The organism is Carboxydocella thermautotrophica (genome assembly GCA_003054495.1).
In the GTDB taxonomy this organism is placed as follows: Bacteria; Bacillota.
Map to the genome: position 1 here is coordinate 2,282,927 of CP028514.1, position 114,032 is coordinate 2,396,958.

Below are 114,032 nucleotides of genomic sequence, written 5' to 3' on the forward strand. Positions count from 1 at the left end.
AATATCGAAAGCTGCCCCCCAGTGCAGTGATTGTTTTACCGCCATTGATTATGTTGCCACTGTAACCCACCCCATCCCAGGCGGTTGTAAACCCGGAACTCTGGCGGAAACTGCTGTCATTTACAGCAAGCCAGGGGGAGCTGTTTTTAATAAAACTGCTGTTTTGCAAGACATTTTCCGCTGGCGGGATACCGGTTCCCGCCGCAACCCCCGGCGTGCCACCGGTATCAGGCAAAGTTACAGCCGTCATTTCCATATCATTGGTCGAATAATTGCCATAACCATCCACTGCTCTGATGGTAAAACTGTAGAGAGTCTGGGCCCGTAACCCTGTTACTGAATAATGATAGGCGGATGAACCTGTCTCCGGGATGACAGCAACAGGTGCCTTATCCCCATTTACATAGATGCGATATTCCGCCACCCCGCGGTCATCAGTAGCTGGCCCCCAGCTCAAATCTACCTGGCTGGAGCTAACGGTTTGGGCCTGGGGACTGGCTACCGTTGTCGGCCGGGTGACATCCGGAGTTTTTATTTCCAGATAGACCTCATCCAGCCAGACTGCCGTCTGCAAGCCATCCTTTTGCTCACCGTTTTCAAGATAAAAGTAAAATCGCAGCTGGTAATTACCGGCTTGAGTTAGATACCCGCCCAGGTCCAGCTCTTCTATCGTATGCCAGGAGTTATCATTACGGCGTAAGCGGTCCGTCCAGATCAGAGTCTGTTTACCATCGGGTAAGCGTAACAGCACCGCCAGATTGTGGGCCAGGGGCATCACATTGCCCTGATAAAATTTTTTCCAGGCAAAACTGAGGCGTCCGGTAGCCCGGGGCTGCTGAACATTAAATTCCTGGTAATAGGTGATAACTCCTTTCCCAGTCTGTGCCTCACTGCTGGCTGCAGTAACTTTTAAGGCACCACCCTGGGCCTGGATTTGCTGCCCGTTATTCTTAATAGTTCCAGAATAACCATCTGCGTCCCAGACAACAGAAAAACCCGGATCAGGTGCAGGATCCCCCACCTCGCTAGACCAGCCTGAAAGGCCGGAAGAAAAAGCACCGTTGGTTATAACTGTATCCGCATTCAATGGCCAATTCAGGAAAAATATTGCTGACATCGCAATCACAAGCAGCCCAATAAATACCTTGTTTCTCATGCTCCCACCAGCTTTTCTCATTTTTGGTGACAGTTCTGACAAACGCCCATATTGTTCAGACGCCGCAGATAACCATAGCCCGAGAAAGAATCCACCGTTCTGGCCCCATGAGCAAAATGACAGGTCAAACAAACCACCCTGGCCTCGGCCGTAACAGGGGGATTGCGACTGGGCTCCGGTGTTAGACTGCCATCATCAGTAAAGGTTGTCCGGTCATCCCCTACTTCTGCCAGATAAACAAACTGGCTAACCGGTATTTGTTCGGGAACCCCACTGCCTGCAGCCCGGTAAACCCGGTAGCCTACTGCATTGCTAATGGGTGCCCAGGCCAAATACACCCCATTATTGACCGTTTCCACCTGGACTATATTCCCCCGGGTGGATTCGCCTAAAGCGTTAAAGGCTGTTACCAGATAATTATAGGTTCCGTTTAATGCGCCTGCCGTTAGGGATGCTGTCTGAATCCGCACTCCCGCGGGAACTCCCTGGGTGGGTAAAGTGGTCAGGAGACCGGGTTCTGGAAAACTGATGCTATAGCCGCCAGTTAAAGGCACATTTACCCGGTGACGCCAGCGGTCTATGCCACCAAAACTGTCACTGCTCATATATTCTTTAAAATCAACGTGACAGGCAGTACAAAAATCCACTATCCCTGACTGATAGCTGATAACCTCCCGACCGGAGGCTGTAGGGAGCGCCCTTCCCGGGCCTGCAATCTGCGCGATCACCCTGATTCCCGTCACCCCATTGACTCTGGTTTGCAAGTTGCGGTGATTATCGGTACCGTGGGGATTATGGCAGGAGGTGCATTTGAGCAGAAAAAGATTGCTGTTATTGCCCGGAATAAAGTTGGTTTGTCCAACCAGATGGGTAGTAGTGTAGCCATATGCGGGATCAAAGCCCCCGGCAGGACTGGCTACCTCAATTACCCCGTTAAAAAAGGTGCCTTTTCTGACATTGTAGTTACTCTGCGTACCATCATGGCAGAGCAAACAGGTATCCTCTACCGTGCTGGCCCGTAGGAGTCGCAGACCCGGACTGCGGTGCAGACTGTGACACCTGCCGCACATTTCCGTGGCTGTGCTATATTTCCCATGAGGAGAAATATAGGCCCAGGCCGGAGTGGTAAAGAGCAAGCAGGCCATTATCAGAATTCCAAGCCTCATCCCCTTCTTATCCCCCCTGCTGAATAAATTGCACGACGCGATTATTTCCTTTATCTATAACCAGTAACCGGTTCCTGGCCCAGGCAATGCCATCAGGCATTAATAATCCGCCTAATTCTTCCGGTACCTCCAACCGCGCTGATAGTTGCAGCTTTTCATCTAAAACAATAACCGTGTTTTGCATCGCCTCTGCTACATAAACCCGTCCCTGTTCATCAACGGTTATACCCCGCGGATTGCTGAACCAGCGTTGTTCTCCGCCGTCCACTATCCGCACCAGTCCGGTAGCAGGATTATATATCAATAAGCGTCCATTTCCCGAATCAGCAATTAGTACCTGACCATTACCCTTAACTGCTAAACCCATGGGAAAGCTCAAAACCCCGGTCATCTGGTCCCCACCAAAAGCCCATGCCAGCCTTCCTTGAGCATCAAAACATTCAATTTCCTGTTTAGCTTTATTTACCACATATAAATTACCCTGATTATCCAGACAGAGGGCAGTAGGAACAAAGGGTTGAGGAGTTTTTAACCTGGCTATACCCTGTGAATTTCCTGCTTGGTCAAAAACCTGAATACGGGCATTTCCCAGTTCCGCTACCCAAATTCGTCCTTGTCGCACTGCAATCCCAACAGGATAATCCAGCTGTCCTGATGCTGAACCATACTGGCCAAAACTCCTCAACTCCCTGCCTTTCTGATCAAAAACCACAACACGATGATGAGCTGAATCAGTAACGTATACTCGCCCATTTTCATCAACGGCAATGCCGCTGGGATAGTGCAATCCCCCCGAGCTGACAGAAAAAAAACCGCTCAATAAAAAACCGGACACATTGTTTCTCCCTACCCGGGGTTGGGCAGAGAAGAAATAGACTAAAAGTAAGCTCCCTAACCCTAATACCAGTAGTCCAATCATTAGATAAACCTGGTTATTCTTTTCTATTTCCCCTCTCAAGGAGCCTTCACCTGGCTTTCGCAAATTAGTACTTCTTTACTAAACATTGTATTATTTTTAGCAAGTAATTAAAATAAATTTTCTGAAAAATAGCTCCATTTTAGCACAATTGTACTATACCCCTACTATTGGTTCCCAGCTCTGGCAATAAAAAAGCTTACCGCCCCCCCTGAAGGGGTTGGTCGGTAAGCCTGGATAACTTTCAGCGCTGGAGCTACAAAATAACCTGAAAGCGTTCTGGTTCAATCCCAAAATCCCGATAATATGTCTGCCAGTCCTCGCACACATTCCCTTCCAGCAACATCAGTAACTGATCTTGCGTGAGCGGGAATCCCGGCACATTTTGCAGAAGGGGGACCAGAAATTTCATTAAACCCACCGGGAGATGAATTTTGTGCAACTTCTTTCCCAGGGCCTCTGCCACCATCTCTAAAATCTTCAGATAAGAAAGGCGCTCCGGTCCTCCTACCTCATAAACTTTATTCAAAGTATGGGTTGTCTCCAGACCGCGGGCAAATCCCTCGGCCACACTGGCAATGGAGACAGGTTGGAGTTGAAAAGAGCCATCCCCGATGACCGGAACCAGGGGAGCCTTACGCACAAGGTCAGCCAGCTGGGCCACAAAATTGGGCCCTGGTCCCCCCTGGCCGAAAATAACAGAGGGCCGGAAGATAGTATAGGCCAGCCCGGATTGCCTGACTATCTCTTCCGCTGCCCATTTGGACTGATGATAGCTGGAAACTGCTCCTGGCCTGGACCCCAGGGCGCTCATATGTAAAAATCGTTTGACCCCGGCTTCTCTGGCCTCTGCTACCACATTGCGGGTACCTTCAACATGAATTCTCTGCATAGTAATATTCCTGCCGGGAATTTCCCGAATGATGCCTACCAGGTGAATTACAGCCTCACAACCAGCCATGCCACCAGGCAGAGAGGCTCTATCAGTTATATCGCCAGCTATTAAAGATAGTTGCGGATGATTTATCCCGGTTTTTCTGGACCTTTGCAGGACTATAACCTCATGCCCTCGCTCCAGCAATTTTTTTACCACAGCAGTCCCGACATAGCCACTGGCACCCGTTACAAAAACTTTCATTTTTTCTCCCTCCACCCAGAAACTCAATAAAAGCCTTCGCCGAAAAGAAAAAATTTCCTGCTGAAGGCCGAAAATTTAAACAAATAAGGGCTTACCGCCTCCAGGAAAATAATGAGTACGGTAAGCCCGAAATTTATCGCCAGGAAATAAGTTCCCTTATTAAATAGCTCCATTTCCACGCTCGCCGGTACGGATGCGCAAAGCATCTTCCACCGGTAATATGAAAATCTTGCCATCGCCAATCCTGCCCTCCCGGGCCGTATCTGCGATTAACTTCACCAGTTCATCCACTTTCTCCGCCGGTACTACCAGTTCTATCTTCACCTTGGGCAACAGATTGATATTGTACTCTGCCCCCCGGTAGACCTGGGTATAGCCTTTTTGCAGACCACAACCAAAAACCTGGGAAACTGTCAGACCCTGAATCCCGAAGCGGTTGAGGGCCTCTTTTACTTCTTCCAGCTTGCTTGGTCGAATAATCGCTTCTATTTTTTTCATTTCTCTCTCCTCCTCACTTCATACCCAGTTGAGAAGACAGGGGGCCGCCCAGAGTAAAATCGGGATAGGCCTCTTCGCCATGCTGGGTCAGATCCAGTCCCGTTACTTCCTCCTCGGCTTCTACCCGTAATGGCAGGAACAGGTTAATTGCTTTCAAAATCAGATACGTCCCGATACCGGCAAATAGGTAGGTCGCCGCCACACTGATAATTTCCGCCTGTAACAAATCAGTCTTGCCGCTGATCAGTCCGCCATCCATGGCAAAAATACCGGTGGCTATAGCCCCCCAGGTGCCACCCAGGCCATGACAACCAAAAGCATCCAGGGCATCGTCATAGCCCAGCTTTTTCTTCAAAATGGCTACCCCGAAGTAACAGACAGCTCCACCGATGGCACCAATAGCCAGGGCTGACAGTACCGAAACAAAACCAGCTGCTGGAGTAATGGCTACGAGACCCGCCACAGCGCCGCTTGCTACTCCTAAGGCCGTGGGTTTACCGTGATGCAGCCATTCCAGAAACATCCAGGCCAGGGCCGCTGCAGCGGCGGCAGTGTTGGTAGTAACCAGGGCCAGAGCCGCGGTAGCATTAGCTCCCAGGGCACTGCCGGCATTAAAACCAAACCAGCCAAACCAGAGCAGCCCGGCTCCCAGTACCGTCATCGGCACCTGGTGCGGTGCCATGGGTTCATGGCCATAACCGCGGCGTTTGCCTAAGACCAGAGCCGCTACCAGACCGGAAACCCCGGAGCTGATATGCACCACCAGGCCACCGGCAAAATCCAGGGCTCCCAGTTTGGCCAACCAGCCACCGCCCCAGACCCAGTGCGCCAGAGGGTCATAAATCAGAGTTGCCCATAACAGGATAAAGAGCAGATAAGCGCCAAAACGCATCCGTTCAGCGATGGCTCCGGAAATCAAGGCCGGAGTAATGATGGCAAACATTAACTGGAATGCCATAAAAACAAAAGCAGGTATACTGGGAGCTACCGGTAGGGTTTTATCAGCCAGTCCCTGCAAACCCAGGTGTTCCAGGCCTCCGATAATCCCCTGCCAGTCAGGACCGAAACTGAGAGTATAGCCGAAAACAACCCATTGTACAGAGATAAGTCCGAGAGCCGCCAGGCTCATCATAATAGTATTGAGCACGTGTTTTTTGCGGGCCATGCCACCGTAGAAGAGAGCCAGTCCTGGAGTCATCAGCATCACCAGGGCTGTAGCCACTAACATGAAAGCTGTATCCCCGCTGTTAATATTCATTGTTCCTCACCCTTTCTGCTATTTGAAAGTGAGGACTTCATTGCCCTTCTACCTCAAAGGCCAGAATAATGGCCTCGGCAATGGCCTTCATTGGCTTGCCTTTATCCATGCTCTGTTTTTGAATGCGCCGGAATGCTTCCTCTTCACTGAGGCCGAAATGTTTCATCAATAACCCTTTGGCCCGATCCACCACCTTTCTGGTTTCCAGTTGCCGTTGCAGTTTATCCAGTTCCCGGTCCAATTCCACTTGCCGCTGATAATTGGCTACCGCCAGAGCCAGAGCAGGCAGCACCTGATTCTCCCCTGCCGGCTTAAGTATAAGGCCAAAAACCCATAAGCCTTTCAATTTTTCAAGGGTCTGCGCTTGAATATATTCTCCCGTCAGCACCATTGCTGCCAGCCGACCCCCATCCAGTTTTTCCACCAGCTCCAGCCCGCCGGCCGGGGGCAAATTGAGATCAACAACAACCAGGTCAGGCAAGGTCTGGCGGATTAATTGCAGGGCTGTCTGGCTGTCCCCTGCTTCCCCCAGCACCTGGTAACCAGCCCGGGACAGGATGCGCACCAGCTCTTTTCTGTTTTTTTCACTGGCATCAGCCAGCACTACCCGCACTCCATACATAAGCCTCCTCCTTTCCGGGAGAAATAAAAAGGCACCTCCTGGGGATATTCTCCCCCTGGAAGCGCCATTGCTTGCCTGCGGTACGCCCTTGCACCGCCTGTATTCCCTGTTATGTTTTCATTATAGCAGAGGATTTCACTCCCGGCAACCCCTGGTCCTCATGTATACTGGATTAAACTTTTTACCAGCTGCCAGGCCTGGTCCCGGTTCTGGATCTTTCCTAGAGCCTGAGCCTCCAGCAGTTCCCTTAGCATGCGGCCGATTTCCGCCCCCTTGATGTGCGGGAAAGCGGCTGCCAGTTCATCCCCTCTCAGCATTGGTTCCGGTTGCCAGCGTTCTTTTTCCTTGAGCCAGGTGTCCCATAAGCCCAAAATAAAGGCCTGGAAAGTCTCCCACTCTTCCTTGTCCGGTTTGTACTTGACTTTTGCCGCCAGGTCCGCTACTGCCAGCACCAGCAGGTCAGGTAAATCCTCTCCCACGTCCCGGTAAAAGCGATACAAAGCCCGGCGGCTGGGCTTGCCTTTTACCGGCCGGGTATTGAAGAGATGCAAAGGGCGCATATGTAAAGCTACCAGCTTTTGGAGCAACTGGGCCTCTCGCCGTCCCCAGGTCAGGCGGCGGACCAGAGGACCGATGAGAGTTGCTCCTTCCCGCTCATGGCCGTAAAAGACAATCCGTCCGCTTTCCCTGGTCATGGCGGTTTTGGGTTTGCCCATGTCATGGAACAGAGCCCCCAGTTTCCAGACCTGGTAACGTTGCCTGGGGTGGCGGGTTAATCTTTCGACCGCTCTCTTTTTTACCACCTCGGCCAGTTCTGCCCCTAACCATTGCTCTGGCTCGGCCAATATCTCTTCCATGATTTCCAGTACCGCCAGGCAATGACGTCCCACTGTCACGGTATGATGGAAATTCTGTTCAGCGGTCATCATTTCCTCCAGCTCCGGCCAAACCTGGTAAAAGAGCCCCCTCGTCTCCAGGTCGGCGGTAATCACGGCCGCCGTCCCCGGCAGGGCAAAGAGCTGACTGATTTCTTCCCCTATTCTTTCCCGGGCCGCCAGGGCCAGCAGGGTTTGTTCCCGGCTCAGCATTTCCTCCAGTTCCGGGGCAAAGGTCAACCCGAAACGGGCGGCAAGGCGCAGGGCCCGCAGAAGCCTCACAGGGTCATCCTGAAAAATGCGAGGATGACAGGGAGCCAGCATCCGTTCCCGCCAGTGCCCCAGCCCTCCCAGGGGATCAATAATCTGGTCCGTCCCTGCCGGATGGCCTGCCTCTGTCAGCGGTAAGGCCATAGCATTAATGGTAAAATCCCGGCGCCGCAGGTCCTGAATCAGACTGTTGCCCTGTCGGGCAGCCAGGTCGATGACCAGTTCGCCGGCAACCACCCGACCGACATCATTCTCTTCATCCAGAGGTACAAAACTGGCTGCCAGCTCATCTGCCAGGCGCCGGGCCAGATTCAGCCCCTGACCGCGGGGGACGACAAAGTCCAAATCCTTGGCTTCAACCCCGGCCAGTAAGTCCCGCACATAGCCCCCTACCAGATACAGCTCCTGCCCCTCGGCCCGGCAACGGCGAGCAAAGGCCCAGACTTGCTCCAGCATTTCAGTCCCTCCTATCGCTTGATGGTTATGGAGGTTATTTCTTTCCTGTCATTGATTTTCAATACCGCATAATCCCCAATTGCAATATCATTAAAGACTGACTTCTTGCCATCGATTTTAATCTCAGCCCCCGGGGCCAGAGTCAGTTTCCCTTCCACTTTTTCGCTGTTATCATCCAGGGCCTGGTCCAAAGTCAGGGTCTTTTGGCGATAATCAATGGTGACAATCTGCCCCTCCACCTGTTTTTCTACTCCATTAGATTCCGGCTGCTTTTCCGGAGTCGCTGTTGTTTCATCCTGGACCACTGGCGGATTTTTCTGCGCATTTGGGGCAGGCTGTTCTGTGCCCGTTGAATCTGTAGTTATATTCTGCTCAGCTGCTTGCCAGGGCCATTGCCCGGTAAGATAAAACCGCGTCGCAGCACCACCGGTCAATCCAGCCAGAGCCATGACCACCAGCCAGATAATAAAGGTTTTTCTTTTCACAGTTGTGATAGCCTCCCTATCATAATCTGTCGCAACTGCTCCATTTTCTCCGGATCCAACTGCCGCCCCAGCGCCGGGGTCTCCCAGAACCGGCGGGGCACGGTGATCTGTTCCAGTTTAAATCCTAACTGACGCTTCAGTACCATTTTTTCTCTATATATCTCCCGGCCCAGTTGTCTGAGCTGCTCTTCAGTCCACTCATGACCCAGTGCCTTAAGTCCCTCGGCTACTGTGGCCAGGTCATAAACCTTACGAGCGAAGAGGCAAATAACCAGGGAGTTAAGGGTGTTGCGGATTTCCTCCTCCTGAATGATAGCATCTACCAGTTCTTCCGGAGTCCGGTCCTTTCGCTCCTGGTCAATGGCATAGCCGCCATTGTCCAGGTGGGAGTGACGGGCGCCAAACGCCTGGCCCAGGATATTAGCATAGCCGGTATGATAACCTGCCACTTCGTTTTTGCCCAGCACACAGGCAAACTCAGTCCCGCCATAACGTTCCGCTGCCAGCCAGGTGCCCTGGGCCAGGGTGCGATAGAATTCATTGGGCTGTTTAATCAGGTAATCCATGGCCTGTAAATAGGGCTCCGGCTGACCAAATGCCAGATGGGTAAGCAACTCCTCTTCTCCGATTAACCCTTTTTCCTGGGCCTCAGTTGCCCAGGCCAGTGCCACCCCGGTGGAAATGGAATCCAGGCCATAGAGCTCGGTCCGCTCAATCAAGGCATAAACATGGCGGTGGTCAGTTAATCCCAGCATAGTACCCAGGGCATAGACCAGTTCGTGGTCATAAGAAACCGCTACTGACTCATATTCATAGCCTTCAGCAAACTGTCGGCGATGAATACCGATATGAATGCAGCCTACCGGACAGCCGGCACAGGCGATTTTGCGGATCAGAGTCTCCTGGGCAAAAGTTTCCCCGCTCAGATTAAGGGCTTCCGGATAGGAAGAAGCCTGCAGGTTGCGAACCGGCAAGCCCCCCATTTCATTCAGGGGCTCCACATTGCCCGTCGTCCCCAGACCGTGGTATTTTTCCATAATATCGGTTTCCACTACTTTTCTGAAAATCTTGCTATAGACCCGTTGATACTCCTGGGGCCTGGCAATGGGATAATTGTGATCACCATGAACTACAATGGCTTTTAAATTCTTGCTGCCAAAAACCGCTCCGAGTCCCAGTCGGCCAAAATGGCGATAGGTATCCACATTTACTCCCGCGTAAGCTACCAGTTTCTCCCCGGCCTGACCGATACGCAAAGTGGAACGGTGGCCTTTGCCAGGGGATAACTGTCTGAGCAGTCGTCCGGTTTCTTCTGTGGATAAGCCCCAGAGGGCCCGGGCATCATTAAAATCTACCTGATGAGGTGTAATGGTCAAATAAGCAGGGCTTTCTGCCTTCCCTTTAATGACAATAGCATCATAGCCGGCAAAACGCATGGCCATGGCAATGCGCAGCCCGGCATAGCTTTCCCCCAGTTCGCCGGTAAGCGGAGACTTGAACATGGCCACTGCTTTGGTTACTACCGGATAGACTGTGGACATGGGTCCAATAGCCAGTATAATCGGCTGGTCAGGATGAAATGGATCCAGCTCCGGTTTTAGATGCTCTTTCAACAACTGCGTGGCCACTCCTACCCCACCCAGCCAGTTCAGTAAATCCTGGCGCCGTTCAATGGCAATCTTGCGACGGCTTAAATCTATGGTTAAAACCCGCATACCACCTTGATTAAACATCAGCCCCGCACCTCCATAGTCAATACTCCGTGGGGACAGAAACGGGTGCAGGTCCCGCATTGGATGCAGATAATGGGTTTTTCTCGCTGTTCATCGAAGTGGATGGTTTTGACTACACAGGCTTCAACACAGGCCCGGCATCCCGTGCATTTATCGGGGTTAAATTTAACCCCTCCGCCCTTACGGGGCAGCAAGGCTTCCACCCGGCAGGCAGCGGCACAGGGCGCATCCAGACAGCCCCGGCAGATATCAGCTACCAGTTTGGACTGTAGGCCTCCCTGAGTGCGAATCTGGATAGCACTTTGCCGGGGGCTAAAACTTTTATGAACCGTTCTGGCACAGGCCAGCATGCAGGAATAGCAGGCAATACAGCGGTTCATACCAGGTGCCTGCAGGATCTTTTCCGCCATGCTCTCTCACTCCTCTAAAACTAAAATGCTCTTTTATTATACACCAACTGGAAATGTAATAAAATAGCCTTAACCTGGACACAATTTTTGCAACCTGTATTCTTCCCCTATTTTGTTTATCTCATGTTCTTCCGTGGTATCGGTATGCTGTCCGGTTCAATTGTTTCACGGTCATAATGAAGAGGGAACATTAAAAGGAGGCAGTCGCCTCCTTTTGCTCTTGTTACAAATTATAGACCTCTTCTCCCCGCAAGGTATTAATGCCAGCTTCTGTCAGCACCTGGATGGCTCGTTCCGGTTCTTCCACCCGAAATACCACAACCGCTTTATCAGTCGCCTTTTCCACAAAGGCATAAACATATTCAATATTTAGCCCGGCATCCTGCAAGGCAGTGAGGGCAGCATTCAAACCCCCGGGAGTATCATCAATTTCCACTGCCAGCACTTCCGTAATACTGACCGCAAAACCAGCGGCTTTCAGCACCTGATAAGCCGTCTCCGGGTCATTGACTATCAAACGCAGAATGCCAAAATCGCTGGTATCGGCCAGGGAAAGGGCGCGAATATTGATTTGATGCTGGGCCAGAATTTCCGTTACCCGCACCAGGCGCCCGGCCTTGTTTTCCAGAAACAGGGATATTTGCTTGATTTTCATCATCCCACCTCCTACAATTCCCGTTTGTCCACGACCCGCTTGGCTTTTCCTTCACTGCGGGGAATGGTCCGGGGTTCCACCAGCTTGATTCTGGCGGAAATGCCCAGGACACTCTGGATTTCCTGCCTTAATTTGTATTCCAGTTCTTCCAGCCGGCGCACCTCATCGGAGAACATGCGCTCAGACACTTCCACCCAGATCTCCAGCTGGTCCAGATTATCCTTGCGGTCTACCACCAGCAGATAATGGGGCTCGGTTTCCCCGATTTCCAGCAGCACGCTTTCCACCTGGGAGGGGAAGACATTGACCCCGCGGATGATCAGCATATCATCACTGCGGCCCATCACTCTCTCCATGCGGACAAAAGTCCGGCCACAGCTGCAGGTTTCCCGGTGTAAGACGGAAATATCCCGGGTACGATAACGGATAACCGGGAAGGCTTCCTTATTCAGAGTAGTGAAAACCAGTTCCCCTTTTTCCCCATCAGGCAGGACTTCTCCGGTTTCCGGGTCGATGATTTCAGGCAGGAAGTAATCTTCATTGATATGCAAGCCATTCTGGGCTTCACATTCACAGGATACCCCCGGCCCGATGATTTCACTCAAACCGTAAATATCCAGGGCCTTGATGCCCCAGGCTGCTTCCAGCTCCTTGCGCATGTTATTGGACCAGGGTTCGGCACCGAAAATACCGATGCGTACCGGCAATTCCCGCGGGTCCACCCCCAGTTCCCTTGCCTCCTCTGCCAGGTAGAGAGCATAGGAAGGAGTACAGGCCAGGACATTGGTGCCAAAATCCTGCATCAGCATGATCTGGCGTTTGCTATTGCCCCCGGATATAGGAACAACCGTACAACCCAGTCTTTCTGCCCCATAATGAAAACCCAGACCACCGGTAAAGAGGCCATAGCCATAGGCGATCTGAATAGTATCTTCCGGCCTGACCCCGGTCCAGGAAAGACAGCGGGCCATCAACTCTGCCCAGTTGGCAATATCCTGCCGGGTATAGCCTACTACTGTCGGCTTACCCGTAGTACCTGAGGATGCATGCACTCGTACTAATTCCTCTTTGGGAACAGTAAATAAGCCAAAGGGATAATTATCCCGCAAATCCTGTTTGGTAGTAAAAGGCAAGAAACGCAAATCTTCAAGACTCCTGATATCTGCCGGAGTAATACCCCTGGCTTCAAAGGCCTGGCGATAAAATGGAACTTTTTCATAAACCCGTTTTACCGTTTCCTGCAAAGCTGCCAGCTGCTTTTGCCTTAACTCTTCCCGCGGCAGCCGTTCTGTTTTGAGATCCACTACTGCCATCCTGCCAACTTCCCCCTTACCTGTTAGTAAAAATTTTGGAATATATTCGCCAAAAACATGGAAATTCCTGCTGCCCTGTAATAAGTTTTCAACAAACGTTTTTTCGTTTATCCACAATATCCACAGGCTTATCCACAGATAAAATCCTTGATTTTTCTATGGTCACAAATATTTTTCCACAACATGCACAGCGAATTTACCCACATATCCACAAAAAAAGAGAGGCCTTAATCCTCTCTTTTCCACAACCAGTATTCTACCGGTGCATCCGCTAACACACAGGGCACTTCTAGCGGATTAGGCCCGATTATCAGTTCCAGGCCGTTATAATACTGTACTGGGGCTGCCTGGTTTTGCAGTGCTGCATAGGCACATAATTGCATGTAAGTGGTACGATCAACCAGCAATTTACTCGGTTTCACCCCCGCTTTTTCTAGATCCTTTATCTGCATCTCGATGATAGTCAATAACTGACACAACCTCTCTCTGGGAAGAGAAACGGATAACCATTGCGGGTCAACCTTGCTCATTTCTCTTCTCCTACTTCCTGCGAGGTATTTACTACAGGTTTATGCGGAGGTAATGGCTTTTGTGCCTCTTGTACCAATAGTATCAAACCAGCGGTAAATTAGCCTCAGCATTCAAATACAAGTCATCCCGGTAACCCGCCTGCCAGAGATACCAGCCGGCAGCCCCGATCATAGCCGCATTATCAGTACATAGATCCAGCGGTGGATAATAAAGCTTTAAACCGGCCTGTTGTGTGCGCTCCTCCAGCCGCTGGCGCAAGCGGCTGTTAGCGGCTACACCACCGGCCAGCAGTATCCTTTCTACTCCTGTTCTCCCGGCCGCTTGCAGCGTCTTTTCCACCAGTACATCGATAACCGCTTCCTGAAAGGCCGCCGCCAGGTCAGCCTTGTTCACTTCTTCGCCCCGCTGGCGGGCCCGGTTGAGATAATTGAGGACCGCTGACTTCAAACCGCTAAAGGAAAAGTCCAGACTCCCTTCTTCCAGAAAAGCCCTGGGTAGAGAAATGGCTTCCGGATTCCCTTCCCGGGCCAGCCGGTCAACCAGGGGCCCGCCGGGGTAGCCCAGCCCCAGGGCCCGGGCTACCTTGTCAAAAGCCTCACCGGCAGCATCGTCCCGGGTGCGACCCAGACGTTCGAAACGACCATGTTCCGGCAGATAAATCAGATCAGTATGCCCTCCACTCACTACCAGACAGAGGGCGGGTAATTCCAGCCCGGGATGAGCCAGGAAATTGGCATAGATATGTCCGGCCAGGTGGTTAACCCCGATTAAAGGTATATTCAGCGCCCAGGCTATAGCTTTGGCTGCAGATACCCCGACCAGCAGGGAACCCACCAGACCCGGCCCTCTGGTTACTGCCACTGCCCCCAGGTGTTCCCAGTTGAGCTGGGCCTGTTGCAGGGCCTGTTCCAGCAGCGGATTCAGGGTTAATAAATGCTGACGGGAGGCAATTTCCGGCACCACGCCGCCGAATTTTTGATGGACAGGAACCTGGGAGGCCACCACTGAAGCCAGCAAGCGGGGAGCAGGGCCCAGAATGGCTACTGCTGTTTCATCACAGGAAGATTCGATTGCCAGAAGATACAAACCTCATTCTCCTTTCCCTTCAGCTTGGTCCAGATAAAGCCACATCAACAGAGCATCTTCCCCATTATCCTGATAGTACCCTCGCCGTCGCCCGGCCACCGTAAAGCCAAGACTGCGATAAAGCCTCTGTCCCGCAGTGTTTGAAGGACGCACCTCCAGGGTAACAGCCACCAGGCCCCGGCGCTCCGCCTCGATTAACAGGGCTTCCATCAGTTTTTTACCCAATCCCCGTCCCCGCCAGTCGGGATGAATGGCAATATTGGTAATATGTCCTTCATCGACAATACACCACATGCCAACAAACCCTACCACTCCCGGTGGACCTTCCACTACCAGATAAAGAGCGCGCTCATTATTCTCCAGCTCATTGAAAAATGCCTGTTCTGACCAGGGAATACTGAAGGAAAGCCGTTCAATTTCAGCTACCCGCTTAACATCTTCCCGGGTCATTGGCCGTACTTGCCACATTTTCTCTGTCTCTCCCTCCCTGCCGTCTGGCCCAGGTTTCTTCCGCCTCCGATTGTCTCAGGTACATAGGCTCGACCCGGGACCATTCCAGCCCTTCCCCGGCCTGAAGCCGCTGCCAGGCCAGCTCAGCCAGCCAGGCGGCCCGGGGCCAGCGCTGCGGTTCCGGGGTTAGTACTACTCTTTCTCCCAGTTTCGCCTGTAATTCGCGACCAAAGACGGCGACACCATCCCCTACCAGGTAGATCGTCCCCTCAGTAGCATCCAGTTGCTCCACCAATTCCTCCAGAGTCAAAGCCTGGTAAGGAGTCTGCCGTACCGGCTCCCCGCCTGTCAAGCGGTAAAGAGCAGTATAAGTCTGATTTTTGCGGGCATCCAGCAAGGGACAAACCCAGCCCTGTCCACCCCAATAATTAGCGGCCAGTACATCCAGAGTGGAAACGGGAAGTACCGGAATAGCCAGCACCTGGGCCAGGGTGCGTACTGTTGCCAGGCCGATACGAAGGCCAGTAAAAGAACCTGGTCCATGGGTAACAGCCAGTGCCGTGAGCTGCCGGGGCGTTAGTTCTGCTTCCCGTAACAATTGATCGATGGCTGGCAGCAAGGTCTGGGAATGGGTCAGGCGCAAATTCACGAACTTCTCCAGCAATAACCTCTCCTCATTGCGCAAAGCCACACCTGCTACCCTGGTAGCTGTATCAATTGCCAGTAAAACCATGTTCTTCTCCTTTCTGTCGCCAGCAGGCCAGTACCCTGGCAGGCAAGGCCCCAAAGGCGGTTACTGTTATGTAGCGCTGGTTTTCCTCTGTTCCGTATTGAATCTCCACCTGCAGAAAGTGGGTAGGCCAGTATTCCTCCAGGCGTTCCGGCCATTCTATCAGACTTACACCATCTCCATACCAGTATTCCTCTATCCCCAGCATCAGTCCTTCTTCTGGTTCAGTCAAACGGTATAAGTCCATGTGATAGAAAGGCAAACGTCCCCTGTATTCATTGATAATAGTAAAGGTAGGGCTGTTAACAGGTTCAGTTATTCCCAGCCCCCGGGCCACTCCCTGGGCAAAGTGGGTTTTGCCTGCCCCCAGATCCCCCTGCAAAAATACAATCAGTCCGGCTTCTGCAGCCTGCCCCAGCCATTCCCCCAGAAGGGCGGTTGTTTCCGGACTGTTAGATACAATCTGCCACATTTATTCCTTGCCTCCTGTAAAATGATCATATCCTCCGGCGGGCCAGGGTTCAGGCCCTTTTTCAGTAAGCAGCCTCATTCCCTGTTCCGGCGGCGTAATGCGGCCAATGCGGGCCGGCTGACAGCCAAGGGCAGTCAGCCCCGTTTCTATTTGGTGCCAGTCCGCTTCAGCACAGGTAAAGAGCAATTGAAAATCCTCTCCACCCCTGAAAGCCCATTCCAGAGCATCTTTACCCAGGGTGCGGGCGATGCTGCGGGCCCCGGCGTGGATAGGAATGGCCGTTGCCTCCACCTGACAACCCACTCCGGAAGCTGTACATATTTCCAGTACTTCCCGGGCCAACCCATCGGAAATATCATTGGCTGCTGTAGCCAGCTGCCTTTCCGCCAGCCAGCGCCCGGCCGCCAGCTGGGCCCGAGGACGCCGGTGCAAAGTCACCGCCTCGCCAACTTGAGTGGCACAATCGCCCTCTCCCCCCGCCTGTAACCAGGCTAGACCGGCCGCAGAAGCTCCCAGGGGTCCGGTAACCGCCAGTAATTGCCCCGGCCGAGCTCGATCCCGTCCCAGCGGCTGAGGCCCCCGTTGCCAGCCCGTCAGAGCCAGGTTCAGGATTAATCCTTGCCGGCTTTTGACCGTATCCCCTCCCGCCAGCACCACACCATATATTTCGGCCGCAGCCTGCATCCCGGCATAGAGCTCTTCCAGCTCAGCCACTGACCAGGAGCTATCTGCTCCCAGGGAAATCACTGCCGTCCACGGTTCGCCCCCCATAGCGGCAATATCACTGACATTAACGGCCACCGCTTTCCAGCCGATATCATAGGCTGAACTAAACCGGCGGCTGAAATGCACTTCCTCCAGCATCATATCAGTGGTAAACAGCATGGGTCCCTGCTCTCCCGGCGGCAAAGGTAACCAGGCAGCATCATCTCCCACCAGTCCAGGGGACCAGTTCCTGGTCAGGTACTCGATTAAACCAAACTCACCCAGTTCAGCAATTTTCATTGGTTTCACTCCAGTTTCTATCGAATGTACTAAATTTCATTATATAATATTTTCCTGCCATAATCATCTCTCTATTCGCCAATACTATAAGTGTTGGAAAGGAGCTGAACAATGGGAAAACCATTAAAACTGCTTATTTTTTTCTACTTCTTCCTGACAGCGGTCTGCCCTGCCCGGGCCGAACCGCCCCTGGCCGGTCAGGTGATCATGATAGACCCCGGTCATGGCGGAATCGATCCCGGGGCCATTATTGATAATATCTACGAAAAGGATATCAATCTGGCTGTTGCCTTACAGCTGGCAGAGTTATTGCAGCAGGATGGGGCTGAGGTAGTTCTAACCAGGAGCGATGACAGGGATTACTACCCTTCCAATCGCTGCTCTCTGCAAGATAAACGCCAGGACCTGACCACCCGAGTTGAAATGGCAATCGCTGCCGGTGCCACCCTGTTTATCAGTTTGCACGTGAACAAAGATCGCCATCCGGGCTGCTGGGGCAGTGAAACCTATTATTATCCCGGTTCCGCCGAGGGACAACGCCTGGCTGAAGCCATTCAGGCCCAGTTGAAAAAAGTTCAACCGGAAAACCGCCGTCCTGCCAAACCAGGCGACTATTTTCTGTTACGAGCTACTCCCATGCCAGCGGTGATCGTGGAAATGGGTTTTATCTCTAACTCCCGGGAACGAGCCTTATTGCTGTCCCCCGACTGGCAAAAAAACCTGGCCATGGCAATCAGGCAGGGAATTATCGATTTCTTCTGGCAACATTGATAGTATATTTTTCCTGTAAAAAGGAACACTATAAAAAATAACTGACCACGGACGAGGAGGAAGATAAATGGGTACCACCATTTTAGGCGTATTTGATTCTCCAGAACATGCCCGTCAGGCCATTACCGAGCTGCGCGACCGTTTGCAAAACCAGAATGTGGCTATTATCATGCGAGAAAGTCAGCCAGAAGCAGTCCAGGAAGACTGGAACCTGCCCCAGACCTGGAACGACCTGGCCCGGGATACCATGCAACTGGCCCAATCCAGTGGCCAGCTGGCCGGCCGGGTAGTAGGGGCCACTCTCTCAACTATGTTTGCCTTTCCGGCTATGATTACATCTGCTTTAACCCCTGTGACTTCCGGCCGTGCTTATAGCTGGCGCTCCGAACGGGATAGCCGGGTGATGGTAACAGTACAGGGTACTGACTCGGTAGGCGAGGCGCTGGATATTCTAAAACGCTACGGGGCCAGGGAAATCAATACTTATAGTAATTAAAACCAGAAAAAAGGAGTCTGCCATCAGACTCCTTTTATTATTAAGTCTTTAATTACATAACACAAAGCAGCCAGATCCTCAATATGCATCTGTGCTCCGGCAGACCGGTCAAAGAGAATCTGACAGGCTGGCGCAATCTCTTCATCACCTTCCCAGAACAGAACCCGCACCGGTACCCGCGGGGCAAACCAGCCCTCCAGGGTCAAATCGGCCCGGCCAGGGATAACGGCAAAGCCGGTACAATTCCCGGCCTCACGCCAAATTGTCCAGTTCACCTGTAAAAAGGCAGCCAGCTTATCCAGCACATCGCGTTTCAAAGCAGGGAAAAAAACATTCCCTTGAGGAAGATCCCGGTAGGACGCCCATTCTCCGCTTAAGGGCAAGGGCCGGGCAGAAGAAAGATAGTTAAGCAGAATCAATGACCACCACAGGGGGGGAGTCCCGGTGTCATCTGCAAAAACCATTTCCCCGCCCGGATAGGATACACGAAAACCGACCCCGAAACTGACCAGCTCAAAATAACCCTGATCCGTATTATACCGGTAACCGCTATTGGCCGCAATCGTATCTGGAGCTAACGCCTTTAATTTGGCCCGACTCCGGGCAAAAGCCGGACTATAGGCTCCTTCTCTGGACTTCATCCCCCTTACCCCCTACCTTTCGTTTAACCTATTTCCGCTACCCGCTCCAGTGCTGTAATCCTGTCGCTGCTAAAGATAATTACAGCAAAAATCAAAAGCGCCCCACTCCAGTAAGGCAGGTGCCGATGGATTCCATAAAGGGCACCGCCACTTAAAGGACCCAGTATCCGGCCCAGACTGGCAAAGGACTGCAATAAACCCATAGCTGCTCCCTGACTGCCCCGATTAGCTTTACTGGCCAGACTGGATGTGGTCGGACCCTGCAAAGATCCACCCACCATATTAACTGCCGTTCCCAAATACATCAGATATTTGCTGGCTGAAGCGATAATCAGCAATAAACCAGCACCCGATAGCCAGGTGCCAGCTTTAATCAGCCGGGCATCCCCCAGGCGCCGGGACAATCGCCCCAGCAGGCCTCCCTGGATTACTACCCCTATTAACCCGAGAAAGGTAAACATGGTCCCCATCTGTTTCGGCCCAAAACCGATTTTTTCCGCTGCCAGCAAAGCAAAGGTGGCTTCAAACATGGCCATGGTGAAATTCATAACAAATGCCAGTAGAAAGAGAACGAATAAGGGATGGCGTACCACCGCCCAGGACAGGCGGGTTTTGTCTTTTTCCACCTGCTTGGCTCCCGCTGGTAAGGATTCCGGCAAAAAAGTCCAGGCAAAGGGTATAAGCAATGTAGCCAATCCCCCTGCCACAAAAAAGGGCATACTGTAACTGTAATGGCCCAGCCAGCCTCCCAGGGCTGGTCCGAAAACCATCCCCAGCCCCATGGCTGCTCCTACAATTCCCATGCTTTTCGAACGTTCACTGCCTTCCGTTACATCCGCCAGATAGGCCATGGCTGTAGGCAATGTGGCGGAAGAAATCATTCCTGAAAGGGCCCGCACTGCGATCATCAACCAGAGGCTGTTGAGCAAACCGAAAAGAATAAAGGTCAGGGCATAACCACTTAAACCTATTAACAGAACAGGGCGCCGGCCAATCCGGTCGGATAAACGCCCCCAGAAGGGGGCAAAAAAGAATTGCATCACCGAATAGACAGACATAAACAGCCCAATGGCCGTAGAGCCACCACCAAGTTTTTTGATATAAAAAGGCATAATGGGAATAATTATCCCAAACCCTACCATCACCAGAAAAAGGATAGTGAACAAGATGGCTATTGAGTATACTGCCTTTTTTTGCATTACATATCTACTGCCTTTCTATACAATTTAAGTAACTCGTCCCTCGATAAATATCTTTAATGGCCTGGCCTCCAGCTCCAGCGGGAAGCGGTCCCAGATCACCATATCCGCATCCTTGCCTGCTTCCAGCGTCCCTACTCGATCGGCAATTCCCACTATCTCCGCCGCCCGACTGGTAATAGCCGCCAGAGCCTGCATGGGTTCCAGCCCCTCGCGGGCCACCAGAGCCGCTGAAAGATTGAGGTAATTGGCAGGAATTACCGGAGCATCAGTCATTAGCGCCACTGGTACTCCAGCATTATGAAGGATTTTGGCGGTTTCCGGCGTCTTATCCTTCAGTTCTACCTTGGCCCGGCTGGTAATAACTGGTCCTACAATAGCTGCTACCTGTTGCCGGGCCAACCAATCCGCAATTTTATGTCCTTCCGTGCAATGCTCAATTACAATCTTAACCCCGAACTCCCGGGCAATCCGAATGGCCGTTGCAATATCATCAGCCCGGTGAGCATGGGCCCGTAAAGGCATTTCTCCCTTGAGCACCCGGGCCAGGGCCTCCAGTTTTAAGTCCCGTTCCTTATCCTCCTTAGCCAGGTAGTTGGCTGCCTTTACCAGATTTTCCCGCAAGATTGCTGCTGTTCCCATCCGGGTAGACGGGGTGCGCTTTTGGGCCCCATAAACCTTTTTCGGGTTTTCCCCAAAAGCCACTTTTAGGCCAACCGGGCGAATAAGCATCTCATCCACCACCTGACCCCAGGTCTTTAAGGCTACCATTTCCCCGCCGATAACATTCCCGCTGCCCGGCCCTACCACTACAGTGGTTACACCGCCAGCCAGACAATCCTTGAATCCTACATCCTCGGGATTGATGGCATCAAGAGCGCGCAAATGAGGGGTCGCCGGGTCGGTCATTTCATTGACATCATCCCCCTCCACCTGGTAAATCTCCTCATAGATGCCAACATGACAATGAGCATCAATAAACCCGGGGAAAACATAGGCCCCAGCAGCATCGATAATCTCAGCTGATGGAGGAATGGCCACAGCTTCAGCTGCCCCTACTGCTGCTATTTTATCTCCCTCGATGAGAACTACTCCTGGTTTATATACCGGTCCGGCCATGGTAAAGACCTGACCGTTGACTATCGCTTTTATAGACATTAGTAAATCACTCCTGCCAAACGCACAATTTCCAGGCCCCTGGCTTCCAGTGCCGCACAGAGGCGGTTAATCCCGATGGAGTCACTGGCCATATGGCCGGCAACAATAACATTGCCGATATTTTGCTCCCTTACTGCTTTCAGGACATCCTCCGGACAATGCATGACTATCAGGGTGCCTACTCCTGCTTCAAAATAGGCCTTGAAAACATCGGGTCCTCCGGAAGTGCCTCCGGCCATTGCTACCCAGACCTTGCCGGCATAGGTTTGTTCTGAACCCACTCGAATCTGGGGCCGGGTAGCAGCCTTCTGGTATTCCGGCAATTCCAGCAAAGCGTCCACTACATCCTTGCAAGTAGCTTTAGGGTTACCGTTCAACTGCTCATCCAGATGCTTCTGTACCACCCGCTCTGTTACCAGATCGGCCGGCCAGTGAATATTGAGAAAGGGCATATTCAAAGCCTTTGCTGCTGAAGTTACCCGGTCATAATTGGTAACATGAGTACCGCGCTCTACTTCCTCTTTGCGTTTTTGCAAGGCCTTTTGTGCTTTATTGATAGGCACTCCTGCTGCTACCATGCGGTCGATCTGGCTATTCATCACCTGATGGAGCTCCAGCTTGGGGCTACCCGCCACGGGGTGGTGGCTTAATACTCCATCACACTTGAGCTCCCGGGCCAGCAGCAGCTCCGCCGTCTCCATATCAATCCCGACGGCCAGTTTGGTGATTTTTTCTCCAGGTACAATCACGCCCGAATCAGGCGGGACTTCCGTTAATCCAGCTAGTTCCAGTGCAACCTGCATAATCTCCTGGGTAGACAAAGCCATAGTTTTTTCCTCCTTACTGTTCCACATCTCGCAAACTGAGACCGATACGGCCTCTTTCCCGGTCAATGCTGATCACTTTAACTTTTAGAATATCTCCCACTTTGACCACTTCCAGCGGGTGTTTGATATAGCGGCTGGTGAGCCGGGAAATATGAATCAGGCCATCCTGCTTCACACCGATATCTACAAAAACGCCAAAATCAACGATATTTCGTACAGTTCCGGTGAGAATCATACCTTCTTGCAGATTGTCCAGGCTGGTCACATCCTGGCGGAAAATGGGTTTAGGTAAATCCTCCCGCGGGTCGCGCCCGGGTTTTTGCAAGGCCTCAAAAATATCCCGCACTGTCGGCACCCCCGCTCCCAGTTCCGCTGCTACCTGCTGCGGATCCAGCTGAGCCAGAGCCTGGCTTAACGCCTTTAACCTTTCGGGTTGCCTCAAATCAGCAGGTTGAAAGCCGATTCGGGCCAGAATTTGCTCCGCCAGCCCGTAGGACTCCGGATGGACAGGAGTATTTTCCAGAGGGTTGTCCCCATCAGGAAGCCGTAAAAAACCGGCACATTGCACGAAAGTCGCTTGACCCAAACGGGGCACCTTCAACAGCTCGGCCCGGGTACGAAATTTGCCGTGCTGTTCCCGGTAGGCTACAATGTTTTTGGCTACATTGGTCTTGATGCCGGCTACATATTGCAGTAAAGCAAAAGAGGCTGTATTCAAATCTACCCCTACACTGTTTACAGCCGATTCCACTACCTGGCCCAGTACTTCCTCCAGCCGTTTGGGATTGACATCATGCTGGTATTGCCCGACGCCAATGGATTTGGGCTCGATTTTCACCAGCTCGGCCAGGGGATCCTGCAACCGGCGGGCAATAGAAACGGCGCTTCTCTGGGTCAGGTCAAAATCCGGGAACTCCTCCGCCGCCAGTTTGGAAGCAGAATAGACAGAAGCCCCGGCCTCTGAAACAATGCAGTATTGTACTGGCAGGGAATATTCCCGAATGGCTGCTGCTACCACCTGTTCAGTTTCCCGGGAAGCAGTGCCATTGCCAATGGCAATCAGGTCTACCCCGTGGTCCTGTACCAGCCTGGCCAGTTCAGCCCGGGCTTCGGCCTCCTGGCTCTGGGGCGGATGGGGATAGATCACTCCTATGGCCACTACTTTTCCCGTTTCATCCACCACCGCCAGTTTGCAGCCAGTGCGATAACCCGGGTCAATCCCCAGCACTTTTACATTGCGGACTGGTGGTTGTAAAAGGAGTTGTTTCAGGTTAGCACCAAAGACCTTGATCGCCTGTTCCTCCGCTTTTTCCGTCAGTTCCTGGCGCAGCTCCCGTTCAATAGATGGTGCCAGCAGGCGTTTATAGCTATCATTTAACATCTCGGTCAGCACTTCGGCAAAGGGTGAAGCTGAATCTTTGATAATTTGGCCCCTTAACCAGGCCAGAATAGGTCCTTCTTCCACCGCAATGCCCACCTTCAGCACTTCCTCCTTTTCTCCCCGGTTGATGGCCAGCACCCGGTGGGGCGGAATGGATTTCAGGGGTTCCTGATAATCAGCATACATATCAAAGGGGGTGATCCCTTCTTTTACTTTTTTGGCCTTAATATAGCCGTGGCGCCGGGTATATTCCCTTAAATACTGCCGGTATTCCGCCTGGTCGGAAACTTCTTCCGCCAGGATATCCAGGGCTCCGGCCAGGGCTGCTTCAGCGCTCTCCACTCCCAGGTCCGGGTTGACAAAAGCCTGAGCTGCTACTATTGGCGACCCCGCTGCCGGATCCTGGGCCCAGAGAATACGGGCCAGAGGCTCCAGCCCTTTCTCCCTGGCTACCGTCGCCCGCGTCCGCCGTTTGGGCCGGTAGGGGCGGTAAAGGTCCTCCACCTCCGACAGGCGGGTCGCCTGGCGAATGGCCGCTTCCAGCTCAGGAGTCAGTTGTTCCAGTTCCGCAATGTGGCGGATAACATCCTCTTTGCGTTTTTCCAGATTGCGCAGGTAATTAACCCGTTCCGCAATCATGCGGATCTGGTTTTCATCCAGTTCTCCTGTGGCTTCCTTGCGATAACGGGCAATAAAGGGCACTGTATTTTCCTCATCCAGTAATTTGATGGTATTCTCCACCTGCCAGGGTTTTAGCCCTAATTCAGCAGCAATTAGATTGGCAAACACCAACCAGCCCTGGTTCAAAAAACTTGACTATTTTTATTTTCAGTCAAGTCGGCCCCCAGACCAGGCTTTCGCCTCCTTTCCGAATACTTGATTTGCCCCCGCGGGGCAGGGCGACAGGGGACCTCGGCCCGGGAGTTCCACCCGGACGGGAGTACTGCACCGGTTTTTGCTGACCTCCCAGTGGGAGTATAACTCCGCCTCCCGCGTCCTGTTAGGACGCCTACCGGTTTCTCCGACACCGGCTAAACGGGGTCACCGTACGGACAGGGCCAATAACTTCAGGTCAGGCCAGACGGAATTATACGCCTCCTGCTCACTCTGGGCAAGCCCGTTATGCACAGGAAGCCTCTCCTCCAGCCGCCTCAAGCAGGCCCTGACCCCACGGGTCATCCCTTTTCCTTCCCCAGGTCTATCAGGATTAACCTTCCGGGTCAGGTTTTGCTTGATTTGCGATATCAGTTGCCTGAGTTCTTCAGTCACCCGTTCCCTGAACCCCATTGCCCGGCGTCCTGTAACCAGTGCCGCCGCGCAATGCACCGGAACGGCGTAACGTTTCATATACTTCCAGTAACCTATGGTTGAAGTATGCCGGGGTGATACTAACTTGAAAGGCACCCCTTCTTTTGTCGCTCTCCGATACATTGCTCCTACCATTTTCGCAAATGGAAAATTGGAAGCCATGCGGTTAAACTTTTTATTAGTGTCCAGCCTGTCTTTGCCAAAGTTCAGGTTTTCTAAAACAATGGGTTTGCCTAAAAAGAAAGCTATATCTACCACTACTTTGGCTAAAACGCCTATCAGGTAGCTACGCCGGAAGCTGGAAGCATGGGCTAAGTCTGGTATTCTGATATAAAGAAAGCCGTTCGGGTAAGGGATAACCTGAAACTCTCCTTCGTACTTGCCCAGGTTGCCGGGATAAGGAATATTAAAACCCTCCGGCCACGGTTCCGGCTGGCCGGAAGCGCTAACGTTACACAGGGCTACCCCATCAGGGTTTGTGTCTATAGCCAGACAACCTTTAGCAAAGTCCGGTTCCTGCACCCTGACCACTTCAAATGTCAAATGTACCAAATAGCGTCCTTCCAGGGTGCGGATCAGTTCTACCGCATAGGGTAACTTCATGGTCAGCCATATCTGCACCAGTTCCCGGTGTTTTTCCGGCAGCCACAACTTGCCCTCAACCCTGGGGGCCTGGCTCATCCTGGGGCGACCAAGTTTATCTATGCCTGTCTGTTCAGAAAGGTGGGAGAGGGAAACCGCCAGGCGGAAGTCCTGTCCGTCATAAAATATCTTAATGTTGGGGTTGCCTCCCTTGCTCTCGTCTCCCCGGGAGTTGAGGCGGTTCCTGCGGGCGTGCCGCCATTTTTCACGGGCGGCCCGGCCCTGGCAGACCTTTTCCCACAGCCTTCTGCCCCCAAAGACTACCTCTGGTATTGTACCCTTCTCCTGGTAATCCTTCAGTTCAGCCAGCCTTTTTGCCAGTGAAACCACCCGCTTGTTCCGCCCCTTGACTGCCAGGCGGAGCTTTTCAATAACTTCTGAAGCAGCCCCCTTTTCCTCTGCCTTCGCCAGTTTCCTCATAGCCAGGCTGAGCTTCTTCCTGGCCCGGCCCAGTTTCTTTTCTGTTTCTTCATTTTCTAACTTCAGCAGTTCTGTTTGGGAGTCCAGCAGTGCCTGTGCTTTAAGTCTGGCGTCATCGACAAAGCGGGAGTTCAGCCCGAAAAGTTCTTGTCCTGACTTCTTGATTTCATGGCGGGAAGCACCTTCCAGGAGCCGGTTAAAGGCCCACCGCATACAGGCACAGAAGAGACGCATCTCCGTAGTCAGCGGGTCTTCTTCGCCCCGGCTCCATTTCGAAGACCGGTGAGCCGGGTAAATCTCCGGAAAAAACTCCCCGCACACAGTTATGCTAAATTTGTTCTTCTCGTGTTTCTCTGGCATTCCTGATCAGCTCCCCGAAACCCTGCCGGACTTTGCTGCTTCTCCAATGGATAATAGTTCCATACCTTTAATGTAGCAAAACAGTTAAATACAATCAATTATAGTCTAGTTTTCTGAAGCTGCTGCTTACCTCCTTTTTTCTTTCTGCCTCAGGTTAATTATAACAGAAAAGGCCGGCAGGGAAAAACCGGCCAGCAGCGAATATTAACACTAATGGGAGCAGATGGAGGGAGAAAAAATGAGCAAAATCGCCGAAAACATCATCCTTAACTCCATTCACAATCAAGTGCTGGGTATAGACCGGGAAGGCCGGGTGATTGTCTATAATAAATCCTGTGAACGGGTTTTTGGCTGGCCGATGGAAGAAGCCCTTGGCCGCCACATTTCCGAGGTAGTACCTAAAAGCGGTTTAATTAAGTGCATGGAAACCGGCAAACCCCATATCGGCCGTAAATTTTACTCTAATGGCGCTTTGTTTGTGGCCAATCGCACCCCCATTATTGACCAGAATGGGGAAATTGTCGGCGCCATCGGGGTGGCCCAGGAAATCACGGAATTACAGACCATCGCCGATGAACTGGAAAGCGTCAAGGAATTGAAAGGCATCCTGGAGACAATCCTGGAAGCCGGATACGAGGGGTTTATTGTTATCAATGAAAAAGGCCAGGTCATCATGATCAATAACGCCTTTGCTGAACTGGTCGGTATCAACCCTAATGAAGCCATTGGGTTGCACATTTCCCAGGTGGTAGAGAATACTAAGATGGATACCGTCCTGGAAACTGGCACCCCTCAGATAGGGGAAGTAATCAAGCTAAAAGGTCGGGAAATGGTGGTCACCCGCCACCCTATTATCCGCGATGGCAAAATTATCGGTGCGGTGGGTAAGGTAATTTTTAAAGATGTCAATCAATTAATTGCCCTGGCCGATAAAGTTCAATCTCTGCGGCGGGAGCTGGATTTTTACAAGGAGGAATTAAAGCGTTACCGAAGCATTCGTTACAGCCTGGATGACATCTGTGCCCAGAGTCCAAAAATGCACCAACTTAAAGAAACTATCCGCCGAGTAGCTCGCGGTCCTTCCACTGTCCTTATCCGTGGGGAAAGCGGGACAGGCAAGGAATTGATCGCCCATGCCATCCACCAGGAATCCCCTCGCCGCTCTGGACCTTTTATCAAAGTTAACTGTGCTGCTGTACCGGAAACCTTACTGGAATCAGAACTGTTTGGCTATGTAGATGGAGCCTTTACTGGCGCCCGCAAAGGCGGTCAGGCTGGTAAATTCGAATTAGCCAACGGGGGTACTATTTTCCTGGATGAAATCGGGGATATGCCTTTTGCCATGCAGGCCAAGCTGTTACGGGTATTACAGGAAAAGGAAATTGAGCGCCTGGGTGACAGCCGCCCCCGTAAAGTGGATATCCGCATCATTGCCGCCACTAACCGTAACCTGGAAGAGCTGATCGAACAGGGACAATTTCGTCAGGACCTCTACTATCGCCTGAATGTGGTTACCCTGAACGTACCGCCTTTACGGGAACGGAAAGAGGATATTCGCCTGCTGGTAGAACGATTTATTGAGAAATATAATAAACAGTTCGGCTTAAAAGTTACCCGCCTCTCTCCCCAGGTCTGGGATTTGTTCTTGACCTATCACTGGCCTGGAAATGTCAGGGAACTGGAAAATGTAATGGAACGAGCCTTCAATGTGGTAGAAGGACAGCAAATCGAGCTCAACCACCTGCCCCCCTATCTGCACCAGGGATCAGAAAAATCCGGCCTGGTAGATGGCACCCCATTACCGGAGTTACTGGCAAAAATCGAGGAAAAAGCCATCCGGGAAGCTCTGGAAATGTCAGGCGGCAATCGGGCCCAGGCTGCCAAACTGCTGGGAATCACCAGGGCCTGGCTCTATAACCGCCTGAAATACTATGGCATAGAATAAGGGGGTCCGGCAGGACACCCCCTTACTTTTTCGCCGCTTCCACCAGCGCGGTAAACAACTTTAATTGCAGGGGGTCTTTGGCCCACATGGCTTCCGGATGCCACTGGACCCCCAGCACAAACTTGTGGTTTTCACTTTCTACCCCTTCGATAACCCCATCAGCGGCCTGGGCAGTCACTTTCAAGCCATAGCCCACCTTATTCACCGCCTGATGGTGCATGCTGTTAACCCGCACTTCCCGGCTTTGTAAAATCCGACTCAATAAACTACCATTCTTGATACTAACTTTATGACTGGCATACCAGCGCGGTGCTTCCTGGCGGTGTTTCAACACCCTGTCCAGCTGGCTATTGATATCCTGATACAGGGTCCCGCCCATGGCTACATTTAATACTTGCATACCCCTGCAGATAGCCAGAATGGCCAGATCTGCCTTCAAGGCCTGTTTGGTCAGTTCCAGTTCAAACAAATCCCGCTCTGGAGTAATCTCCCCCAGCCCCGGTACGGGTTCCTCATCAAAGAAAGCCGGATCCAGGTCACCTCCGCCACTTAAAATCAGGCCGTCCAGCATGTGTAAAATCTGTCCCGCGCATTCAGTACAGGCTGCCGGCAAAATTACCGGCATGCCGCCAGCCGCTTCCACCGCCCGAGCATAATCCACGTTCAGGGAATGGACTGTGCCATTATTAATCAAGTTACAGGTAATGCCAATAATCGGGCGCATCGCGGCCCCCTCCTTAAAATTCCAGTTTCTCATTCACTTCCAGACCGCCTTTGTTGATTACCAGTTCCAGTTTAATACTGCGGGCATTATCAGTAAAAACAGTACGGCCTAAGGGCAATATGAGCTGCCCTTCCTCCAGCTTCGGGGTCAGGGTCATAGTCTCACCCCGATCATTGGTGGCCGTTGCCGCAACTACCTCCAGCTCTGCTCCTTCTGTTTTCGCCGCCAGAATCACCGTGCCAGTGGCATAGTCAATGGTTTTCAGTTGCCAGACCTGGCCATCGATGGTCTGGGGCTGAGCCTGCTGGTCACTCAATTCGATATTGCCATTATCATCCTTGCTGTTAGTCATCCAGCCCAGCCATTCCACCTGCCAGGAAAATTTCTGCTGTTCAGTAGGTACTTCCATTCGCTTTAACATTAGAGCCGTGGGCAAGGTCTTCCCATCAGCAGCTACTGCCCAGAGAAACTGGTACTGACCTGGCCCGGTCTTATTCAGCTGGCTCACCTGGGAATGGCCGGTTACCTCTTCTTGCCCTTTCAAGAAGACAAACTCCATACCCTTTAATTCAGTATATTCCGGCTTTAATGTGATTGTTCCCTTGACTACATGCCCGAATTTTTCACCATAGATGGGATTGTCAGTGCTATTAAGGGAAACTTCAGAGATAGTAATATTTCCCACAGGGGTCGTGATAGTTTTCTCTAATTTCAGTACTTTGCTATCCATTTTTTCCTTATCTTCTTTTACTACCGGCTGTGTCTGAACCACCTGGGCCGGTTTGGTCCAAACGGGAGTCTTCACACCCTCCACTTTAGGAACTGGACTGGTACTATAAAAAATTGCGTGTCCGGCCAGACTTAATAAGGCCAGCAAAACTAACCCCGGAACCAGCCCTCCCTCTGCTTTTTGTTTTAATTGCAGTTCCTCCCCTTGACACTGGGCCATAGGCTCCATCCCCCCTAAAACCTTTACTATTTACTAAATATTCGCTCTTCTTCAATTAATTCCTGCCGTAACAATCAAAAAAGCCTTTGCCGGACTGGCAAAGGCCTTTCTGTTTTTAGTTTTTAGTAACGAGCCAGATAGTTGTCCAGTTCCCACTGGGTAACCTTGGTGCGGTAGTCATCCCATTCAGCAGTTTTGGCTTCCACATACTTGCTGAAAATGTGTTCACCCAGAGCTTCCCGGACCAGCTCGCTCTTTTTCATTTCTTCCAGCGCTTCTTGCAAGGAGCCGGGCAGGCTGGCAATACCTTCAGCAATTCTTTCTTCCTCGGTCATATCGTAGATATTGCGATTAGTAGGAGCCGGAGGCTCAATCTTGTTGAGAATACCATCCAGACCAGCAGCCAGAATCACAGTCAGAGCCAGGTAGGGGTTGCAGGCCGGGTCTGGGTTTCTCAGCTCAATCCGGGTGGACATGCCCCGTTTGGCCGGAATCCGAATGAGCGGACTGCGGTTTTTGGGAGACCAGGCTACATAGACAGGGGCCTCATAGCCCGGCACCAGCCGCTTGTAGGAGTTGACCAGCGGGTTGGTGATGGCCGCAATGGAACGGGCATGCTTAACAATACCACCGATAAAGTACATAGCATCCTTGCTCAGCTGGTACTCCCCATTGGGATCGAAGAAAGCATTCTGCCCGTTTTTGAACAGGGAGACATTGGTATGCATACCGGAACCGTTAATGCCAAAAACAGGTTTCGGCATAAAGGTGGCATGCAGATTGTGCATTTGAGCGATTGTGCGCACTACAGTCTTGAAAGTTACAATATTGTCTGCAGTCCGCAAAGCATCAGCGTATTTGAAGTCAATTTCATGCTGGCCTTCAGCCACTTCGTGGTGAGAAGCTTCGATTTCAAAGCCCATTTTTTCCAGGGTCAGAACCATATCCCGGCGGGCATTTTCACCCATGTCAACAGGAGCCAGGTCAAAATAACCGCCTTCATCATGAGTAATAGTAGTAGGTTTGCCCTTTTCATCCTTATGGAAAAGGAAAAATTCACATTCGGGACCCACATTCATGGTATAACCCAGTTCAGCGGCTTTAGCCAGCATCCGCTTCAGGGTACCGCGAGGACAACCGTCAAAGGGCTTGCCTTCAGGAGTATATACATCGCAGATCAAGCGGGCCACTGCACCATCCTGAGGCCGCCAGGGCAGAACCAGGAAAGTATCATAGTCAGGCTTTAAATACATGTCGGATTCTTCAATCCGCACAAACCCTTCGATGGAAGAGCCATCAAACATCATTTCCCCATCCAGGGCCTTTTCCAGCTGTTCAACAGTGATAGCCACATTTTTGACAGTGCCCAGAATGTCCACAAATTGCAGGCGGACAAACTTCACATTGTTTTCCTGGGCCAAACGCAGTACATCTTCTTTGGTTAATGCCATTTTTCCACACACCTTCCTTTACTATAATAAATATACAAAAAATACAAAACGCCTTCAGGACACACCAACATAATATTGCCGGTGAACCCAAAGGCGCCATTGCCCTAACCAAGATACCCCTTTGTATCTTGCCCAGTATTTAATTACATTATCAGTATAACATGCAGGGTAAATGTTGACAAGAGGTTTAAAAATGTATACAGGATTATTCAGCAAAAGCCAGAATTATAGCTCTGGCTACTTCTGCCTTGGTTTGACGTTTGTCCATAGCCAGTTTTTGAATATAGCGATAAGCCTGTTCCTCTGTCATCTGACGGTACTTAATCAGCATGGCCTTAGCCTGATCCAGCAATTTACGGGTTTCCAGGTCGTCTTTTAAAGACTGAATCTCCCGGATCAGCTCCTGACTCTGACGAAAGCGGGCCAGAGCCAGGTCCACTGCCGGCAGCAAATTCAGTTCATTTACCGGCTTCAATAAATAGGAGACAGCCCAGCTGGTCTGTACTATTGTTCGCAGCTCCTCTGCTTGAGAATAATTGGCCAGTACCAGTACAGGGGCCAGCCGTTCCTGGTCCAGAATGCGCACCAGTTCCAAATAAGGCAAGCCAGGCAAATTGGTAGCCAGTACCACCAGATCTGGCTGAGTAGCCCGGGCCAGGGTCAAAGCCGTGGCACTGTCACTGGCCTCCCCAATAACAATAAAGCCAGCCCGGCTTAAAATTTCCTTGATTTTATTTCTGGTTCTGCCATCTTTTTCAGCTACCACTGTGCGCAACTGCACCGTTCTTTCCTCCTCTCCACTCCTTTATTTTAGCAGAAAAGCCTGCCCCTGAACAGGGCAGGCTTTCTCTCCTGCTATATTTCTTCCAACCCCAGGCTGATAGCAATAGCCCGGTTAACTTTTTCCATGATCTCCTCATCCAGAGTACTAACTTTCTCCCTCAGCCGGCTTTTATCGATGGTGCGAATCTGTTCCAGCAATATCACAGAATCCTTTTCCAGACCGCTGATTTTAGCTTTAATCTCCACATGGGTGGGGAGTTTGGCTTTACTGATCTGGGAAGTAATGGCCGCCACTATGGTGGTGGGACTATGCTGGTTGCCAATATCATTTTGCAGGACCAGAACTGGTCGAGTTCCGCCCTGTTCTGAGCCCACCACCGGGCTAAGCTCTGCGTAAAAGATATCACCGCGGCGAATCCGCATACTTATTCCCCCTCTGCCGCTTGCCACAGGGGAAGGGTTCCATCGACCTCCAGGCCCATATACTCGTTAGCCAGAGACAGGTTAATCGGGGCCATTTCCATATAGCCGCGGATCATTTGCTCCCTGATCTGCCGTTTTTTTCGTTCTGCTATATAGTGCTGGACAGCTTCACGAAATAACTGGCTGCGGTTCAGTTTTTCCGCTGAAGCCAGACCATCCACCTCAGCCAGCAATTGATCGGGCAGGCTGATCATCACCCTTCTGGATTCAGCCAAGCTCCACACCCCCTGTTAGGTTCATACCGTATATCAAGAGACCATGCTTTATTATATACGTCTACCATAGTATTGTCAATATTGGCAGACCCTATACAGTGACGTCCTCCCCTCAATAAATTGAGGGGCATCCTTAAGCGGATGCACGCAGGTTTTTATCCCCGCGCTTTGGTTCGTGGACTCCGTGCCATCCCAAACGGAACGACAGGACCACGAGCCGCGCCACACGGCCACTACTCCCCTTTATGGGAGATACCTTGTACTTCTTCTCGAAAATGTTCAAGGCCCCGTTCACGTCCGCCTGCGCCCTCCAGCCGCAGGAACACTCGTATAACCCCCGGCTTTTCCGGTTGGAGGACAAGACGCGCCCGCAGACGTGGCAAGTGACTGACGTACCTCTCTCATTCACGTCGTCCCGGACCACAATCCCCGCCAAAGCACCCTTGTACTTGAGCATGTTGATGAGCTTCCGGTACGGCCAGGCGTGCAGACGTTGGTTCAGCTGGTCCCCATAGTCGGTGCTTTCACGGATACCGTTGATGTCACCTATGGCTATCTCCTTCACGCCCCGCCGCACACACTCTGCAATGAAGTGGGACGTGGCTACGTGCAGTAACTGTTCTACCTGCTTCTTCTCCCGGTGCGCTACCTGTCCCCATCTCCGGGAATTCCGTTGAAGGCTGGCCCGTACCTTCTGCCAGTACCGCCTTATGGCCTTGACTAGCCTGCCGGAGTAAAGCGTTACCGTGCCATCGCCAAAGGCGCAGGCCATAAGGACCGTCTCCCCGAGGTCCACCGCTACTCTCTCCGTCCCGCTATTTTCACGGGCCTTAACCTCCACCACCAGACGGGCCTCTATCTGCCCGGAAATCTTGTCGTAGGTGATGGAAAGCTCCCGCACCCGGTCGTACTCAATACCAGGACGGTGAGATATGCGGAAAGAAACCTGTTTTACACCATCTTCCCGGCTGGTGCCCAGACTCAGAGTGACTCTGTTTTTATCTACCCTGAACCCGCTTTGGACATATTTGAGCGGAGAAAGATAATTTTTATGGCGGAAGCCGGGAGCCTTGTGTTGTGTGAGACCCTTTTTCTTGAGAGCAAAGAAAGACCTATATGCTTCCCGTACCTCATCACGGGTGAGCTGGACTGACATCGAGTAATACCCTTTGACCCTGGGTAGCTCCTTTAAGATGCGGTTGAGGTTCTTTCGAGAAATATTTACTTTCCCGTTTTCTTTGTACTCTTCCCGCAGGTGCCACAGGAGGCCGTTGTAGACCTTGGTGGCACAGAACATGGCGTCTTTTAGAACAGCTTCGGTCTGAGAATCTGCGTGGACCTGCGCCTTGAGAGTGATTAAAGGCATCCAATTACCTCCTGGTTTTCGTCTTTATACCATTATGATAACATAACATGAAATTTCTGTAAATATCAGAGTGAGGGGGTCCGTGTATCCCCTCAATGAATTGAGGGGGATTACTGCCCCCTCGCGCTCCCCCATTACTCTAAATATGGATGGCCAGGTCATGGGCTACCTCTGCTGCCTCCAGCATAGCTTCCGCCAGGGTGGGGTGAGCATGAACTGTGCGGGTAATCCCCGCAAGTCCCAAACGGTTGACCAGGGCCAGAGTTCCCTCAGCGATCAGGTCACTGGCGTGGGGCCCTATAATATGCCAGCCCAGAATTTCCCCGCTTTCCGCCTCAGTAACGATTTTGACAAATCCCTCAGTTTCCCCCATGGCCTGGGCTTTACCAATAGCCATAAAGGGAAATTTGGCAGTTTTAACTTTATATCCTCTGGCTTCTGCTTCCAGGGCAGTCAAACCCACCGTGGCAATTTCCGGTCGGGTAAAAATACAGGCTGGAACCTCTTCCACTTTGAGGGGCGGCAGTTCCTTGCCCAGGATATGGGCTACTGCTACCAGGCCCTGATAACTGGCTACATGGGCCAGCTGCAGTTTGCCGGTAATATCCCCGATAGCATATATACCCGGCACGCTGGTACGTCCATATTCGTCTACCAGCACCTCTCCTCTTTCTCCCAAAGCTACTCCTAAATTCTCCAGGCCAATACCTCTGGTATTGAGCTGACGACCAATCGAAATCAAAACCAGGTCAGCCGCTACTTTTTCCCCGTTGGACAAAGTAAGAGTAATTTCCTCCCCCTTTTCCACCTGTTCCACTTTAACCCCGGCTTTGACACTGATGCCAGCTTTACGGAAGATAACTCCCAGTTGACGGCTGATTTCCGGATCCACTGTGGGCAGAATGGATTTCATAGCTTCGATTACCGTAACTTCACTGCCCATTTCCCGGAAAATCGAGGCAAATTCACAGCCGATAACACCGCCACCGATAATCGCCAGGCGCCTGGGAATCTCCATCAGATTCAAAGCCTCATTGCTGGTGATTACCCGCTGGCCATCATAACCCAGGGCTGTAATTAAAGCTGGTTCCGAACCTGTAGCCAGTATGATGTTTTGTCCAGTCAGTACCAGCTCTTCTCCTTCTGGTGTATTTACCGTGACCTGGTTAGTTCCCGTTAAACGTCCAGTTCCTTTTACCAGGGTAATTTTATTCTTTTTGAACAGGAAGTGAATTCCCTTGACCAGCCGTGCTACCACCTGATTTTTACGATTTAAAATCTTTTCCCATTGGATCTGAACCGGCCCGGTCTCGAGTCCCCAATCAGCTGCTTCCTTTAACTGGGCCATCCGCCCTGCCGCCGCAGTAAACACTTTGGTGGGAATACAGCCCCGGTTCAGACAAGTACCACCCAGTTCTTCTTTTTCCACCACTGCTACCCTGGCTCCCCACTGAGCCGCCCGGATAGCAGCTACATACCCCCCAGGACCACCGCCTAAAATGACAATGTCGTAATTCATAGCTGTTACCTCCCTTGTCGTGTCTTCCTGTAGTGGACTACTTCTACTATTGTACCTGAAAATACTGACAAATGCTATCCTCATATTGTTTATTGCTATGGCCCAAGAGCTACCACATACACAAAATCAATAGGTAAAAATTAGACAAATTAACCAGCCCACTTGTTCTGACAACAACATAAATTAATACAGGTATAAAGGAAAAACAAGGAGGAATAAGGAAAATGACTAATGAAGGACATAATTACCTCACCTTATCAACCGGGGTAGTTAGAAAAGATGCCTCCACTATTCAGGTCCGCATCAATTCCGTGAACCTGGACCCAGATGATCAGCGCCTAATAACTATTCAGGTTTTTGACTGGACCACAGGCAGTCCCACCCAAATCGGCACAGATATTAATGTTACTCTTAACCCTAATAATTCAAACAGCTCGACTGTAGCTTTGTTAGTCACCGTTACCGATTATGAAATCAGAGTTAAAGTTCCCAATGATGAAGATGTCATTGTCAATACCTTTGGCGAAACTGCCTTAGGGGCTATGATTGGTGCTAACACTGTTTTGTTTAAAGATCTGGTTAAACTAAGCCTGGTATAATGTAAAAAGGAGGGCACTTTAGCGCCCTCCTTGTTGATTTTCCTTTATCCCACATATAATTGCCCGTAAGGCCGGGTAGAAACCGGGCGAAGTTTAAAGAACTGCTCTGCCATAATTGTATCCAGTTCCAGGCTGAAGTCCTGACAGTACTCAGCTAGAATTGCCCGCAATAATTGTAGGTCTTCAGTATCAGCTGGAAAAATGCTGCACTCTCTGCCCAGTTGAGCAGGATCCACTTCTCCCCGCAGATAGATGACTCCACCGTGCATGCCTGTACCAACCAGTTCCCCTACCAGAGGCTGATTAGGCTGCCGGTCCAGTCCCAGTACCACCAGTATACCCCCGGCCATGTATTCACCCAGGAAGTCGCCGGCACTACCGCCGATCACCATTACCGGCCGTTGCTGCTGGTATTCCTTCATGTGGATACCTACCCGGTAGCCCACACTGCCGCGGATGAAAAGTTTGCCTCCCCGCATGGCATAGCCGAGAACATCCCCGGCCTGACCATGGATGACAATTTTACCCGCATTCATGGTGTTGCCGATGGCATCCTGGCCATTGCCGTGGACGATGATGGTAGGACCATCCAGAAACGCCCCCAGATCAGACCCCGGGGTTCCCTGGACGGTGATGGTTATATCAGCACTGATACCGGTCCCAAGATAGCGCTGACCATTGATATTTTCCAGCAAAAATTCCCGTTCTCCTGCCGCTACCTGGGCTTTTAGCCACTGGTTCAAGTCTTTATAGTGCATTCCTTTCCCATTCAGTTTCTGCATTCCCTGTCCCCCCTTAGCGGCCGGCATGTTTTAAGCCCAGAATCTCCATTTCTTCCGCAGACAAGCCCACAGCCCGCAGCCGTTCCCGACTGCCCCGCAGGCTTTCTACGGCATTGACGCCCATCGCCCCTAGAATTTCCTTGATTTCCAGGGACCAGCCCCGGATCAGATTGGTCAGCTGTTCCGCTCCCCACTCCGGATCCAGCCGTCTGGTCAGGTTGGGGTCCTGGGTAGCAATACCCCAGGCACAACGACCGGAATAGCATTTCTGGCACATGGTACAGCCCAGAGCAATCAAGGCAGCAGTACCGATCATGACGGCATCAGCCCCTAATGCCAGGGCCTTGACCACATCGGCACTGTGGCGAATACCCCCCCCGGCGATAATGCTGACCCGGTTGCGGATTCCTTCCTGGCGCAAACGATCATCAACAGCAGCCAGAGCCAGTTCAATAGGGATGCCGACATGATCCCGAATCATGGCTGGCGTGGCCCCGGTACCGCCCCGAAAGCCATCGATAGTGATAACATCGGCTCCAGCCCGGGCTATGCCGCTGGCGATAGCAGCTACATTGTGCACAGCGGCGATTTTTACCGCTACCGGTTTGCTGTAATTGGTAGCCTCTTTGATGGCAGTAATCAGCTGGGCCAGGTCCTCAATGGAGTAGATATCATGGTGAGGGGCCGGTGAAATAGCATCTGAACCCACTGGAATCATACGGGTGCGGGAGACTTCCCCATCCACTTTCTCCCCGGGTAAATGGCCGCCAATACCGGGCTTGGCCCCCTGCCCGACCTTGATTTCCACCATGGCAGCCTGGTTGAGATATTCCGGGGTAACGCCAAAACGCCCGGAAGCCACCTGCACAATAGTATTCTGCCCATACTGATACAACTCAGGATGCAATCCGCCCTCCCCGGTATTATAAAGGATCCCGGCTGCCGCTGCCGCTTTGGCCAGGGCCCGGTGGGCATTAAGGCTAATGGCACCAAAGGACATAGCGGCAAATACCAGAGGTGTTTCCAGCTTGATCTGCGGCGGCAGCGGCTCTGCCAACCGGTAACCACCAGGCCCTTCCACCACCTTGATGCCATCGGGGCGAGAACCCAGATAAGTGCGCAATTCCATGGGTTCCCGCAAGGGGTCCAGGGAAGGATTGGTTACCTGACAGGCATCTAAGGCAATGTGATCAAAATAGTTTTTCCAGGGCTTGTCATTGCCTGTGGCAGTCAGCAGCTTGGCGCCCGTAGCCGCCTGTTTTTTCACATTATTGATTACCCGGGGTTGCCAGTGGGCATTCTCCTTGAAAACCGCCGGGTTTTGTGTAATATAAATACAATCCTCCGGACAGACGAACATACAACGGCGACAGGCCACGCAGTCCCGGTGTTTGGCTACCACCCGGTCCTGCCAGGACAGGGCCCCGAAGGAACATTCCCTGACACAGCGCTGACAGCGGCGGCAGCGGTCATGTTCGATAACTACCCGAAATTCTGCTGCAATGCTTTTCATCAGACCTCTACCCCCTCTTCCAGTTCTACCAGTACCGGTTCGCCACCTCTGGGGGCCCAGACCCGATCGGGAGCCGGGCAAATTTCCCGAATAGCACTTTCCTCACTGGCCAGGAAGAACAGATCATCCTTTTCTGCCGCTACCATGGGCCGGAGTTTAATGCGGTCAGACAGTCCCAGCATGCCCCGGCTGTGGCCCAGAATAATGCTGAAGGGGCCGTTAAGAAGAGCCGAACCATAGACCTGACGGATAGCTGTAATCAGCTCTTTTTCATCCGCTGGCAAGCGGTCAATTTTATGCCAGAATTCAGGTGCCACCGCTTTGGCCGCAATGGCAAATGGCAGTTTCTGTCTTCTCACCATCAGGTCGAAGATATATGTTACTACTTCTGTATCGGTTTGTAAATTGCATTTATAGCCAAACATCTCCAGATAACGTTTATTAATGCCATAGCTGGTGATTTCCCCATTATGAACTACCGACCAGTCCAGCAGGCAAAAGGGATGGGCCCCACCCCACCAGCCGGGAGTATTGGTGGGGAAACGGCCATGGGCAGTCCAGAGATAGGCTTCATATTCTTCCAGCCGGTAGAAGCGGCCGATATCTTCCGGGTAGCCGACCCCCTTGAATGCTCCCATGTTTTTGCCGGAAGAAGCCACAAAGGCACCGTCGATCTGGTTATTGATATACATAACCACATCTACTACAAAATCCCTCTCATCTTTCAGGAAGCCGTTAACATTCAGCGCCTCTGGCCGCACCCGCAGAAAATAACGCCACAAAATCGGGCTTTCCCCGATTTGGGGCAAAGGCCGGGTGGGAAGAGGTTCCGAACCATCAATGAAAAAATATTCCCGAATATACATTTCGGTATTGATTTTCGCTGTTTCTGAGTGATACATCATATGGAAAGCATAATGGTCCTTATATTGCGGATAAATGCCGTAGGCTGCAAAGCCGCCGCCCAGTCCGTTGGAGCGATCATGCATCAGGGCAATGGATTGGATTATTGCCTCTCCGTTCATGCGCCGGCCTTTCCGGCTCATGATCCCACTGATAGCACAGCCTGATGGAATGCGTGGTCTAATTCCCAGCATGCTTCTCACCTACCTATTGTACAAATTATAAAAATGATAGGTTTTATTATAACATTGAAGGAAAGTTTATGTCTATGAACGCAATGTATGAATACAGTATATATTTCTAACAGGCTGCCAGACATTTTTTGGCTTTTTCTATAACATAGTTTTCTAGATGGTCGACTGTCTGCCAGTCAATTTCCAAATGTTCCTTATTAATTTCAACCAGTACCCGTAGAAATTGGCCCAGACTTGTATTCCCAGCCCTTTCTCCTAAACCGCCAGCCGTTGTGTTAATCCATAATGCGCCGGCTTTGTATGCGGCTAAAGCGTTGGCTGTTGCCAGACCAAAATCATTGTGGCCGTGAAACTCAATGGGTATAGAAACTTTTCCTCTTAAAAAATGGATCATTTCAAAAGTTCGAAAAGGGTCTAAGATGCCTACAGTATCGGCCACTCTTAACCTGGTAGCCCCAAGTTTTTCTGCTTCCTGGGCTAATTGGGTTAAAAAAAACAGGTCGGCGCGTGAAGCATCTTCAGCACCGACACTAAACTGGCATCCCTGTTGTCTGGCAAAAGACAATACTTCCCGCAACTGACCTAATACCCAGTGGCGATCTTTTTGTAATTTATAACGAATCTGAATATCCGAGGCAGGGACAGAAATGTGTATCAATTTAAAACCACATTGTATAGATTGCAAGATATCACATTTTCTGGCCCGGTTCCAGGTAATGAGTTTGGCCTTTAAATTTATTTCTGCTAATTTTTTCAATGAGCGCTGTTCAATTTCCCCCATTGCCGGAATCCCTGCCTCAATAAAATCTACACCTATCGCATCCAGCCATCTGGCTATCAATATTTTATCTTCAATCCCAAAAACTACACCTGCTGCCTGTTCCCCATCTCTCAAGGTAGTATCAATAATCTTCAGTGTCATGCTAACCGCCCCCAGATTTGTTGGCCTTTTTCCAGCAGAAGCATTTTATCAGCCAGATATTCCCCTTCCTGCAGGTCGTGAGTAACTACAATCATAGGAATCTGCCAGCGTTTTTGCATTTGTTTCAATTCCCGTTGTATAGTTTTTCTTAAATCCCAATCCAGTGCTGACATTGGTTCATCCATTAACAATAAATCAGGAGCCGAGACTAAAGCCCGTGCCAGTGCCACTCTTTGCTTTTCTCCCCCTGATATGCTGCCCGGGTAACTAGTTAACAAAGGTCTGATTCTTAAGAAATCAATTATTTCATCGAAATCCACCGTGGTTTTTCCTTTCCGCCTCATACCGTACAGGATATTTTCTTTCACCGATAGATGAGGAAAAAGGGCAAACTCTTGAAAAACAAACCCGATCCCCCGTTTTCTCACCGGTAACTGCAACCCTTGTTTATGAGAATAAAAAATCTTTTCTCCAAACTTAATTAAACCTTTCTCCGGGGTGACAATACCAGCGATACAGTGCAAAATCGTACTCTTACCTGCACCAGAAGGACCATAAATGACCAAAACCTCATTAGTGATTTGAAAGTTAACGTTCAAATCGTACATAGGCATTTTTTTGTAAAAATTGGCCTGCAACATCCTTATCCTCCATCCTGTATTGTTTTTTAATCAATGGAATCCATGAATTTAAACTATAAATTAAACAGAAACAAATTAATACTAAAATGCTAACCAGCATACCAGCTTTCTGCCAGTTCCCTTCCTCCACTGCATAATATACTGCTGTAGCAAGGGTTTGGGTTTGTCCAGGAATATTGCCAGCAATCATTAATGTGGCCCCAAACTCCCCCAGTGCTCTGGCTAAACCCATAATCAGTCCCGAAACAATCCCTGGCCAGGCAAGGGGTAAAGTAATAGTCCAAAAAACTCGCCATTCCCCTGCCCCCAAACTCCTGGCTGCCATTTCCAGCTGTTCATCAATAGCGTCAAAACTATAGCGCATACTCTGATAAATAATGGGAAAAGCAACTATCGTCGCTGCCAGGAATGCACCTAACCAGGTAAATACTATCTGGATATTCAACACTTCATTTAGCCAATGTCCCAGCAACAACAGCCCAAAACCTACTACGGAAGGAGGTAAAACCAGCGGTAAAATAAAGATGCTTTCCCAGATTTGTTTTAAATAAATTTTTCTTTTACTCATTATCCAGGCCAATGGTATTGTCAGCAACAAATTTATTCCTACTGCCAGAAGGGCAATTTTTAAAGATAATAACAACGGACTCCAATCAATAGTATTCATCTTAGTCCATCCCTTTCTTAAAACCATATTTCGTAAAAATTGCTTGACTTTCCCCTTGTAACAGAAATCGAGCAAATTCTCGCGTCTCTCGTAGATTTGTTGCTTCATTTAATATAGCCATTTGGTAAACGATTGGACTGTGTAGTTTCTTGTCGGCAATAGCAGTAACCTTTAGGTTGTTAAATTTATACACATCCGTTCGATATACTAAACCTGCGTCAGCATTACCTGTTGCCACAAACAAAGCAACCTGGCTGGCGTCTTTTGCAAAAACTATTTTTTCATCAACCTTTTCCCACAGCCCTAGAGCTTCTAGTACCTCCAAACCATATTTCCCCACAGGCGCTGAAGAAGGTAAAGCTATACTGATCAGTTTTACCTCTGATTGTTTCAAATCATTAAAATCTTTAATCATGTTATTATCTTTAGTTGTAACTAAAACCAGTTCATTCCTTAAAAAATTAAAAATTTCAGCAACCTTTTTTTGGCTATACAAATCCTGAACAGGTTCTATCCCGGCTGAAAGAAAAAGGTCTATTTGCGCTCCATGCAATATTTGCTCTTTTAAGGTCTCTGAACCGCCATAGACAATTTTTATCTTAATGTTTTTGTTTTTTTGTTCATATTTTGTTGCCACTTCATCCAGGGGTTCTCTTAAACTGCTGGCAGCCGCTACCACTATAACTGGCGATTCAACAGCATCAGGTTTGACTAACCTGCTCCAACCGCCTATTGTGATAAGTAGGAAAAGGAAAATAATAATCCAGCTTCTCATAACTACCCATCCTTTTCGCATTGGCCAAGATAATGATCAAAAGTTTCAGCAACTATAGGTCCCAGCGCCCAGATCCCCTTAATTCCCTTTTGTTTCAATTTGGTTAAAGCTCCTAATCCAATGCGAACTGCCAGAACCAGCTGGCAGTCGGAAATTAGCTCAATAGTTTGATCCATCAGAGATTCATCCCCTGTTGATACGGGACAGGGTGGCCGATTGGCTCGTATATCCACTAATTTATACCCCTCATCCACAACCTCAAAAATATAAAACTTTCCCGCTCTGCCAAAGTGTTGATTGATAACTTTTCCATCACTGCTGGCCACAGCAAATTTTTTGATCATAATTGGACTCCTCCTCTCCCAGTAAACCGATAGCATCAGCCCGACACTGGCGACAATGATCCATTTGTGGTATAAATACCCTGTTTTGCTGGCGGATTCTTAATAATTCTTCCGGAGAAGGAGGGGTTAAATGAGCAAAATCCGCCTGAGGTATTAATGGCATAATATTCATCACATATACCCCTAAGTCTCGCATTACCCGGGCTATTTCGCTCACGTGATGATCATTTATACCCGGGATTAAAACTGTGTTAACTTTAACAACTATCCCATGTTTTACTGCTGCTTCAATTCCCATCAGCTGGTTGGATAATAACTTGCTGGCACCAGATAGGCCCCGCAAAATTTGCCCTTTATATAAAACCCAGTCATAGATTTGATTCCCTATGGTAGGATCCACAGCATTAACAGTTACTGTTAAACTATCGATTCTCAAAGCTTTTATTTCTTCAATATAATCGGGTAGCAGTAAACCATTGGTACTTAAACACTTGAGCAGCCCCGGGGCATGTTCATTAACCAGGCGAAAAGTTTCAAAGGTTTCTTTATTTGCCAAAGGATCTCCAGGGCCAGCTATGCCTACAACGCTAATGCGTTCGTCTTTCTCCAGAATTTCTTTAAGCCTGTATATGGCCTGCCAGGGTTTTAACAAAGTACTGGCCACCCCGGGCCGATTTTCATTGGCACAATCATATTTCCGCGAACAATAACGGCATTTAATATTGCAACGGGGAGCAACCGGCAAATGCACGCGCCCTTTTTTTCCGGCTACTTCTTTATTTAAGCAAGGATGTTCAGTTATTTTTTGTTCACACCACATCTTTACTCCCACCTTTATAAAAAATCAGGAGCCTCAAAACCGAGGCTCCTTTGCCTTCCAGTATCACCGTTTTACTATTTAAGTGCTTCCTTTCCTTTTTCTGAAGTCCTAATCCGTACTACTTCCTTGATAGGACAGACAAAGATTTTGCCATCCCCGTAATAACCAGTTTGATTGACTCTGATAATGGTATCTACAACCTGCTGGACATCTTCGTCAGCAACTATAATGTGCAATAATCGTTTGGGAATAAAGGAGTAGGTCGCCTCCTCGGAATACCTTTCACTAATTATTTCTCCCATTGGCGGATCAATTTCACTTAAAATACCTTTTTGTTTACCTCGACCACTGACACTGTATAAATGAAAAGCATTAAACCCCAAACCATCCAGAGCTGCCTTGGTTTCCTGAATTTTAGAGCGGCGGAGAATAGCCATCACTTCTTTCATAATTTCTCCCTCCCCGCTATAAGCCTTTGCTGCCGGTTCTGATAGTATAAACTTCCTCTACGGGCGAAACAAAAATTTTACCATCACCGATATTGCCGGTTCGAGCCGTATTTTCAATAATCTTAACTGCTTTATCTGCTTCTTCATCCTGAACAACCAGCATTAATTGAACTTTAGGAAGCTCGTCATAAACAATTGGTCCCACTTGAATTCCTTTTTGCCTGCCCCGCCCAAAAACATACATTTTGGTCAAGGAAATAAAACCGGCATTTGCCAGTGCTTCCACTGTTTGTTTTTCTCTTTCCGGCCGGATAATCGCCCTGATCATTAACATTTTGTTTCCCTCCTTAACTTTTTTTGTTCAAGTTCCAGATAAGCGTTGGCCCACAAATCCAGTAACCGCATTGCTCCTTCATAACCTACAATCAACTGACGCTGACTGCCAAATCGGTCATCCACCGGGAAACCAGTCCGAACCAGGGGTATTCCCTCTGTCCGTTCGATATATTCCCCATCCGAGCCTCCAATCAATAAATCAGCTTTACTTTGTCTAACTGCCTGTCTGATTTCGGTAAAATCAGCCCGGTTTAAAATTACAGGTCGCCTGGTTAAATTTCGGGTAAGTTGTTCTAAGCGCTGGACAGTTTCAGGATTATCACCGCCAATACTTAAAACAGCCGGCTGCATTCCCAGTTCCAGGGCAAAGCCAGTTAGGGCCTCAACCAGATCAGCATCTCCATAAATAGCCGGGCGTTTGCCGAAGAGAACTTTGTGGGCATCCACCATGGCATCCAGCAGGCGATTTCTTTCTTTTTCGATTTCCGCCGGCAAGGATTGCAGGCCTTTCAATCTCAGCAGTTGACCCACAAGACGATCGGTTCCTTTGAGCCCGACAGGCAAGGGTATTCGTTCCAAAGGAACAGCAAATTCCTTTAATAAATAATCTCCCACAGTTTCCAGTTTTGAAGAGCTTAATCCCATTTGCATAGTATAACGGGCCTGGGCCAATCTTCGGATTTGAGTTAAAGGGGTACCTCCCTCTGGAATAAGAGGATAAGAGATAGTAGCTCCCCCATCCAGAGTCTCAGAGTAATCAGGAAAGAAAACAGCTTCTACTTCAATGGTTGCCAGCAAGCGCTTGAGATAGCGGATATCGGCCGGTGAAATTATGCCCGGGATCAAGTTAAGATCATAACAGTTTTTTTGTTGCGGGGGCTTAACTAAATGTTTGGCTATCTGGTAGATCGCTGTATAATAACCTTCCAGATGAGTACCAGCATAACTGGGGGTAGAAACAGGTACTACCTCCACGCTGGCTGTCTTTCCTTCCTTTTTCAGCTTCTCAACCATTAGTTCTACATCATCACCGATAGTTTCCGCCAGACAGGTAGTAGGAATGCCAATCATCTGTACCGATTGATATTGACGCAGAATATTGGCAAAAGCTCTCTCCAAATTGCTTCCTCCGCCATAAATGGCGTCTTTTTCTGTTAACGCCGTGGAAGCTATATCTACCGGTTCATTAAAATGTCCGCCTAAAAAGCGTCTCATATAAGTAGCACAGCCCTGGGAGCCATGCAGGAGGATAACAGTAGCTTCCACCCCTTTTAACGCCAGTACCGCTCCCAAAGGCATACACAGTTTGCAAGGATTGACTACAGCTTTGTACTCATGCTCAGCCATAGACATCACTCCTTGTCATCCGGGCAGCAGTTACCAGCTGGGACCAGACCGGGCTGAGCACAGTTGCTGCAACTTCACGGGCAAAATTGAGCATACCCTCATAGCCGGCAAAACTTTTCTTCCGTTCATGGTTAAAATCCACAAACCCCTTACCCGCCTTATAGGCCAGAGGTCGTTCTTTAACACCTCCAACAAGAACATCAGGCTGAAATTCAGCTAAAAAAGCGGATAACTCCAGGGCTCCAGCATCATCAATTATTACTCCTGTGTCTCCAAGCTCACGCTGAATTTGCTTGTATTCCTCAGCTTTCCCCGTCTGAGAACCAGCGATAACAACTTCCATTCCCAGATCCCGGAACATTTTAATTAAAGAGATGGTTTTAAATGCTCCTCCCATATAAACTGCTGCTTTTTTGCCTTTAAGCATCTGCTTGTATTGTTGTAATTCCCAGGTGATTAAATCTCTTTGTTTTATACAAAAACGACGGGCACGATATACGATTTCCTCATCCTGGCTGGCGAAAAACTGAGCAATATCCATCAACGCTTGTTCTGTATCCTGCAACCCGGCAAAACTTACTTGAAGATAAGGAATACCGTATTTTTCTTTCATTTTCCTAGCAAGGTAGGTCATTGATCCGGCACACTGAACAACATTTAATTTCGCCGTATGAGCGCGGGCAATCTCATCTACCCGGCCATCTCCAGTCAGTGTGCTAACCACCTCTATTCCCAGAGCCTCAAGATAGTTTTTGATCACCCAGAGTTCTCCGGCGAGATTAAACTCTCCTAAAATGTTGATACTTAAGGGTGAAACAGGGGGAGGAGCAGGGTGGGTGCCGATCAGTTTCAATAAGGCGTCACAGGCTGCCCGGTACCCTGCTGATTTGTTGCCCATAAATCCTTCTGACTGCACCGGAATAACACGAATTCCTGTTTCAGCTTGAATTTGCTTGCAGACGGCCTGCAAATCATCGCCAATGATTCCGGCAATACAAGTAGCATAAACAAATACTGCCTGTGGCCGGTAATCGCGAATTATTCCGCGCAAAGCCCCCGCCAATTTGGCTTCCCCGCCGAAAATCACATCTTTTTCCTGCATATCGGTGGAAAAACTGTTACGATACAAATCCGGTCCGGAGGTTAGACTGCCACGAATATCCCAGGTGTAAGCAGCACAGCCTATTGGCCCGTGAACCAGATGAGCCGCATCAGTTATTGGGTTTAATACCACTCTGGCGCCACAATAGACACACCCTCTCTGACTTAAAGCCCCTGCCAGGGAATTTACATCACAAACAACATCTGCTTCCTTATCCTTACGCTGGTAGCAGATTTGTTTTTCCCGGTCAGGCAGCAGGATATTTTTACAGTTTAATGCCATAATCTTTCCCTCCTTTCCGGAATAGAAACCTTACTGAACCAGCTCCAATCTGTGTTTTTCAATAAACATATCTTTCCAATCAAGCAGGGTATTGCCAATACGCTCGGCCAGCCAGGCCATTCCCCGGTAACCAACTAGAGGAAAATGCTGCAAATTAGCCCGATCCAGGACAGGAAAACCAACGCGAACCAGAGGTATTTTTTCTTCCCGGGCGATAAATTTTCCGTAGGTATTGCCCAGCAGTAAATCTACCTTTTCTTCCTTAATCCAGCCATGCAAAGTAAATAAATCCGCTCCATTTGCAACCCTGGCTTCAGGAGTCAGGGCCTCAACCTGCCGTTGCCAGCTGTCACTCCTGGTTCCGGTTACTACATAGGCTGGAATCAGGCCCAGGGTTTTGGCCATACCCACCAGCGCCAGGGTAAGGTCGGGATCTCCATAGATAGCCACCCGTTTACCATACCAGTGAGCATGGGCATCCAGTAACATATCCATCAACCGCCCTCTTTCCTCTTCCAATTCAGGCGGAATTGGTTTTCCTGTATATTTGGCCAGGGTCATCAAGAATAGGTCTGTATTTTCAACCCCAATCGGCACAGGTAGCACTTCTAAGGGCACTTTAAATTTTTCTTCCAGATACTCTCCAGCTAAGAGATTGGCTTCTTCTCCCAGGGCAATGGTAACCTGAGCATTGGCCATATCTTTAATGTCTTCGGTCCGGGTGCCACCGTCCTGATAAAGCTTTAATTCTCCAGTCATGGGCGCATCCAGCACACCGGACACATCCGGCAAGACAATAGCATCAATATCCATCAAGCTCAAGATGCGCTTTATTTCCCGCACATCCCCCGGGTTCACAAAGCCTGGAAGCAAATTGATTCTGGAGTTTTTTTCGCCTGGTGTGGCCAGGGCTTCTACCGCTGCTTTGATCATATTGGCAAAACCAGTGATATGACTGCCTACATAACTGGGCGTACTGGCACTGAAGATAATCAAATCTTCCGGTACTTCCCCTGTTTTCTTCAGCTCGGCAATAATTCCAGGAACATCATCCCCAATGGTTTCCGCTGAACAGGTAGTGTGCACAGCCACTACCTGCGGTCGATATATCTTAACCAGGTTTTTAATACCCTGCTTTAAGTTGGCACTTCCCCCAAAGACCACCTGGCCTTCAGAAAAGGAGCTGGTTGTACAGAGGGCCGGTTCCCGAAAATGCCTGGATAAATGCATGCGCAGATAAGAGGCACAACCCTGGGATCCGTGGCTGTGAGGCATACAGCCATGAATCCCCAGAGCCGCATAAACGGCTCCAATGGGTTGACAGGTTTTAACGGGATTAACGACTAATGCTTCCCGCTCAACAGCGTAATTGACTGCCTTCATCTTTTTTCCCCTCCTGTTTACATACTTGCCCAGGGTGGAGTAATTTGTTTCCACAGGGGATTGTTAATAGCCATATCCATATCCCGGGCAAATTGGATTGCTCCTTGAAAGCCAGTATAGGGCCCGCTATAGTCGTAAGAATGGAGCTGGCGGGAAGGTATGCCCATTTTCTGGGTCACATACCGGTCCTTAATCCCGGACAAAAACAGATCAGGTTTAATTTCTTTAATTAGAAACTCAGTTTCATAGTGGTTAAGATCATCTATTACAAAGGCCCCTTCTTTCATGTGCACCATCATGCCTTCGTAATTCATCAGGTGGTCAGGTAGTTCATGTTTTTTGCGCTCAATAAACTGTTCATCAAAAGGGGGTTTATGGCCTGGTTGCAGCTTAAAGGTATAATCATCAATGGTTTTATGATAGGGATGGGGTTTGATTTCAGGAATGATTTTTCTACCCTCATAATCATCCCGGTGGGCAAACTGGTAGCCCGCCATAATAACTTCCATCCCTAAATCAGCGCAAAGCTCCTGATAATGATGAGAACGGGAACCACCGGTAAAAATCATAACCTTTTTGCCTTTTAGCCGTTGCCGGTAGTATTCCAGTTGCGGCTGAATGGCCGCCAGTTCCTCGGCTATCACTTTTTCCGTATTAGCGGTTAATTGTGGATCATCAAAAAACCTGGCCATTTCCCTTAAAGATCTAATGGTTGCTTCAATACCGATGTAGTTAACTTTCAACCAGGGCACTCCATATTTTTGCTCCATCATCTGGTTGGAATAATTGATGGAACGGTGACACATCAGGATAGATAGTTTAGCCTGATGAGCTCTGGCCAGGTCCTCGTATTTGGCATCACCGGTAAACACGCTGACTACCCGGTAGCCGATTCGCTCCAGCAAGGGCTTAATGACCCAGACATCACCCCCGATGTTATATTCACCGAAGATATTAATATCAAAAGGAGTTGGATTTTCCAGTTCCTGAGTCCCTACAACCCTGGTAATCACTCCGTTATTGGCAATATGGTGGCCTGCTGACTGGCTTACGCCTTTGTACCCTTCACAGCTGAAAGCCAGCACTTTAACCCCCAGTTCCTCTTCGGCCTTTTTTGCTACGGAATGAATATCATCTCCGATTAAGCCCACAGGGCAAGTAGCATAAATCCCGATGTATTTAGGTTTAAAGATTTCATAAGCTTCCTTTATCGCCTGATAGAGCTTCTTTTCTCCACCGAAAACAATGTCCTTTTCCTGCATATCAGTGGAGAGGCAATAGTGATTGAAATAATCATAACCTTCTTCGGGAGTGGCAAAATTTCTTCTCGTGTTCCAGGTATAGAAACCGCAACCAATCGGGCCATGGGTTATATGCAAAACGTTTTTGATCGGTCCCATCACCACTCCTTTACAGCCGGCATAAGTACAGCCCCGGTTGGTCATAATGCCAGGAATAGTGGAAACATCCGCCAGAATGTGCTGGTCAGGAGCAGCCGGGTCAATTACCACCATATGTTGTTTTCTTTCCTTGGCAATTTTAGACGGATAATGTTCTAACATCTTTTCAAGGATCTGCTTGTGCCTTGCTTTTTCTATAGCCATAGTTCCACCCCTTCTCAGTTTGTTAATCCAGTAACCCGTATTCAATCAGCAATTTCTCCAGCTCATCCTGATGTAGAGGAGTAGGAATAACAAACATGTCATTTTCATCGATATTTTTTGCCAGACTGCGATACACATCAGCCTGAGGGGCTGTTGGGTCATAATCAATCACAGTCTTTTTATTGATCTCAGCCCGTTGCACTATATTGTCCCTGGGTATAAACTGAATCAGCTGTGTTCCCAGTTTTTTGCAAAAAGCTCTGATCATTTCCTCTTCGTTTTCAACTTTTCTACTGTTGCAGATAATACCACCGAGACGCACCCCGCCCTGGTGAGCATATTTACGGATACCCTTGCAAATGTTGTTGGCCGCATACATTGCCATCATTTCCCCACTGGTAACAATATAGATTTCCTTGGCCTTGCCTTCCCGAATCGGCATGGCGAAACCTCCGCAAACCACATCCCCCAGAACATCGTAGAAAACGTAGTCCAGCTCCTGTTCATAGGCATCCAGGTTCTCCAGCATATTAATGGCAGTAATAATACCCCGACCGGCACATCCCACCCCGGGTTCTGGTCCACCGGATTCCACGCACTTAATACCACCAAAACCCAGTTTCATAATATCTTCCAGCTCTACCATGCCCTCGCCTTCTTCCCGCAACACATCCAGTACCGTTCTCTGGGCCAGCCCATGTAGAATCAAACGGGTGGAATCAGCTTTGGGGTCACAGCCCACAATCATTACCTTTTTTCCTGCTTCCGCCAGAGCTGCCGTCAAATTCTGGGTGGTTGTAGACTTGCCTATCCCGCCTTTTCCATAAATAGCTATTTGTCGCATTAATATCGCCTCCTGAATTGTTAAAGTATAATTCTTCGCTCCTCTCCAACAAAAAACGGAGTCATTCGCAATTGCTTCGCGAATGACTCCGTTGCCACAGTAGGCACTTCCCTGCACCCTATTTTCATTTGTTAATGCAAAAAAGGCTTTTCAGAATCCCACCTTCTGAAAAGCCCCATCGCCTTGGAGTACTTCGTCGTACTGAATTTTACAATGCTATAATACAACAGGTTGTTATTGTTGACAACAGTTTAAACAAATTTATACTGTATACTTTTCCTTCAATTTCTTGGCCAGTTCCTTTAACAACCGAAAGGCCCTGGTCACGGTGGCATCCCCATCAGCATTGATCAAACAACAGCGAGCCGGAGCCAGCCAGGCCTGTTTTACTAGCAGCTCCCGGTCTACACCGTGCTGGGCCAGATAATCCCAGTATTCCTCCAGTTTGCCGAGCAAATAAGGCAGGGCATATTGCTCCTGTTCAGCAGTCAGGGTAGGAATAATTCCCCAGGCAATAATTCCGCCCCGTTCCAGAAAGGCCTTGATTTCCCCGGTATAGCGGGAGAAAATGCGGCCACAGCCCAGGGCATCCAGGGATAAAATATCCAGCTCAATCTCCCGCAGCAGAAAGGCCCAGTCCGGGTTGCCACAGAGATGCACTCCTTTCGGCCCCTCCAGCATGGTGAGAAAACGGGCGTAATCCTCCCTCGCCCTCTCACTGGTATAGCCGGAAAAGGAACCGAAGATTATCTCCAACCCCGGCTCATCCAGCCAGACAAAAGCATTGGGATTTTTGGCCGTCAGTTCCCGGTACTGGACATTCACTTTGCGGGCCACGAAATCGAATAAGAGCTCCCGCACTTCTGGATGATAGATGATGGGCTTACGCTCCTCATCAGTGATTTTCAAGCCCATGCTGACCGGGCCAATAGCCTGGCCCCGAATAGCCTGGTAAGACTTTAAATCCCGGGCCAGAAAACGGCGGTAAACCACAGAATATTTTTCTGTCAAAGTAAAGTTATTTTCATCTTCTGTCAACAAAAGATAATTCTCCAGTTCATTATAAAAAGCTGGCAGACTGAAATTTACCCTCTGGTTCTGCTCGTCAATGCTGATGCCGGGAAAATGCTCGGTAATCTGTACATACATATCCTCATAGTAACTCACTTTAGGCAATTGCGGCCAGAACGGAATATCCAGGGACAAAGCCAGATCCAGAGCTTGTTCAATGTCGGTGTGGGGCATAATGCCCATTGCCGTTGTCGCTAAATCTCCCTTCAACACAAAAACCACCCCCACCATCATTATAGCAGATAGCAGGGAGTGGTCCTGTGTTTTACATCACATTACTGTTCCTTTTTGACAAAGGTGTCTTTGCCCTCGCACTGGGGACACTTTTTCGGCTTACAGCGCCCTTCCTTTTCATAACCGCACTGGGTGCACTGGAATACGGCCATCTTCGCTCACCTCCTTCTTAGAGAAAAGGGTTGCTGACCTTTTCTTCCCCAATGGTAGTCTGAGGCCCATGCCCGCAATATACCTCTGTCTCATCGGGCAGGGTCAGTAAACGGTTGCGGATGGACTGCAGCAGCTGGGTATAACTGCCGCCGGGAAAATCGGTGCGGCCGATACTGCCGGCAAAAAGGGTATCGCCGACGATCACAAAACCAGCCCCTTGTAAACAAATGCCTCCCGGGGTATGGCCCGGCGTATGCAGAACTTTCAACTCAATTTCCCCCAGGCGAAGGATATCCCCCTCTGCCAGGGTCCGGTCGGCTGGTTTGAGGGCCAGATTAAACCCCATCAGCAAGGATAGATTCCCGCGGCTGCTGGTCAGCATTTCCGCATCCAGGCTGTGGATTAGCACCTCGGCTCCTGTAGCTTCCCTTAACTGGTCATTGCCAGCCACATGGTCGTAATGCCCATGGGTATTAACGATATATTTCAGCTTCAACCCCTGTTTGTTCAGTTCCTGCAGAATCCGGGGGACATCCCCACCTGGATCCACAACCAGCGCTTCCCGGCTTTCCTTATCGCCGAGCAGATAAAAGTTGGCTCCCAACATACCCACGGGAAACCAGGTAAAAATCATTTCCTTTTCACCCTCCTTCTTTATTAATCATAACAAAAAACAAGGCCGCTTTCAAAATTCAGCGGCCTTGTCCATTATTACACAGTTTGTGGTTCAGCATTAGGGGTATTTGGGGCTTCATTTACAGTTTGTACCCTGTTTACAGTAGTTCCGCAGGCAGGACAGTGCTGCCAGTCAGCATTCAAGCCCTTTCCGCATTTTACACAATAAGCCCGGGCCTGATTGTTTTTAAAGAATACACTCTTGTTATCTCCCTCGGTGAGATACTTTTTCAAAAAGACTACCAGTCCCACTACTAATCCAACAATCAATAAAATGGCAAATAGGTATATGGCAAAATTGAAAATCCCTGTCAGCAATCCGGTAAAATCCCCGTTTTGCAAACCAAAACCTGATGCGTTGGTCTGCATGTGATTGGCCATGCCAGTCATAACACTTGGGTCATAAGGCATATGTCCCACACTGCCGGAAATGTTGAACTGCCCGTATACCGGCATGTGCCCCATGGGCATTTGTCCCGTCGCCATTTGATCCATTGGCATTGGCCCCATTGGCATTTGAGCCATCGGCATTGGCCCCATTGCCATTTGGTCCATTGGCATTTGTCCTTGGGACATAGAACCCATCATATCCATATCCATTCCCATGTTGTTCATAGAGCCACCAGAACCGCCCATTCCGCCCATCATCATCATCGTCCATTCCTCCTTTTACTTACTTCTATTTGACTTACATCATAGGCATGTTGGACATACCACTATTCATATTGGCTTTCATTTGCTCGTGTAATTGATGTAGCGTCTGCCGCATTTGCTGCATCTGCATTCTCATCATTTGCATGTTGTAGTACATAGCAGGTAACATATTATTGTAATATTCTGCTTGCCCCTGGTTCATCTGGAAGTGCTGTGGCATATTCCCCATATAATTGTGATTGGGATAACCTTCAAATGCCTGACCCTGGTACTGAACAACCGCAGCTCCCTGTTGCCCGTGTACCATTGCCGAACCGCCATGGGCGCTACTGTCACCACCTGATATGGCCTGGATTAGATTTAAGCCCAGAATACTGAAAACCAGACCTGCCAGGGAGACTACCGCCAATCTAAGCCACCTGTTATCCATATTCTCCAACACCTCCTTTCTCTAGTGCATTGGCATCTGGTAATAGTTATGCATTGGTCGACCATACGGCATATAATTCATATGCCCGCCTTGATTAATGAAACCCCAAGGGCCAAAAAACAGATCAAGGATAAGGTTTAAGATGATTATCGCAATGAAGGAAAACAAGGCTAATTTAAACCACTTGTTCATTGTTCTTCCCCCCCTCTTTGTTGTTTTCTATTGCCTGGCCGCAGCTGGGACAATATTCCCATTCGGCCAATAATTCCTTACCACACTGGAAACAGTCTTTTTTCAAACTTTCTTTACACCGGGGGCAAAAACGAAATTCTTCCGTTAAGCGTTCTCCGCATTTGGGGCATACCAATTGATTCCCCTTCATTTTGTCCACAAGCAGACTGAAATCGACAGTATTAAACTCGGCCAAATACTGTTTACCCCATTCGTACAATCCTGCCAGGACCCCTACCAGAACCAGTATCCATAAAATTTTGATTGTTAAATTGATCAAACCAAATAATAATCCTCCTATAGCTACACCTGTAGCCGCTGTTCCTGGTAAATATTCCCTATACGTTCCTGGAGTTGAAGATATCTGGGAAAAAATCAACCATAATAAAAGTACCCCACCCAACACAATTACTACATTTTTCCAGTTGGTGTTGTTTTCTTGTGGCTTACCCATCCCTGTCACCTGCCTTTCTGTAGAAAAGTCAGCAGTTCTTTACATTTGTCCTGTAGTCAAATGATGAATGAAATATCCAATTGCGCCTATGATCGCCAGGGAAACGACTACAATTGCAGCAATCATTCCCTTGTTGTTCATACCATTACCTCCTTTCTTCTCTTGCTCTAGTTTAATCCTAAAACAACGTTATGGAGTTTTTATGGAGAATGGGAAAAATCTGCGAAAAAAATTTTTTCCATCTGATTAAGCTGATTCTCCATAACTTCCAACTGCCAATCCATATTCGCAATAATAGCGCCATAATTAACCGGTTGCATTACGGGCGAAAAATTACTACTGTTGCCATGATTATGATTCTCCTGTCCTGCTCCAAGAGTTTGTAATACTCCTAACGAAAATACGCTCAAAAACAAAAACGCAGCTGAAATATAGGCAAGCCGTAACCATTGTGGCTGTTGCCCTTTAGAACGACCTGTTCTTTTTCCAGTTTCTGGTTCAGCCCAGACCAGCGTCCGGTCAATTGCCTTCAATGCCAGCAACCCCAGACCAATTACCATTACCACTATCATTAAATAAACATATAGATTTCCCACCTGAGCCAGGTTATACATATCCTTCACCCCGCTAAAACCAAAGTACTAACAACAAGACCACTCCACCGGCTAAAATAGGTACAAGCAAAAATATTGCCACAGTAGTCAAAAAAGCCATCCCTTCCAGCAATGATGTTAATAGATGGTGTCCGGATAAATTCCCCATACCGTGGTCTTCTGCTCCCTGCCTTAGTAAAATAGCTGGCGTGATTTGCCCGGCATGATGGACTTTCATCATCCCTCCCATACTCAGTCCCATACCGGTCATCTGTTCCGACAGGTTTTGCCGGTTAGCAAACAAACCGGCCAAAGTTAGAAAGCCAAATAAAATCACCAGAATCCAAAAACTCGATTTTTTATCCATTCTTTCGCACCCTCCTCATCTTGAGGATGGCCCCAATAAAGGCTCCGGCAAAAATCGCCGGGAATACCAGAGCTCCGGTTTTGGTCAACAAGGCACTGACAAAACCATGATTTTCTAAAGCCCAGCCCATGAGAGAGTTATGCATGGCACTCATCATGCCATGCATCCACCTCATCGTTTGTTCCTCCGTCGGTCCTGGACTAAAAAGGGATATAATCACTCCGGTCATGACAAAAAAATAAAAAGTAGCACTAAACCAAGCTAATAATTTATACCAGCTTTTTTTTAACATTTTATCCTTCCCCCAGTTCCAGCGGTAAACCGTGGGCCTTATCGTATATGTGCCAAATTATTACCGGCACTGAAATAAGGGTTAAAAGATCATGGATTACTACTGCAAAAGCAAGAGTAACATGAGAAAAACCTTCACAAACCCAAATCAAAATTCCGCTGAAGGCAAAAAGTAATGTTGATACCAGTACGAAAATACCCATCCCTGATTTTTTTACCACCAGCCAGGCAGTACTTCCCTGATAATGACCTGATAACTTGGTTACCTCAATGAAAACGGCGACTAGAGTCAGCAGTATAAATACTGCGGCCAGAGTCCGGTGTAAATAATCGGCCCAGGCCAGTTGATAATCCATCAACCAGCCAGTTTTAGCCCCCATCAACACCAGGCCGCTAATCAGCAATAAACCGAAGACAACTGCATACAACCAGTGCAGGAGAAAATCAAGCTTAATTTCTTTCACTTGCCGCCTCACTCCCACAATAGGGACAACAATTCCAGTGGTTCCCCAATTTCTGCCCACAATTTAGACACACCCTCCTGCTGTCCACCTGCCTAACTAATTGTTGCCACAGCGGTCCAGCCTGTTCTTTCAGCAAACTGTAAAACCCGTAAATAAACATTCCTACCAGAACAAGCATTAATAACTGGATAACAACGTTAATTATCCCTGTATATTTGACCATCATCTGATTGGGACCGAAGAGCAGGGAAAAGAGTAAATCAAAAAAGATTAATCCTAGTACCAGTACCAGCAAGACCCTTATGAGCTCATTATTTTTCAGTTCACTTAGCATCAGACATCACTCTTTCCTGCCTGCGCCTGGGGCTTAAGCAGGCTGTTAATAAACCCGACCAGGGAAGCAAAAATACCGAACAGAGATAAGAACAAGATTCCATAAATTACGTATACTACTGAATTGACGTTGAGTAAGTTAGCTAAACCACCCAATCCTCCTGTATGGCTGGCGTTCTGATGTCCGCTGGCCATCTGATTGTTAGATTGGGTATTGGGTTGGGTATTGGGCTGGATATTGGGCTGGGTACCGGGATATTGATATGGCACATAGTTCTGATAAGGTTGGACCGGATAAGGATATACTGGATAGTAATAGGATTGAGGCTGTTGCGGTTGAACCAGGTAGTAATTTACTCCGGCTTGCCGGGTTTGGTTTATATCCTGAGCCATTGCTTTTTGCGCTATATCCAGCAAAGTTAACCCCTGGGCCATCTTGTAAATACCGGTATGGATTTTCTCCATATCAACCCCATCACTTTTTTTCGTCTGTCCCCCATTCTTCTCCCCGGGCAAATCTCCCGCCTGTGGCTGGCTATCATACATTTGCCCACCTAAAATCAACTCTGCTCCCTGTTTAATAATTGAATTTGCTTCCTCCATTTTTTTCAAAGTATCTTCCGGAGCGGCGATTTCCTTAACAATAATCTTGGGGGTTTGTTCGCTGGCATCTTTTGGCTTTTCTTTCGGTATCTGTTCTTGCATCTGGTCCTGGTTCTGTTGCTGCGCTGCATTATGCCCATTGGAATTACCGTGATTGAACCCTACTAAAGCTCCTCCCACTGCGACAATTACTACCAAAACAACAATTAACGACCCCAAAATCCACTTTAATACCCTCATTCTTTTTTCCTCCTTTGTTTTTATTTATTGGGTATGGTTACAATAACTTCTGTCCCCTTCCCCACCTCACTGGTAACCTGTATTTTCCCTTGATGAGCCTCTACAATAGCCTTGACAATAGCCAAACCGATACCGGCACCTCCGGTAGAACGAGCGCGGGAAGCATCTGCTCGATATAAACGGTCAAAAATATAGGGTAGATCCTTTTTAGCAATACCTATACCGTTGTCATTTACAACGATGTGGCTCAAGCCGCCCCGTTGAAACACATTAATAAAAACCTCACCACCTTCCGGAGTATATTTCAAACTATTGGTTAATAAGTTAACAACAACTTGCCCAATTTTTTCCCGGTCAGCAATGATTTCACACGGCTGCCCGCTGAAAGTCAGGGCAATCTTTTTTTTATAGAAATCCCGTTGAAAATTAGTTATAATGTTATTTACCAAACTTGACAAATCAAACTTAACTTTATTGAGTTCTATCTGTCCGGTATCGTATTTATTAAGTTTTTCCAGATCATTTACCAGACTGGTCATTCTTAAAATTTCCTCATGACAGCTGATTAACCGTTCTCTGGTTGGCTCCCAAATCCCCTCTATTAAAGCCTCTAGATGACTTTGCAAGGTTGCTAAAGGTGTTCGCAGCTCATGGGCTATATCTGCAGTTAATCGCTTATTGCTTTCCTCCTGTTCTCGCAAATCCTCTTCCAGTTGTTTTATTGCATAGGCCAATTCTTTTATTTCACTGATTTTAGTATCGATCAATTTATCGCGAAAACTTTGCCGTCTTGACGCTATCTCTTTAGCCGCTTCTACTATTGCCCCTAATTGACGGCCCATTGTTTCAGAAATTCGGGTACTGAACAATAAAACCATCAAAAAAGAAATTCCAGCTATTACTAGCAACGATTTATTCAATGAATTTAAGAAAAGGATGTCATGTTCATTTAAAAAATAAGTATCATAATAACTAATTGTTAATTTCCCAATGGACAAATTATCCGGGCTTTTAAGCGGATATTCTTTAGTAATCAACGAAGGCTTGACAGTTTTAAAATATACCCCTGCCCGTGCCTGGATCTGTTCCAGCGTCTGCCGGTATGTTTGTGGATCAATCTGTTGCGGTGACCACAGGGTCTGACCCTGGCTATCTGTTAGAGTTATTAAATAACCTTTCGCCAACATTTCCTGACCTGATTTGCTGATTTGCTCCCGATTCCATTTACCATCCCTGTAAAATTCGGTAAATTCTTTTACAATTTTAAGATGTTCCTCACTCTGCAGTTCATGGATATAATTTAAAAAATGCTCGTTGATCAGCATGTGCGTGGCAAGGGTAACCAGAAAAATTGTCACTACCGCCAATGCACCATGGGTTAACAGCATCAACCAGCGCAAACGCAGAATTATCAGCCTCCTCCTCCGAATTTATAACCAAAGCCATGCACTGTTAAAATAAACTGAGGGTGTTTGCTGTCCTTTTCAATTTTCTGTCGAAGATTTTTGATATGAGTATCAATAGCACGTTCATTACCGGTGTAATCATAACCGAAAACCCTGATTACCAATTCATCCCGGCTAAAAACCCGTTGCGGGTTTTTACACATGGTTATCAAAATCTTGTATTCACTGGGAGTTAAATTTATATGTTTCCCCTCCACTTTAACTTCATGGGTAATTGTATCAATTTCTAAATAGCCATTGGCAAAAGTCAATTTATCTGACTTTATCTGCTCAGAGTCATCTGTCCTTCTTAATATTGCTCTCACCCGGGCCATTAATTCCTGGGGGCTGAAAGGTTTGACAATATAATCGTCTGCCCCTAATTCCAAGCCATTGATTCTGGATTCTACCTGACTTTTAGCAGTTAGCATAATAATGGGAACCCCGGATTTCTTTCTTATCTCCATACAAACTTTTTCACCACTGATATCAGGCAACATTAAATCCAAAATAATCAAGTCGGGATTAAATAATTGAAACCTCTTCAACGCCTGGCTCCCATCAAAGGCACAATCTACCTTATAACCTCCTTTTTGCAGGTAAGAGGTAATAACCTCAACAATTTTTTTCTCGTCATCTACTACCAGGATTTTCTTGGGAAACGCCAAATTTATCACCTCCTGTCGTAGTTTCAATTATTTTAGTGTAGCTAATTTCTTTCTACGATAATATTCAACAACAAATTTGTGTAGATTTTATGTAAAAACCGTGAAAAATTTGCGAACTAAGTCACTTTCTCTACACAGAATCTCCACATTCGACATGTAAAATGATGTCAAAAGGAGGTAATGCTATGCACAGGATAAACAGGCGCGATTTTTTAAGATATTCCGGCTTTGCAGGATTTTCTTTGCTCACAGGAGGAATCGGAGCTATCCTTGAAGGCTGTACCATTCACTCAACCAAAACACCGAAAAGTTTTGTCACCCCTTTGATTGTTCCTGACACCGCTGGACCTCTAGCTCTTTTTAAACCCGATTCTGAAACTTTTAAAATAGAAGCAGGTACAGCGAAATTAAAAATCGTCAATGAGAAAGAATCTTTATTAAATGTATATAAAATAAAACACCAGGAAAAAACTCTAATTAACCCAACAATATTGGTGCAAAAAGGCCAGGAACTCAGGGTCACCCTGGAGAACGGTCTATCCGAAGATACTATAATTCACTGGCATGGTTTAATGGTGGAAGATAAAATGGATGGTCATCCTGCTTATGCTATTAAACCTGGTGAAAGGTATGAGTATAAATTTAAAGTGAAAAATCGTGGTGGTACATACTGGTATCACCCTCATCCAGAAAACCTTACTGCAAAACAGGCATATAAAGGATTAGCGGGAATTCTACTGGTTGAAGATGAAGAGGAACTGCAGCTGCGTCAATCTCTGGAATTGGAACTGGGAAAAAACGACATACCTCTGGTAATCCAGGATAAGCGTTTTGACCAAGCAGGTAACATACTATATAACCCTGATGATATGGAAAAAATAATGGGTTTTCATGGAAACAAGGTTCTGGTAAACTTAACTTTAAATCCGCTCCTCAAAGTAGCCAAAAAATTTTATCGTTTCAGGATATTAAATGGTTCTAATGCCAGAATCTATTGTTTATCGTTGCATAGTGAACAGCGAAGGGATTTTATCCCTATCTACTTAATAGGAACTGATGGTGGTCTTCTTGATAAACCATACAAAATTAATAAATTTTTTATCTCTCCAGGGGAAAGAGCTGACATACTGGTTGATTTCACCTCATTCAATACCGGTGAGGAATTGTTTTTTAAAAGCCTGGCCTTCGACCCTATGGACAATGAAGATGCAGAAAACATGGATAATATGGGTATGCAACATGATTCATTAAAAGCAGGAGAAGAAATTAATATACTCAAAATTGTCATCAACCGGGAAACAGAAAAAACGTTTAAAATTCCCCAAAACTTATCTAGCCTAAAACCAATTAATATTAAGGATTCATTGACCAGAAAATTCAGGTTATCATTTATAGGTAAACAGTGGCAAATTAATGGTCAAACTTTTAATATATCGCAGTTTCCTGTAATTGTTAAGAAACACAGCAAAGAAATATGGGAAATTGCTAATGATAAAAAAAGCATGCCTCATCCGATGCATTTGCATGGTTTTATGTTTCAAGTTCTGCAGCGTTTGAATAGCCCGAAACAAGTACAGGACCTTGCTATTGACCAAAGTGGTCGAACCGCTATGGACCTGGGTTGGAAAGATACGGTTTTAATTTGGCCAGGGGAAACAGTAAGGATAGCCATCGACTTCACCCATGATTTCACCGGAGATCAGGTTTACCTGTTTCATTGCCATAATCTCGAACATGAAGATCTCGGCATGATGCTCAATCTAAAAGTTAAAGAATAAAAAACAAAAGCCCTCAACCCCTTCTTTCGGTACAGGTTGAGGGCGTAATTATCTTTAATTACCTCAAAGACAGTAGACTAAATTCTTCTTTTTCTACACTATCGGAATTCTTAACAAAACGTTTACTCAGTATTCTGGCATTCTTCCAGGCACCTAAAGCATTAAGCATAATGGGGTTTTCGGCAAATAGCAAAGGCACGGGCTCCAATAATTCCTTGATAATATCTTTATATAACAGCGAACCACCACCATATAAAATTAGTCCGGAAATATCCGGCAACTGGATGCCTGCAGCTGTCGCCTTGGAAATAAACTCTTCTATCAATTGTCTACCTTCCTGTTCTATGTACTGCCGACATATCTGATTGAATTCAGGTATTTCTTTGCCATAACATAGTAAATTTCCGTCACCAATAATAACACTATCTACTTTATGCCTTGGTATACTCACTTTATATTCAGTTTTTATGTAGTCTAAAATTCGGTTTGCGGGATCAATGGTCCCACGGTCAATCCCAAAAAAAGTACGCGGTTCCAGATTGTCCAGCACAGTTACGTCAGAGGTTAATGAGCCGATATCTAGCCCCAAAATCATCTTTTCCCCAAAACGGCTTGCCACTTGCTGTATAATTTCTCCTTCTTCATCATACATCAGTGCATTTAAAGCACAGAGACCTTCGGGCTGAATATCCACTTCCAATATATCAAATTCCACTTCCACTCCATTAAATATCGGATTTAAGAATTTAACTTTATGAGTTCCAAGCAAGGAATTACGCAAAATATTAATATTATCCTGTTGATTAGCAAAATATTCCTCGGTTGGTAGCATTGTGCCGAGAATTATTTCTTCTTTTATCTGCTTACAGTTGGGTTTCAGCAGCGAAACTGCAATCGCAGTCAAGAGGACAATTCTAGTTTGCAAATCTTTGGCCTTGCCCTTATGCCGGTCAGCAACAGTCCTCTCTTTTATGATACCTCTGTTAAAATTATAGGCCATTTTTCCGACGAAATATCTGCCCAGATTTTGCCCGGAGCTCAAGATTTCTACTTCCAGGAGGTTTAACGGGTTACGAGTATCATCATTTACAACTCTTCTGGCATGCCAGGGAGCCGATATATTTAATATACAAAATTCCCTTTTTGTAGGCCCGATAATTTTAAATGCATCATTACCCAAATCTGCACCCACGGTTAAATAATCCTTCATCGCTTCCACCCCTCAAGTTTAGTTTAGCTAAGGTAATTATACCTAATCCAAGTAAACCTATCAATATATTCTGGTTTATTTCCCATTATTCGACATTTATTCTGATAAATCGATTGGTTTCGCTTTTGACATTTACTTGCTTTGTATTTTATGATAACATTAGAATATTTTTTTCAGAGGTGAATCGTTTTGGCTGGTTCAATTGATACATGTGAAAAATGCGGGAAGCCTGTCAGAGAAGAATGGAACTACTGCCCTTTTTGTAAACATCAGCCAGTACTTACCCGCTGCCCGCATTGTCTAAAAAAAGTAAAACTGCGCTGGCAGTATTGTCCTTTTTGTCGCGCCAATATCAAGGGAAACCGCACGACTGCCACAATAAACGCAGAAGCTAATGCCTGGCTCCGAGCAATATTGGAATCCACTGTAGCCACGAAATAATGCCGGCAAAAAATTTGCCGGCATTTCCTATCTGCTTTTTTAAAATATGCGTTTACTGTCCAGCAACATGGTCACCGGGCCGTCATTGGCCAGCTCTACCAGCATTTCGGCCTGGAATTGGCCAGTCGCCACTTTTATCCCATGTTCTTCCAGCAAGGCCCTTACCCGCTCATAAAGGGCCAGAGCCTGTTCCGGTGGCGCCGCTTCAGTAAAACTGGGCCGCCGTCCTTTGCGGCAGTCGCCATAAAGGGTGAACTGGGACACCAGCAATACCTCTCCACCGCTATCCTTTACCGACAGGTTGAGTTTACCCTCCTGGTCGGGAAAAATGCGGAGATGGGCAATTTTCTCTGCCAGATAGCGGGCATCTTCCTCCCCATCGTCCTGCCCTACTCCTAATAACACCACCAAACCAGGTCCGATTTCCCCTATAACTTGACCGGCTACTGTTACCCGACCGTAACGGGCCCGTTGCACTACTGCCCTCATCCCTCTTCCTCCTATGCCCCTGGTGCGGTCCGCCGAATCTCATAAACATCCCGCACCTTGCGAATGCGATTGATGATATAATTTAGCTGTTCCAGCCCCTTGACCTCCAGGACCAGCTCAATGGCTGCCTGGTTATTGCGCAGGCTGCGGGCTGAAACGGAATTGGCCGAAATCTTTAGATCAGACAGTACAGCCATCACATCAGACAACAGTCCGGCCCGATCCATGGCTGCTATTTCCAGTTTGACCTGGTAATTATCAGTATATCCCTGTTCCCAGGTAACTTCAATAATTCGTTCTTTTTCCGTCTCCTGAAAATTAACCACATTATGACAGTCAGCCCGATGAACCGATACCCCTTTACCCCGGGTCACATAGCCTACGATAGGGTCGCCGGGTACAGGGCTACAGCAGCGGGCCAGGCGCACCAGCAGGTTGTCCATTCCCCATACCATGATGCCCTGGTTGGCCCGGCCTCCCCCTTTCCAGGGCTTCACCACATCCTGGGCCTCCTGCAGTTCACTGGCCGCGGTTTTGGGGCGCTGGGCTTTTTCCCGCTCCTCCTTGAGTTCCTTGATTTTGTTCAAAACCTGGACAGCCGTAAAAGTGCCATCCCCAACCGCAGCCAGCAAATCCTCTGGCGAGCTGACGGTAAACTTGCGGCAAATCTCCTGTAATCTCTCCTGTTTAATATCCTCCAGTTCCAGCCCCGCTTTGCGGGCCTCTTTTTCCAGCAGCTCCCGGCCGCGCAGAATATTCTCTTCCCTTTTCTCCCGCTTAAACCATTGTTTGATCCGGTTTTTGGCCTGGGGAGTCTGCACCAGCTGCAACCAGTCCCGGCTGGGAGCTGCCTGCCTGCTGGTAATAATTTCCACAATATCCCCGTTTTTTAACTTATAATCCAGGGGAACAATCTTGCCATTGACCTTGGCCCCTACACAGCGATGCCCCACATCGGTATGAATGCGATAAGCAAAATCAATGGGTACCGAACCGGCGGGCAGTTCTATTACATCCCCTTTGGGAGTAAAAACAAAAACCGATTCATCAAAAAGGTCAATTTTAAGGTTTTCAATAAACTCCTTGGCATCCCCCAGCTCCCGTTGCCACTCCAGAATCTGCCGCAGCCAGGTCAGTTTCTCATCCAGTTCTCCCGGTTCCTTGATACCCTCCTTATAACGCCAGTGGGCCGCAATCCCGTATTCGGCAGTACGGTGCATTTCCCAGGTGCGAATTTGCACTTCCAGGGGTTCGCCATTGGGCCCAATCACTGTGGTATGCAAGGACTGGTACATATTCTGCTTGGGCATGGCAATATAGTCTTTGAAACGGCCCGGCACCGGCGTCCAGAGGGTATGGACAATCCCCAGGGTGCCATAACAGTCCTTGACATTATCCACAATTACCCGCACAGCAATCAGGTCATAGATTTCCGACAGATCCTTCTGTTGTTGCCACATTTTCTTGTAGATCGAATAAAAATGCTTGGGCCGCCCGGAAATTTCAGCCCCAATCCCCACTGCCGCCAGTCGTTCCGACAATTCCTTTATTACCTGATTGATCAGGGCTTCCCGTTCAGTCCGCTTTTTGGCTATCCGCTCCACCAGTTCGTAGTACATCTCCGGTTCCAGGTAGCGAAGAGAAAGGTCCTCCAGTTCCCATTTGATGCGGAAAATCCCCAGGCGGTTGGCCAGGGGAGCATAAATATCCAGGGTTTCGGCAGCGATTTCCTTTTGCTTGCGGGGTGATTGAAACTTGAGAGTGCGCATATTGTGAAGGCGGTCAGCCAGCTTAATCAGAATTACCCGAATGTCTCTGGCCATAGCCAGCAACATTTTGCGCCAGTTTTCCGCCTGTTGCTCTTCCTTGGAGCGGTACTCAATCCGGCTCAGCTTGGTCACTCCATCTACCAGCAAAGCCACTTCATCCCCGAATTCCTGCCGGATCTCCTCCAGGGTCACCTCGGTGTCTTCTACCACATCATGCAATAAAGCAGCCGCAATGGTTACCAGATCCAATTCAAGCTGGGCCAGGATATAGGCTACTGCCAGGGGATGGGAAATGTAGGGTTCCCCTGACTGTCGTACCTGGCCAGCATGGGCTGCCGCCGCTTTTTGATAAGCCTTTTCCACCAGACTCAAATCGGCCTGGGGGTTAAAATTGCGGATTTTCCGCACCAGGTCCTGCCAGCATTTGGTTTTATCCGCCATCTCCCATCCCCTCCTTTCCTGGCAGTTACTCTGCATTTAGTACTGGACCAGGGAAAAAACCTCTTTATCCCCCAGTTGTTTGCGCCCTTCCAGATAAGTAAGTTCAATCAGGAAGGCCAGCCCTACTACCTGCCCTCCCAGTTTTTCCACCAGTTCCACCGCTGCCCGGGTAGTACCACCGGTGGCCAGCAGGTCATCAACCAGTAAAATTCTTTGACCTGGCTGAATGGCATCCAGATGGATTTCCAGGGCATCTTTACCATATTCCAGCCCGTATTCCATTTTCGCAGTTTCAGCCGGCAATTTGCCGGGTTTACGTAAAGGAACGAATCCACAGCCCAGTTCATAGGCTACCGGGGTGCCGATAACAAAGCCGCGGGCCTCCGGGCCTACTACCAGATCGATTTTTTCATCCCGGAAACGGTTGGCGATTTCCTGAACCGCAGCCCTTAGGGCCTGTCCATCTCTGAGCAGAGTAGTAATGTCCTTAAAACGAATACCCGGTTTAGGGAAATCAGGAATGATGCGAATTTTATCTTTAAAATTCACTTTAGTGCCTCCTTCAGCCAGTTTTCAAAATCATTATAATGCCAGGACCTCAGTTTTTGCAACCAGCAATCCAGCTCCTGTCGCCGCTGTTGACACTCAAGATACAAAGGCGATGCAGTCAGATCTTTTTTGCGGGCAGGCAGGGGTTTTTTGCGCAGCTGCCAGTACAGGCCCTCGCGCCGTAACTCCACCAGGTCCAGTTCGGCAAAAATCCGCCAGGCCATTTGCCAGCCAGGTGCAGGAGCCAGATCAGAATAAAATTCCGGCGTCTCCCGGTAGTAATTGGCCAGTCGTTCCCGGTCAGGCCAGTGTTCCTCTGCCAGTCTGCTCAGTTCCTCCAGCTCCCTGGTGCCATAAAGGAGCCAGAGCGGCCGCCCCGGGACCAGACTGGCCAACCAGAGAGCCAATTCCGGCGTAGCAGGCGGATCATAAAAGAGTACACCAGCCCAATCCTTTCCCTGTAATCGCTGGTCCGGCCGGGACACAAAACCGATATCTTCCAGGGAGCGATTCCGAAGCAACTGCTGCAAAAACTCCCCTTTCGCCGGGTCAGTAACATACACCAGCCAGGGCCCCCTCCCCTCCGGCAAGTTAGCCAAAAAGGCTGGCCGATCGGCACACTGACGCTGGTCATTCACCTGCCAGTTCCCCTGTCCTCCTAATGAAGGAAGCACCGGCTGCCAGAAGGGAGAGCTTTGATAGGGGTTGTCTCCCCGCCAGCTATTTTTCAGATCCTTAACCTGGGCCTGGACCAGCCGCTGCCCATTCCATTCATTTATATCAGGCACAAAAGCAATGTCCAGGCAGCCACTGCCAGCGGCAATTTCCCTTACCATATGGCCCAGTTGCCAGGCTACTGCCTGTTGTCGCTTTGCGCCTGGCCCTTCTAACCACAAACGCAGATGACTGCCTTCTCGCCCGATGGCCCGGACCTCCAGTACTCGCCCTTTGCGCAAAGCCAGGACCGGGATAGGGTTACCATAGCCATAGGGTTCTAACTGAGCCAGTTCCTGTACCAGCTCCTCCGTCACCTGTCCCCAGGCCACTTCCCCTTCAACAAGCAAGTCAGGCACCAGGTCCATTTCCGTTAGCCAGGTATTGGCCAGTTCATTCAGCTGTTCCCGCAAGCGGGGGATCTGATTCCGGTTCAGGCTTAGACCAGCAGCCATCGGGTGTCCGCCAAATTTTGTCAGCAAATCCCGGCACTGGCTCAAAGCTGAAAACAGGTTAAATCCGGGAATGCTGCGCCCCGAGCCTTTGGCTTCATCTCCCTCTAATCCCAGTAACAGTGTGGGGCGATAATATCTTTCCACCAGCCGGGAGGCAGCTATTCCCAGTACTCCATGATGCCAGTCCGTTTGAGCCAGCACCAGTACCCTGTCCCTGGCCAGGCAACCCTCCTCTTCTACCAGGCGGCAGGCAGCCTGGACAATCTGGTTTTCAATCTGCTGCCGTTCCCGGTTGGTCCGGTCCAGCAGACTGGCCATTTCCAGCGCTTCACTTACCTTTTCTGTTATCAATAAACGCACCGCCATCTCCGCCGAACTAAGGCGCCCGGCTGCATTGAGCCGCGGCCCAATCTGAAAGGCCAGCTGTTGAGCTGTAAGTCCCACTGGCTCAATCCCTGCCACCTGGCAGAGAGCCACCAACCCCGGCCGGGGCGAGTGACGCATGCGTTCCAGACCGGCTTTTACCAGCAACCGATTCTCTCCGTGCAAAGGAACCAGATCAGCTACAGTACCGATAGCGGCCAAATCCAGCAAGGCCAGAGCCTTTTCCCCCAGCAAGGCCTGTGCTAGTTTGAAAGCAATCCCCGCACCGCATAAATCCGGCCAGGGATAATGATTATCCGGTCGTTTGGGATTGACCACCGCTTCTGCTGGCGGTAGCTCCCCCTGTAATTCATGGTGATCGGTAACGATCACTTTCATTCCCAGTTCCCTGGCCCGTACTACCTCCTGGAAAGAGGCTATCCCGCAGTCCACTGTGATCAGCAGCCTGGTGCCCTTTTGCGCCAGCTGTTCCACCGCTGCCAGATTCAACCCATATCCTTCCGTAAACCGGTTGGGCAAATAGTAGTCTACCCTCTCCCCGGCCAGAGGCTTTAAGGCCAGATAGAGCAAAGCGGTTGCTGTTACACCGTCGGCATCATAGTCACCGTAAATGGTGATTTTCTCCTGTCTCTGTAAAGCCTGTTGCAAAATCTCCAGGGCCTTTTCCAGATCAGGTAATTCCAGCGGATTGCCCAGATCGGCAATACTCCCACGCAAGAACAGGTGAGCTGAGGTTAGATCAGTTATGCCCCGGTTCAGCAGGATTCCGGCCAGCAAAGGGGAGATCCCCAGCTGCTGAGCCAGAATTCGGGCCCGGTCAGGATCGGGCCGGGCAAGACGCCAGCGTTTATGCACACTCTCCCCACCTTTATCTCAATCTTGTCTCCCTTCCAGCTCACAGTCATCACAATCAAAACAGCGGGTAGAGCCGTGGGTACAGGGCTCCACATGGATAACGGCATGGGTATTGGGCAATACCTCCTGAATCCGCTGTTCCAGATGGTCGGTAATTTCATGCACCCGGCTAATAGACCAGCTCTGAGGCACTACCAGATGCAAATCCACAAACCGCTCTGAGCCAGCTTTGCGGCTGCGCAGCTGGTGGTACTCCAGGTAATAGTCCCGGTGTTTTTCCAGAATCTCAATGATTTTGTGCTCCTCCTCTTCCGGTAAGCGCGTATCAATAATATCCACAAAGGCTTCTTTAGTCAGATCCCAGGCCGCTTTCAAAATCAGCAGGGCGACGATAATCGCGACCACAGCATCCAGCCAGGCCCAACCCGTTACAGCCATCAGCCCCAGACCGAGCAACACCCCGGCGGAAGTATAAACATCAGTACGCAGATGCCAGGCATCCGCTGCCAGGGCAACGGAATCGGTCTCCCGCGCCACCTTGAATAAATGGGCTGATATCAGCCAGTTTACTCCTGCCGAAAAGGCCATAACCAGCGCTCCCAGCCCCAGCTTTTCCACCTCACCCCCCCGGAACAGCCGGAGTACAGCTTCATAGATTATATACAGAGCAGCGGCAAAAATCAGGACCGCTTCAATAGTCCCGGAGACATTTTCCAGCTTGCCATGTCCATAGGGATGCTGTTCATCCGGGGGTTTATTGGCTTTTTTAATGGAAAAGTAGGCAATCCCAGCTGCCGCCAGGTCCAAACCACTGTGAATGGCTTCTGAAATAACGGCTACCGATCCCATCCAAAGTCCAACTGCCAGTTTTGCCAGCACCAGCAAACTATTGGACAAAACCGAAAGTCGGGCAGCCTGTAATTTGGCTAATCCGGCTCCACCGGCCATAATATCCCCTCCGATATTGCAAAATAAAAGCCGCGGGTGCCCGCTGTACCAGGCCCGCAGCCATATAGGCTCACTATTATTTTACATGCTTTCAACCCTCTTATGCAAGCTATGCTTTTTTAGCATAGCGGCGCAGATCAAACCAGAGGGGGCTGGCCGTACAGATGGAGGAGTATGTCCCACTTAAAACCCCAATCAACATGGCCAGAACGAAATTGTATATGGTTTCCCCGCCAAAGACCAGCAAAGCCACCAGCACGAATACCACAGTCAGAACGGTATTGATGGTCCGGCCAAAGGTCTGATAAATACTGGAATTGATTACATCCTCTACTTCCTGATCCTTGCGGCGTTTCAAAAGATTTTCCCGAATTCGGTCAAAAATGACAATAGTATCATTTATACTGTAACCGATGATAGTCAAAATCGCTGCTACAAAGGCACTATCCACTTCCAGCTGTAACAGGGAAAATACCCCAATTACCACCAGCACATCATGAAGCAGGGCAGCAATGGCACTGAGTCCAGACCAGAATTCAAAGCGCCAGCTGATATAAATGATCATCAATACAATCGCAATCCCCAGGGCCAGCAGGGCATTGCGCAGCAATTCCTTACCGATCACCGGCCCTACCTTGTCTTCCCGGCGCAGGTTAAAGTCACCGGTCTTTTCCCTGATAGCCTTTAGCACCTCATCTCTATCCTTTTCCGCTAAAGCTACTGTCCGAATCAGAATCCGATTCCCTTCGGCAGCCTGAATCCCGGCATTGCCCAGGCCTTTTTCCTTCAGAGCTGCCCTAACCTGTTCAATGGCCGGCACTTGCTTGTATTCCAGTTCCAGCAAAGTCCCGCCGGTAAAATCTATCCCCAGATTCAATCCCTGCCAGACCAGGGATACCAGACCTGGAACGATAATCAGCAATGAAATGATATACCAGACCAGGCGAGTTTTGACAAAATGCACGCGCACACTACTGCACCTCCTAAGCCCCGAATAGTTTGCTGTTCTTAACTCCGGCATCGGCAATCAGCCGCAACATCCAGCGGGTGAAAGAAATAGCGGTAAACATACTGGCCACAATCCCCAGGGCCAGGGTGACCGCAAACCCGCGAATGGAAGCTGTGCCCAGGAAATAGAGGACAGCAGCAGCAATCAAAGTAGTAACATTGGCATCCAGAACGGTGGTAAAGGCCCGATTAAATCCGGCCTCAATGGCCGTCCGGACGGTTTTGCCCGCCCGCAGTTCCTCCTTAATGCGTTCATAAATGATAATATTGGTATCCACCGCCATACCCAGCGAAAGGAGGAAACCGGCAATACCCGGCAGAGTCAGGGTAGCATTGAGAGCTGCCAGCAATCCTAATACCAGGAAGGCATAGACCACCAGGGCAAAATCCGCCACCAGCCCCGGTAGACGATAGAACAGAATCATAAAGACCAGAATAGCCACCAGGCCAATTTCCCCGGCCAGTATGGATTTATTGAGAGAATCCGCCCCCAGAGTGGGCCCTACTACCCGTTTTTCGACAAATTCCAGATCCAGTGGCAGCGCTCCGGCCCGCAGGAGTTTGGCAATATTCTCAGCTTCTTCCACAGTACGATTACCGGTAATGCGGGCCTGCCCATTGGTAATGGGCTCCTTTACGACCGGATTGGTCAGCAACTGCTCGTCCAGATAGATGGCAATGGGCTTGCCCACATTTTTGGTAGTAATCTCAGCAAATTTCCTGGCTCCCTCAGAAGTAAAGGTTAAGCTGATTTCGGGCTGGTTAGTATAGGGGTCAATCCCTGTTTGCGCAGTTTTCAGGTCTTCTCCTGTCAAAACTGTTTTCCCGTCAGCAGTTTTAAAGCGTAAAACAGCAGTTTTACCGATCAGGCGAATGGCTTCTTCCGGATCCTTTAAACCGGCCAATTCTACGATAATCCGGTCCCGACCTTCTGGCTGGATTACCGGTTCCCTGACCCCGGTTTCATTGACCCGCCGGTGTAAAACCTCAATCGTCCGGGCAATAGCATCCTGAGTCACAGCAGTTTCCTTGGTAGCCTTAGCCTGTAGCACCACATGGACGCCACCCTGCAAATCCAAACCCAGGTTGATGTACTTAGTAATCAGTCCAAAGCTGCCGGCCATGACCGCACTTAACAGCAGGACTGTTACTACCAGTGTAATCAGGCTTTTCTTGCGCATGCTAGCTCATAATCCTCCTCATTCTAAGTTTCCCTGTCCATTATAGTCCTTGATGGCACAAAGTGTCAATTCTCTACAGCAATTTCACCCCATTGATAATCAACTCAAACTGGCATTTGAGAAAATCGGCGGCACGGCGACATAAAACCATGCGGGTGAGGAAAATCTCGAAATATTCCAGAACTGGACAGATTTCAGTATCAATGGTCAATTCCAGACTGATCGTCTTGTTTTCTGCATTTACTCGTAAAAAGGAGTGTTCTACCGCATAGTTTACCCGGTCATGGATATCAAAAGTGGCAAAATCCTGATTGCGTACCCGGCTGCGGTGCACATCGGATTTGTCCGCCAGGATAACAGCCGCTGCCACCGGATTAACCGGTATTCCTCGTTGTTCATCATGGTTCCCGATAGCGGCAATCACCAGAGCGATTTCCTCCGGTTCCATACCCAGTTCCCGCAAAATGGGCAGAGCCAGAGTAGCTGCCAGTTCAGCATGGTAATGGCGATTGACTACATTGCCAATATCATGAATATAGCCGGCGATAGCTGCCAGCTCACAAAGGCGCTCCTCATATCCCAAACGTTCCAGTATATTTCTGGCAATAGCCGAAACCAGATGGACATGCCGGTAGCCATGTTCAGTAAAACCCAGCACACCCAGGTGCTCATTGCCTTTACGAATAAAAGCATCGACAAGTGGATGTTTTTTTACATCTTCCAGCTTAACTGTCACGCTGTTGCCCCTCCTCCAAAAAGCTCAATGCTACTGCCAGAACCTGTTCCTCTGTCATAGCATCGGTATTTATGTACAGGTCACAGTTTTCCCGGGCATGTCTCAGCCGGTGCTTTTGCTCTTTCAGCCTTTCTTCACCCCAGGCTACCTGGCGTCGCTGTTTTATGACAGCCAGAGATGCATCAAGATAGATCAGCACATCCGGCTTGGTCAGTTGCCACATAGTGGGGCTAATAGAATGTTCCTGCGCTACGGTATGGGCATGATAGCCCCGGGCTTTCAGACCCTGTACCAGTGTGGACTTGCCTGCCCCACAGGGCCCGGCCACCACGATCAGCCGCTCTTTTCCCATACCTATCGCCTCCTTACTGGCACTATCGGACGGGGAAGGACAAATCCAGGGTGCGCCATTCTTTTTCAGGAACTTCCCCTACAGTCAATACCACTACTGACATATCATCGGCCGGCCGGCCCTGATCCAGTTCTTCCATCTGGGTAAGCAAATGTTCGGCAATTAAAGAAGCATCAACAGGCTCATAACCCCGTAAAAAATGAAGAAAATCCTCACCATCCCAGCCCTGGCCGGTACGCTTGCCTGCCTCCCACACCCCATCAGTGAAGGCCAGTACAATCAACCCGGCTACCAGCGGCAGCTCGGTTATTTCCGGTTTCATGGTCCGCTGTACTCCAATGGGAGCGACATCCCTGCCCAGAATCCGCCCTCCATCGGGGCCGCTGATCACTACCGGACAATGGCTGTTACGGGAAACCAGCAAAGAACGGGTTTGCAAATCTGCTGAAATTAAGGTCAGTTCCGCTGAAACCCGACCATGTTTAACCGCATATAAAAAGTCATGAACCGCCCGGGCCACCGCGCCATCTCGTACTCCTTCGGACAGGAGGGTAACGGCTTTGGTCACCACCAGATTGCTGGTACCTTTGGCTGCCCAGCCACTCCCCTGCCCATCAGCCATGATCACCGATAGCCCACCTTTGGCCCGTTCGACAACTTCCACACTATCCCCGCTTTCCCGGGACGCATATTTGGGCCGCTTGCGCACCGCTATGCGAACTTCCAGCACTAGCCTTCCCCTCCATTGTGAGTGATTGTCCCTTATGTTATTCGTGATTATAATAGAAAATCCTGTCTGCAATAAGCCCGAAAATACCAGAAAAAAAAGGGGGATATTATTTTTATCCCCCGAACTCCGCTGTTTTTTGCATTTTTTCCGTTTTTCCCTTTTGATTCAGCCCTAATGTAAAGGCGAGAATAGTATCAATTTTGGCCATATCCTCCTCACTGAGGCTGCCAATAAAATTAGCTGGTGTAAAATGTCGTCGACTGAGGGTGCGTATCTGCAAGCAAAGAGCAACACATTCTTTGTTGAGCCCATTTTGACCACCAGGGGTGATAGGAGCGGAAAAAAGTATATTTTTCAGGCGACTGTTAGCACTTAAAGGAATAACAGTGATGGTGGGACTGAACTTATTGGCGATTTCCCCTTGAATCACCACCACCCTATGACAACCCCGGGGTAATGTCTGTTCAACCCCTAGCGGTAACTGAAACACATCACCGCGTCTAGGTTGGAAAACTTCTTCCAGCCTTACCAATACTACCATTCCTCCTTTCCAGCCACAGATCCCAGGCTCTGCTAGCCTCCCGGTCCAGAGCTTCCCACAAGCCCAGTTTCTTCAACCACAGCCCAGTACCTGAACACCAGCTCTGCCAGATCAGCCAGGATTTTGAATGCCGAATATAATACCGCTTGGAAGGGGGGTGTTTTAAAACCAGTCTACGCCCGCGTTCTGCTGTCCAGTATTGGCCGCCAGGACCGGTAACCGGCTGAAACCAGGTCAACAGACGTCGAAACCCGCCTTTAAACCAGTTCATCACTTCGTCATATTTAGTCACTTCTCTCATCCCCCTTGAATTTTGTCGTTTAATGAAAATATCTACCGATTTCGTAATATTTCTTTGAAAATCTCTTGTTTTTATTATTAGACGCTTGACTGAATTTTCCTGCTAATTTTTTAAAATTTTTTGTTAGACCAAAAACAAAAACCCGGCTCCGAGTGAAACCGGGTTTCTCCATTTTATTCCTTTTCTTCCCCTTCTTTATAGGCAATGGCGCTTTTGAGAATTTCAATCTCCACTTTATCCGCCACTTTCAGCATGACGGTTTTTTCCTTGACCCGCATAATGGTACCACAAATACCACCAATGGTTACCACTTTATCCTTTGGTTGCAAACTTTCCAGCAGCTGTTTCTTCTGTTTGGCCTGTTTTTGCTGGGGACGGATTAAAAGAAAATAGAAAAGCACAAAAAACAGCACCAGGGAACCAATATTCATCAATTGAGCCTGATTCAATGACTTTACCTCCCTTTTTTCATGTTGTCCAATATAATTCGCTACACTTGCGGTTATTCCTCCTGGTCGCCTTCATATTTAGCCATAAACTGGCGTTTAAATTCCACAAACCTGTCTTCCAGAATGGCCTGCCGGATTCCCTCCATCAGCCGCAGGAGGAAATAGAGGTTATGAATGGTGGCCAGCCGCAAGGCCAGAACCTCTTCTGCCTTAAAGAGGTGGCGCAAATAGGCCCGGCTGTAATTGCGGCAAGTATAGCAATCACATTCAGGGTCCAGGGGTGAAAAATCCCGGGCATAGGCGGCATTGCGAATCACCACTTTGCCTCGACTGGTCAGGCAAGTACCATTTCTGGCAATTCGGGTGGGCAATACGCAATCAAACATGTCTACTCCCAGGGCCACCCCTTCCAGTAAGCAATCGGGTGAGCCTACTCCCATCAGATAGCGGGGCTTGTCCTTGGGCAACAGGGGTACTGTATAGTCCAGCACCTCATACATCAAGGGTTTAGGCTCTCCTACCGATAATCCGCCAATGGCATAGCCGGGAAAATCAATTTCCACAATCTCCGCCGCACTTTGTTCCCGCAAATCCCGATAGGTAACCCCCTGAACTATCCCAAACAGGGCCTGATCTTCTTTATGATGAGCGGCTTTACAGCGTTTGGCCCAGCGGGTAGTGCGCTCCATCGCTGCCCTGGCATATTCATAACTGCTGGGATAAGGAGCGCATTCATCAAAGGCCATGGCAATGGTGGAACCCAGGGCCATTTCAATTTCCATCACCTTTTCCGGGCTCAGAAAATGGCTACTGCCATCCAGATGGCTTTTAAAAGTCACCCCCTCTTCTGTTATATTACGCAAAGGTCCTAAACTGAAAACCTGAAAACCCCCGCTGTCGGTCAGAATCGGGCGGTCCCAGTGCATAAACCGGTGTAATCCCCCGGCTTCTTTAATTAACTCGTGGCCGGGGCGCAGATAGAGATGGTAGGTGTTGGCTAGAATGATCTGGGCCCCAATTTCCTTGAGCTCCTCGGGCGTCATGGTTTTGACAGTTGCCTGAGTGCCTACCGGCATGAAAACCGGGGTATCAATTACCCCATGGGGGGTGTGCAGGCGTCCGACCCGGGCTTTGGTCTCCTTGCATTCCTTGATCAGTTCATAACGTACCGGCATATGTTAATCCTCCTCAAATGATCAGCATGGCATCCCCAAAACTGAAAAAGCGATACCTTTCCCTTACAGCCTCCTCATAAGCTGCCAGAATCCGTTCCCTTCCTACCAGGGCAGCTACCAGCATTAATAAGGTGGATTTGGGCAAATGGAAATTGGTAATCAGGCCATCGATCATCTTAAACTGATAACCGGGATAGATAAAAATATCAGTCCAGCCTTCCCCGGCCTGGACCTGTCCCGGAGCCACTGCCGCTGTTTCCAGCACCCGGGTGGAGGTAGTGCCTACCGCAATTACCCGCCTCCCTTCGGCTTTGGCCCGGTTTAAAACCTGAGCCGCTTCTGCAGAAAGGCGGTAGTATTCAGCATGCATCTGATGTTCCTCAATCTTCTCCACCTTTACCGGACGGAAAGTACCCAGGCCTACATGGAGCAGGACTTTGACAATTTCTATTCCCCGCTCCTGCAATTCCGCCAGCAGGCGCGGCGTAAAATGCAAGCCGGCAGTAGGAGCCGCTGCTGAACCCTCTTCCCGGGCGTATACTGTTTGATAGCGCTCCCGGTCTGGCAGCTTTTCCCGAATATAGGGAGGTAAAGGCATTTCCCCCAGCCGGTCCAGCAGTTCCTCCCAGACGCCCCGATAGACAAACCGCAGAATTCTGCCCCCTGCCGGAGTAACATCCTCCACTTCGGCTTCCAGCAAACCGTCACCAAATTGCAGCCAGGTGCCCGGTCGTGCCCTTTTGCCGGGTTTCAGCAATACTTCCCAGCGATCCTTGTCAATTCTGTGCAGTAAAACTACCTCAATTCGAGCACCAGTACCCTTTTTTTCGCCAAACAGGCGAGCCGGAATTACGCGAGTTTCATTGACGACCAGGACATCCCCGGCCCGCAAGTATTCCGGCAGTTGATAAAAGTAACGATGTTCCAGGCGCTTCTCCTGGCGAAAAAGCACCAGAAGACGCGAATGGTCCCGCGGTTCCACTGGCTGCTGGGCAATCAATTCTTCCGGTAGAAAAAAATCAAAATCACTGACACGCATTTAAACCCCTCATCCCTTTAATATACACATGGTAGATTATACCCATTAAGTCGAAAAATATCAATGAAAAAAGAAGGCAGAATAACTGCCTTCTTACTGAGACTGGTTATAATCGCCCACCAGCTGGGCACCCGTATAGTAAAATTGCAGAATCTGTTTATAGGTCTGACCGTTTTCCGCCCGGCCCTTGGCCCCGTACTGGGACATCCCCAGTCCATGACCCCAGCCTTCTGAGGTAAAGGTAACGGATTGCAGCTCCTGGGTTACAGGGTCCTTGACCAGAGTCATGGATTTGGCCCGGGCTTTTAAACCAAAGGTGGTCCTAACCCTGTCGGCGTTTTTGAGGATCACTTCCAGCGGGTTGCCATTTTTGTCCTTACCAGTTATGCGCAAAATTTGTATACGCTGGCCTACAGTGGTCAGTTTGTCCACTATTAAGTCAGTAACATCCCCAAAATTATAGCCTTTAAGATTAAGTTGAGTGATTAAACCCGCCTTATCATAGGTCACAGTATTTTTCGGGTCACTCCGATAATGCCAGTCATTATAATCAAAGGGGTCGACTTTACCCCGCAGGTAAGCTACTGTCGAAGACCATACCTCCTCGCTGTTTTCAGTAGCACCACCATTGCTGGAATGGAAAACAGCGTCAATAGGCTGGCCATTATAGACCAGTACCTCACCCCGGGTCTGATCCACCGCACTGCTGCTACTGCCCCTTTCTTTGTCATACCCGCCATAAACCTGGCTGGCATCAGTAGGCAGAACGTTATATTCCGCCAGCGGATTAGCTTTGATCTGCCGCAGGGCATAGGTGCGGGCCGCTACCGCCTGAGCTTTCAGGGCTTCCATATGCCAGGAAGTGGGCATTTCCGATGGTACCACCCCGTAGAGATATTCCTCCATCGGTAAAACATTGATGATATTAAAAGCGGTTTCTGAGCGGGGGATTAAGCGGAAATTGCCGCGATATCTTTTGCCATTAAAACCGATTAAAGGCGGATTGTTCAACTGAGTCGACTGGCGCTGAAACTCCAGGGGCCCCACGAAGGTACCTGCAGGCGTACCATCTACTGTCAGGGCCAGGCCTTTGGCCGCCCTCGGCTTAGCCTGAGCATCCACCATGAAGTAGTCCTTTGGCAAGGCCTGCACAGTGCCTCCAGCTCCTACCCCATAAAGTCCAGTGCTATCAGCAGGCAGAGTAGTAACCGCTCCCTCACCATTTAACACATAGATGTCCCCGCCATTATCCGGGCTGACATCTACCTGTACGCCATCACTATTATTCACTGTAGCCACTACCGCCCCGGTTTTGTTATCCACCACTTGATAAGGGCCGTAGATTTTGTCAGAATAGCTGCTGGCATCAATTTTCAAGGCCACCTTGATAATCGGCTGAGCCGCTGCCAGAATCGGGGCCGGTGCAGTCAGATAGCCCAGCATCAATACGATGAGGATGAGGGTCCCGATTTTTTTCTTCATTGTTCTCTCCTCCCCCGTTCTCTTAAAAAGAAAATTCGACAGAAAAAGGGAAAGTTCCTGCTGGTAAAAAAGAAAAATACCTGTCCCAAGCGCATAATAGACCTGAGACAGGTATTTTTTCAGTTATTATCAGTCTTCTGCTGCTGTGTTTGCGTCTCTCCTGAAGTGGAAGGAGTAGCGGTTCCCCCTTCTCCCCCTAGAGAAAGGTCAATTTCAGTAATGAAAACAATCCCCTGATCCTCCGGCTGGGCGACTGCCGGCTTGGTCGGATTAGCAGGTGCAGGTTGGCTGGTCTGCGGCTTACCGGAATTAGTTGTGGCCGGTTTTACCGTTACCGCAGGTTTTTGCTCTTTGGTAGATTGCCCCTGCTGTTTAGTGCTGTTCCTGGAAACAGATTTAGTCTCTGTCTGCACCCTGGCTTCGGATTTTACCGTTTGCTGCTTCTCGCCTTTAGCCACAGCAGTCGTAGCAGGTTTTACCGTTTCCTGTTCCTGCCGGTTTTTCTTTTCCTCAATATTCTGGACCAGCTTACCTAAGGACAATCCCTGGCCGGCAGCAATCTGTACTGCCTGGGGCACTGTAACCACCGTCTTCAGAGCCACCTGCAGTTGCTGGCGCTCCAGAAACTGTTTGGTCTGCTGCCTTAAAAGAGCTGCAATCTGGGCTGCCTTAGCCTCGCCCTGACGGGAAGCCACCGCCAGGATAATCTGGGGCGAACCGTTTTTACCCAGATAGCCCGCCGCTTCTGCTGCCCTGGTCAGGCGATTGACCGCTTCTGCTGCCGCCAGACCATGAATGGGCGTACTGGCCAGCAGCTCTTTAGCCTCCTGGTTCAATCCTTGTTCTTCCACTACCCGGTTCTGGTCATCCAGCCCCAGCTGAAAGCTGGGATTGATGTCCAGAGAAAGGTAAGTAACTACAGGGCCCAGGTTCGGTTGATTCCACTGCTGCCAGAAGGGCAGAAGAGCCAGTACCAGAAAGACAGCTGCCACCGCCCCCAGCCAGTGTCGCCAGGAGGTGAAAACTGCCACTTTTTCTGGCCCTAATTCAATTTCCTCACCAATCTCCACCGGTTTATGCAGGCGAATAGTGCGGAATTCGCCACCGGGGCCCAGGACAATGGCCTGCTTGCCCTCGATTTCCAGCACCACGCCTTTGTTCTTTTTCATCGCAGGTCACCACTTTCCTCACTGCACATATTCTTTCAGATAGGAAAAATCATAAATCAAAATGAGGGCGATGGCTATTATGTACTTGCGTTGCCGTTCCAGAGTCTTGCGGCTGACCTCTACCAGCTCTGTCAACTCTTTCAAGGGCAATTCGCCCCGATTGAGCAGGTGCTGACGCAGTTCCGGCCGCTCTGCCACCAGCCGAGCAGCAGCCAGGGCATTGGCTCTGGCATCGGCGTGTTTGGGACAAATTTCCGGCAGCTCCCGGAAACTGATCTGAAAGCGGGCCAGCAACTTGCTATAGGCTACAATCTCCTCCCGGCGTTCCAGGCGTTCCTGTTCCAGCTGATGCTGTAGCATCGCCTGGTGCATGGTCATGCGTTCAGCTACTACCAGGCCATCTTCCTCTTCCTGGCCCAGACCCGACAGAGGGATTACCTTATTCCCGCGCTGTTCTTTGCGGTAATAGTCAATTAACCGCCGTTTAATTACTGTTTCAGCAAAGGCAAGAAAGCTACCGCTCTTCTGGGGGTCATAACTGTTAATGGCCTCATCAAAGGCCATTAAGCCGATACTGATTTCCTCATCCTGGCCCTGTTGTACAAACCGTCCGCTTCTTTGCGAAAGCACTCGCAAAATGAAGGGTTTAAACTGGCGGATGAGTTCCTCCCGTGCCCCGTGCTCTCCTCGTTGCGCCTGGGCTAACAGCTCCAGATGCCGGGGAGATTCCTGGACCTCCATATGGGGTTCGGTTCGACCCATGCCTTTCACCCCTCATCAAATAGATTCGCTCTATCCCCTCTTTTTACGGGGGTACTAACGCCGAAAAAGCAAATTTAACAAAAGAGTAAGAATTATGCTGATCACAATGCTGGTAGCAAGAGGAAAGTAAAAGGTAAAATTCCCTTTCTGAATATAGATATCCCCTGGCAAACGGCCAGCAGGCAGAATTTTCTCCATTAACCAGATTAACAGGCCCGCTCCCACCAGAAACAGACCTGTTCCCATCAGCCATTTACCCATACCTATACCTCCACTCCCAAATGGCGATAGGCCAGCTGGGTGGCCACGCGACCCCTGGGGGTGCGCTGGATGAAACCCAGCTGTAACAGGAAAGGTTCATAAACATCTTCGATAGTAGTGGCCTCTTCCCCTGTAGAAGCGGCCAGGGTGTCCAGCCCTACCGGGCCGCCCCCAAATTTGAGAATAATGGTTTCCAGCAAGCGGCGATCTGTCTGGTCCAGGCCCAGCTCATCCACTGCCAGCAAATCCAGGGCCTGGGCCGCTACCTCCCCGGTAATCCTCCCCTGAGCTCTAACCTGGGCATAGTCCCGTACCCGTTTCAACAATCGGTTGGCAATGCGGGGGGTGCCCCGGCAACGGCCAGCAATCTCCCGCGCTCCCTCAATGGTAATGGGGATTTGCAAAATCCCGGCCGCCCGCACCACAATGGCGGTCAGTTCGTCTTGTTCATAGTAATCCAGGCGGCAGATTACCCCGAACCGATCCCGCAACGGGGCACTTAAAGCCCCGGCTCGAGTGGTCGCTCCTACCAGGGTAAAGGGCGGCAAATCCAGGCGCAGGGAACGGGCACTGGGACCCTTGCCGATAACAATATCCAGAGCAAAATCCTCCATGGCGGCATAAAGCACTTCCTCCACACTGCGGCTGAGACGATGAATCTCATCGATAAACAGAATATCCCGGGCCTGCAAATTGGTGAGCAAAGCCGCCAGATCTCCAGGACGCTCAATGGCAGGCCCGGAAGTAATGCGCAAATTCACTCCCATTTCATTGGCAATCACCGTAGCCAGGGTGGTTTTACCCAGGCCGGGAGGGCCATAAAGCAACACATGGTCCAGAGCTTCCCTTCGGGCTCTGGCTGCTTCGATGAAAATTTGCAAGTGTTCCTTGACCCTGGTTTGGCCGATATATTCCTTCAGGCGGCGGGGCCTTAGACTTAAATCCCATTCAGCCTCTTCCCCCATTTGAGGTGAGAGCAGTCTTTCTTCCATTCCTCAGGCCTGGTTCAAAAAACTTGACTGTTTTTATTTTTAGTCAAGTCGGCCCCCAGACCAGGCTTTCGCCTCCTTCCGAATACTTGATTTGGCCCCGCAGGGCAGGGCGACAGGGGACCTCGGCCCGGGAGTTCCACCCGGACGGGAGTACTGCACCGGTTTATGCTGACCTCCCGGTGAGAGTATAACTCCGCCTCCCGCGTCCTGTTAGGACGCCTACCGGTTTCTCCGACACCGGCTAACGGGGTCACCGTACGGACAGGGCCAATAACTTCAGGTCAGGCCAGACGGAGTTATACGCCTCCTGTTCACACGGAGCAAGCCCGTTATGCACAGAAAGCCTCTCCTCCAGCCGCCTCAAGCAGGCCCTGACCCCACGGGTCATCCCTTTTCCTTCCCCAGGTCTATCAGGATTAACCTTCCGGGTCAGGTTTTGCTTGATTTGCGATACCAGTTGCCTGAGTTCTATAGTCACCCGTTCTTTTCCCAGGCCCGAAGCCTGTTCGGGTGTACACCTAATCTCTTTGCTGCTTCTCCAGTGGATAATAGTTCCATACTTTTAATGTTGTAAAACAGTTAAATACAATCAATTATAGTATAGTTTTGAAGCTGCTGCATACCTCCTATCCGGTTGCCAGATAAGCCAGTGCTTTTTTCAGAATCTCCTCAATGGGCAGATCCCCGGGCTCTTCAGTCAACACTGCCGCCACCGCCTGCCGGGCTTCCTGCGGCTGATAGCCCAGGGCCTCTAAGGCCAGAATCGCATCAGCAGTCGCTTCCATTTCCCCTTCTCTTCCTGTCGGCAGTTCCATATTAGCAGGCAGGGCCAGGTCTTCTCCCATCAGCTTTTTCAAGCGATCTTTCAACTCCAGCACCATTCTTTTGGCTGTTTTAGGACCAATCCCCGGTACAGAAGTTAGGGCCTTGACATTTTCCTCCATTACTGCGAGACAGAGGCCATCCTGGCCTAAAACCCCCAGACAGGCCAGAGCCCCTTTCGGTCCTATCCCTGCCACAGTTTGCAGTAACTCAAACAAATCCCGTTCCCCGGCTTTGGTAAAACCATAGAGGGACCAGCCTTCTTCCCGGACTTGCAGGGAGGTATGCAATAATGCTTCTTCCCCGATTTCCGGCAGAGCCCCCGCTGTCCGGGCATGAATATATACTTTATATCCTACGCCGTTTACATCCAAAAGGCAACTGTCCAGCTGGTTGGCTACCAGCTTCCCCCGTAGAAAAGCAATCATGACATCCTCCCCAGAAGCGAATAATTGGAATGAGCATGACAGATAGCCAGGGCCAGAGCATCGGCCACATCATCGGGTTTGGGCACCCCGGGCAAATTTAAAATAGCCTTCACCATGGCCTGGACCTGCTGTTTTTCCGCCCGCCCGTATCCTACCACTGCTTGCTTTACCTGCAGGGGAGTATATTCAAAAACCGGCAGCTCCGCCTGGGCACAGGCCAGCAGCACCGCCCCCCGGGCTTGCCCTACCGCCAGAGCAGTAGTGGTATTGCGGTTAAAAAACAATTCCTCTACAGCAACCTGGTCCGGTTGGAACTCCCGGATCAGAGCAGTGATTTCCTGGTGAATGACCAGCAATCTCCGGGGCAAATCCAGCTCCGGGGTGGTGCGAATACAGCTATAAGCCAGAGGGCGAAAACGGTTACCCAGGTACTCCACCACCCCGTAACCAGTGATGGCTGTCCCCGGGTCTACTCCCAAAATAATCATGCCGCTGCTTCCTCTCCAAACATAGTACAAATATAATATATTCGTCAGCGAATATTCGTTCTCCTGCTGCTTCTCAAAAAATTCCCAGAATCTCGCGTCCAGCCCCTAGTGCCTGCCAGTTCAACTGGTATGCCAGAGAAATTTCCGTATGAGCGGCAAAGCCGCAGAGGGCACAGGAAGGACCGCTAGTCCGATTGAGCAGGTAACAGCCCTGGCGATAGGTGCCGTCCGGGTCCACGTTGGCAATCATCCAGCTTTCACACTGCCAGCGGTTATCCTTAAGAGCCTCCAGGGCTGCCAGACTATCGGCTACCGGATAACCGGCCTGTTTTAAATTCTGCAATTCTGTCAGCACCCAGCGCCGCTCCTCCCAGCTGCAAAGCATATCTTCGCTTTCGGGATAAGGATAAAAAAACTGGATGGTAATCCCCTGCACTTTTCCGGCCAGCAGTTTGACCAGCTCCGGTATTTCCCGCACATTGTAGCGGTGAATAGTGATGTTGGCCAACACCCGGCTGCAGGCTGCCCTGATATGATCCATAATCCGGTTAAAACTCTTCCCTCGCCAGCAGTCATGGGTATCCGGCAGGCCATCGATACTGACCCAGTAGATGTCGGCCGGATAAATTAAAGGCTGTAAACCATTGGTAGTTACACCAACAGTGTAAAAATATTTTTTTGCCAGTTCAATTACATCCGCCAGGGTCTTTTTTCCATCCCGCCAGAGGGTTGGCTCCCCACCTTCCAGAATCAATAGCCTGATCCCTTCCTGCCGTAAAAAAGGAAAAAGATTCTGCAGCTGCCGCCAGCTCAGTTCTGGTCCCGGTCTGCGCCAGTAAGGACACTGGCGGCAGCGCAAAGAACAGCGGTGGGTTAGTTTAACCCCGGCTAAAATGGGTTGCTTGCGCTGTGAAAATTTGCTGACCAGATAATACCTGGCCAGATAGAATAAACGCCCGAATTGCACTGTTTTACCCCTTTGCTCCCCTGTTATATTTCGATAATTTCCATCTCCATGGTTAACAGATTGATGGTCAGTAACCGTTGACTCAAAGATTCACCGGTCCTCAACAGGATTTTGGCCACTTCGGCCACTTCCAGGCTGGCTACCACCGCCGGTGTAAAAGCAGGGTTGCCCAGCTTTTTTTCTACTCCCTTGCTTTCAGCTCTTCGCCGGTAAATGCGTTCTACGGTTTCCTCCCCGGGAAACTGGGTAGTTACCTGGCCAAACCAGCCGCCAATTGCCCCGTGAACCAGGGGTAACTGCAACTCCCGGCAGACTGCCGCCAGTTCCAGGCGAGTATCAATATTGTCCAGGGCATCTACTACTACCTGGGCCCCTGCCAGCAGTTCCCTGCCATTGGCCTGGGAAAAGGCTTTTTGCTGCGGCACAACCGTTACAGCCGGGTTAATGCGGGCCAATCTTTCCGCCGCTACCATGACTTTGGGTCGCCCCAGGTCAGCCGGGGTAGACAGCAACTGGCGATTGAGATTGTGTTCCTCAAACCCATCGGGATCAATAGCATAGATCCGTCCCACCCCCAGGCGGGCCAGCTCTTCCAGAATATAGCCCCCTAAGCCTCCGCATCCAATTACAGCTACCGTGCTGCGTAACAAGGTCAGCTGGTCGGCCAGGGAAATGGTCTGCCGGTTACGTTGATAGCGGGCCGGCAGAAAACCAGCTTCCAGCGCCGCTTCTTCCACCTGGGCCAGGGTTAATTGAAAACGCTCGGCAGCCTCTACCTGGGCTGACCAGGGCAGTAAATCTCCCTGACAGTGCTGAGCCAGAAATGCTCTCAGGTCCATATTAGCCACCTCCTACCGGTGGGAACAGAGACAGCGTATCCCCATCTGTCAGCTGATGCTCCAGTTCTACATCCCGGCCATTGACCAGGATCAGGGCCAGCTCCTCCTCCGGAATGCCCAGTTCCTCCACAATTCGCCCTACCGTGGTTCCCTCCGGATACTCCCGGGTCTCCACCTTAAAGCGTCCGGTGCGTAAAGTCGCAAACAATTTTACCGTTACCTTCATCTGCCATCACCCTTTTCTTTTTATTATACCATAGAGAAAAGAGGACTTCCCAGTCCGGGAAGCCCTCTTTCTCTCTTTATAACCCCAGTTCCTGTCTCCTGGCCGCTGTTGGCACTCCGTTTTCATCCCAGCCCCGCACCTGGTAATAGACAGGCAGCAATTCTGCCAGCCGGTGCACACTGCCCTTGGACGGCCCGTCCGGAATGGGCTCTTCCAGTAAACGCCGGGGCAGGGTATCGTCCTGAGCGGTATAGCCCTCCTGCAGGTTGAACAGGCGCTCATTGTTCCAGATCCGTTCCCCGCAGGCCAGCAGTTGTTCTGCTGTCAGGTTTTCCCCGGTGGCGGCATTATACAGGTCGGCATAATCCTGCGCCCCCAGGGCAAAGGAGGTGAACAGGCACAGCCCCAGGCTGTCGATTACTGCCGTCAGGTCCTGGAATACCTTCACCCATTCCGCTTTCCCCTCCAGGGAGAACCGGTCCAACTTCTCCGGCAAGCCCAGAATCTCAGGGGAAATCATGTAACCCCGCACATGGCAGCCACCCCGGTTGGAGGTAGCATACTGCAAACCATGGCCCTGCACACCCCGCGGGTCATAGGCCGGCAGTTCCTGCTTCTTGACCGCCATCGCCAGCTCCGGATGGCCATAGGCCTCACACAACCGGGCGGAACCCAAAGCCAGCTTGGCCCCCAGGCCTTCCCCGGCTCCCATCTTGCGGGTCCATTCCACGATGGCTTCCCCACTGCCCCACTTCAGCTCCGGTCCATCCACTTCCTCGGGCTTGATGATGCCCCGCTGGTAAAGCTCCATGGCCGCCGCAATGGTAGCTCCAGCTGAGATGGTATCCAAACCGTACTCATTGCAGAGATTGTTGGCCTTGATTATCGCTTTCAGGTCGGAGACGCCACAGTCAGAGCCATAGGCCCAGATGGTTTCATACTCCGGACCGCCCCCTTCTTCCCCGTCTACTTCACAGTAGCGGCCACAGGCAATAGGACAGCGATAACAGGGATCTTTCTTTTTCAGGTATTTCTCCGCCAGAGTTTCCCCGGAGATTTCATCGGCAGCCGGGAAATAGGCTTCCTGAAAGTTGTTGGTGGGCAATATGCCGCTTTCATTGATGATATTGACCAGCACCGCTGTGCCATAAGCCGGCAGGCCCTGGCCGGTGACGCCGTTCTCCCGGATTTTCTTCAACAGCCCGCTGACCACTTCCTTGAAGCGGTCGGGCTGGGCTACTTCTACCTTACCGCTGCCTCGCACCACGATGGCCTTCAGGTTCTTAGAACCCATGACGGCACCTACCCCGGAACGGCCTGCGGCCCGGTAGCGGTCATTCATGACGGCAGCGATGGGAGATAGCCGTTCCCCGGCCGGACCGATGGTCAATACCCTGGCCTTGTCGTCTCCTGCCTCAGCCAGAAGTCCGTCAGTGGTTTCACTGACCAGTTTGCCCCAGTACTTGTCGGCAGGGCGGATTTCCACCTGGTCATCCTTGATGTAGATATATACGGGTTTGGCTGCTTTCCCTTCTACAATCACCATGTCATAGCCAGCGAATTTCAGTTCTGCGCCCCAGAAACCTCCGGAGTTGGAAGAGGCAATGGTATTGTTGAGGGGGGATTTGGTAACTACCATGTAACGTCCGGAAGTCGGAGCGGAAGTACCGGTAAGCGGACCGGTAATGAAAAAGATTTTGTTAGCTTCACTCAAAGGATCGATACCAGCCGGAATTTCCTCGGCCAGCATGCGGCCCCCCAGGCCCCGGCCGCCGAGAAAGGCTCTGGCTTTCTCCACCGGCAGGGCTTCGGTGGTGATAGAACCGGTAGTTAAATTGATGCGCAGAATTTTACCCGAATAAGCATTGAACACTGTGCAAACACCTCTTTCTTCATATCTTGTTACAAAGCATTTTTATAAATTTGAATTACATCCTCCAGGGTAGCCTTCCGTGGGTTGGTTAAACTACAGGCATCTTTCATAGCATTTTGAGCCATGACAGGAATATCTTCTTCTTTTACTCCCAGTTCAGTCAGCCCCCGCGGAATCCCAATATCCTGGGACAATTGCACAATTGCCTCCAGCGCCTTGTCAGCCGCAGCGCGCACAGAAAGGCCGGCAATGTTTTCTCCCATTGCTTCAGCAATATCAGCAAACCGCTGCGGATTGGCGATCAGGTTGAACCGTTCTACATGAGGCAAGAGGATAGCATTGCAAACCCCGTGGGGCAGGTTATAAAAACCACCCAGCTGGTGAGCCATCGCATGAACATAACCGAGGCTGGCGTTATTAAACGCCATACCAGCCAAAAACTCAGCATAAGCCATTTTATCCCGGGCCTCAAAGTCATCACCATTTGCTACTGCCCGCCGCAAATACTGGCTAATCAATTTGATGGCCATCAGGGCAGCTGAATCGGTTACCGGAGTAGCCGCCGTGGATACATAGGCTTCCACCGCATGAGTCAAGGCATCCATACCAGTAGCTGCGGTCAATGCCGGTGGCTTTTTCATCATCAGCAACGGGTCGTTAATGGCAACATTCGGAGTACAACGCCAGTCAACGATAGCCATTTTTACATGACGGTCCGTATCAGTGATGATACAAAAACGGGTCATTTCACTGGCAGTACCAGCTGTTGTGTTGACTGCAATCAAGGGAATCATCGGTTTGGTGGATTTATCCACACCTTCATAGTCACGGATGTTCCCGCCATTAGCAGCTACAATACCAATCCCTTTGGCACAGTCATGACTTGAACCCCCACCCAGGGAAACAATCAGGTCACAGCCTTCTTTTTTGAAGAGGTCAACCCCATCATGAACATTTTTATCAGTCGGATTCGGTTCTGCCCCCGGATAAATTACTACTTTAATGCCTTCCTTTTCAATAATGTCACTGATCTCTTTGGCCATGCCTATCTGGTTCAAATAAGCATCAGTAACCAGTAAGACTTTTTTACCCCCCAGAAGCTTTGCCTGTTCACCCACTTTCTGAGCAGCCCCGGCCCCCATTAAATTAACCGTAGGCATAAAATAACCATAAACCTGATGAACAACTGACATCTTTCATTCCTCCTTCCTACTATAATCTTTTACTGGTTGTGTTGGCATTAATCATCTTTTGCAAAATTCATGCCAATTTTCAGAAAAATCCATCAACCTGAATTAACGGCTTTGCTGAACCGAAAAAAAAACGAACTGTTCCACAATAAAACAGTTCGTGCCGGTACACTTTGTTCATTTAAGCAAATTGTATTCCTTCAGTTTTCGATACAGGGTAGTTCTGCCCATTCCCAGCAGCCTGGCAGCCGGAGCAATTTTCCCTTTGGTTTTTTGTAATGCCTCGATAATAGCCAGCCTGGTTTTTTCTTCCAATAACGCTCCTTCCTCGACTTTTGTGCTACAAAATAGATTTTGCCGCAGTTCGGGAGGCAAATCCGCTACCGTGATTTGAGGTCCACCGGCTAAAGCAACCATGCCAGTTATAATATTTTCCAATTCCCGCACATTTCCGGGCCAATGGTAAGCAAGTAAATAAGGATATATTTCCCGGTCCACTTCCAGCAAAGGTTTACCCATATTCTGGCAAGCTTTAGAAACAAAATAGGGTACCAGGTCATAGATGTCCTCTATTCGCTCCCGTAGTGGCGGCAGGTTAATGGTAACCACTTTTAAACGATAATACAGATCCAGACGAAACAAGCCAGTTTTAACCAGTTTTTCTAAATCTTTATGGGTTGCCGCAATTACCCTCACATTAATTTTCCTGACCTTGTGATCACCGATGCGACAAACTTCCCTTTCCTGCAGCAATCTTAACAGAGCCACCTGTACATTGGCAGGCATATCCCCAATTTCATCAAGAAAAATCGTTCCGCCATCAGCCAGTTCAAATTTGCCCGGTTGTCCACCTTTTTTGGCACCGGTAAAAGCGCCTTCAGCATAGCCGAAAAGCTCACTTTCAATCAAATTAGGAGGCAAGGCTGCACAATTTAAGGCTACAAACGGTCCTTCCCGGCGGTCACTCAGCTGATGAATATATCGGGCTATCACTTCTTTACCTGTACCACTTTCCCCCTGAAGCAATACAGAAACATTGACCGCAGCCGCTCTAGCCGCTATATCCAGCACCTGTTTCGATTTGGCACAGTTCCCAACCCAGCAGCTGGACTCTATGGGATCGACATTTGCCCTGGTCAGGTTTAAAACCCCAACGCTACCGAGCAAACGACCTTCAGGGGAAGTAACTCGTATCAGACGGGAATCAATTTCCTTGCCAGCATTGTCTTCAAACTGCAGGTCTAATCTCTTGTGGCTGAACAGGATACTTTTGGTATTATCAAAAACATCTCCTACCGTGTTACCAATTATTTCCTCTCGTCTTTTACCCAGGAGCTGCGCACCCTGCTGGTTAATTTCCTTGATTACCCCTTTGTTGTCTATTACAATAAATCCTTGCCGCAGCATAGCTCCAGCCAGCTGCAATCCTCGCTGACTTATAGCAGCTTCTTTTTGCAATTCAGCAAGAAGCAGGTTTTGTTCGATCATTTTAGCGCCAATCAAGGCTATTTCCAGAAAACGACTATTTCTCTGTCCACTTTCTCCGGATATATCCAGAACCCCTACGATTTTCCCCTGGGGATTACGTACAGGAGCAGCCCAGCAGGATAAAAAATGGTTCTCCTGAACATAATGCTCCCAGCCTAATACTTTTACTGCCGTACCTTCGGAAATTGACGTACCAATGGCATTTGTACCCCTTACGTCTTCTCGCCAGTTGGCTCCCGGTGATAACTGTACTTGTTGTGCTCTGGTCAGAAAAGGCGGATCTCCGACTACTTTTAAAATATAGCCTTCGAAATCACACAAAATGACCATATAATTCTGACCCTGCAGCAAACGATAAATATACGGAAGTACCTGTTCTGCAGCTTGAACTAAACTCTCCTGAGCTTGACAACGCTCACGCAAAAGCGGCGCCGGGAGTATATCAGTATCCTTTACCAGTCGGTAGTTTACTCTTCTTTCTCTGCTCCTCTGCCAGGAACGCAGGATGATCGGTTCTACTCCACTCACTGTATTCTCACCAGCTATAAAGCGCCGCCATTGCTCACTCATCCTCTTTTCACCCACCTTTGCGAATTATTGTCAAAGGAGGACTTCCCGGTCCAGGAAGCCCTCCTTTTCTTCTTATAACCCCAGTTCCTGTCTCCTGGCCGCTGTTGGCACTCCGTTTTCATCCCAGCCCCGCACCTGGTAATAGACAGGCAGCAATTCTGCCAGCCGGTGCACACTGCCCTTGGATGGCCCGTCCGGAATGGGCTCTTCCAGTAAGCGCCGGGGCAGGGTGTCATCCTGGGCGGTATAGCCCTCCTGCAGGTTGAACAGGCGCTCATTGTTCCAGATCCGTTCCCCGCAGGCCAGCAGTTGTTCTGCTGTCAGGTTTTCCCCGGTGGCGGCATTATACAGGTCGGCATAATCCTGCGCCCCCAGGGCAAAGGAGGTGAACAGGCACAGCCCCAGGCTGTCGATTACTGCCGTCAGGTCCTGGAATACCTTCACCCATTCCGCTTTCCCCTCCAGGGAGAACCGGTCCAGTTTCTCCGGCAAGCCCAGAATTTCCGGGGAAATCATGTAACCCCGCACATGGCAGCCACCCCGGTTGGAGGTAGCATACTGCAAACCATGGCCCTGCACACCCCGCGGGTCATAGGCCGGCAGTTCCTGCTTCTTGACCGCCATCGCCAGCTCCGGATGGCCATAGGCCTCACACAACCGGGCGGAACCCAGCGCCAGTTTGGCCCCCAGGCCTTCCCCGGCTCCCATCTTGCGGGTCCATTCCACGATGGCTTCCCCACTGCCCCATTTCAGCTCCGGTCCATCCACTTCCTCGGGCTTGATGATGCCCCGCTGGTAGAGCTCCATGGCCGCCGCAATGGTAGCTCCAGCTGAGATGGTATCCAAACCGTACTCATTGCAGAGATTGTTGGCCTTGATTATCGCTTTCAGGTCGGAGACGCCACAGTCAGAGCCATAGGCCCAGATGGTTTCATACTCCGGACCGCCCCCTTCTTCCCCATCCACTTCACAGTAGCGGCCACAGGCGATGGGACAGCGGTAACAGGGATCTTTCTTTTTCAGGTATTTCTCCGCCAGGGTTTCCCCGGAGATTTCATCGGCAGCCGGGAAATAGGCTTCCTGAAAATTGTTGGTGGGAAATATGCCGCTTTCATTGATGATATTGACCAGCACCGCTGTGCCATAAGCCGGCAGGCCCTGACCGGTGACGCCGTTCTCCCGGATTTTCTTCAACAGCCCGCTGACCACTTCCTTGAAGCGGTCGGGCTGGGCTACTTCTACCTTACCGCTGCCTCGCACCACGATGGCCTTCAGGTTCTTAGAACCCATGACGGCACCTACCCCGGAACGGCCTGCGGCCCGGTAGCGGTCATTCATGACGGCAGCGATGGGAGATAGCCGTTCCCCGGCCGGACCGATGGTCAATACCCTGGCCTTGTCGTCTCCTGCCTCAGCCAGAAGTCCGTCAGTGGTTTCACTGACCAGTTTGCCCCAGTACTTGTCGGCAGGGCGGATTTCCACCTGGTCATCCTTGATGTAGATATATACGGGTTTGGCTGCTTTCCCTTCTACAATCACCATGTCATAGCCAGCGAATTTCAGTTCTGCGCCCCAGAAACCTCCGGAGTTGGAAGAGGCAATGGTATTGTTGAGGGGGGATTTGGTAACTACCATGTAACGTCCGGAAGTCGGAGCGGAAGTACCGGTAAGCGGACCGGTAATGAAAAAGATTTTGTTAGCTTCACTCAGGGGATCGATTCCGGCTGGGATTTCTTCGGCCAGCATGCGGCCCCCCAGGCCCCGGCCGCCGAGAAAGGCTCTGGCTTTCTCCACCGGCAGGACTTCGGTGGTGATAGAGCCGGTAGTTAAATTGATGCGCAGGATTTTGCCTGCATAAGCGTTAGACACAAATACCCCTCCTCTACTCGAAATGTAGGTAAATATTTCGCCGCAGAGGCAGGTTTTTCCTGCCGGGTAAGTTTTCTTTTCTGCAATTTTCTTTTTCTTCAGTATAATCGTGAGACTTTTGGGCCCGTATGTAGCTATACATAAGGTGAAACAACTACAAGCAACAAGAAGAGCTGCCCCGCAAGGGACAGCTCCATTATTTTGACTATCTCATCACCCCAGGGCAGCAAGCCTTTCCCTTAGCGCCTCTGCTTTTTCCCGGTACTCAGCCGCTCTGGCTTTTTCCTTTTCCACCACCGCTGCCGGGGCCCTGGCGACAAAGCTTTCATTGTTCAGCTTGGCTTCCACACGGGCCAGGTCTTCTTCCACTTTGGCCAGCTCTCTGGCTAGCCGCTCTTTCTCCTTCTCGATATCAATCAGCCCGGCCAGAGGCAGGTAGATTTCCACCCCTTTAGCCACAGCAGCCGCCGCTTGAGCCGGTTTCTCCGGCAGGGTCAGCACCAGCTCCAGTTCACCGATACCGGCCAGCTGTTTGAGGTAACTGGCTCCCGCCTGCAATACCGCCAGATTTTCCTCCCGGTTGGCCGCCAGAATGGCAGCAATCTGACGGGAAGGGGGTACATTCATCTCCGCCCGGATATTGCGCACCGCCCGAATGGCTTCCATCAGCAGCTCCATGGCTGCTTCAGCTTCAGAATCATTGTATTCCGGTTTGACCTGCGGCCAGGGAGCCAGCATGATGGTTTCGCCCTGGTGGGGCAGAGCCTGCCAGATTTCCTCGGTGATAAAGGGCATAAAGGGATGCAGCAGTTCCATAGTCCGGCTCAATACATACCAGAGGGTCCACTGGGCCGTAGCCCGGGAGCCAGGGGTTTCTTTCCCGTAAAGCCGGGGCTTGATCAATTCAATATACCAGTCACAGAATTCACTCCAGATGAAATCATAGAGAACCCGGGCCGCTTCCCCCAGTTCATAGCGATCCAGTTGCCGGGTTACTTCCTCAATGGTATGATTGAGGCGGCTGAGAATCCAGCGATCAGCCAGGGCCAATTCCGGCTGCACTTCCTCCGGCTTGAAGTCCCCCAGGTTGAGCAGAGCAAAGCGGGCAGCATTCCAGATCTTGTTGGCAAAATTCCGGGTTCCTTCCAGGCGTTCCTGCTGGAAGCGCAGGTCATTACCGGGGGTATTGCCGGTAATCAGCATAAAGCGCAGGGTATCGGCTCCGTACTGGTCAATGATATCTATTGGATCAACCCCATTACCCAGGGATTTGGACATCTTCCGCCCCTGAGCATCCAGCACCAGCCCATGGATGAGAACTTCCTTGAAGGGCCGCTCCTGCATGAACTCGAGACCCATGAAAATCATGCGGGCCACCCAGAAGAAAATGATATCCCGGCCGGTGACCAGCACTGAAGTAGGATAAAAATGGGCCAGTTCCTCCGTCTGTTCCGGCCAGCCCATGGTGGAAAAGGGCCAGAGGGCGGAACTGAACCAGGTATCCAGCACATCGGGGTCCTGTTCCAGGTTAGTGCTGCCACAGTGCGGACAGCTGGTGGGGTTTTCCTTGGCACAGATTTCTGCCCCACAATCCTGACAGTACCAGACGGGAATGCGGTGTCCCCACCAGAGCTGGCGGGAAATGCACCAGTCCCTGATGTTTTCCAGCCAGTTGATGTAGATTTTGGTGAAACGCTCCGGCACAAACCGCAGTTTCCCTTCCTGCACCACCTTGATGGCCGGTTCGGCCAGGGGCTTCATCTTGACAAACCACTGGGGTGAAACCATGGGTTCGATCACAGTATCACAGCGGTAGCAATGCCCAACGGCATGAGTATGTTCTTCCACTTTTACCAGGTAGCCCTGGGCTTCCAGATCTTTGACTATCTGGGCCCGGCAGGCATAGCGTTCCATCCCCTGGTAAGGCCCGGCCTCTTCGTTCATCAAACCTTCTCTGGTCATGACAGTAATCTGGGGCAAATGGTGGCGCTGACCAATTTCAAAGTCATTCAGGTCATGGGCTGGCGTGATTTTCACCGCCCCGGTCCCAAATTCTTTTTCCACATATTCGTCAGCAATCACCGGAATTTCCCGACCCAGAATAGGCAGAATCAAGGTTTTGCCGATCAGGTGACGATAGCGCTCATCTTCCGGATGTACGGCTACGGCTACGTCCCCCAGCATGGTTTCGGGGCGGGTGGTGGCTACAATGATGCGTTCCTGGCTATCCTTGACCGGATAGGCAATGTGATAGAGCTTGCCGGCTGTTTCCTCGTGCTCCACCTCGATATCGGAAATGGTGGTCATGCACTTGGGACACCAGTTGATGATATAACTGCCCCGGTAAATGAGGCCTTTGTTATAGAGCTCCACAAACACATCCCTGACCGCTTTAGAGCAGCCTTCATCCATAGTAAAGCGTTCCCGCTGCCAGTCACAGGAAGCCCCCAGGCGGCGCAACTGTTTGGTAATGCGGTCACCATAAGTATTTTTCCAGTCCCAAACCCGTTCCAGAAATTTCTCCCGGCCCAGGTCATACTTGGACAAACCTTCTTTGGCCAGCTGTTCCTCCACTTTGGCCTGGGTAGCAATTCCGGCATGGTCAGTGCCCGGCATCCAGAGGGTATTGTAACCCTGCATCCGCTTCCAGCGGATGAGAATATCCTGCATGGTGTTATCCAGGGCATGGCCCATGTGCAGAGCCCCGGTCACATTGGGCGGGGGCATCACGATACTGAAAGGCTCTTTGTTTTTGTCAACCTCAGCATGAAAATAGCCCTTTTCCTCCCAGCGGGAATACCATTTGCTTTCCACTTCCTGGGGGTTATAGGTTGTAGGTAATTGGCCGCTTCTGGTTGCAGTGGTCATAATTGCTCTCCCCTCTATACGAATATGTTCTAAAAACAAAAGGCTCTTTCACCCCTAAGGGCGAAAGAGCCAGGCTTCCGCGGTACCACCTTAGTTTTTCCCTGCCGGAACAGCAGAGAAACCCTCTACAGCTGTAACGGGCAGACCCGCTGCTGTCTACTTTTCTTCAACAGCAGAGCTCTGGGGCGACCTTCAGCGCATTCCCCCGGAAACCTTTCAGCCTGCGGGTTTCCTCTCTGTCGAGGTAGGCTCGCCTACTCCTCCCCATCATTGCCTTTCCCTGATTATGTACAATATTTTATGAAAAAGGAAATCTTTTGTCAACCTGCTCCAAAGCGGGTATAATGAAAATAAGGAATTGATTGTATTTAACTGTTTTACTACATTAAAGGTATGGAACTATTATCCATTGGAGAAGCAGCAAAGTCCGGCAGGGTTTCGGGGAGCTGATCAGGAATGCCAGAGAAACACGAGAAGAACAAATTTAGCATAACTGTGTGCGGGGAGTTTTTTCCGGAGATTTACCCGACTCACCGGTCTTCGAAGTGGAGCCGGGGCGAAGAAGACCCGCTGACTACGGAGATGCGTCTCTTCTGTGCCTGTATGCGGTGGGCCTTTAACCGGCTCCTGGAAGGTGCTTCCCGCCATGAAATCAAGAAGTCAGGACAAGAACTTTTCGGGCTGAACTCCCGCTTTGTCGATGACTCCAGACTTAAAGCACAGGCCCTGCTGGACTCCCAAACAGAACTGCTGAAGTTAAAAAATGAAGAAACAGAAAAGAAACTGGGCCGGGCCAGGAAGAAACTCAGCCTGGCCATGAGGAAGCTGGCGAAGGCAGAGAAAAAAGGGGCTGCACCAGAAGATATTGAAAAGCTCCGCCTGGCAGTCAAGGGGCGGAACAAGCGGGTGGTTTCACTGGCAAAAAGGCTGGCTGAACTGAAGGATTACCGGGAGAAGGGTACAATACCAAAGGTAGTCTTTGGGGGCAGAAGGCTGTGGGAAAAGGTCTGCCAGGGCCGGGCCGCCCGTGAGGAATGGCGGCATGCCCGCAGGAACCGCCTCTACTCCCGGGGAGACGAGAGCAAGGGAGGCAACCCCAACATTAAGATATTTTATGACGGACAGGACTTCCGCCTGGCGGTTTCCCTCTCCCACCTTTCTGAACAGACAGGCATAGATAAACTTGGACGCCCCAGGATGAGCCAGGCCCCCAGGGTTGAGGGTAAGTTGTGGCTGCCGGAAAAACACCGGGAACTGGTGCAGATATGGCTGGCCATGAAGTTACCCTATGCGGTAGAACTGATCCGCACCCTGGAAGGACGCTATTTGGTACATTTGACATTTGAAGTGGTCAGGGTGATGGAACCGGACTTTGCTAAAGGTTGTCTGGCTATAGATACAAACCCTGATGGGGTAGCCCTGTGTAACGTTAGTGCTTCCGGCCAGCCGGAGCCGTGGCCGGAGGGTTTTAATATTCCTTATCCCGGCAACCTGGGCAAGTATGAAGGAGAGTTTCAGGTTATCCCTTACCCGAACGGCTTTCTTTATATCAGAATACCAGACTTAGCCCATGCTTCCAGCTTCCGGCGTAGCTACCTGATAGGCGTTTTAGCTAAAGTAGTGGTAGATATAGCTTTCTTTTCAGGCAAACCCATTGTTTTAGAAAACCTGAACTTTGGCAAAGACAGGCTGGACACTAATAAAAAGTTTAACCGCATGGCTTCCAATTTTCCATTTGCGAAAATGGTAGGAGCAATGTATCGGAGAGCGACAAAAGAAGGGGTGCCTTTCAAGTTAGTATCACCCCGGCATACTTCAACCATAGGTTACTGGAAGTATATGAAACGTTACGCCGTTCCGGTGCATTGCGCGGCGGCACTGGTTACAGGACGCCGGGCAATGGGGTTCAGGGAACGGGTGACTGAAGAACTCAGGCAACTGGTATCGCAAATCAAGCAAAACCTGACCCGGAAGGATAATCCTGATAGACCTGGGGAAGGAAAAGGGATGACCCGTGGGGTCAGGGCCTGCTTGAGGCGGCTGGAGGAGAGGCTTCCTGTGCATAACGGGCTTGCCCAGAGTGAGCAGGAGGCGTATAACTCCGTCTGGTCTGACCTGAAGTTATTGGCCCTGTCCGTACGGTGACCCCGTTTAGCCGGTGTCGGAGAAACCGGTAGGCGTCCTAACAGGACACGGGAGGCGGAGTTATACTCCCACCGGGAGATCAGCATAAACCGGTGCAGTACTCCCGTCCGGGTGGAACTCCCGGGCCGAGGTCCCCTGTCGCCCTTGCCCCGCGGGGGCAAATCAAGTATTCGGAAAGGAGGCGAAAGCCTGGTCTGGGGGCCGACTTGATTGAAAATAAAAATAATCAAGTTTTTTGAACCAGGTATGGGAATGGATCAGCAACAGGAAAAGCTATATACTGTTCAAGATTATCTGGACCTGGATGAAGGGGCACGGGTGGAGCTGATCGGGGGCCGTTTTTATGCCATGGTTCCGGCTCCTTCGCGGCAGCATCAGAAGATTATTGGTAAACTCTTTTTAAATCTTGGTAATTATTTAACTAAAAAGGGCGGTCCCTGTGAGGTTTATCTTTCTCCCTTTGATGTTTATAACCCGTTACCTGCTGAATGAGGACTACCAATATGGTGAGCCAGAAGTTTATACTGGCGGCACCATTACTTTCAGCCTTTTCCCCGATTTAGCCATTAACCTGGAGGAATTATTCGATGAATAGCTCTGAACTGTTTCTAACCTCCTTCCTGATCGGCTTTTCCGGAGCGATTATGCCCGGTCCCCTCTTGACCATGGTAATCAAAGAAAGCCTGAGCCGGGGCTGGCGTACCGCCCTGGCCCTGCCGGTCAGCCATGCTTTACTGGAGCTGGCCCTGTTAATAGGGTTATTGCTGGGGGTAGGCCAGCTGCTGGAACAAACACTGGTCAAAGGCATAATCGCCGTTATCGGCGGCCTGGTGCTGGCCTGGATGGGCTATGATATGCTGAAAAGCCAGCTTAATCCAGAACTGGCCGCCACGGTGGAAAGCAGCGCCCGAGTCAGACTCAGTCCCTGGCTGGCCGGCTCCTTAACTTCCGCCAGCAGCCCTTATTTCTGGCTCTGGTGGGCCACCATCGGCATGAGCTATATAGCCCTCAGCCGGCCTCTAGGCCCCTGGGGGATAGGCGCTTTTTATACCGGCCATATTGCTGCCGACCTGGTCTGGTATGGTGGGGTAATTCTGGCTCTCACCCATGGCCGGCGTTTACTGAGCCCGCGGCTTTATACCTGGATTATCCGCATCTGCGGTCTTTTCCTGATTTATATCAGCCTGACCTTTATCTATCAGGGCTGGGGCTGGTTACGCTAATTACTTTAAGCCGGCAAAATTGTTTTGCCGCAAAGCTTCATAAACTACTACCGCCACCGCATTGGAAAGATTGAGACTGCGGGCATCTTCCCGCATGGGCAGGCGAATGCGGTGATGGGGACGGGCTGCCAGCAATTCTGCCGGCAGCCCTTTGGTTTCCTTGCCAAAGAGGAGAAAATCCCCCGGCCGATAGCTGACTTCCGTATGCCAGACACTGCCCTTGGTGGTAGCCAGCCAGAGGGTTTTACCCCCGTGCACAGCCAGGAAATGCTCCAGGTTATCATAATGATGAACATCCAGCAGGTGCCAGTAATCCAGGCCCGCCCTTTTCAAGGAACGGTCATCCACGGAAAACCCCAGGGGATGAACCAGGTGCAGGCTAGCGCCGGTAGCAGCACAGGTACGGGCAATATTGCCGGTATTCTGGGGTATTTCCGGCTCGACCAGAACGATATTAAACATCCTTTTCCTCTCCTTGCATCTCCTTGAGCAAAGTCGGTTTGCGCAAATCAGCACAACCACACTCTCTGGCGGCAGGGGCTGCCGCCAGAGCTTCCAGTAATATGGCGCCTATACGCTGACTCTGGCCGTAGAACAGCTCCTTTAGCTCTTCATGCTCCCAATCCTTGATAATTCCTTCCGCATAATTGACCACCAGATCCACCCGGGCATAACAGGCGCCAATCTCCCGGGCCAGATACACCTCCGGACAGATGCTCTGTCCAATCACATCAGCCCCGGCCAGCTTTAAGAGCTGCACTTCCGCCGGGCTTTCAAAATGACGGCCATCAGTACAGGCATAGATAGAGCGATCAAACACCCGTCCGGCTGCGTATTTTTCCGCCGCCTGAACCAGTAGTCGACGCAATTCCGGACAGAGGGCCTGCCGCATTACCAGCAAATAACGGCCATCCAGTTCCACATCCTTGCGCATGGACTGGTCGATATAATCATTGGGTATTACTACATCCGCTGGCCGCAAGAGGTGATTGACTGACCCCACCCCTCCTTCGGCCAGCACTGTATGTACTCCAGCCTCCCGCAAGACCCAGAACACCTGGCGCGAAGCATCAGCCCGGCTCACTCCCCGCCGCCAGCCATGCATACGGCAGGTCAGCACTTTTTTCTCCCCCAGCTGGAAATAGGTAAAAGGCGGTGAACTGCCCCAGGGGGTAGCAAAAACCAGGTCTTCCGCAATAATCTCCAGGCCCGGCCAGGGCAAGTCCCGGGGAAAGGAGATGGAATTGGTACTGGAACCGCCAATTATAGCCCATTGTGCTACAGGTATATTAGCCAATCTGATTGCCTCCTTTGCTGGTAATTACCACTCAACTTATTATTTTAACCGTTCACCCCCAAAAAACAACCGTTTACCCCAAATTTTTTTCCGTTTACCCCCTTGTCAAACGTCGGTGAATGGTAGTAAAATAAAGGTGAACGGTAGATATTCCACCTTGAATGGTTGGGATAGATAGTGAGACCTACGCAGGGAGGGGTCGACATGGTTCAACAAACTGCCGCTGTGAAAAATCCTACCGGCTTGCACGCGCGGCCAGCCGCATTACTGATCCAGGCTGCCAGCCGTTTTAAAGCCGATATCCGACTGGCCAAAGGCGAAAAAGAGGTAGATGCCCGCAGCCTGATGGGCATCCTTACTTTAACCGCCCGGCCCGGTGATATTCTTACAGTGAAAGCTAGTGGTGAAGACGCAGCACAGGCCGTAGCAACCATCACAACTCTGGTCCAGTCTCCTTTAGATGAAATGTAAGCAGCAACAACCCAGCATTTATTTAACCAGACACCATTTACCCTAGCTTAAGGAGGCCTTGTCAAAAGACAAGGCCTCCTTTATTTCTAATCTCAAACCTCGAACTTCGTACCTCTATTTCCGCACCCACCAGTCCAGTCCCCGGTAGGGCTTTTGCACTTCCTTTAGCTGAACCCGGTTTTGCAGGAACTTCTGTTTCATTTCCACCAGCCAGTGATTGAAATGTTCCTTCAGCCCCTCAGGACTAAAACGGCTCTGCTGGCGGGACTCTCCCAGCTCCAGCCCTGCCTGACCTACAGTGCCGGTGCTCCCGCACAGCGGGCAAAGAAAAGCATCTGCCTGCTGCAGGCGAACATAGCCACTGCCGCAATCAGGACAGGCAAAAGGCGCCCGGGTAACTTCTCCTCCTGTTTGCAAAGCCCGGGCCAGCCGGTCCAGTTCCGCTACTACCTGCGGATTGGCCAATCCTTCTCCCGGCAAAGCGGCATGGACCAGCAAGCTTCCTACATGCTGGAAACGGAAAAGTTTGGGCAACATATCCACCACTTCCTGGGCATAGCCCATCCAGCCGGGAGCGCCATAGGTAGTAATAGTGACACAAGCCTTACCTGCATATTGTTCACTGTTGGCCCCCACTCCCAGCAAGCGGTCAGCAAATACCTTCAAGGAAGCATGGGGACCGAGGAAATAGACCGGAACTGCCAGCACGATGGCATCAGCCTGGCGGATTTCCTCCAGCACGAAATTAAGGTCATCAGGTAAGGGGCAGCTCTGCCCCGGTTCCAGGCATTTGTAACAGGCCCGGCAATATTCCAGTTTCAGCTCAGCCAGATTCAGCATCCGCTTTTCCACCTGAACCGGCAAACGGGATAAAATGTGTTTAACCATCAGTTCACTGTTGCCAAATCGCCGGGCAGTAGCTATAATTCCCAGCACTCTTTTCATGTTATTTCCCCCTTCTTCCCCTCTACCCAAACCGATGAATCTATCTCTCATTTTACTTCCGCTCCCGCTTGACCAGGTCGCATTCAACCATACCCTGGATACATTCATCACAGATGAATTCGCCGCATTCCTGACAGAGGCGAATATCCTCCGGATGCAAATCCAGACAGTCATAGCAGTAAGAGGTATCACAGTGTCGGCACAACAGGCCTTCTACCCCCTCCCGCTGACAGCGGTCACATACCGCAATCTTCATGTTTTCCCCCCTTAAACCTTCAGGCTGGTTACATTGCTATTATAGCACAGAACATGGTAAACTGGAAAGCGGAGGTGAAAAACCATGGCAACCCAACCGCGTATTCTTCTCTGTTCAGTTTCTATCGGCGCCGGCCATGACCTGGCCGCTCTGGCCATGGAGCAGGCTCTGGCCGAGCGCTTCCCCGGAGCAGTTTTTAAAACCATTGACACCTTCCGTTACATAAATCCTTTCTTGAATCAGGTAGTAAAAGGCAGCTATCTGGAAACCATCAAATTCACCCCTAAAGTCTGGGGCTATCTCTACCGTCAGGCTGAGGAAGGGGACAACTTCATCGACTTCAATTATATTTTGAATAAGCTTTTATCCCCCAAGCTGGCTAAGCTGGTGGAAGATTTTCGTCCTGACCTTATCATCGCTACCCATGCCTTCCCCTGTGGCATATTTTCGGTTTTAAAAGAAGAAGAAAAACTGGATATCCCTCTGATCGGGATTATTACCGATTATACTATCCACCCTTTCTGGCTCCACCCCCGGGTGGATCATTATGTCATCCCTAGCCCCCAACTGCTCAAGGTCATGCAAAAAAACGGCTTTACCGGCGAGCGGGTCTGGCCGCTGGGCATTCCGTTACGGCAGCAGTTTGCCCGACAGCGGAACAAACTCCAGCTGCGTCAACAACTGGGTCTTAGTCCTGACTTGCCTCTTATGCTTCTGTCCGGGGGCGGTTTTGGTCTGGGCGCACTGGAAGAAATTGCACAGATACTGCTGGCTTCAGGTTTGCAGGTGCAGATTGTTGCTATTACAGGCAAAAACGAAAAATTACGACGGAAACTGGAAGCCATGACTCCCGCCAGTATCCCTCTGCATGTTTATGGCTATGTGGAAAATATGCCCGATTTTCTGCAGGCTGCTGACCTGCTCATCTCCAAACCCGGTGGTTTGACTACAGCAGAGGCCCTGGCCTGCCGCCTGCCCCTGCTTATTGTCAATCCCATCCCTGGCCAGGAAGAACGCAATACCGTCTTTCTCCTCAATCACGGTGTAGCGCTGCTGGCTGCTGAAACCGAAGAAATTCCGGTGGTATTGGAACAATTCCTGGCCAATCCCCTGCGCCAGCGGCATATGGTGGAAATGGCCACCTACCTGGGTCGCCCCCGTGCAGCTGAGGAAATTGTGGAAAAGATCATCGCAAAAGGCTTTGTGAAAAAATAATCGCTTTTTTGTCTTGACTTGTCTGAAAATAAGATATTATACTAGAAGACAGAGTTTGTATCAAAAAAACAACATAAAATACATTGCACCGCCTGGCTGTTCCCACAGACGGTCGGTGCTTTCTCTTTTTTTAAACTTTAATTGGAAAGGAGTGTAAATTGTGTCAAGTGACTGGCTAGTTTCCATTTTTTTCTTTGCAATTGGGCTCTGGTTGGCTGGTGGCCTACTATCTTTAATCACTCAGCGCAAACCAACCCTCTCCCACAGACTGGGTGCCATTTCGGCTTTGCTGTCTTCTTCAACTTTACTGGTGCTGGCACTTATCACCATCAGTTCTGGTCTGGAAGTACAGCTTAGTCGAGCCGGTTTGTTTCTCCTGGCTTCTTTCAGCTGGTACCTGGATCCTGTGGGAGGCTTTTTTCTGCTACTCATCGGCCTGGGTGGTACCCTGGCTTCCTGGTATGGCCTGGGCTACTGCCAGGAATACCTGGAACATAAACCCATTGGTACCCTCTGGTTCTGTTTTAATCTTTTCCTGGCCAGCCTGGCTTTAGTAGTTACCGCCGGCAATGGTCTACTCTTCCTGTTAAGCTGGGAATTGATGTCCCTTTTCTCCTATTTTCTGGTGGTGTTTGAATATGACCGCCAGAATGTGCGGAAAGCCGGTTTTGTCTACCTGGTTATGACTCATATTGGCACAGCCTTTATTACCGCTGCCTTTTTGCTTTTCTATAAAACCAGCGACAGCTGGGAATTTGCCCACTGGTCACAAGCACAGCTCAGTCCCAGTCTTATGACTCTGGTTTTCCTCTTTGGCTTAGTTGGCTTTGGGACTAAAGCCGGTCTAGTCCCCCTGCACATCTGGTTACCCCGGGCCCATCCGGTAGCCCCCAGCCATATGTCGGCCCTGATGTCAGGGGTGATGGTCAAACTGGCTGTTTATGGGTTTTACCGCCTGGCCTGGGAATGGCTGCCCGCCCAGCCTCCCCTTTTCCTGAGCCTGCTGGTACTGAGTCTCGGGGCTGTCTCAGCCCTGCTGGCTATGCTCTTCGCTCTGGGCTGCCGGGATCTCAAACAGTTACTGGCCTTTTCCACTATTGAAAATGTCGGTATCATTTTCCTGGCGCTGGGCACAGCCTTAACTGCCCGCAGTTCAGGTCAGACCCAGCTGGCTGAGCTGGCCTTAGGAGCGGCCTTATTGCATGCCCTTAACCATGCTGTAATGAAGTCCCTGGCCTTTTTCGGAGCTGGTGCCGTGCTTTATCGTACCCATACCAAAAATCTCGATGAACTGGGGGGGCTGGCCAAACTGATGCCCTGGACCGGAGTTACCTTTTTCCTGGCCGTTGCGGCATTAAGCGCTCTGCCCCCTCTCAACGGTTTTTATGGTGAATGGCAAATTTATCGGGCCTTGTTGCAGCTGAACTCTACCCTGCAGCCACAAGGAGCGATTGCCGTCTTCGCTACCCTGGCAGCAGTGGCCCTGGCCTTTACCGGTGCTCTAGCTCTGGCTGCCCTGAGCAAAGCCTATGCCGGTGCTTTTCTAGCCACTCCCCGCAGTGAAAAAGCGGCCCATGCCAGCGAAGTCCCGGCCGCCATGCGCTTGCCTATGGCTCTGGCTGCCCTGCTCTTGCTGGTCCTGGGCCTGAGCGGGCCGCAGGTCTACCACTGGTTACTGGGACAGGTACTGGCAGTCAACAGCCCCGTTCCTGCTGGCAGTTTGCTGCTGGTAAGCGGACAGTTACTCCTGCTGGGCCTCTTGTTGTTCCTGGGCCTTAGGGCCCTCAACAATTTGCCGGTGCGGCAGGCTCCTACCTGGGGCTGTGGTATCGAGCTAACCCCGCGCATGGAATATAGCGCCAGTGGCATCACCATGCCTTTGGCCTTCCTCTTCCGCCGCTGGACTTTCGCGGCCCGGGTGGAAGACCATCTCTATCGCCCCCTCTGGGATAAGGTGATGGTGGTAGTCGATCAACTGCGCAGCGTACAAACCGGTCGATTGCAGACTTATCTGGCCTATATGCTGATTACTCTGGTCATTCTCTTGATCTGGGTAAATTAGGGAGGAGAGAAAGTTGTTCCAAGCATTGCAAGGTATATGCCAATCTCTGGCCCTGTTCTTTCTGGCTCCCCTCTTACTGGGCAGTATCAAAAAGCAAAAAGCCTTCTGGCAAAACCGCCAGGGCCCTGGTTTACTACAGCCCTACCGGGATTTTCACAAGTTCTTGCGCAAAGAACCAGTGGTTGCACAACCAACTTCCTGGATTTCCCGGATTGCACCTTATGGGGTTTTATTGCTCACCATCGCCGCTTTCTGGTTTATTCCCCTGGGCAAATGGCCGGCAGCAACTGCCGGCTGGGCTGACTGGCTGGTATTACTCTATCTTCTGGCCGCATTGCGGTTATTGCTGGTACTGGCCGGGCTGGATAGTGCCAGCGCCTTTGGGGGTGAAGGTTCCAGCCGGGAGCTGTTTATTTCCACTCTGGTGGAACCGGCCCTCTTTCTGATCCTGCTCACCGTCAGTCTCTCTGCCGGCAGCCAGGATCTGGGGCAAATCAGCAATTTCATGCGTCAGCAAGGGCTGGCCGCTTTCAGCCCCGCCTATTTCCTGGGCTTACTCAGCCTGTTAATCGTTACCATTGCCGAAACCGGACGAATCCCGGTGGACAACCCTGATACCCACCTGGAGCTAACCATGGTCCATGAAGGTATGCTGCTGGAATTTGGCGGTAAATATCTGGGCATGCTGCACTGGGCCGCAGCAGCCAAGGAAGTTTTGATCCTCTCCCTGGTGATCGCCCTCTATCTCCCCTGGACCCCTGCCTGGGCGGGACCAGCCGGCTGGCTAGCCGACCTGTTTTTCTTTTTATTAAAATTGTTCGCCCTGAGCTCCTTGCTGGCTGTCATCGAAACTGCCCTGGCCAAGTTACGCATCTTCCGGGTCCCCGATTTGCTGGGTGCTGCCTTTCTGCTGGCACTGCTGGCCAATCTCAGCCATTATGTGATAGGGGGTTAAGGTAATGGATTTTTCCCAGAGTTTAACCATGTTATTGCTAACCGCCTCCTTGCTGTTGATTATTACCCGTCATTTGGCCCGGGCAGTACATCTCTTGACTCTGCAATCCCTGGCCTTAGCTGCCCTGGCCGCCTTCTGGGGTTACAGTTTTGCCAACCACGAACTCTACTGGGCTGCTGTGCTAACGTTAGTGGTCAAGGGGCTCGTTACCCCCTGGGTATTATTGCGGTTATTAAAAGCGATCAAAGTGAAAAAGGAAATGGAAATGACCCTGCCCATGCGGTTAAATCTCATTCTGGCCCTGCTTTTAATCCTGGTTGCTTACCGGGTGGCGATACCGCTTAAAGCCCTTGCCACCTTACCTGTACCTCATAGTTTGCCTGTAGCTATTGCCATGATTATGTTAGGGTTGTTGCTGATGATCACCCGCAAAAAAGCTTTAACCCAGATTATCGGGTTGATTACTATGGAAAATGGTCTATATCTTTCGGCCATTACCGCCACCGGTGGCATGCCCCTGGTAGTGGAGCTGGGGATTTTCTTTGACCTGCTGGTCGGTGTAATCCTGCTGGGCATCTTTGCCTACCGAATTAATCAGACTTTTGATACCCTCAATACCGATACACTACAAAGCTTGAAGGGATGATTCGGCATGCTCCCACTCGGACTGATCCTCATACCTCTCTTAAGCGGACTGATTTCCTGGCTTCTGCCCCAGCCCCGCTGGAGTGCCTGGGCTAATGTGGCCGGAGCTACCCTGACTCTGGGCTGGGGCTGGTATCTGGCCTTACCGCTGTTTTTGTCCGGACAAACCTATACCGGTGCTAAAGACTTCTTCTACCTGGATAGCCTCAGCGCCCTCCTGCTGTTACTGGTGGTGACTATCGGTTTTGTAACCGCTCTCTATTCAGTTGGCTATTTACAGGCCGATCTGACCCATAAGCAAATTAACCAGCAGCAGTATCGCCGTTATTTTCTCTGGTTTCATTTATTTATCATGACCATGAACCTGACGCTGATAGTTAATAACCTGGGCATTATGTGGGTGGCAATTGAGGCCACTACCCTGGCCTCAGCAGTACTGGTAGGTCTGTATAACCAGAAAACCAGCCTGGAAGCAGCCTGGAAGTATCTTATCCTCTGCACAGTCGGTATAACCTTTGCTCTTTTCGGTTTAATTCTGGTCTTTTATGCCGCCGGGCATACCGCAGGCAATGAACAATCAGCTCTCAACTATACCGTTTTGCTTCAGGTAGTAAAAGAGTTTGATCCGCAATTACTCAAACTGGCCTTTATCTTTATTCTGGTCGGCTATGGTACCAAAATGGGGCTAGCCCCCATGCACAACTGGCTCCCTGATGCCCACAGCCAGGCTCCTTCCCCGGTCAGTGCCGTGCTGTCAGGGGTACTGCTCAACTGTGCTTTCTATGGGATTTTGCGCTTCTTTATCCTGGTCAACACCAGGGTAGATGGTCAATTCGCCCCCGGTTTACTGGTAATCTTCGGGCTGATCAGTCTGGGAATTTCCGTTCCCTTTATTTTGATGCAATATGACTTAAAACGCCTGTTAGCCTATTCCAGTGTAGAACATATGGGAATAATCACTCTCGCCGTAGGTCTGGGCGGCAAATGGGGACTGTTAGGCGGACTCTTGCATCTCATCAATCATTCATTTACTAAATCTTTCCTGTTTATGTTGAGTGGCAATGTGGTGCATAAATACCATACCAGGACCCTGGCCCGCATCAAAGGACTATTGCAAACCATGCCAGTCAGTGGCCCCTTGCTGGTTATCGGCCTCTTTGCCATCGCAGGAGCGCCTCCTTTCAGTATTTTTATCAGTGAACTGACCATCCTGACCGAAGCCTTCCAGCAAGGTCGCTGGTGGGTAGCCGGGTTACTCTTTTTCTTCCTGGCCCTGGTCTTTGCCGGTATGCTCTACCATGGCGGCAAAATGCTGCTTAGCAATAAAAGCAGCCGCCAGCGCCAGGGTGAAGGCAGCCACTGGCAGCTCTGGCCCCTCTTGCTGCCTTTGACTGCCATCCTGGTTCTGGGCATCTATCAACCTCCCCGGTTAGTGCATGCTCTGCAACAAGTGGCGGCAATTATCAGTCCCGGAGGTGCATATTAATGGTGGAATACCAGGAAGTCAGTTTAGAGAATTTGCGCTCGGAAGCACACCGATTATATCGCCAGCAGGGTGGGCGCCTGGTTACCATGATCGGGACCGATGAGCGGGAAAAGGATGGTTATTTTCGCCTCTATTATGTTTTCTCCCTGCCGGCCGAGCAGCGCCATCTGGCTCTGGTAGCCAGGGCCAACCCTGAACAACCCGAGTTCCCGGCCTTAACCCCTGTCCTGCCAGCAGCCCACTGGTATGAGCGGGAAGTCCAGGACCTGCTGGGTCTTACCCCACTGGAACATCCTGATCCGCGGCCCCTGGTTCTGCATGAGATGTGGCCGGAAGGGGTTTACCCCCTGCGTAAGGACTATAATGGCTGGCGTCCCTCCCATCACCATCCCGGCCGCCAGCACCCATTCCCCCGGATTGATGAGCCCGGGGTATTTGAAGTCCCGGTTGGGCCAATTCATGCCGGGATTATTGAACCTGGTCATTTCCGCTTCAGTGTGAATGGCGAATATATCCACCATCTGGAACCGCGCCTGTTCTATACTCATCGCGGTCTGGAGAAGCTGGCAGAAGGGAAAACTGTAGAATGGGGTCTGGCCTTAGCTGAAAGGATCTGTGCCGTTTGTGCATTCAGCCATTCGGTAGCTTACAGCCAGGCTGTTGAAAAGATGAGCGGAACCGACGTGCCCCTGCGGGCTCAGTTTATCCGTACCATTCTGGTGGAGCTGGAGCGGTTGTATAACCATATCGGTGACCTGAGTAACCTTTGCGCCGGTACCGGCCTGGCCTTTGGTGTCAGCCAGCTGGCCCGTCTGAAAGAGCGCCTGCTGCAATTGAATGAAGCCCTGACCGGCAACCGCTATTTACGGGATTTTAATGCTCTCGGTGGAGTTAAACAGGACTGGGATCAAGCTACCATTAACCTGATCGCCCAAACAGTTACTGAGGTTTTTGAAGAATACGAAAAAATAATCGCCATCATCGATAACCATGATTTCCACCTGGAACGACTGGCTAATACCGGTATTTTATCCACTGTTGTTGCCCAGAATCTGGGGGCAGTAGGGGTAGCTGCCCGGGCCGCCGGTGTAGACCGGGATGTACGCCGGGACCATCCCCATCTTGCTTATAGCTCCCTGCCCCTGGAGGTTCCGGTACTGAGTAAAGGGGATGTGGAAGCCCGTTACCGTATCCGCCAGGCGGAAATTGAGGTATCAGTCTCCCTGATTCAATCTGCCCTGGACCAGTTACCTGCCGGGCCTGTTCGCACCGCCCTGGCTCCCCTGCCTGCCTGGGGCCAGGGGCTGGGTTATGCCGAAAGCGCCCGCGGCGATGACTATCACTGGCTGATGCTGGACGACAGGGGCCTGATCTATCGTTACCGCATCCGCAGTGCCAGTTACTGTAACTGGCCGGCAGTGGCCCAGGCGGTCCCCGGCAACATGATTCCCGATTTTCCCCTGATCAATAAAAGCTTTGAACTCTGTTACTCCTGTTGTGACCGTTAGGAGGGTAGGAGCATGTTCAATATCTTTCGCAAAAGCCTGGCTACCGGCCGGGTCACAACCCCTTATCCCGCTCAACCAGACACTCCGGCAGCCGCCTTTCGCGGTGCGCCTCAGCTGGCACCTGAATTCTGTCAGCAATGCGGTGCTTGCATCCGGGCCTGCCCTAGTGGGGCGCTGACCACAGAATACCTGGACCTGGGCCTCTGTCATTTTTGCGGTCGCTGTGCCGAAGCCTGCCCCCACGGGGCAATAACCATGAGCAAGGACTTTGAGCTGGCAGTACGGCAACGTTCTCTGCTCCTGCGCCAGATACCGGCTACTGTCAGTGTGGAGGAAATAGGGGCAGAGCTGCAGCGAACCATCAACCGTCTTTTTGGTCATTCTATGCATATCCGCCATGTGGACAGCGGTTCCTGCAATGGCTGTGACTGGGAAATGGTGGCCCTGACCGGTCCGGTCTATGACCTGCAGCGCTTTGGCCTGGATTTTGTCGCCTCCCCCCGCCATGCTGATTGCCTGATGGTCACCGGCTGCCCTTCTCTCCATCTGGTCCAGGCCCTGGAAAAAACCTATGAGGCCGCACCCAATCCCAGGCTGGTGGTAGCTGTTGGCACCTGTGCTATCTCTGGCGGCATGTTTGCTGACAGCTATGCTGTGCTGGGTGGAGCCGATAAAGTGGTCCCGGTGGATTTATATATCCCCGGCTGTCCCCCCCGGCCCCAGGCCTTGCTCTATGGTTTGTTGAAGCTTTTGAACCGACTTGGATAGGAACAAATTCGCCCTTCGGGTGACTTAAAAGAGTAAGCCGCAAAGCTTACTCTTTTTCCCCTTTATAAACCATGCCTCCAGGACAATAAGGACATTCCAAAATTGGCATTCCTGGTGAGCCCAGGTTATCCAATTTGTCCATAGCTTTCATCTCGTCTACGATAAATGCTGGCACTTCCTCTTTATACCCACATTTCTGACAATGATAATTGTAATAGGTTTCCTTCTTCTGTCCTTCGAAGGGAAACTCCCAGTCCAGCAGTAGATCTTCTATCTCGGCCATTTCGTTTTTTCTTTTCTTTTTCTTCAATGTAAATCACCCCATCCTTCTCAAATGACCATATGGTTCCATATTTGTAATGCCATATCCTCCATAACTCCATCTCCTGCCCACAACATGGACATTTTAATGGATTTTTCGGTTTACCCAGTTCCACAATCCAATGATTTTCGGTTACCAGAACATGAACATGCGGATTAAATTTCAAGTCCCTTCCAAAGGTATGTATTACTGCTATTGCCCCGACTTCGTACCCTCTTTTCCTGCCTTTCTCCCGCTACCAATACTGAATTACTTCTGCTGCTTTATCACTCAGGTCTTTTAGCCAATCTCGGTTACGGTAAAACATCACCCTTAATTCTTCTGGAACGGTAAATACCATATGTCTGTGCCCTATTTCTAATATCCGTTCTGTTTGTTTTTCTACCCACTTTTCTATATAAACTTTTCCACATCGATTACAAAATCTACTCTTACATGTAAATGCTACTTTCTTTTTCTTGCTCCCGGTACAATTAGTACATATGTATTCTGCATAACCGTACTTTATTTTCTTTCTCATGCGCTCTCATATTTCTACCTTAACACCCTAAGTTATCCACATCAAGCCTTAAAGCATAATTTCCTAAACATTCAAAAAGCCATTGACGCAAGTCAATGGCTTTTTTGGTAGCGTTCCCTGGCCAGCAATGCTGCTCCTAATGCTCCAATCAAGTGCGGTTCCAGCGGCACATCAACCGGTTTACCCAGGAATTCCGCCAGCATTTTCTGCATACCTCTCAGTCTGGCAACTCCGCCAGTAAAAGTAACTCTGTTAAAAGGCTCCATTGCTGCAACCAGACCGGTTATCCTGCTGGTTATGGCTCGAAATACTCCCCAAATAATCCTCTCTCTGGCAATGCCTGCTGTCATCAGGCCGATAATCTCTGATTCGGCAAAAACAGCACACATACTATTAATTGCCACTGGCTCCACCGTTTTTATGTCATGAATTTGTTCTATTTCCATTCCCAAATTAGCAACAATCATTTGCAAAAAGCGACCCGTCCCGGCAGCACATTTATCATTCATAACAAAGTTCAAAACTTTGCCATGGGGGTTAATTTTAATTGCCTTACTATCCTGACCACCAATATCTATCACCAGGTCATTCTGAGGATATAAAAAACTGGCACCTTTCCCATGACAGGTAATTTCAGTTATTGCTTCATGGATAAACGGGAGCACAGTACGACCATATCCTGTGCCAATAATATATTTCAGGTCATTTCTGTCAATTCTGGCTTGTTCAACTGCTTTTTCCAATACTGTTTCACCAAAAACCTGTGGTTGCCAGCTAGTTGGAAGCATTGCCCGGGCTAAAATTTCCCCTGTCTGGTTTATATTTATAGCCTTTACCATAGTTGAGCCGACATCTACACCAGCAAAATACATTTATTGCCCCACCATTTCCAAAAATGCCTGAATACGGTTTTGCAGAATTGGTAAATCTTCTTCACTATAATCGCTCTCAATTTTGAGTACCGGTATTTCCGCTGCCTGTAAGGCCCGTTCAATTTTATAATATTCAATACTATAAGGATGACAGAATTGCAGGTTATAATAAATCACACCATCAATTTTATACTCCTCAACCAAACGCAAAATATCATTTATCCTTTCATTATTGGGCGTAAAGCAGGCACAATTTATTTTCATTGCTCGCATTGCAATCTGTTTTAATTGTTCAGATATAGTTTGCCCTTCCTCAGTCAGTTGTTCAAAATACCTGGTACCAGTGCAGGTTTCCTCACATACCACTACTCCACCACAGCTTTCTATAATATCATGTATTTTCCAGTTAGGAATCGGCATCGGACTCCCGGTAATCAATATCCTCGGAGTGCCTTGAGGCACTACTCCCATTCCTTCTTTTACTCTTTCTTCCAGTTCATCACATAACTCCGATACTTTAGCACTAAAACGCTCCGGATCATCAAAGAAAGCGAGCTGGGTAATCAATAAGGCATCTTTACCGGAGATCGGTACAGGGTCAGCTTTGCGCAAATCGTATAGCCGTCGTAATACTTTTCTTCTATTATTAACTTTAGCAACTGCCTGACTTAAACTTTCAAAATCTACCGCTTTTCCGGTTTCAGTCTCCAACTTTTGCATCAATCGGTTTACTTCGGCCTCCCAAAGATCGTAATCCTCTTTTTCTTTTCGTTGGGGCAATTCCATAACATAAGTAGGTATAAAGTCGTTTAAGATTTCCCACGCTTTTTTCTTACCATCACAAGTAGTTTCCCCGATGACAAAATCAGCTACCTGAAAATAGGGGCATATACTGTCCAGTTTGAAACCGATGCTGGCTTTAATCAATGGGCATATGCTTCTCGGTAATACTTTTTCACCAGTAGCTACCGGAAACTGTGCTCCTGCACATAAACCTATGCTGACAGCATCAACAGCTAAAATCAATTCTTCAGGTACAAATACACAAAATGAGGCTACTACTTTTCCACCTTTTAGTTTATGATCCACCAATTCTTTTACCCTCAAACCATGTACTTCACTGATAACAAAATCAAAATATTGCATGGCTTGCGGCCTATTGAACTGATTAATAAAAGTCTTTTCATAAAGTTCCGGCAAAGCTGCCAGAAATTGATCATGTTTCTC

120 protein-coding genes, 1 pseudogene and 1 other annotated feature (2 of these 122 running past the window's edge) are annotated in these 114,032 nt (G+C 50.0%); of the genes and pseudogenes, 17 read left to right on the forward strand and 104 right to left on the reverse strand.

Annotated features, from left to right (window positions below; all coding sequences use genetic code 11):
* The 19 genes from CTH_RS11570 to thiL all read right to left on the reverse strand — a co-directional run.
* Positions 1–1,156, reverse strand: the 5' end (the start) of a protein-coding gene (locus tag CTH_RS11570) for a cytochrome c3 family protein (RefSeq protein WP_159073886.1). It extends 3,083 nt beyond the left edge of the window; the window shows 1,156 of its 4,239 coding nt (coding positions 1–1,156); its start codon is at positions 1,154–1,156; its stop codon lies off the left edge, out of view.
* A gap of 17 nt (positions 1,157–1,173) precedes the next feature.
* Positions 1,174–2,322 (reverse strand): cytochrome c3 family protein, encoded by a 1,149-nt coding sequence (locus tag CTH_RS11575; protein ID WP_078666322.1) that lies wholly within the window; start codon positions 2,320–2,322, stop codon positions 1,174–1,176.
* 7 nt (positions 2,323–2,329) lie between these two features.
* On the reverse strand, positions 2,330–3,241 hold the full coding sequence (locus CTH_RS11580) for an SMP-30/gluconolactonase/LRE family protein (RefSeq protein ID WP_143311993.1): 912 nt from the start codon (positions 3,239–3,241) through the stop codon (positions 2,330–2,332).
* Between the two features lie 253 nt (positions 3,242–3,494).
* Entirely contained in the window at positions 3,495–4,376 is an 882-nt protein-coding gene (locus tag CTH_RS11585; protein WP_078666324.1) for a complex I NDUFA9 subunit family protein, read from the reverse strand.
* A gap of 159 nt (positions 4,377–4,535) precedes the next feature.
* Entirely contained in the window at positions 4,536–4,874 is a 339-nt protein-coding gene (locus CTH_RS11590; RefSeq protein WP_078666325.1) for a P-II family nitrogen regulator, read from the reverse strand.
* 13 nt (positions 4,875–4,887) lie between these two features.
* On the reverse strand, positions 4,888–6,132 hold the full coding sequence (locus CTH_RS11595) for an ammonium transporter (protein WP_079907676.1): 1,245 nt from the start codon (positions 6,130–6,132) through the stop codon (positions 4,888–4,890).
* Positions 6,133–6,169: 37 nt separating this feature from the next.
* Positions 6,170–6,754, reverse strand: a complete 585-nt coding sequence (locus CTH_RS11600; RefSeq protein ID WP_078666327.1) for an ANTAR domain-containing response regulator — start codon at positions 6,752–6,754, stop codon at positions 6,170–6,172.
* A 158-nt stretch (positions 6,755–6,912) separates the two neighbouring features.
* Positions 6,913–8,355: an HD domain-containing protein gene (locus tag CTH_RS11605; protein WP_078666328.1), complete on the reverse strand. Its 1,443-nt coding sequence runs from the start codon at positions 8,353–8,355 to the stop codon at positions 6,913–6,915.
* Positions 8,356–8,366: 11 nt separating this feature from the next.
* Entirely contained in the window at positions 8,367–8,840 is a 474-nt protein-coding gene (locus CTH_RS11610; protein ID WP_078666329.1) for a hypothetical protein, read from the reverse strand.
* Positions 8,837–10,573, reverse strand: coding sequence for an aldehyde ferredoxin oxidoreductase N-terminal domain-containing protein (locus tag CTH_RS11615; protein ID WP_107754020.1), 1,737 nt, complete (start codon positions 10,571–10,573; stop codon positions 8,837–8,839). The genes CTH_RS11610 and CTH_RS11615 overlap by 4 nt, the downstream gene beginning before the upstream one ends.
* Positions 10,573–10,983 (reverse strand): 4Fe-4S binding protein, encoded by a 411-nt coding sequence (locus CTH_RS11620; RefSeq protein ID WP_078666331.1) that lies wholly within the window; start codon positions 10,981–10,983, stop codon positions 10,573–10,575. Before CTH_RS11620 ends, CTH_RS11615 begins: the two co-directional genes overlap by 1 nt.
* Before the next feature lie 223 nt (positions 10,984–11,206).
* Positions 11,207–11,638, reverse strand: a complete 432-nt coding sequence (locus CTH_RS11625; protein ID WP_078666332.1) for an ACT domain-containing protein — start codon at positions 11,636–11,638, stop codon at positions 11,207–11,209.
* Between the two features lie 11 nt (positions 11,639–11,649).
* On the reverse strand, positions 11,650–12,951 hold the full coding sequence (locus tag CTH_RS11630) for a phenylacetate--CoA ligase family protein (protein ID WP_078666333.1): 1,302 nt from the start codon (positions 12,949–12,951) through the stop codon (positions 11,650–11,652).
* Positions 12,952–13,178: 227 nt separating this feature from the next.
* On the reverse strand, positions 13,179–13,481 hold the full coding sequence (locus tag CTH_RS11635) for a hypothetical protein (protein ID WP_078666334.1): 303 nt from the start codon (positions 13,479–13,481) through the stop codon (positions 13,179–13,181).
* Positions 13,482–13,563: 82 nt separating this feature from the next.
* Positions 13,564–14,568: a tRNA (adenosine(37)-N6)-threonylcarbamoyltransferase complex transferase subunit TsaD gene (tsaD, locus tag CTH_RS11640; protein ID WP_107754022.1), complete on the reverse strand. Its 1,005-nt coding sequence runs from the start codon at positions 14,566–14,568 to the stop codon at positions 13,564–13,566.
* Positions 14,569–14,571: 3 nt separating this feature from the next.
* Positions 14,572–15,036, reverse strand: coding sequence for a ribosomal protein S18-alanine N-acetyltransferase (rimI, locus tag CTH_RS11645; protein WP_242946660.1), 465 nt, complete (start codon positions 15,034–15,036; stop codon positions 14,572–14,574).
* On the reverse strand, positions 14,999–15,751 hold the full coding sequence (gene tsaB / locus CTH_RS11650; RefSeq protein WP_079907668.1) for a tRNA (adenosine(37)-N6)-threonylcarbamoyltransferase complex dimerization subunit type 1 TsaB: 753 nt from the start codon (positions 15,749–15,751) through the stop codon (positions 14,999–15,001). The genes rimI and tsaB overlap by 38 nt, the downstream gene beginning before the upstream one ends.
* Positions 15,732–16,220, reverse strand: a complete 489-nt coding sequence (tsaE, locus tag CTH_RS11655) for a tRNA (adenosine(37)-N6)-threonylcarbamoyltransferase complex ATPase subunit type 1 TsaE (RefSeq protein ID WP_107754024.1) — start codon at positions 16,218–16,220, stop codon at positions 15,732–15,734. Before tsaE ends, tsaB begins: the two co-directional genes overlap by 20 nt.
* Positions 16,221–17,225 carry a thiamine-phosphate kinase gene (gene thiL, locus CTH_RS11660; RefSeq protein WP_078666337.1) on the reverse strand — a complete coding sequence of 335 codons (1,005 nt, stop codon included), beginning with the start codon at positions 17,223–17,225 and terminating at the stop codon, positions 16,221–16,223.
* A gap of 111 nt (positions 17,226–17,336) precedes the next feature.
* On the opposite strand from thiL, the gene CTH_RS11665 reads away from it, so the two are divergent.
* Together CTH_RS11665 and CTH_RS11670 are read left to right on the forward strand one after the other, a co-directional pair.
* Positions 17,337–17,996 carry an N-acetylmuramoyl-L-alanine amidase family protein gene (locus CTH_RS11665; RefSeq protein ID WP_078666338.1) on the forward strand — a complete coding sequence of 220 codons (660 nt, stop codon included), beginning with the start codon at positions 17,337–17,339 and terminating at the stop codon, positions 17,994–17,996.
* A gap of 67 nt (positions 17,997–18,063) precedes the next feature.
* Positions 18,064–18,492, forward strand: a complete 429-nt coding sequence (locus CTH_RS11670) for a hypothetical protein (RefSeq protein WP_078666339.1) — start codon at positions 18,064–18,066, stop codon at positions 18,490–18,492.
* A 23-nt stretch (positions 18,493–18,515) separates the two neighbouring features.
* On the opposite strand, the gene CTH_RS11675 is transcribed toward CTH_RS11670, so the two are convergent.
* The 6 genes from CTH_RS11675 to CTH_RS11700 all read right to left on the reverse strand — a co-directional run bounded on the left by CTH_RS11675 (position 18,516) and on the right by CTH_RS11700 (position 26,428).
* Positions 18,516–19,133, reverse strand: a complete 618-nt coding sequence (locus CTH_RS11675) for a DUF3786 domain-containing protein (RefSeq protein WP_078665304.1) — start codon at positions 19,131–19,133, stop codon at positions 18,516–18,518.
* Positions 19,134–19,156: 23 nt separating this feature from the next.
* Positions 19,157–20,332, reverse strand: a complete 1,176-nt coding sequence (locus CTH_RS11680) for an MFS transporter (protein ID WP_078665305.1) — start codon at positions 20,330–20,332, stop codon at positions 19,157–19,159.
* A 27-nt stretch (positions 20,333–20,359) separates the two neighbouring features.
* Positions 20,360–21,490, reverse strand: coding sequence for an amidohydrolase (locus CTH_RS11685; RefSeq protein ID WP_375804186.1), 1,131 nt, complete (start codon positions 21,488–21,490; stop codon positions 20,360–20,362).
* Positions 21,490–22,317, reverse strand: coding sequence for a hypothetical protein (locus CTH_RS11690; protein WP_318262687.1), 828 nt, complete (start codon positions 22,315–22,317; stop codon positions 21,490–21,492). Before CTH_RS11690 ends, CTH_RS11685 begins: the two co-directional genes overlap by 1 nt.
* 13 nt (positions 22,318–22,330) lie before the next feature.
* On the reverse strand, positions 22,331–24,490 hold the full coding sequence (locus CTH_RS11695) for a Tex family protein (RefSeq protein WP_078665306.1): 2,160 nt from the start codon (positions 24,488–24,490) through the stop codon (positions 22,331–22,333).
* Between the two features lie 249 nt (positions 24,491–24,739).
* Positions 24,740–26,428: an IS200/IS605 family accessory protein TnpB-related protein gene (locus CTH_RS11700; RefSeq protein WP_107754026.1), complete on the reverse strand. Its 1,689-nt coding sequence runs from the start codon at positions 26,426–26,428 to the stop codon at positions 24,740–24,742.
* 238 nt (positions 26,429–26,666) lie between these two features.
* On the opposite strand from CTH_RS11700, the gene CTH_RS11705 reads away from it, so the two are divergent.
* Positions 26,667–28,373: a sigma-54 interaction domain-containing protein gene (locus CTH_RS11705; RefSeq protein ID WP_107754028.1), complete on the forward strand. Its 1,707-nt coding sequence runs from the start codon at positions 26,667–26,669 to the stop codon at positions 28,371–28,373.
* A 22-nt stretch (positions 28,374–28,395) separates the two neighbouring features.
* On the opposite strand, the gene CTH_RS11710 is transcribed toward CTH_RS11705, so the two are convergent.
* The 8 genes from CTH_RS11710 to lpdA all read right to left on the reverse strand — a co-directional run bounded on the left by CTH_RS11710 (position 28,396) and on the right by lpdA (position 35,863).
* Entirely contained in the window at positions 28,396–29,097 is a 702-nt protein-coding gene (locus tag CTH_RS11710) for a gamma-glutamyl-gamma-aminobutyrate hydrolase family protein (RefSeq protein ID WP_078665308.1), read from the reverse strand.
* A 13-nt stretch (positions 29,098–29,110) separates the two neighbouring features.
* Positions 29,111–30,046 (reverse strand): hypothetical protein, encoded by a 936-nt coding sequence (locus tag CTH_RS11715; protein WP_078665309.1) that lies wholly within the window; start codon positions 30,044–30,046, stop codon positions 29,111–29,113.
* A 122-nt stretch (positions 30,047–30,168) separates the two neighbouring features.
* Complete coding sequence (glnA, locus tag CTH_RS11720; protein ID WP_078665310.1) at positions 30,169–31,497, reverse strand: type I glutamate--ammonia ligase; 1,329 nt, start codon at positions 31,495–31,497, stop codon at positions 30,169–30,171.
* A gap of 205 nt (positions 31,498–31,702) precedes the next feature.
* Entirely contained in the window at positions 31,703–32,278 is a 576-nt protein-coding gene (locus CTH_RS11725; RefSeq protein ID WP_078665311.1) for an ANTAR domain-containing response regulator, read from the reverse strand.
* Between the two features lie 74 nt (positions 32,279–32,352).
* The gene (locus CTH_RS11730; RefSeq protein ID WP_078665312.1) at positions 32,353–32,703 is read right to left on the reverse strand and encodes a type II toxin-antitoxin system PemK/MazF family toxin; all 351 of its coding nucleotides are present in this window, start codon (positions 32,701–32,703) and stop codon (positions 32,353–32,355) included.
* A 2-nt stretch (positions 32,704–32,705) separates the two neighbouring features.
* Entirely contained in the window at positions 32,706–32,978 is a 273-nt protein-coding gene (locus tag CTH_RS11735; RefSeq protein WP_278307548.1) for a CopG family ribbon-helix-helix protein, read from the reverse strand.
* A 133-nt stretch (positions 32,979–33,111) separates the two neighbouring features.
* Positions 33,112–34,344 (reverse strand): RNA-guided endonuclease InsQ/TnpB family protein, encoded by a 1,233-nt coding sequence (locus CTH_RS11740; protein ID WP_078665314.1) that lies wholly within the window; start codon positions 34,342–34,344, stop codon positions 33,112–33,114.
* A gap of 139 nt (positions 34,345–34,483) precedes the next feature.
* Positions 34,484–35,863, reverse strand: a complete 1,380-nt coding sequence (lpdA, locus tag CTH_RS11745) for a dihydrolipoyl dehydrogenase (RefSeq protein WP_107754031.1) — start codon at positions 35,861–35,863, stop codon at positions 34,484–34,486.
* A 224-nt stretch (positions 35,864–36,087) separates the two neighbouring features.
* On the opposite strand from lpdA, the gene CTH_RS11750 reads away from it, so the two are divergent.
* Positions 36,088–36,462, forward strand: a complete 375-nt coding sequence (locus CTH_RS11750; protein ID WP_107754033.1) for a hypothetical protein — start codon at positions 36,088–36,090, stop codon at positions 36,460–36,462.
* 44 nt (positions 36,463–36,506) lie between these two features.
* Here the strand turns inward: CTH_RS11750 and CTH_RS11755 are convergent, their stop codons facing one another.
* The 30 genes from CTH_RS11755 to CTH_RS11900 form a co-directional block, all read right to left on the reverse strand.
* Positions 36,507–37,244, reverse strand: a complete 738-nt coding sequence (locus CTH_RS11755; RefSeq protein ID WP_107754035.1) for a GltB/FmdC/FwdC-like GXGXG domain-containing protein — start codon at positions 37,242–37,244, stop codon at positions 36,507–36,509.
* A 13-nt stretch (positions 37,245–37,257) separates the two neighbouring features.
* Positions 37,258–38,757 carry a glutamate synthase-related protein gene (locus tag CTH_RS11760; protein ID WP_107754037.1) on the reverse strand — a complete coding sequence of 500 codons (1,500 nt, stop codon included), beginning with the start codon at positions 38,755–38,757 and terminating at the stop codon, positions 37,258–37,260.
* Positions 38,757–39,854 (reverse strand): class II glutamine amidotransferase, encoded by a 1,098-nt coding sequence (locus CTH_RS11765; protein ID WP_078665319.1) that lies wholly within the window; start codon positions 39,852–39,854, stop codon positions 38,757–38,759. Before CTH_RS11765 ends, CTH_RS11760 begins: the two co-directional genes overlap by 1 nt.
* Before the next feature lie 106 nt (positions 39,855–39,960).
* Positions 39,961–40,776, reverse strand: a complete 816-nt coding sequence (locus CTH_RS11770; RefSeq protein WP_078665320.1) for a beta/alpha barrel domain-containing protein — start codon at positions 40,774–40,776, stop codon at positions 39,961–39,963.
* Positions 40,773–41,417, reverse strand: a complete 645-nt coding sequence (locus CTH_RS11775; protein WP_107754039.1) for an ATP-binding cassette domain-containing protein — start codon at positions 41,415–41,417, stop codon at positions 40,773–40,775. The genes CTH_RS11770 and CTH_RS11775 overlap by 4 nt, the downstream gene beginning before the upstream one ends.
* The gene (gene modB / locus CTH_RS11780; protein ID WP_107754041.1) at positions 41,365–42,084 is read right to left on the reverse strand and encodes a molybdate ABC transporter permease subunit; all 720 of its coding nucleotides are present in this window, start codon (positions 42,082–42,084) and stop codon (positions 41,365–41,367) included. The genes CTH_RS11775 and modB overlap by 53 nt, the downstream gene beginning before the upstream one ends.
* 1 nt (position 42,085) lies before the next feature.
* Entirely contained in the window at positions 42,086–42,859 is a 774-nt protein-coding gene (gene modA / locus CTH_RS11785) for a molybdate ABC transporter substrate-binding protein (RefSeq protein WP_159071946.1), read from the reverse strand.
* A 2-nt stretch (positions 42,860–42,861) separates the two neighbouring features.
* Entirely contained in the window at positions 42,862–43,203 is a 342-nt protein-coding gene (locus CTH_RS11790; protein WP_159073887.1) for a NifB/NifX family molybdenum-iron cluster-binding protein, read from the reverse strand.
* Positions 43,172–44,023 carry a radical SAM protein gene (locus CTH_RS11795; protein WP_107754046.1) on the reverse strand — a complete coding sequence of 284 codons (852 nt, stop codon included), beginning with the start codon at positions 44,021–44,023 and terminating at the stop codon, positions 43,172–43,174. The genes CTH_RS11790 and CTH_RS11795 overlap by 32 nt, the downstream gene beginning before the upstream one ends.
* A gap of 74 nt (positions 44,024–44,097) precedes the next feature.
* Complete coding sequence (locus tag CTH_RS11800; protein WP_078665326.1) at positions 44,098–44,472, reverse strand: P-II family nitrogen regulator; 375 nt, start codon at positions 44,470–44,472, stop codon at positions 44,098–44,100.
* A 16-nt stretch (positions 44,473–44,488) separates the two neighbouring features.
* On the reverse strand, positions 44,489–44,806 hold the full coding sequence (locus CTH_RS11805) for a P-II family nitrogen regulator (RefSeq protein ID WP_078665327.1): 318 nt from the start codon (positions 44,804–44,806) through the stop codon (positions 44,489–44,491).
* Complete coding sequence (locus tag CTH_RS11810; protein ID WP_159071948.1) at positions 44,800–46,155, reverse strand: nitrogenase component 1; 1,356 nt, start codon at positions 46,153–46,155, stop codon at positions 44,800–44,802. Before CTH_RS11810 ends, CTH_RS11805 begins: the two co-directional genes overlap by 7 nt.
* Entirely contained in the window at positions 46,148–47,539 is a 1,392-nt protein-coding gene (nifE, locus tag CTH_RS11815) for a nitrogenase iron-molybdenum cofactor biosynthesis protein NifE (RefSeq protein ID WP_078665329.1), read from the reverse strand. The genes CTH_RS11810 and nifE overlap by 8 nt, the downstream gene beginning before the upstream one ends.
* Positions 47,540–47,569: 30 nt before the next feature.
* On the reverse strand, positions 47,570–48,922 hold the full coding sequence (gene nifK, locus CTH_RS11820; protein ID WP_079907809.1) for a nitrogenase molybdenum-iron protein subunit beta: 1,353 nt from the start codon (positions 48,920–48,922) through the stop codon (positions 47,570–47,572).
* A gap of 17 nt (positions 48,923–48,939) precedes the next feature.
* Positions 48,940–50,526, reverse strand: coding sequence for a nitrogenase molybdenum-iron protein alpha chain (gene nifD / locus CTH_RS11825; RefSeq protein WP_107754048.1), 1,587 nt, complete (start codon positions 50,524–50,526; stop codon positions 48,940–48,942).
* A gap of 22 nt (positions 50,527–50,548) precedes the next feature.
* Complete coding sequence (nifH, locus tag CTH_RS11830; RefSeq protein ID WP_078665332.1) at positions 50,549–51,370, reverse strand: nitrogenase iron protein; 822 nt, start codon at positions 51,368–51,370, stop codon at positions 50,549–50,551.
* 261 nt (positions 51,371–51,631) lie between these two features.
* Positions 51,632–52,654, reverse strand: a complete 1,023-nt coding sequence (locus CTH_RS11835) for a uroporphyrinogen decarboxylase/cobalamine-independent methonine synthase family protein (protein ID WP_242952047.1) — start codon at positions 52,652–52,654, stop codon at positions 51,632–51,634.
* Between the two features lie 62 nt (positions 52,655–52,716).
* A complete protein-coding gene (locus CTH_RS14555; protein ID WP_078665333.1) occupies positions 52,717–52,827 on the reverse strand; it encodes an RCKP-type rubredoxin-like domain-containing protein in 111 nt (36 codons plus the stop codon).
* Between the two features lie 17 nt (positions 52,828–52,844).
* On the reverse strand, positions 52,845–53,462 hold the full coding sequence (locus CTH_RS11845; protein WP_107754050.1) for an MBL fold metallo-hydrolase: 618 nt from the start codon (positions 53,460–53,462) through the stop codon (positions 52,845–52,847).
* Between the two features lie 77 nt (positions 53,463–53,539).
* Positions 53,540–54,157 carry a zinc ribbon domain-containing protein gene (locus tag CTH_RS11850; RefSeq protein ID WP_078665335.1) on the reverse strand — a complete coding sequence of 206 codons (618 nt, stop codon included), beginning with the start codon at positions 54,155–54,157 and terminating at the stop codon, positions 53,540–53,542.
* A gap of 34 nt (positions 54,158–54,191) precedes the next feature.
* Positions 54,192–54,587 (reverse strand): hypothetical protein, encoded by a 396-nt coding sequence (locus CTH_RS11855; protein ID WP_107754052.1) that lies wholly within the window; start codon positions 54,585–54,587, stop codon positions 54,192–54,194.
* Positions 54,588–54,762: 175 nt separating this feature from the next.
* Positions 54,763–55,272: a zinc ribbon domain-containing protein gene (locus CTH_RS11860; protein ID WP_078665337.1), complete on the reverse strand. Its 510-nt coding sequence runs from the start codon at positions 55,270–55,272 to the stop codon at positions 54,763–54,765.
* Positions 55,273–55,472: 200 nt separating this feature from the next.
* Positions 55,473–55,886, reverse strand: a complete 414-nt coding sequence (locus tag CTH_RS11865) for a hypothetical protein (protein WP_078665338.1) — start codon at positions 55,884–55,886, stop codon at positions 55,473–55,475.
* A 13-nt stretch (positions 55,887–55,899) separates the two neighbouring features.
* Positions 55,900–56,232: a hypothetical protein gene (locus CTH_RS11870; protein WP_078665339.1), complete on the reverse strand. Its 333-nt coding sequence runs from the start codon at positions 56,230–56,232 to the stop codon at positions 55,900–55,902.
* On the reverse strand, positions 56,225–56,524 hold the full coding sequence (locus CTH_RS11875) for a hypothetical protein (protein ID WP_078665340.1): 300 nt from the start codon (positions 56,522–56,524) through the stop codon (positions 56,225–56,227). Before CTH_RS11875 ends, CTH_RS11870 begins: the two co-directional genes overlap by 8 nt.
* A 1-nt stretch (position 56,525) precedes the next feature.
* Entirely contained in the window at positions 56,526–56,987 is a 462-nt protein-coding gene (locus CTH_RS11880) for a hypothetical protein (protein ID WP_078665341.1), read from the reverse strand.
* Positions 56,974–57,321 (reverse strand): hypothetical protein, encoded by a 348-nt coding sequence (locus tag CTH_RS11885; RefSeq protein ID WP_079907821.1) that lies wholly within the window; start codon positions 57,319–57,321, stop codon positions 56,974–56,976. The genes CTH_RS11880 and CTH_RS11885 overlap by 14 nt, the downstream gene beginning before the upstream one ends.
* A complete protein-coding gene (locus CTH_RS11890; RefSeq protein ID WP_107754054.1) occupies positions 57,321–58,163 on the reverse strand; it encodes a hypothetical protein in 843 nt (280 codons plus the stop codon). The genes CTH_RS11885 and CTH_RS11890 overlap by 1 nt, the downstream gene beginning before the upstream one ends.
* Positions 58,164–58,183: 20 nt before the next feature.
* Positions 58,184–59,563, reverse strand: coding sequence for a sensor histidine kinase (locus CTH_RS11895; protein WP_159073888.1), 1,380 nt, complete (start codon positions 59,561–59,563; stop codon positions 58,184–58,186).
* Between the two features lie 11 nt (positions 59,564–59,574).
* Complete coding sequence (locus tag CTH_RS11900; protein ID WP_174183001.1) at positions 59,575–60,276, reverse strand: response regulator transcription factor; 702 nt, start codon at positions 60,274–60,276, stop codon at positions 59,575–59,577.
* A 185-nt stretch (positions 60,277–60,461) separates the two neighbouring features.
* On the opposite strand from CTH_RS11900, the gene CTH_RS11905 reads away from it, so the two are divergent.
* Positions 60,462–62,054 (forward strand): multicopper oxidase family protein, encoded by a 1,593-nt coding sequence (locus tag CTH_RS11905; protein WP_159073889.1) that lies wholly within the window; start codon positions 60,462–60,464, stop codon positions 62,052–62,054.
* A gap of 58 nt (positions 62,055–62,112) precedes the next feature.
* Here the strand turns inward: CTH_RS11905 and CTH_RS11910 are convergent, their stop codons facing one another.
* Positions 62,113–63,264: a ParM/StbA family protein gene (locus CTH_RS11910; protein ID WP_078665346.1), complete on the reverse strand. Its 1,152-nt coding sequence runs from the start codon at positions 63,262–63,264 to the stop codon at positions 62,113–62,115.
* A gap of 189 nt (positions 63,265–63,453) precedes the next feature.
* Here CTH_RS11910 and CTH_RS14560 point away from each other — a divergent pair, with 189 nt between their 5' ends.
* Positions 63,454–63,705: a double zinc ribbon domain-containing protein gene (locus tag CTH_RS14560; protein WP_159071950.1), complete on the forward strand. Its 252-nt coding sequence runs from the start codon at positions 63,454–63,456 to the stop codon at positions 63,703–63,705.
* 39 nt (positions 63,706–63,744) lie between these two features.
* Here the strand turns inward: CTH_RS14560 and dtd are convergent, their stop codons facing one another.
* The 31 genes from dtd to CTH_RS12075 form a co-directional block, all read right to left on the reverse strand.
* Positions 63,745–64,194: a D-aminoacyl-tRNA deacylase gene (gene dtd, locus CTH_RS11920; protein WP_107754060.1), complete on the reverse strand. Its 450-nt coding sequence runs from the start codon at positions 64,192–64,194 to the stop codon at positions 63,745–63,747.
* Between the two features lie 11 nt (positions 64,195–64,205).
* Entirely contained in the window at positions 64,206–66,404 is a 2,199-nt protein-coding gene (locus CTH_RS11925) for a RelA/SpoT family protein (RefSeq protein ID WP_078665349.1), read from the reverse strand.
* A 36-nt stretch (positions 66,405–66,440) separates the two neighbouring features.
* Positions 66,441–66,953, reverse strand: coding sequence for an adenine phosphoribosyltransferase (locus CTH_RS11930; RefSeq protein ID WP_078665350.1), 513 nt, complete (start codon positions 66,951–66,953; stop codon positions 66,441–66,443).
* Positions 66,950–69,361 (reverse strand): single-stranded-DNA-specific exonuclease RecJ, encoded by a 2,412-nt coding sequence (gene recJ / locus CTH_RS11935; protein ID WP_107754062.1) that lies wholly within the window; start codon positions 69,359–69,361, stop codon positions 66,950–66,952. Before recJ ends, CTH_RS11930 begins: the two co-directional genes overlap by 4 nt.
* A gap of 18 nt (positions 69,362–69,379) precedes the next feature.
* Positions 69,380–70,309 (reverse strand): cation diffusion facilitator family transporter, encoded by a 930-nt coding sequence (locus CTH_RS11940; RefSeq protein ID WP_078665352.1) that lies wholly within the window; start codon positions 70,307–70,309, stop codon positions 69,380–69,382.
* A 109-nt stretch (positions 70,310–70,418) separates the two neighbouring features.
* Positions 70,419–71,273, reverse strand: a complete 855-nt coding sequence (gene secF / locus CTH_RS11945; protein ID WP_242946679.1) for a protein translocase subunit SecF — start codon at positions 71,271–71,273, stop codon at positions 70,419–70,421.
* Positions 71,274–71,292: 19 nt separating this feature from the next.
* Positions 71,293–72,498: a protein translocase subunit SecD gene (gene secD / locus CTH_RS11950; RefSeq protein ID WP_079933440.1), complete on the reverse strand. Its 1,206-nt coding sequence runs from the start codon at positions 72,496–72,498 to the stop codon at positions 71,293–71,295.
* Positions 72,499–72,571: 73 nt separating this feature from the next.
* Positions 72,572–73,234, reverse strand: a complete 663-nt coding sequence (locus CTH_RS11955; protein WP_078665355.1) for an HD domain-containing protein — start codon at positions 73,232–73,234, stop codon at positions 72,572–72,574.
* On the reverse strand, positions 73,224–73,586 hold the full coding sequence (locus CTH_RS11960) for a hypothetical protein (RefSeq protein ID WP_078665356.1): 363 nt from the start codon (positions 73,584–73,586) through the stop codon (positions 73,224–73,226). Before CTH_RS11960 ends, CTH_RS11955 begins: the two co-directional genes overlap by 11 nt.
* A 22-nt stretch (positions 73,587–73,608) precedes the next feature.
* Positions 73,609–74,316: a PP2C family protein-serine/threonine phosphatase gene (locus CTH_RS11965; protein WP_200803475.1), complete on the reverse strand. Its 708-nt coding sequence runs from the start codon at positions 74,314–74,316 to the stop codon at positions 73,609–73,611.
* A 112-nt stretch (positions 74,317–74,428) separates the two neighbouring features.
* Complete coding sequence (locus tag CTH_RS11970) at positions 74,429–74,857, reverse strand: type II toxin-antitoxin system PemK/MazF family toxin (RefSeq protein WP_078665357.1); 429 nt, start codon at positions 74,855–74,857, stop codon at positions 74,429–74,431.
* Positions 74,817–75,149 (reverse strand): hypothetical protein, encoded by a 333-nt coding sequence (locus CTH_RS11975; RefSeq protein WP_078665358.1) that lies wholly within the window; start codon positions 75,147–75,149, stop codon positions 74,817–74,819. The genes CTH_RS11970 and CTH_RS11975 overlap by 41 nt, the downstream gene beginning before the upstream one ends.
* Before the next feature lie 182 nt (positions 75,150–75,331).
* A complete protein-coding gene (gene yajC / locus CTH_RS11980; protein WP_242946678.1) occupies positions 75,332–75,607 on the reverse strand; it encodes a preprotein translocase subunit YajC in 276 nt (91 codons plus the stop codon).
* Between the two features lie 53 nt (positions 75,608–75,660).
* A complete protein-coding gene (tgt, locus tag CTH_RS11985; protein ID WP_078665359.1) occupies positions 75,661–76,782 on the reverse strand; it encodes a tRNA guanosine(34) transglycosylase Tgt in 1,122 nt (373 codons plus the stop codon).
* Positions 76,783–76,795: 13 nt separating this feature from the next.
* Positions 76,796–77,821, reverse strand: a complete 1,026-nt coding sequence (queA, locus tag CTH_RS11990; protein ID WP_078665360.1) for a tRNA preQ1(34) S-adenosylmethionine ribosyltransferase-isomerase QueA — start codon at positions 77,819–77,821, stop codon at positions 76,796–76,798.
* A gap of 93 nt (positions 77,822–77,914) precedes the next feature.
* Positions 77,915–79,303 carry a SpoIID/LytB domain-containing protein gene (locus tag CTH_RS11995; RefSeq protein ID WP_078665361.1) on the reverse strand — a complete coding sequence of 463 codons (1,389 nt, stop codon included), beginning with the start codon at positions 79,301–79,303 and terminating at the stop codon, positions 77,915–77,917.
* Positions 79,304–79,422: 119 nt separating this feature from the next.
* Positions 79,423–80,472 carry an anti-sigma factor domain-containing protein gene (locus CTH_RS12000; RefSeq protein ID WP_107754064.1) on the reverse strand — a complete coding sequence of 350 codons (1,050 nt, stop codon included), beginning with the start codon at positions 80,470–80,472 and terminating at the stop codon, positions 79,423–79,425.
* Positions 80,473–80,490: 18 nt separating this feature from the next.
* Positions 80,491–81,234: an RNA polymerase sigma factor SigI gene (gene sigI, locus CTH_RS12005; RefSeq protein WP_078665363.1), complete on the reverse strand. Its 744-nt coding sequence runs from the start codon at positions 81,232–81,234 to the stop codon at positions 80,491–80,493.
* Between the two features lie 54 nt (positions 81,235–81,288).
* On the reverse strand, positions 81,289–81,495 hold the full coding sequence (locus CTH_RS12010) for a DUF2905 domain-containing protein (protein WP_079907846.1): 207 nt from the start codon (positions 81,493–81,495) through the stop codon (positions 81,289–81,291).
* A gap of 2 nt (positions 81,496–81,497) precedes the next feature.
* Positions 81,498–82,487 carry a Holliday junction branch migration DNA helicase RuvB gene (ruvB, locus tag CTH_RS12015; RefSeq protein ID WP_079907847.1) on the reverse strand — a complete coding sequence of 330 codons (990 nt, stop codon included), beginning with the start codon at positions 82,485–82,487 and terminating at the stop codon, positions 81,498–81,500.
* 250 nt (positions 82,488–82,737) lie between these two features.
* Positions 82,738–82,965: a hypothetical protein gene (locus tag CTH_RS12020; protein ID WP_175577336.1), complete on the reverse strand. Its 228-nt coding sequence runs from the start codon at positions 82,963–82,965 to the stop codon at positions 82,738–82,740.
* A 148-nt stretch (positions 82,966–83,113) separates the two neighbouring features.
* On the reverse strand, positions 83,114–83,737 hold the full coding sequence (gene ruvA / locus CTH_RS12030) for a Holliday junction branch migration protein RuvA (RefSeq protein WP_078666681.1): 624 nt from the start codon (positions 83,735–83,737) through the stop codon (positions 83,114–83,116).
* Positions 83,734–84,225 (reverse strand): crossover junction endodeoxyribonuclease RuvC, encoded by a 492-nt coding sequence (gene ruvC, locus CTH_RS12035; protein ID WP_079907851.1) that lies wholly within the window; start codon positions 84,223–84,225, stop codon positions 83,734–83,736. Before ruvC ends, ruvA begins: the two co-directional genes overlap by 4 nt.
* Before the next feature lie 73 nt (positions 84,226–84,298).
* A complete protein-coding gene (locus tag CTH_RS12040; RefSeq protein WP_107754066.1) occupies positions 84,299–85,192 on the reverse strand; it encodes a radical SAM protein in 894 nt (297 codons plus the stop codon).
* A 23-nt stretch (positions 85,193–85,215) separates the two neighbouring features.
* Positions 85,216–86,031, reverse strand: a complete 816-nt coding sequence (locus CTH_RS12045; RefSeq protein WP_078666678.1) for a HesA/MoeB/ThiF family protein — start codon at positions 86,029–86,031, stop codon at positions 85,216–85,218.
* 1 nt (position 86,032) lies between these two features.
* A complete protein-coding gene (locus tag CTH_RS12050; protein ID WP_078666677.1) occupies positions 86,033–86,257 on the reverse strand; it encodes a MoaD/ThiS family protein in 225 nt (74 codons plus the stop codon).
* A 76-nt stretch (positions 86,258–86,333) separates the two neighbouring features.
* Positions 86,334–88,130: an aldehyde ferredoxin oxidoreductase family protein gene (locus CTH_RS12055; protein ID WP_107754068.1), complete on the reverse strand. Its 1,797-nt coding sequence runs from the start codon at positions 88,128–88,130 to the stop codon at positions 86,334–86,336.
* 29 nt (positions 88,131–88,159) lie between these two features.
* Positions 88,160–89,323 (reverse strand): iron-containing alcohol dehydrogenase, encoded by a 1,164-nt coding sequence (locus CTH_RS12060; RefSeq protein ID WP_107754070.1) that lies wholly within the window; start codon positions 89,321–89,323, stop codon positions 88,160–88,162.
* 174 nt (positions 89,324–89,497) lie between these two features.
* Entirely contained in the window at positions 89,498–91,378 is a 1,881-nt protein-coding gene (locus tag CTH_RS12065) for a sigma-54-dependent Fis family transcriptional regulator (protein ID WP_078666669.1), read from the reverse strand.
* Positions 91,379–91,450: 72 nt separating this feature from the next.
* Entirely contained in the window at positions 91,451–93,247 is a 1,797-nt protein-coding gene (locus tag CTH_RS12070) for an aldehyde ferredoxin oxidoreductase family protein (protein WP_107754072.1), read from the reverse strand.
* A gap of 213 nt (positions 93,248–93,460) precedes the next feature.
* A complete protein-coding gene (locus tag CTH_RS12075) occupies positions 93,461–96,115 on the reverse strand; it encodes a valine--tRNA ligase (protein ID WP_078666693.1) in 2,655 nt (884 codons plus the stop codon).
* Between the two features lie 53 nt (positions 96,116–96,168).
* Positions 96,169–96,395: a binding site (T-box leader), on the reverse strand.
* Between the two features lie 176 nt (positions 96,396–96,571).
* Between CTH_RS12075 and CTH_RS12080 the strand changes: the two genes are divergently transcribed.
* The 3 genes from CTH_RS12080 (at position 96,572) to CTH_RS12090 (ending at position 99,483) form a co-directional block, all read left to right on the forward strand.
* Positions 96,572–98,260, forward strand: a complete 1,689-nt coding sequence (locus CTH_RS12080; protein ID WP_107754074.1) for an IS200/IS605 family accessory protein TnpB-related protein — start codon at positions 96,572–96,574, stop codon at positions 98,258–98,260.
* 210 nt (positions 98,261–98,470) lie between these two features.
* Positions 98,471–98,752, forward strand: coding sequence for a Uma2 family endonuclease (locus CTH_RS12085; protein WP_107754076.1), 282 nt, complete (start codon positions 98,471–98,473; stop codon positions 98,750–98,752).
* Between the two features lie 95 nt (positions 98,753–98,847).
* Positions 98,848–99,483 carry a LysE family transporter gene (locus CTH_RS12090; protein WP_078666581.1) on the forward strand — a complete coding sequence of 212 codons (636 nt, stop codon included), beginning with the start codon at positions 98,848–98,850 and terminating at the stop codon, positions 99,481–99,483.
* Here CTH_RS12090 and trmL read toward each other — a convergent pair whose 3' ends face one another.
* Complete coding sequence (gene trmL, locus CTH_RS12095) at positions 99,484–99,945, reverse strand: tRNA (uridine(34)/cytosine(34)/5-carboxymethylaminomethyluridine(34)-2'-O)-methyltransferase TrmL (protein ID WP_078666580.1); 462 nt, start codon at positions 99,943–99,945, stop codon at positions 99,484–99,486.
* Positions 99,938–100,786 (reverse strand): MTAP family purine nucleoside phosphorylase, encoded by an 849-nt coding sequence (locus tag CTH_RS12100; protein ID WP_107754078.1) that lies wholly within the window; start codon positions 100,784–100,786, stop codon positions 99,938–99,940. The genes trmL and CTH_RS12100 overlap by 8 nt, the downstream gene beginning before the upstream one ends.
* 198 nt (positions 100,787–100,984) lie before the next feature.
* On the opposite strand from CTH_RS12100, the gene CTH_RS12105 reads away from it, so the two are divergent.
* A complete protein-coding gene (locus tag CTH_RS12105; RefSeq protein ID WP_078666578.1) occupies positions 100,985–101,251 on the forward strand; it encodes an HPr family phosphocarrier protein in 267 nt (88 codons plus the stop codon).
* A 114-nt stretch (positions 101,252–101,365) separates the two neighbouring features.
* Here CTH_RS12105 and CTH_RS12110 read toward each other — a convergent pair whose 3' ends face one another.
* Positions 101,366–102,196, reverse strand: a complete 831-nt coding sequence (locus CTH_RS12110; RefSeq protein WP_159071951.1) for a flavodoxin family protein — start codon at positions 102,194–102,196, stop codon at positions 101,366–101,368.
* Positions 102,197–102,248: 52 nt separating this feature from the next.
* Positions 102,249–102,452 (reverse strand): hypothetical protein, encoded by a 204-nt coding sequence (locus CTH_RS14210; protein WP_159071952.1) that lies wholly within the window; start codon positions 102,450–102,452, stop codon positions 102,249–102,251.
* A gap of 84 nt (positions 102,453–102,536) precedes the next feature.
* On the opposite strand from CTH_RS14210, the gene CTH_RS12115 reads away from it, so the two are divergent.
* From CTH_RS12115 to CTH_RS12145, 7 genes are all read left to right on the forward strand, one after another.
* On the forward strand, positions 102,537–103,667 hold the full coding sequence (locus CTH_RS12115) for an MGDG synthase family glycosyltransferase (RefSeq protein ID WP_078666576.1): 1,131 nt from the start codon (positions 102,537–102,539) through the stop codon (positions 103,665–103,667).
* A gap of 160 nt (positions 103,668–103,827) precedes the next feature.
* On the forward strand, positions 103,828–105,729 hold the full coding sequence (locus tag CTH_RS12120; protein ID WP_107754079.1) for a proton-conducting transporter transmembrane domain-containing protein: 1,902 nt from the start codon (positions 103,828–103,830) through the stop codon (positions 105,727–105,729).
* Positions 105,730–105,742: 13 nt separating this feature from the next.
* On the forward strand, positions 105,743–106,684 hold the full coding sequence (locus tag CTH_RS12125) for a respiratory chain complex I subunit 1 family protein (protein WP_107754081.1): 942 nt from the start codon (positions 105,743–105,745) through the stop codon (positions 106,682–106,684).
* A 4-nt stretch (positions 106,685–106,688) separates the two neighbouring features.
* Positions 106,689–107,330, forward strand: coding sequence for an NADH-quinone oxidoreductase subunit K (locus CTH_RS12130; RefSeq protein WP_078666573.1), 642 nt, complete (start codon positions 106,689–106,691; stop codon positions 107,328–107,330).
* A gap of 6 nt (positions 107,331–107,336) precedes the next feature.
* Complete coding sequence (locus CTH_RS12135) at positions 107,337–108,815, forward strand: hydrogenase 4 subunit F (RefSeq protein WP_078666572.1); 1,479 nt, start codon at positions 107,337–107,339, stop codon at positions 108,813–108,815.
* Positions 108,815–110,323 (forward strand): hydrogenase large subunit, encoded by a 1,509-nt coding sequence (locus tag CTH_RS12140; RefSeq protein WP_079907031.1) that lies wholly within the window; start codon positions 108,815–108,817, stop codon positions 110,321–110,323. Before CTH_RS12135 ends, CTH_RS12140 begins: the two co-directional genes overlap by 1 nt.
* Positions 110,324–110,335: 12 nt before the next feature.
* On the forward strand, positions 110,336–111,091 hold the full coding sequence (locus CTH_RS12145; RefSeq protein ID WP_078666570.1) for an NADH-quinone oxidoreductase subunit B family protein: 756 nt from the start codon (positions 110,336–110,338) through the stop codon (positions 111,089–111,091).
* A gap of 46 nt (positions 111,092–111,137) precedes the next feature.
* Here CTH_RS12145 and CTH_RS14410 read toward each other — a convergent pair whose 3' ends face one another.
* The 5 genes and pseudogenes from CTH_RS14410 to CTH_RS12165 all read right to left on the reverse strand — a co-directional run.
* The gene (locus CTH_RS14410; protein WP_242947895.1) at positions 111,138–111,401 is read right to left on the reverse strand and encodes a hypothetical protein; all 264 of its coding nucleotides are present in this window, start codon (positions 111,399–111,401) and stop codon (positions 111,138–111,140) included.
* A 139-nt stretch (positions 111,402–111,540) separates the two neighbouring features.
* A pseudogene (locus CTH_RS14565) lies at positions 111,541–111,615 on the reverse strand (transposase); the annotation flags it as partial.
* Positions 111,616–111,648: 33 nt separating this feature from the next.
* The gene (locus CTH_RS14570; protein WP_078666699.1) at positions 111,649–111,933 is read right to left on the reverse strand and encodes a transposase zinc-binding domain-containing protein; all 285 of its coding nucleotides are present in this window, start codon (positions 111,931–111,933) and stop codon (positions 111,649–111,651) included.
* Between the two features lie 92 nt (positions 111,934–112,025).
* Entirely contained in the window at positions 112,026–112,805 is a 780-nt protein-coding gene (locus CTH_RS12160; protein WP_107754083.1) for an acyl-CoA dehydratase activase, read from the reverse strand.
* A protein-coding gene (locus CTH_RS12165) for a double-cubane-cluster-containing anaerobic reductase (protein WP_078666434.1) crosses the window boundary here: on the reverse strand, positions 112,806–114,032 show its 3' portion. It continues 48 nt past the right edge of the window; 1,227 of the gene's 1,275 nt are visible here — the last part of the coding sequence; its start codon lies off the right edge, out of view; its stop codon occupies positions 112,806–112,808.

What these genes read in the sequence shown, in the direction of transcription:
- CTH_RS14210 (WP_159071952.1), bottom strand. Translation starts at nt 102,452, where the DNA reads ATGAAGATTGCGGTATGTGACCGCTGTCAGCGGGAGGGGGTAGAAGGC.
- CTH_RS11680 (WP_078665305.1), bottom strand. Translation starts at nt 20,332, where the DNA reads ATGCAAAAAAAGGCAGTATACTCAATAGCCATCTTGTTCACTATCCTT.
- CTH_RS11845 (WP_107754050.1), bottom strand. Translation starts at nt 53,462, where the DNA reads ATGATTTTTACCTGGTTTCCCGTGGGTATGTTGGGAGCCAACTTTTAT.
- CTH_RS11575 (WP_078666322.1), bottom strand. Translation starts at nt 2,322, where the DNA reads ATGAGGCTTGGAATTCTGATAATGGCCTGCTTGCTCTTTACCACTCCG.
- ruvC (WP_079907851.1), bottom strand. Translation starts at nt 84,225, where the DNA reads ATGATTATTTTGGGAGTAGACCCGGGGACAGCCATCACTGGTTACGGG.
- CTH_RS12135 (WP_078666572.1), top strand. Translation starts at nt 107,337, where the DNA reads ATGCTCCCACTCGGACTGATCCTCATACCTCTCTTAAGCGGACTGATT.
- CTH_RS12080 (WP_107754074.1), top strand. Translation starts at nt 96,572, where the DNA reads ATGCCAGAGAAACACGAGAAGAACAAATTTAGCATAACTGTGTGCGGG.
- trmL (WP_078666580.1), bottom strand. Translation starts at nt 99,945, where the DNA reads ATGTTTAATATCGTTCTGGTCGAGCCGGAAATACCCCAGAATACCGGC.
- CTH_RS12065 (WP_078666669.1), bottom strand. Translation starts at nt 91,378, where the DNA reads ATGAGTGAGCAATGGCGGCGCTTTATAGCTGGTGAGAATACAGTGAGT.
- CTH_RS14570 (WP_078666699.1), bottom strand. Translation starts at nt 111,933, where the DNA reads ATGAGAAAGAAAATAAAGTACGGTTATGCAGAATACATATGTACTAAT.
- CTH_RS11875 (WP_078665340.1), bottom strand. Translation starts at nt 56,524, where the DNA reads ATGTTAAAAAAAAGCTGGTATAAATTATTAGCTTGGTTTAGTGCTACT.
- CTH_RS11865 (WP_078665338.1), bottom strand. Translation starts at nt 55,886, where the DNA reads ATGTATAACCTGGCTCAGGTGGGAAATCTATATGTTTATTTAATGATA.
- CTH_RS11770 (WP_078665320.1), bottom strand. Translation starts at nt 40,776, where the DNA reads ATGACACTGAAGATTATTGATACTACCTTGAGAGATGGGGAACAGGCA.
- lpdA (WP_107754031.1), bottom strand. Translation starts at nt 35,863, where the DNA reads ATGAATTACGACATTGTCATTTTAGGCGGTGGTCCTGGGGGGTATGTA.
- secD (WP_079933440.1), bottom strand. Translation starts at nt 72,498, where the DNA reads ATGCGCAAGAAAAGCCTGATTACACTGGTAGTAACAGTCCTGCTGTTA.
- modA (WP_159071946.1), bottom strand. Translation starts at nt 42,859, where the DNA reads ATGAGAAGCTGGATTATTATTTTCCTTTTCCTACTTATCACAATAGGC.
- queA (WP_078665360.1), bottom strand. Translation starts at nt 77,821, where the DNA reads ATGCGTGTCAGTGATTTTGATTTTTTTCTACCGGAAGAATTGATTGCC.
- CTH_RS11805 (WP_078665327.1), bottom strand. Translation starts at nt 44,806, where the DNA reads ATGTTAATGATCAGGGCGATTATCCGGCCGGAAAGAGAAAAACAAACA.
- CTH_RS11765 (WP_078665319.1), bottom strand. Translation starts at nt 39,854, where the DNA reads ATGCTGGGAATTAGACCACGCATTCCATCAGGCTGTGCTATCAGTGGG.
- thiL (WP_078666337.1), bottom strand. Translation starts at nt 17,225, where the DNA reads ATGAAAATTGCTGAACTGGGTGAGTTTGGTTTAATCGAGTACCTGACC.
- nifE (WP_078665329.1), bottom strand. Translation starts at nt 47,539, where the DNA reads ATGGCATTAAACTGTAAAAATATCCTGCTGCCTGACCGGGAAAAACAA.
- CTH_RS12010 (WP_079907846.1), bottom strand. Translation starts at nt 81,495, where the DNA reads ATGGGTAAATGGCTGATGGGAACAGGTCTGTTTCTGGTGGGAGCGGGC.
- CTH_RS12105 (WP_078666578.1), top strand. Translation starts at nt 100,985, where the DNA reads ATGGTTCAACAAACTGCCGCTGTGAAAAATCCTACCGGCTTGCACGCG.
- CTH_RS14555 (WP_078665333.1), bottom strand. Translation starts at nt 52,827, where the DNA reads ATGGCCGTATTCCAGTGCACCCAGTGCGGTTATGAAAAGGAAGGGCGC.
- CTH_RS11940 (WP_078665352.1), bottom strand. Translation starts at nt 70,309, where the DNA reads ATGGCCGGTGGAGCCGGATTAGCCAAATTACAGGCTGCCCGACTTTCG.
- CTH_RS11755 (WP_107754035.1), bottom strand. Translation starts at nt 37,244, where the DNA reads ATGCAGAAACTGAATGGGAAAGGAATGCACTATAAAGACTTGAACCAG.
- CTH_RS11675 (WP_078665304.1), bottom strand. Translation starts at nt 19,133, where the DNA reads ATGAAGTCCAGAGAAGGAGCCTATAGTCCGGCTTTTGCCCGGAGTCGG.
- CTH_RS11740 (WP_078665314.1), bottom strand. Translation starts at nt 34,344, where the DNA reads ATGCCTTTAATCACTCTCAAGGCGCAGGTCCACGCAGATTCTCAGACC.
- CTH_RS12110 (WP_159071951.1), bottom strand. Translation starts at nt 102,196, where the DNA reads ATGAAAAGAGTGCTGGGAATTATAGCTACTGCCCGGCGATTTGGCAAC.
- CTH_RS11615 (WP_107754020.1), bottom strand. Translation starts at nt 10,573, where the DNA reads ATGTTTAATCAAGGTGGTATGCGGGTTTTAACCATAGATTTAAGCCGT.
- CTH_RS12115 (WP_078666576.1), top strand. Translation starts at nt 102,537, where the DNA reads ATGGCAACCCAACCGCGTATTCTTCTCTGTTCAGTTTCTATCGGCGCC.
- CTH_RS12090 (WP_078666581.1), top strand. Translation starts at nt 98,848, where the DNA reads ATGAATAGCTCTGAACTGTTTCTAACCTCCTTCCTGATCGGCTTTTCC.
- CTH_RS12130 (WP_078666573.1), top strand. Translation starts at nt 106,689, where the DNA reads ATGGATTTTTCCCAGAGTTTAACCATGTTATTGCTAACCGCCTCCTTG.
- dtd (WP_107754060.1), bottom strand. Translation starts at nt 64,194, where the DNA reads ATGAGGGCAGTAGTGCAACGGGCCCGTTACGGTCGGGTAACAGTAGCC.
- CTH_RS11855 (WP_107754052.1), bottom strand. Translation starts at nt 54,587, where the DNA reads ATGGATAACAGGTGGCTTAGATTGGCGGTAGTCTCCCTGGCAGGTCTG.
- CTH_RS11635 (WP_078666334.1), bottom strand. Translation starts at nt 13,481, where the DNA reads ATGAGCAAGGTTGACCCGCAATGGTTATCCGTTTCTCTTCCCAGAGAG.
- CTH_RS11750 (WP_107754033.1), top strand. Translation starts at nt 36,088, where the DNA reads ATGACTAATGAAGGACATAATTACCTCACCTTATCAACCGGGGTAGTT.
- CTH_RS11860 (WP_078665337.1), bottom strand. Translation starts at nt 55,272, where the DNA reads ATGGGTAAGCCACAAGAAAACAACACCAACTGGAAAAATGTAGTAATT.
- CTH_RS11800 (WP_078665326.1), bottom strand. Translation starts at nt 44,472, where the DNA reads ATGAAAGAAGTGATGGCTATTCTCCGCCGCTCTAAAATTCAGGAAACC.
- CTH_RS11810 (WP_159071948.1), bottom strand. Translation starts at nt 46,155, where the DNA reads ATGGCTGAGCATGAGTACAAAGCTGTAGTCAATCCTTGCAAACTGTGT.
- CTH_RS12160 (WP_107754083.1), bottom strand. Translation starts at nt 112,805, where the DNA reads ATGTATTTTGCTGGTGTAGATGTCGGCTCAACTATGGTAAAGGCTATA.
- CTH_RS11630 (WP_078666333.1), bottom strand. Translation starts at nt 12,951, where the DNA reads ATGGCAGTAGTGGATCTCAAAACAGAACGGCTGCCGCGGGAAGAGTTA.
- nifH (WP_078665332.1), bottom strand. Translation starts at nt 51,370, where the DNA reads ATGCGACAAATAGCTATTTATGGAAAAGGCGGGATAGGCAAGTCTACA.
- CTH_RS11905 (WP_159073889.1), top strand. Translation starts at nt 60,462, where the DNA reads ATGCACAGGATAAACAGGCGCGATTTTTTAAGATATTCCGGCTTTGCA.
- CTH_RS11585 (WP_078666324.1), bottom strand. Translation starts at nt 4,376, where the DNA reads ATGAAAGTTTTTGTAACGGGTGCCAGTGGCTATGTCGGGACTGCTGTG.
- CTH_RS11910 (WP_078665346.1), bottom strand. Translation starts at nt 63,264, where the DNA reads ATGAAGGATTATTTAACCGTGGGTGCAGATTTGGGTAATGATGCATTT.
- CTH_RS11715 (WP_078665309.1), bottom strand. Translation starts at nt 30,046, where the DNA reads ATGGCCCAGTGTCAAGGGGAGGAACTGCAATTAAAACAAAAAGCAGAG.
- CTH_RS12140 (WP_079907031.1), top strand. Translation starts at nt 108,815, where the DNA reads ATGGTGGAATACCAGGAAGTCAGTTTAGAGAATTTGCGCTCGGAAGCA.
- ruvA (WP_078666681.1), bottom strand. Translation starts at nt 83,737, where the DNA reads ATGATTGCTTTTCTACGGGGGAAGCTGGTAGCCAACCAGCTGGACAGT.
- CTH_RS11605 (WP_078666328.1), bottom strand. Translation starts at nt 8,355, where the DNA reads ATGCTGGAGCAAGTCTGGGCCTTTGCTCGCCGTTGCCGGGCCGAGGGG.
- nifK (WP_079907809.1), bottom strand. Translation starts at nt 48,922, where the DNA reads ATGAAGGCAGTCAATTACGCTGTTGAGCGGGAAGCATTAGTCGTTAAT.
- CTH_RS11600 (WP_078666327.1), bottom strand. Translation starts at nt 6,754, where the DNA reads ATGTATGGAGTGCGGGTAGTGCTGGCTGATGCCAGTGAAAAAAACAGA.
- CTH_RS11795 (WP_107754046.1), bottom strand. Translation starts at nt 44,023, where the DNA reads ATGTGGTGTGAACAAAAAATAACTGAACATCCTTGCTTAAATAAAGAA.
- CTH_RS12075 (WP_078666693.1), bottom strand. Translation starts at nt 96,115, where the DNA reads ATGACCACTGCAACCAGAAGCGGCCAATTACCTACAACCTATAACCCC.
- CTH_RS11870 (WP_078665339.1), bottom strand. Translation starts at nt 56,232, where the DNA reads ATGGATAAAAAATCGAGTTTTTGGATTCTGGTGATTTTATTTGGCTTT.
- CTH_RS11885 (WP_079907821.1), bottom strand. Translation starts at nt 57,321, where the DNA reads ATGCTAAGTGAACTGAAAAATAATGAGCTCATAAGGGTCTTGCTGGTA.
- CTH_RS11775 (WP_107754039.1), bottom strand. Translation starts at nt 41,417, where the DNA reads ATGTTGCAGGCCAATTTTTACAAAAAAATGCCTATGTACGATTTGAAC.
- CTH_RS11685 (WP_375804186.1), bottom strand. Translation starts at nt 21,490, where the DNA reads ATGTCTATAAAAGCGATAGTCAACGGTCAGGTCTTTACCATGGCCGGA.
- tsaE (WP_107754024.1), bottom strand. Translation starts at nt 16,220, where the DNA reads ATGTGGCAGATTGTATCTAACAGTCCGGAAACAACCGCCCTTCTGGGG.
- CTH_RS11960 (WP_078665356.1), bottom strand. Translation starts at nt 73,586, where the DNA reads ATGGGAAAAGAGCGGCTGATCGTGGTGGCCGGGCCCTGTGGGGCAGGC.
- CTH_RS12060 (WP_107754070.1), bottom strand. Translation starts at nt 89,323, where the DNA reads ATGTCAGTTGTTCATCAGGTTTATGGTTATTTTATGCCTACGGTTAAT.
- ruvB (WP_079907847.1), bottom strand. Translation starts at nt 82,487, where the DNA reads ATGGAAGAAAGACTGCTCTCACCTCAAATGGGGGAAGAGGCTGAATGG.
- CTH_RS11850 (WP_078665335.1), bottom strand. Translation starts at nt 54,157, where the DNA reads ATGATGATGATGGGCGGAATGGGCGGTTCTGGTGGCTCTATGAACAAC.
- CTH_RS11665 (WP_078666338.1), top strand. Translation starts at nt 17,337, where the DNA reads ATGGGAAAACCATTAAAACTGCTTATTTTTTTCTACTTCTTCCTGACA.
- CTH_RS12145 (WP_078666570.1), top strand. Translation starts at nt 110,336, where the DNA reads ATGTTCAATATCTTTCGCAAAAGCCTGGCTACCGGCCGGGTCACAACC.
- CTH_RS12000 (WP_107754064.1), bottom strand. Translation starts at nt 80,472, where the DNA reads ATGAAAAAGAACAAAGGCGTGGTGCTGGAAATCGAGGGCAAGCAGGCC.
- CTH_RS11890 (WP_107754054.1), bottom strand. Translation starts at nt 58,163, where the DNA reads ATGAGGGTATTAAAGTGGATTTTGGGGTCGTTAATTGTTGTTTTGGTA.
- CTH_RS11995 (WP_078665361.1), bottom strand. Translation starts at nt 79,303, where the DNA reads ATGAAGAAAAAAATCGGGACCCTCATCCTCATCGTATTGATGCTGGGC.
- CTH_RS11760 (WP_107754037.1), bottom strand. Translation starts at nt 38,757, where the DNA reads ATGAAAAGCATTGCAGCAGAATTTCGGGTAGTTATCGAACATGACCGC.
- CTH_RS11590 (WP_078666325.1), bottom strand. Translation starts at nt 4,874, where the DNA reads ATGAAAAAAATAGAAGCGATTATTCGACCAAGCAAGCTGGAAGAAGTA.
- rimI (WP_242946660.1), bottom strand. Translation starts at nt 15,036, where the DNA reads ATGTGGCAAGTACGGCCAATGACCCGGGAAGATGTTAAGCGGGTAGCT.
- CTH_RS11690 (WP_318262687.1), bottom strand. Translation starts at nt 22,317, where the DNA reads ATGGCTTTGTCTACCCAGGAGATTATGCAGGTTGCACTGGAACTAGCT.
- CTH_RS11730 (WP_078665312.1), bottom strand. Translation starts at nt 32,703, where the DNA reads ATGCGGATTCGCCGCGGTGATATCTTTTACGCAGAGCTTAGCCCGGTG.
- CTH_RS11925 (WP_078665349.1), bottom strand. Translation starts at nt 66,404, where the DNA reads ATGGCGGATAAAACCAAATGCTGGCAGGACCTGGTGCGGAAAATCCGC.
- sigI (WP_078665363.1), bottom strand. Translation starts at nt 81,234, where the DNA reads ATGGGTCGAACCGAACCCCATATGGAGGTCCAGGAATCTCCCCGGCAT.
- CTH_RS12045 (WP_078666678.1), bottom strand. Translation starts at nt 86,031, where the DNA reads ATGGACCTGAGAGCATTTCTGGCTCAGCACTGTCAGGGAGATTTACTG.
- CTH_RS11670 (WP_078666339.1), top strand. Translation starts at nt 18,064, where the DNA reads ATGGGTACCACCATTTTAGGCGTATTTGATTCTCCAGAACATGCCCGT.
- tsaB (WP_079907668.1), bottom strand. Translation starts at nt 15,751, where the DNA reads ATGGTTTTACTGGCAATTGATACAGCTACCAGGGTAGCAGGTGTGGCT.
- CTH_RS11700 (WP_107754026.1), bottom strand. Translation starts at nt 26,428, where the DNA reads ATGCCAGAGAAACACGAGAAGAACAAATTTAGCATAACTGTGTGCGGG.
- CTH_RS11580 (WP_143311993.1), bottom strand. Translation starts at nt 3,241, where the DNA reads ATGATTGGACTACTGGTATTAGGGTTAGGGAGCTTACTTTTAGTCTAT.
- CTH_RS11625 (WP_078666332.1), bottom strand. Translation starts at nt 11,638, where the DNA reads ATGAAAATCAAGCAAATATCCCTGTTTCTGGAAAACAAGGCCGGGCGC.
- CTH_RS11705 (WP_107754028.1), top strand. Translation starts at nt 26,667, where the DNA reads ATGAGCAAAATCGCCGAAAACATCATCCTTAACTCCATTCACAATCAA.
- CTH_RS11790 (WP_159073887.1), bottom strand. Translation starts at nt 43,203, where the DNA reads ATGATCAAAAAATTTGCTGTGGCCAGCAGTGATGGAAAAGTTATCAAT.
- CTH_RS11970 (WP_078665357.1), bottom strand. Translation starts at nt 74,857, where the DNA reads ATGGTAGTATTGGTAAGGCTGGAAGAAGTTTTCCAACCTAGACGCGGT.
- CTH_RS11595 (WP_079907676.1), bottom strand. Translation starts at nt 6,132, where the DNA reads ATGAATATTAACAGCGGGGATACAGCTTTCATGTTAGTGGCTACAGCC.
- CTH_RS11620 (WP_078666331.1), bottom strand. Translation starts at nt 10,983, where the DNA reads ATGGCGGAAAAGATCCTGCAGGCACCTGGTATGAACCGCTGTATTGCC.
- modB (WP_107754041.1), bottom strand. Translation starts at nt 42,084, where the DNA reads ATGAATACTATTGATTGGAGTCCGTTGTTATTATCTTTAAAAATTGCC.
- CTH_RS11710 (WP_078665308.1), bottom strand. Translation starts at nt 29,097, where the DNA reads ATGCGCCCGATTATTGGCATTACCTGTAACTTGATTAATAATGGCACA.
- glnA (WP_078665310.1), bottom strand. Translation starts at nt 31,497, where the DNA reads ATGGCATTAACCAAAGAAGATGTACTGCGTTTGGCCCAGGAAAACAAT.
- nifD (WP_107754048.1), bottom strand. Translation starts at nt 50,526, where the DNA reads ATGGCTATAGAAAAAGCAAGGCACAAGCAGATCCTTGAAAAGATGTTA.
- tgt (WP_078665359.1), bottom strand. Translation starts at nt 76,782, where the DNA reads ATGCCGGTACGTTATGAACTGATCAAGGAATGCAAGGAGACCAAAGCC.
- CTH_RS12050 (WP_078666677.1), bottom strand. Translation starts at nt 86,257, where the DNA reads ATGAAGGTAACGGTAAAATTGTTTGCGACTTTACGCACCGGACGCTTT.